This is a genomic window from Micromonospora sp. NPDC049529, from assembly GCF_055586685.1.
The window spans coordinates 1-113382 of record NZ_JBVJHT010000022.1; the positions used below are offsets into that span (position 1 = coordinate 1).

At 71.5% G+C, this 113382-nt stretch carries 109 protein-coding genes, 4 pseudogenes and 1 riboswitch (1 of these 114 only partly in view); of the genes and pseudogenes, 74 read left to right on the top strand and 39 right to left on the bottom strand.

Annotated features, from left to right (window positions below):
• Positions 1-187: 187 nt before the first annotated feature.
• The 16 genes from ACZ6QQ_RS30455 to ACZ6QQ_RS30530 form a co-directional block, all read right to left on the bottom strand.
• Positions 188-1027 (bottom strand): GDSL-type esterase/lipase family protein, encoded by an 840-nt coding sequence (locus ACZ6QQ_RS30455; protein ID WP_465880955.1) that lies wholly within the window; start codon positions 1025-1027, stop codon positions 188-190.
• Positions 1028-1154: 127 nt separating this feature from the next.
• Positions 1155-1832 carry a DUF998 domain-containing protein gene (locus ACZ6QQ_RS30460; RefSeq protein WP_465880957.1) on the bottom strand — a complete coding sequence of 226 codons (678 nt, stop codon included), beginning with the start codon at positions 1830-1832 and terminating at the stop codon, positions 1155-1157.
• Positions 1833-1908: 76 nt separating this feature from the next.
• Positions 1909-2232: a DMT family transporter gene (locus ACZ6QQ_RS30465; RefSeq protein ID WP_465880959.1), complete on the bottom strand. Its 324-nt coding sequence runs from the start codon at positions 2230-2232 to the stop codon at positions 1909-1911.
• A gap of 75 nt (positions 2233-2307) precedes the next feature.
• Positions 2308-3087 (bottom strand): urease accessory protein UreD, encoded by a 780-nt coding sequence (locus ACZ6QQ_RS30470; RefSeq protein ID WP_465880960.1) that lies wholly within the window; start codon positions 3085-3087, stop codon positions 2308-2310.
• Positions 3087-3857 (bottom strand): urease accessory protein UreG, encoded by a 771-nt coding sequence (gene ureG, locus ACZ6QQ_RS30475; protein WP_465880961.1) that lies wholly within the window; start codon positions 3855-3857, stop codon positions 3087-3089. The genes ACZ6QQ_RS30470 and ureG overlap by 1 nt, the downstream gene beginning before the upstream one ends.
• Positions 3847-4509, bottom strand: a complete 663-nt coding sequence (locus ACZ6QQ_RS30480; protein ID WP_465880962.1) for an urease accessory protein UreF — start codon at positions 4507-4509, stop codon at positions 3847-3849. Before ACZ6QQ_RS30480 ends, ureG begins: the two co-directional genes overlap by 11 nt.
• 7 nt (positions 4510-4516) lie before the next feature.
• Positions 4517-6226: an urease subunit alpha gene (locus tag ACZ6QQ_RS30485; protein ID WP_465880964.1), complete on the bottom strand. Its 1710-nt coding sequence runs from the start codon at positions 6224-6226 to the stop codon at positions 4517-4519.
• The gene (locus tag ACZ6QQ_RS30490; protein ID WP_465880966.1) at positions 6223-6633 is read right to left on the bottom strand and encodes an urease subunit beta; all 411 of its coding nucleotides are present in this window, start codon (positions 6631-6633) and stop codon (positions 6223-6225) included. The genes ACZ6QQ_RS30485 and ACZ6QQ_RS30490 overlap by 4 nt, the downstream gene beginning before the upstream one ends.
• Before the next feature lie 40 nt (positions 6634-6673).
• On the bottom strand, positions 6674-6976 hold the full coding sequence (locus ACZ6QQ_RS30495; protein ID WP_329109300.1) for an urease subunit gamma: 303 nt from the start codon (positions 6974-6976) through the stop codon (positions 6674-6676).
• Between the two features lie 341 nt (positions 6977-7317).
• Entirely contained in the window at positions 7318-7956 is a 639-nt protein-coding gene (locus ACZ6QQ_RS30500; RefSeq protein ID WP_465880969.1) for a maleylpyruvate isomerase family mycothiol-dependent enzyme, read from the bottom strand.
• A 264-nt stretch (positions 7957-8220) separates the two neighbouring features.
• Positions 8221-9009, bottom strand: a complete 789-nt coding sequence (locus tag ACZ6QQ_RS30505) for a DUF1684 domain-containing protein (protein WP_465880971.1) — start codon at positions 9007-9009, stop codon at positions 8221-8223.
• Positions 9006-9809 (bottom strand): ABC transporter ATP-binding protein, encoded by an 804-nt coding sequence (locus tag ACZ6QQ_RS30510; protein ID WP_465880973.1) that lies wholly within the window; start codon positions 9807-9809, stop codon positions 9006-9008. The genes ACZ6QQ_RS30505 and ACZ6QQ_RS30510 overlap by 4 nt, the downstream gene beginning before the upstream one ends.
• Complete coding sequence (locus ACZ6QQ_RS30515) at positions 9806-10603, bottom strand: ATP-binding cassette domain-containing protein (protein WP_465880975.1); 798 nt, start codon at positions 10601-10603, stop codon at positions 9806-9808. Before ACZ6QQ_RS30515 ends, ACZ6QQ_RS30510 begins: the two co-directional genes overlap by 4 nt.
• A complete protein-coding gene (locus ACZ6QQ_RS30520) occupies positions 10600-11505 on the bottom strand; it encodes an ABC transporter permease (protein WP_465880976.1) in 906 nt (301 codons plus the stop codon). The genes ACZ6QQ_RS30515 and ACZ6QQ_RS30520 overlap by 4 nt, the downstream gene beginning before the upstream one ends.
• A complete protein-coding gene (locus ACZ6QQ_RS30525) occupies positions 11502-12452 on the bottom strand; it encodes an ABC transporter permease (RefSeq protein ID WP_465881122.1) in 951 nt (316 codons plus the stop codon). Before ACZ6QQ_RS30525 ends, ACZ6QQ_RS30520 begins: the two co-directional genes overlap by 4 nt.
• 96 nt (positions 12453-12548) lie before the next feature.
• Positions 12549-14108: an ABC transporter substrate-binding protein gene (locus ACZ6QQ_RS30530; protein ID WP_465880978.1), complete on the bottom strand. Its 1560-nt coding sequence runs from the start codon at positions 14106-14108 to the stop codon at positions 12549-12551.
• 413 nt (positions 14109-14521) lie between these two features.
• Here ACZ6QQ_RS30530 and aspS point away from each other — a divergent pair, with 413 nt between their 5' ends.
• The 4 genes from aspS (at position 14522) to ACZ6QQ_RS30550 (ending at position 19392) form a co-directional block, all read left to right on the top strand.
• Positions 14522-16330, top strand: a complete 1809-nt coding sequence (gene aspS / locus ACZ6QQ_RS30535) for an aspartate--tRNA ligase (RefSeq protein WP_465880980.1) — start codon at positions 14522-14524, stop codon at positions 16328-16330.
• Between the two features lie 4 nt (positions 16331-16334).
• On the top strand, positions 16335-17165 hold the full coding sequence (locus ACZ6QQ_RS30540; RefSeq protein ID WP_465880982.1) for an SDR family oxidoreductase: 831 nt from the start codon (positions 16335-16337) through the stop codon (positions 17163-17165).
• 80 nt (positions 17166-17245) lie between these two features.
• Complete coding sequence (locus ACZ6QQ_RS30545) at positions 17246-17929, top strand: ArsR/SmtB family transcription factor (RefSeq protein WP_465880984.1); 684 nt, start codon at positions 17246-17248, stop codon at positions 17927-17929.
• Positions 17926-19392: an MFS transporter gene (locus ACZ6QQ_RS30550; RefSeq protein WP_465880986.1), complete on the top strand. Its 1467-nt coding sequence runs from the start codon at positions 17926-17928 to the stop codon at positions 19390-19392. The genes ACZ6QQ_RS30545 and ACZ6QQ_RS30550 overlap by 4 nt, the downstream gene beginning before the upstream one ends.
• A 38-nt stretch (positions 19393-19430) precedes the next feature.
• Here the strand turns inward: ACZ6QQ_RS30550 and ACZ6QQ_RS30555 are convergent.
• Positions 19431-20141: pseudogene (locus ACZ6QQ_RS30555) on the bottom strand (GNAT family N-acetyltransferase); the annotation flags it as partial.
• A 38-nt stretch (positions 20142-20179) separates the two neighbouring features.
• Between ACZ6QQ_RS30555 and ACZ6QQ_RS30560 the strand changes: the two are divergent.
• From ACZ6QQ_RS30560 to ACZ6QQ_RS30610, 11 genes are all read left to right on the top strand, one after another.
• Positions 20180-20386 (top strand): hypothetical protein, encoded by a 207-nt coding sequence (locus ACZ6QQ_RS30560; protein WP_465880988.1) that lies wholly within the window; start codon positions 20180-20182, stop codon positions 20384-20386.
• 75 nt (positions 20387-20461) lie between these two features.
• The gene (locus ACZ6QQ_RS30565; RefSeq protein ID WP_465880989.1) at positions 20462-21928 is read left to right on the top strand and encodes a replication-associated recombination protein A; all 1467 of its coding nucleotides are present in this window, start codon (positions 20462-20464) and stop codon (positions 21926-21928) included.
• A 2174-nt stretch (positions 21929-24102) separates the two neighbouring features.
• On the top strand, positions 24103-24966 hold the full coding sequence (locus tag ACZ6QQ_RS30570; RefSeq protein WP_465881123.1) for a hypothetical protein: 864 nt from the start codon (positions 24103-24105) through the stop codon (positions 24964-24966).
• A gap of 145 nt (positions 24967-25111) precedes the next feature.
• Positions 25112-25576 carry a DUF948 domain-containing protein gene (locus tag ACZ6QQ_RS30575; protein WP_465880991.1) on the top strand — a complete coding sequence of 155 codons (465 nt, stop codon included), beginning with the start codon at positions 25112-25114 and terminating at the stop codon, positions 25574-25576.
• Between the two features lie 42 nt (positions 25577-25618).
• A complete protein-coding gene (locus ACZ6QQ_RS30580) occupies positions 25619-25924 on the top strand; it encodes a hypothetical protein (RefSeq protein ID WP_465880992.1) in 306 nt (101 codons plus the stop codon).
• Positions 25921-28605 carry an alanine--tRNA ligase gene (alaS, locus tag ACZ6QQ_RS30585; protein WP_465880994.1) on the top strand — a complete coding sequence of 895 codons (2685 nt, stop codon included), beginning with the start codon at positions 25921-25923 and terminating at the stop codon, positions 28603-28605. The genes ACZ6QQ_RS30580 and alaS overlap by 4 nt, the downstream gene beginning before the upstream one ends.
• Before the next feature lie 86 nt (positions 28606-28691).
• Positions 28692-29153 (top strand): Holliday junction resolvase RuvX, encoded by a 462-nt coding sequence (gene ruvX, locus ACZ6QQ_RS30590; RefSeq protein WP_465881124.1) that lies wholly within the window; start codon positions 28692-28694, stop codon positions 29151-29153.
• Positions 29150-30349 (top strand): endolytic transglycosylase MltG, encoded by a 1200-nt coding sequence (gene mltG / locus ACZ6QQ_RS30595; RefSeq protein WP_465880995.1) that lies wholly within the window; start codon positions 29150-29152, stop codon positions 30347-30349. Before ruvX ends, mltG begins: the two co-directional genes overlap by 4 nt.
• Before the next feature lies 1 nt (position 30350).
• Positions 30351-31172, top strand: a complete 822-nt coding sequence (locus ACZ6QQ_RS30600) for a shikimate dehydrogenase (protein ID WP_465880997.1) — start codon at positions 30351-30353, stop codon at positions 31170-31172.
• A gap of 160 nt (positions 31173-31332) precedes the next feature.
• Positions 31333-33168: a LamG domain-containing protein gene (locus tag ACZ6QQ_RS30605; RefSeq protein WP_465880999.1), complete on the top strand. Its 1836-nt coding sequence runs from the start codon at positions 31333-31335 to the stop codon at positions 33166-33168.
• A 585-nt stretch (positions 33169-33753) separates the two neighbouring features.
• Positions 33754-34413: an RHS repeat-associated core domain-containing protein gene (locus ACZ6QQ_RS30610; RefSeq protein ID WP_465881001.1), complete on the top strand. Its 660-nt coding sequence runs from the start codon at positions 33754-33756 to the stop codon at positions 34411-34413.
• Between the two features lie 963 nt (positions 34414-35376).
• Here ACZ6QQ_RS30610 and ACZ6QQ_RS30615 read toward each other — a convergent pair.
• Positions 35377-36282, bottom strand: a complete 906-nt coding sequence (locus tag ACZ6QQ_RS30615; protein WP_465881003.1) for a DUF5753 domain-containing protein — start codon at positions 36280-36282, stop codon at positions 35377-35379.
• 407 nt (positions 36283-36689) lie between these two features.
• Here ACZ6QQ_RS30615 and aroC point away from each other — a divergent pair, with 407 nt between their 5' ends.
• Both aroC and ACZ6QQ_RS30625 read left to right on the top strand, forming a co-directional pair.
• The gene (aroC, locus tag ACZ6QQ_RS30620) at positions 36690-37868 is read left to right on the top strand and encodes a chorismate synthase (RefSeq protein ID WP_465881005.1); all 1179 of its coding nucleotides are present in this window, start codon (positions 36690-36692) and stop codon (positions 37866-37868) included.
• A complete protein-coding gene (locus tag ACZ6QQ_RS30625; protein ID WP_465881006.1) occupies positions 37868-38371 on the top strand; it encodes a shikimate kinase in 504 nt (167 codons plus the stop codon). The genes aroC and ACZ6QQ_RS30625 overlap by 1 nt, the downstream gene beginning before the upstream one ends.
• Positions 38372-38374: 3 nt before the next feature.
• On the opposite strand, the gene ACZ6QQ_RS30630 is transcribed toward ACZ6QQ_RS30625, so the two are convergent.
• Positions 38375-39100, bottom strand: coding sequence for an alpha/beta fold hydrolase (locus ACZ6QQ_RS30630; protein WP_465881008.1), 726 nt, complete (start codon positions 39098-39100; stop codon positions 38375-38377).
• An 86-nt stretch (positions 39101-39186) separates the two neighbouring features.
• Here ACZ6QQ_RS30630 and ACZ6QQ_RS30635 point away from each other — a divergent pair, with 86 nt between their 5' ends.
• The 3 genes from ACZ6QQ_RS30635 (at position 39187) to aroQ (ending at position 41888) form a co-directional block, all read left to right on the top strand.
• Positions 39187-40179: a helix-turn-helix transcriptional regulator gene (locus ACZ6QQ_RS30635; protein WP_465881010.1), complete on the top strand. Its 993-nt coding sequence runs from the start codon at positions 39187-39189 to the stop codon at positions 40177-40179.
• Positions 40180-40326: 147 nt separating this feature from the next.
• Positions 40327-41406, top strand: coding sequence for a 3-dehydroquinate synthase (aroB, locus tag ACZ6QQ_RS30640; RefSeq protein ID WP_465881012.1), 1080 nt, complete (start codon positions 40327-40329; stop codon positions 41404-41406).
• A 5-nt stretch (positions 41407-41411) separates the two neighbouring features.
• Complete coding sequence (aroQ, locus tag ACZ6QQ_RS30645) at positions 41412-41888, top strand: type II 3-dehydroquinate dehydratase (RefSeq protein WP_465881125.1); 477 nt, start codon at positions 41412-41414, stop codon at positions 41886-41888.
• Positions 41889-42122: 234 nt separating this feature from the next.
• On the opposite strand, the pseudogene ACZ6QQ_RS30650 reads toward aroQ, so the two are convergent.
• Positions 42123-43019 (bottom strand): annotated as a pseudogene (locus tag ACZ6QQ_RS30650) (glycosyltransferase family 87 protein); the annotation flags it as partial.
• Entirely contained in the window at positions 43016-44563 is a 1548-nt protein-coding gene (mptB, locus tag ACZ6QQ_RS30655; protein ID WP_465881014.1) for a polyprenol phosphomannose-dependent alpha 1,6 mannosyltransferase MptB, read from the bottom strand. The gene mptB and the pseudogene ACZ6QQ_RS30650, both read right to left, overlap by 4 nt.
• Positions 44564-44731: 168 nt before the next feature.
• Here mptB and efp point away from each other — a divergent pair, with 168 nt between their 5' ends.
• A complete protein-coding gene (gene efp, locus ACZ6QQ_RS30660; RefSeq protein WP_363598144.1) occupies positions 44732-45289 on the top strand; it encodes an elongation factor P in 558 nt (185 codons plus the stop codon).
• 23 nt (positions 45290-45312) lie between these two features.
• A complete protein-coding gene (gene nusB, locus ACZ6QQ_RS30665; RefSeq protein WP_465881016.1) occupies positions 45313-45723 on the top strand; it encodes a transcription antitermination factor NusB in 411 nt (136 codons plus the stop codon).
• A gap of 126 nt (positions 45724-45849) precedes the next feature.
• On the opposite strand, the gene bldD is transcribed toward nusB, so the two are convergent.
• Positions 45850-46338 carry a transcriptional regulator BldD gene (gene bldD / locus ACZ6QQ_RS30670; protein WP_121159805.1) on the bottom strand — a complete coding sequence of 163 codons (489 nt, stop codon included), beginning with the start codon at positions 46336-46338 and terminating at the stop codon, positions 45850-45852.
• A 285-nt stretch (positions 46339-46623) separates the two neighbouring features.
• Between bldD and pyrR the strand changes: the two genes are divergently transcribed.
• The 19 genes from pyrR to ACZ6QQ_RS30765 all read left to right on the top strand — a co-directional run bounded on the left by pyrR (position 46624) and on the right by ACZ6QQ_RS30765 (position 68888).
• A complete protein-coding gene (pyrR, locus tag ACZ6QQ_RS30675; RefSeq protein WP_465881018.1) occupies positions 46624-47208 on the top strand; it encodes a bifunctional pyr operon transcriptional regulator/uracil phosphoribosyltransferase PyrR in 585 nt (194 codons plus the stop codon).
• On the top strand, positions 47205-48131 hold the full coding sequence (locus ACZ6QQ_RS30680; RefSeq protein WP_465881020.1) for an aspartate carbamoyltransferase catalytic subunit: 927 nt from the start codon (positions 47205-47207) through the stop codon (positions 48129-48131). Before pyrR ends, ACZ6QQ_RS30680 begins: the two co-directional genes overlap by 4 nt.
• Before the next feature lie 28 nt (positions 48132-48159).
• A complete protein-coding gene (locus ACZ6QQ_RS30685; RefSeq protein WP_465881022.1) occupies positions 48160-49437 on the top strand; it encodes a dihydroorotase in 1278 nt (425 codons plus the stop codon).
• Positions 49437-50627, top strand: coding sequence for a glutamine-hydrolyzing carbamoyl-phosphate synthase small subunit (gene carA, locus ACZ6QQ_RS30690; RefSeq protein ID WP_465881024.1), 1191 nt, complete (start codon positions 49437-49439; stop codon positions 50625-50627). Before ACZ6QQ_RS30685 ends, carA begins: the two co-directional genes overlap by 1 nt.
• A complete protein-coding gene (gene carB, locus ACZ6QQ_RS30695; protein WP_465881025.1) occupies positions 50620-53994 on the top strand; it encodes a carbamoyl-phosphate synthase large subunit in 3375 nt (1124 codons plus the stop codon). The genes carA and carB overlap by 8 nt, the downstream gene beginning before the upstream one ends.
• Positions 53991-55001 carry a quinone-dependent dihydroorotate dehydrogenase gene (locus ACZ6QQ_RS30700; RefSeq protein ID WP_465881027.1) on the top strand — a complete coding sequence of 337 codons (1011 nt, stop codon included), beginning with the start codon at positions 53991-53993 and terminating at the stop codon, positions 54999-55001. The genes carB and ACZ6QQ_RS30700 overlap by 4 nt, the downstream gene beginning before the upstream one ends.
• Positions 54998-56272, top strand: a complete 1275-nt coding sequence (locus ACZ6QQ_RS30705; RefSeq protein WP_465881029.1) for an adenosylmethionine--8-amino-7-oxononanoate transaminase — start codon at positions 54998-55000, stop codon at positions 56270-56272. Before ACZ6QQ_RS30700 ends, ACZ6QQ_RS30705 begins: the two co-directional genes overlap by 4 nt.
• Positions 56273-56349: 77 nt before the next feature.
• Complete coding sequence (gene pyrF / locus ACZ6QQ_RS30710; protein ID WP_465881030.1) at positions 56350-57192, top strand: orotidine-5'-phosphate decarboxylase; 843 nt, start codon at positions 56350-56352, stop codon at positions 57190-57192.
• Between the two features lie 171 nt (positions 57193-57363).
• Positions 57364-57681 carry an integration host factor, actinobacterial type gene (mihF, locus tag ACZ6QQ_RS30715; protein ID WP_326559443.1) on the top strand — a complete coding sequence of 106 codons (318 nt, stop codon included), beginning with the start codon at positions 57364-57366 and terminating at the stop codon, positions 57679-57681.
• Between the two features lie 26 nt (positions 57682-57707).
• Complete coding sequence (locus ACZ6QQ_RS30720) at positions 57708-58247, top strand: nucleoside/nucleotide kinase family protein (protein WP_465881031.1); 540 nt, start codon at positions 57708-57710, stop codon at positions 58245-58247.
• Between the two features lie 20 nt (positions 58248-58267).
• Positions 58268-58531 carry a DNA-directed RNA polymerase subunit omega gene (gene rpoZ, locus ACZ6QQ_RS30725; protein ID WP_007075826.1) on the top strand — a complete coding sequence of 88 codons (264 nt, stop codon included), beginning with the start codon at positions 58268-58270 and terminating at the stop codon, positions 58529-58531.
• 19 nt (positions 58532-58550) lie between these two features.
• Complete coding sequence (gene coaBC, locus ACZ6QQ_RS30730; protein ID WP_465881033.1) at positions 58551-59759, top strand: bifunctional phosphopantothenoylcysteine decarboxylase/phosphopantothenate--cysteine ligase CoaBC; 1209 nt, start codon at positions 58551-58553, stop codon at positions 59757-59759.
• 88 nt (positions 59760-59847) lie between these two features.
• Positions 59848-61041 carry a methionine adenosyltransferase gene (gene metK / locus ACZ6QQ_RS30735; protein WP_465881034.1) on the top strand — a complete coding sequence of 398 codons (1194 nt, stop codon included), beginning with the start codon at positions 59848-59850 and terminating at the stop codon, positions 61039-61041.
• A 59-nt stretch (positions 61042-61100) separates the two neighbouring features.
• Positions 61101-63191 (top strand): primosomal protein N', encoded by a 2091-nt coding sequence (locus ACZ6QQ_RS30740; RefSeq protein WP_465881126.1) that lies wholly within the window; start codon positions 61101-61103, stop codon positions 63189-63191.
• A gap of 144 nt (positions 63192-63335) precedes the next feature.
• Positions 63336-64334 carry an AAA family ATPase gene (locus tag ACZ6QQ_RS30745; protein WP_465881035.1) on the top strand — a complete coding sequence of 333 codons (999 nt, stop codon included), beginning with the start codon at positions 63336-63338 and terminating at the stop codon, positions 64332-64334.
• 102 nt (positions 64335-64436) lie between these two features.
• Positions 64437-65651, top strand: a complete 1215-nt coding sequence (locus ACZ6QQ_RS30750; protein WP_465881127.1) for a cytochrome P450 — start codon at positions 64437-64439, stop codon at positions 65649-65651.
• Between the two features lie 152 nt (positions 65652-65803).
• On the top strand, positions 65804-66364 hold the full coding sequence (gene def / locus ACZ6QQ_RS30755) for a peptide deformylase (RefSeq protein ID WP_465881037.1): 561 nt from the start codon (positions 65804-65806) through the stop codon (positions 66362-66364).
• Between the two features lie 5 nt (positions 66365-66369).
• Positions 66370-67314 carry a methionyl-tRNA formyltransferase gene (fmt, locus tag ACZ6QQ_RS30760; RefSeq protein ID WP_465881128.1) on the top strand — a complete coding sequence of 315 codons (945 nt, stop codon included), beginning with the start codon at positions 66370-66372 and terminating at the stop codon, positions 67312-67314.
• On the top strand, positions 67311-68888 hold the full coding sequence (locus tag ACZ6QQ_RS30765) for an RsmB/NOP family class I SAM-dependent RNA methyltransferase (protein ID WP_465881039.1): 1578 nt from the start codon (positions 67311-67313) through the stop codon (positions 68886-68888). Before fmt ends, ACZ6QQ_RS30765 begins: the two co-directional genes overlap by 4 nt.
• Positions 68889-68974: 86 nt before the next feature.
• On the opposite strand, the gene ACZ6QQ_RS30770 is transcribed toward ACZ6QQ_RS30765, so the two are convergent.
• Positions 68975-69865, bottom strand: coding sequence for a septum formation family protein (locus tag ACZ6QQ_RS30770; protein WP_465881040.1), 891 nt, complete (start codon positions 69863-69865; stop codon positions 68975-68977).
• A gap of 189 nt (positions 69866-70054) precedes the next feature.
• A complete protein-coding gene (locus tag ACZ6QQ_RS30775; protein WP_465881042.1) occupies positions 70055-71683 on the bottom strand; it encodes a hypothetical protein in 1629 nt (542 codons plus the stop codon).
• Positions 71684-71890: 207 nt separating this feature from the next.
• On the opposite strand from ACZ6QQ_RS30775, the gene ACZ6QQ_RS30780 reads away from it, so the two are divergent.
• On the top strand, positions 71891-72838 hold the full coding sequence (locus ACZ6QQ_RS30780; RefSeq protein WP_465881044.1) for an SDR family NAD(P)-dependent oxidoreductase: 948 nt from the start codon (positions 71891-71893) through the stop codon (positions 72836-72838).
• 15 nt (positions 72839-72853) lie between these two features.
• On the opposite strand, the gene ACZ6QQ_RS30785 is transcribed toward ACZ6QQ_RS30780, so the two are convergent.
• Complete coding sequence (locus ACZ6QQ_RS30785; RefSeq protein WP_465881045.1) at positions 72854-73666, bottom strand: isocitrate lyase/PEP mutase family protein; 813 nt, start codon at positions 73664-73666, stop codon at positions 72854-72856.
• Positions 73663-73827 (bottom strand): hypothetical protein, encoded by a 165-nt coding sequence (locus ACZ6QQ_RS30790; protein ID WP_465881046.1) that lies wholly within the window; start codon positions 73825-73827, stop codon positions 73663-73665. Before ACZ6QQ_RS30790 ends, ACZ6QQ_RS30785 begins: the two co-directional genes overlap by 4 nt.
• Before the next feature lie 322 nt (positions 73828-74149).
• Here ACZ6QQ_RS30790 and rpe point away from each other — a divergent pair, with 322 nt between their 5' ends.
• The 6 genes from rpe to ribH all read left to right on the top strand — a co-directional run bounded on the left by rpe (position 74150) and on the right by ribH (position 79748).
• A complete protein-coding gene (gene rpe / locus ACZ6QQ_RS30795) occupies positions 74150-74830 on the top strand; it encodes a ribulose-phosphate 3-epimerase (protein ID WP_465881048.1) in 681 nt (226 codons plus the stop codon).
• Positions 74827-75789, top strand: a complete 963-nt coding sequence (locus ACZ6QQ_RS30800; RefSeq protein ID WP_465881049.1) for a GGDEF domain-containing response regulator — start codon at positions 74827-74829, stop codon at positions 75787-75789. The genes rpe and ACZ6QQ_RS30800 overlap by 4 nt, the downstream gene beginning before the upstream one ends.
• A gap of 123 nt (positions 75790-75912) precedes the next feature.
• Positions 75913-76090, top strand: a riboswitch (FMN riboswitch).
• 168 nt (positions 76091-76258) lie between these two features.
• Positions 76259-77320, top strand: a complete 1062-nt coding sequence (ribD, locus tag ACZ6QQ_RS30805) for a bifunctional diaminohydroxyphosphoribosylaminopyrimidine deaminase/5-amino-6-(5-phosphoribosylamino)uracil reductase RibD (RefSeq protein WP_465881051.1) — start codon at positions 76259-76261, stop codon at positions 77318-77320.
• Positions 77321-77323: 3 nt separating this feature from the next.
• Positions 77324-77929: a riboflavin synthase gene (locus ACZ6QQ_RS30810; RefSeq protein ID WP_465881053.1), complete on the top strand. Its 606-nt coding sequence runs from the start codon at positions 77324-77326 to the stop codon at positions 77927-77929.
• Positions 77926-79245 (top strand): bifunctional 3,4-dihydroxy-2-butanone-4-phosphate synthase/GTP cyclohydrolase II, encoded by a 1320-nt coding sequence (locus tag ACZ6QQ_RS30815; protein WP_465881055.1) that lies wholly within the window; start codon positions 77926-77928, stop codon positions 79243-79245. The genes ACZ6QQ_RS30810 and ACZ6QQ_RS30815 overlap by 4 nt, the downstream gene beginning before the upstream one ends.
• Before the next feature lie 2 nt (positions 79246-79247).
• Positions 79248-79748, top strand: a complete 501-nt coding sequence (gene ribH, locus ACZ6QQ_RS30820; protein ID WP_465881057.1) for a 6,7-dimethyl-8-ribityllumazine synthase — start codon at positions 79248-79250, stop codon at positions 79746-79748.
• 23 nt (positions 79749-79771) lie between these two features.
• On the opposite strand, the gene ACZ6QQ_RS30825 is transcribed toward ribH, so the two are convergent.
• The 3 genes from ACZ6QQ_RS30825 to ACZ6QQ_RS30835 all read right to left on the bottom strand — a co-directional run bounded on the left by ACZ6QQ_RS30825 (position 79772) and on the right by ACZ6QQ_RS30835 (position 82268).
• A complete protein-coding gene (locus ACZ6QQ_RS30825; RefSeq protein ID WP_465881059.1) occupies positions 79772-80536 on the bottom strand; it encodes an amino acid ABC transporter ATP-binding protein in 765 nt (254 codons plus the stop codon).
• 2 nt (positions 80537-80538) lie between these two features.
• Entirely contained in the window at positions 80539-81306 is a 768-nt protein-coding gene (locus tag ACZ6QQ_RS30830; protein ID WP_465881129.1) for an amino acid ABC transporter permease, read from the bottom strand.
• Positions 81307-81404: 98 nt separating this feature from the next.
• Positions 81405-82268: an ABC transporter substrate-binding protein gene (locus ACZ6QQ_RS30835; protein WP_465881061.1), complete on the bottom strand. Its 864-nt coding sequence runs from the start codon at positions 82266-82268 to the stop codon at positions 81405-81407.
• Between the two features lie 263 nt (positions 82269-82531).
• Here ACZ6QQ_RS30835 and ACZ6QQ_RS30840 point away from each other — a divergent pair, with 263 nt between their 5' ends.
• From ACZ6QQ_RS30840 to argH, 19 genes and pseudogenes are all read left to right on the top strand, one after another.
• A complete protein-coding gene (locus tag ACZ6QQ_RS30840; protein ID WP_465881063.1) occupies positions 82532-83053 on the top strand; it encodes a SigE family RNA polymerase sigma factor in 522 nt (173 codons plus the stop codon).
• Positions 83054-83121: 68 nt separating this feature from the next.
• Positions 83122-83385, top strand: coding sequence for a phosphoribosyl-ATP diphosphatase (locus ACZ6QQ_RS30845; RefSeq protein ID WP_121159833.1), 264 nt, complete (start codon positions 83122-83124; stop codon positions 83383-83385).
• Between the two features lie 58 nt (positions 83386-83443).
• Positions 83444-84289 (top strand): ATP phosphoribosyltransferase, encoded by an 846-nt coding sequence (gene hisG, locus ACZ6QQ_RS30850; protein WP_465881065.1) that lies wholly within the window; start codon positions 83444-83446, stop codon positions 84287-84289.
• Between the two features lie 10 nt (positions 84290-84299).
• Positions 84300-85229, top strand: coding sequence for a DMT family transporter (locus ACZ6QQ_RS30855; protein ID WP_465881067.1), 930 nt, complete (start codon positions 84300-84302; stop codon positions 85227-85229).
• A 71-nt stretch (positions 85230-85300) separates the two neighbouring features.
• Complete coding sequence (locus tag ACZ6QQ_RS30860) at positions 85301-85714, top strand: PH domain-containing protein (RefSeq protein WP_465881130.1); 414 nt, start codon at positions 85301-85303, stop codon at positions 85712-85714.
• 337 nt (positions 85715-86051) lie between these two features.
• Entirely contained in the window at positions 86052-86678 is a 627-nt protein-coding gene (gene infC, locus ACZ6QQ_RS30865; RefSeq protein WP_465881069.1) for a translation initiation factor IF-3, read from the top strand.
• A 19-nt stretch (positions 86679-86697) separates the two neighbouring features.
• Positions 86698-86892 (top strand): 50S ribosomal protein L35, encoded by a 195-nt coding sequence (rpmI, locus tag ACZ6QQ_RS30870; protein ID WP_465881071.1) that lies wholly within the window; start codon positions 86698-86700, stop codon positions 86890-86892.
• 34 nt (positions 86893-86926) lie between these two features.
• Positions 86927-87319: a 50S ribosomal protein L20 gene (gene rplT, locus ACZ6QQ_RS30875; protein WP_145777279.1), complete on the top strand. Its 393-nt coding sequence runs from the start codon at positions 86927-86929 to the stop codon at positions 87317-87319.
• 32 nt (positions 87320-87351) lie between these two features.
• The gene (locus ACZ6QQ_RS30880; protein WP_465881073.1) at positions 87352-88212 is read left to right on the top strand and encodes a TrmH family RNA methyltransferase; all 861 of its coding nucleotides are present in this window, start codon (positions 87352-87354) and stop codon (positions 88210-88212) included.
• A gap of 179 nt (positions 88213-88391) precedes the next feature.
• Positions 88392-89453: a phenylalanine--tRNA ligase subunit alpha gene (locus ACZ6QQ_RS30885; RefSeq protein WP_465881075.1), complete on the top strand. Its 1062-nt coding sequence runs from the start codon at positions 88392-88394 to the stop codon at positions 89451-89453.
• Between the two features lie 58 nt (positions 89454-89511).
• Positions 89512-92040, top strand: coding sequence for a phenylalanine--tRNA ligase subunit beta (gene pheT / locus ACZ6QQ_RS30890; protein WP_465881077.1), 2529 nt, complete (start codon positions 89512-89514; stop codon positions 92038-92040).
• 217 nt (positions 92041-92257) lie between these two features.
• Complete coding sequence (gene argC, locus ACZ6QQ_RS30895) at positions 92258-93265, top strand: N-acetyl-gamma-glutamyl-phosphate reductase (protein WP_465881079.1); 1008 nt, start codon at positions 92258-92260, stop codon at positions 93263-93265.
• A gap of 58 nt (positions 93266-93323) precedes the next feature.
• A complete protein-coding gene (gene argJ, locus ACZ6QQ_RS30900) occupies positions 93324-94496 on the top strand; it encodes a bifunctional glutamate N-acetyltransferase/amino-acid acetyltransferase ArgJ (RefSeq protein WP_465881081.1) in 1173 nt (390 codons plus the stop codon).
• Positions 94493-95428 carry an acetylglutamate kinase gene (argB, locus tag ACZ6QQ_RS30905; RefSeq protein ID WP_465881083.1) on the top strand — a complete coding sequence of 312 codons (936 nt, stop codon included), beginning with the start codon at positions 94493-94495 and terminating at the stop codon, positions 95426-95428. The genes argJ and argB overlap by 4 nt, the downstream gene beginning before the upstream one ends.
• Positions 95425-96714, top strand: a complete 1290-nt coding sequence (locus ACZ6QQ_RS30910) for an acetylornithine transaminase (protein ID WP_465881085.1) — start codon at positions 95425-95427, stop codon at positions 96712-96714. The genes argB and ACZ6QQ_RS30910 overlap by 4 nt, the downstream gene beginning before the upstream one ends.
• On the top strand, positions 96711-97706 hold the full coding sequence (argF, locus tag ACZ6QQ_RS30915; protein ID WP_465881087.1) for an ornithine carbamoyltransferase: 996 nt from the start codon (positions 96711-96713) through the stop codon (positions 97704-97706). Before ACZ6QQ_RS30910 ends, argF begins: the two co-directional genes overlap by 4 nt.
• A pseudogene (locus ACZ6QQ_RS30920) lies at positions 97703-98267 on the top strand (arginine repressor). Before argF ends, ACZ6QQ_RS30920 begins: the two are co-directional and overlap by 4 nt.
• A 15-nt stretch (positions 98268-98282) precedes the next feature.
• On the top strand, positions 98283-99494 hold the full coding sequence (locus tag ACZ6QQ_RS30925; RefSeq protein WP_465881089.1) for an argininosuccinate synthase: 1212 nt from the start codon (positions 98283-98285) through the stop codon (positions 99492-99494).
• 8 nt (positions 99495-99502) lie between these two features.
• The gene (gene argH / locus ACZ6QQ_RS30930) at positions 99503-100966 is read left to right on the top strand and encodes an argininosuccinate lyase (protein WP_465881131.1); all 1464 of its coding nucleotides are present in this window, start codon (positions 99503-99505) and stop codon (positions 100964-100966) included.
• A 118-nt stretch (positions 100967-101084) separates the two neighbouring features.
• Here argH and ACZ6QQ_RS30935 read toward each other — a convergent pair whose 3' ends face one another.
• Together ACZ6QQ_RS30935 and ACZ6QQ_RS30940 are read right to left on the bottom strand one after the other, a co-directional pair.
• Positions 101085-101366, bottom strand: a complete 282-nt coding sequence (locus ACZ6QQ_RS30935; protein WP_465881091.1) for a hypothetical protein — start codon at positions 101364-101366, stop codon at positions 101085-101087.
• A complete protein-coding gene (locus tag ACZ6QQ_RS30940; RefSeq protein WP_465881093.1) occupies positions 101366-101551 on the bottom strand; it encodes a hypothetical protein in 186 nt (61 codons plus the stop codon). The genes ACZ6QQ_RS30935 and ACZ6QQ_RS30940 overlap by 1 nt, the downstream gene beginning before the upstream one ends.
• A 259-nt stretch (positions 101552-101810) precedes the next feature.
• Here ACZ6QQ_RS30940 and ACZ6QQ_RS30945 point away from each other — a divergent pair, with 259 nt between their 5' ends.
• From ACZ6QQ_RS30945 to ACZ6QQ_RS30955, 3 genes are all read left to right on the top strand, one after another.
• On the top strand, positions 101811-102425 hold the full coding sequence (locus ACZ6QQ_RS30945; protein WP_465881095.1) for a DNA-3-methyladenine glycosylase: 615 nt from the start codon (positions 101811-101813) through the stop codon (positions 102423-102425).
• Between the two features lie 83 nt (positions 102426-102508).
• Positions 102509-102832, top strand: coding sequence for a hypothetical protein (locus tag ACZ6QQ_RS30950; RefSeq protein ID WP_465881096.1), 324 nt, complete (start codon positions 102509-102511; stop codon positions 102830-102832).
• A 150-nt stretch (positions 102833-102982) separates the two neighbouring features.
• Positions 102983-104128 carry an alpha/beta hydrolase family protein gene (locus ACZ6QQ_RS30955; RefSeq protein ID WP_465881098.1) on the top strand — a complete coding sequence of 382 codons (1146 nt, stop codon included), beginning with the start codon at positions 102983-102985 and terminating at the stop codon, positions 104126-104128.
• An 18-nt stretch (positions 104129-104146) separates the two neighbouring features.
• Here the strand turns inward: ACZ6QQ_RS30955 and ACZ6QQ_RS30960 are convergent, their stop codons facing one another.
• The 6 genes and pseudogenes from ACZ6QQ_RS30960 to ACZ6QQ_RS30985 form a co-directional block, all read right to left on the bottom strand.
• Positions 104147-104737 carry a TetR family transcriptional regulator gene (locus ACZ6QQ_RS30960; RefSeq protein WP_465881132.1) on the bottom strand — a complete coding sequence of 197 codons (591 nt, stop codon included), beginning with the start codon at positions 104735-104737 and terminating at the stop codon, positions 104147-104149.
• Positions 104665-106055: pseudogene (locus tag ACZ6QQ_RS30965) on the bottom strand (methyltransferase). The gene ACZ6QQ_RS30960 and the pseudogene ACZ6QQ_RS30965 overlap by 73 nt, the downstream one beginning before the upstream one ends.
• Positions 106056-106057: 2 nt before the next feature.
• A complete protein-coding gene (locus ACZ6QQ_RS30970; RefSeq protein WP_465881100.1) occupies positions 106058-106987 on the bottom strand; it encodes a hypothetical protein in 930 nt (309 codons plus the stop codon).
• Between the two features lie 331 nt (positions 106988-107318).
• The gene (locus tag ACZ6QQ_RS30975; protein WP_465881101.1) at positions 107319-107549 is read right to left on the bottom strand and encodes a hypothetical protein; all 231 of its coding nucleotides are present in this window, start codon (positions 107547-107549) and stop codon (positions 107319-107321) included.
• Complete coding sequence (locus ACZ6QQ_RS30980; protein ID WP_465881103.1) at positions 107546-107779, bottom strand: hypothetical protein; 234 nt, start codon at positions 107777-107779, stop codon at positions 107546-107548. Before ACZ6QQ_RS30980 ends, ACZ6QQ_RS30975 begins: the two co-directional genes overlap by 4 nt.
• Positions 107776-108054, bottom strand: coding sequence for a hypothetical protein (locus ACZ6QQ_RS30985; protein ID WP_465881104.1), 279 nt, complete (start codon positions 108052-108054; stop codon positions 107776-107778). Before ACZ6QQ_RS30985 ends, ACZ6QQ_RS30980 begins: the two co-directional genes overlap by 4 nt.
• Before the next feature lie 520 nt (positions 108055-108574).
• Between ACZ6QQ_RS30985 and ACZ6QQ_RS30990 the strand changes: the two genes are divergently transcribed.
• Positions 108575-109777 (top strand): helix-turn-helix domain-containing protein, encoded by a 1203-nt coding sequence (locus ACZ6QQ_RS30990; RefSeq protein WP_465881106.1) that lies wholly within the window; start codon positions 108575-108577, stop codon positions 109775-109777.
• 62 nt (positions 109778-109839) lie between these two features.
• On the opposite strand, the gene ACZ6QQ_RS30995 is transcribed toward ACZ6QQ_RS30990, so the two are convergent.
• Together ACZ6QQ_RS30995 and ACZ6QQ_RS31000 are read right to left on the bottom strand one after the other, a co-directional pair.
• A complete protein-coding gene (locus tag ACZ6QQ_RS30995) occupies positions 109840-110178 on the bottom strand; it encodes a glycoside hydrolase family 95-like protein (RefSeq protein ID WP_465881133.1) in 339 nt (112 codons plus the stop codon).
• Positions 110081-110356, bottom strand: coding sequence for a glycoside hydrolase N-terminal domain-containing protein (locus ACZ6QQ_RS31000; protein ID WP_465881134.1), 276 nt, complete (start codon positions 110354-110356; stop codon positions 110081-110083). The genes ACZ6QQ_RS30995 and ACZ6QQ_RS31000 overlap by 98 nt, the downstream gene beginning before the upstream one ends.
• Positions 110357-110673: 317 nt before the next feature.
• Here ACZ6QQ_RS31000 and ACZ6QQ_RS31005 point away from each other — a divergent pair, with 317 nt between their 5' ends.
• The 3 genes from ACZ6QQ_RS31005 to ACZ6QQ_RS31015 all read left to right on the top strand — a co-directional run.
• Positions 110674-111528: a fumarylacetoacetate hydrolase family protein gene (locus ACZ6QQ_RS31005; protein ID WP_465881107.1), complete on the top strand. Its 855-nt coding sequence runs from the start codon at positions 110674-110676 to the stop codon at positions 111526-111528.
• On the top strand, positions 111525-112835 hold the full coding sequence (locus ACZ6QQ_RS31010; protein WP_465881108.1) for an L-fuconate dehydratase: 1311 nt from the start codon (positions 111525-111527) through the stop codon (positions 112833-112835). The genes ACZ6QQ_RS31005 and ACZ6QQ_RS31010 overlap by 4 nt, the downstream gene beginning before the upstream one ends.
• A 94-nt stretch (positions 112836-112929) precedes the next feature.
• Positions 112930-113382, top strand: partial view of an SDR family NAD(P)-dependent oxidoreductase gene (locus tag ACZ6QQ_RS31015; RefSeq protein WP_465881109.1) — the 5' portion only. The gene runs 324 nt beyond the window's last position; the window shows 453 of its 777 coding nt (coding positions 1-453); the start codon lies at positions 112930-112932; its stop codon lies off the right edge, out of view.

Sequence of the window (113382 nt, forward strand, 5' to 3'; positions counted from 1 at the left end):
CGAGGAGGGGGAGGAGAAAAAAGCATGCCTTTCTTACCCCCCCCCTCAACAACCCCCCCCCCCCCCCCCCTCCCACCCCCCCCCCCCCCCCCCCCCCCCCTCCTCTTTTCCCCCCCCCCCCCCCCCCCCCCCCCCCCCCCCCCCCGCCCCCCCCCCCCCCCCCCCCCCCCCCGGTTCCGGGAACCCGCTACCAGCCGAAGCCGGCGGCGTACGTGACGTTCGCCAGCACCTGCTGACCGGTGGCGTTCGGGTGGAAGTAGTCCCAGCCGGAGAGCTGGTCCAACGCGAACGGGTAGTTGAACACCGCGTTGTTGTCGAACATGCAGTTGCCGCCGTACGCGGCACAGGCGGCGGCGAGCTGGGTGTTGTAGTCGACGACGCGCTGCCGTACCCGGTTGCGCCGGTCCACGTCGGCCTGCGCGTTCGAGGTCGGGTTCGCCAGCATCGACTGGCAGATGCCGAACAGCGACCACGCCGTACGGGCACTGCCGCTGCCTCGGCCCACCGACCAGAGCCGCTGGATGTCCGGCACGCTGATCACGTACACCCGGGCGCCGGGCAGGCCGGAGCGGAGCCGGTTCAGCCCGGCGTCGATGTTCGCCCGGAACGTGCCGACCGGCGTCATGCTCGACTCCGAGCCGGTGCAGGCGTCGTTGGCGCCGATCAGCACGGTGACGTACCCGACGCCACGGGAGACCGCGCTGTTGGCCTGACCGAGCAGGTCCGCCGAGTCGGCCCCGGTCTGCGAGTCGTTGTAGTTGCGCCCGTTGATGGCCGGGTTGACGGCCCGGATGCGCAGGTAGTGGGCGTTCACCGCCGAGTTGTCGCCGGTGCTGAACGAGCGCGAGGTGCAGTCGACGTACCAGCCGCAGGCGTTGAAACCACGGGTGATCGAGTCACCGAGGCTGGACATCGAACCGGGCGGGGGACCGGGGTCGGCGGCGGCGGGGACGGCGCCGACGACGACCGAGCCGATCAGTACGGTGAGCGCGGTGAGCAGGGGCAGGGTGCGCCGGGAGAGGGACATGGGGGCCTCCGGATCACGGTTGCCTGGTGGTGGTGGCTACGGGTGTCGCGATCATATAGACCGATATCGCTGCACACAATGTGTCGACGGCCCCCGCGACGGACCGTCCGGGTGGTGATTCGGCAGCTCAGTCCACCCGACTGGGCTCGGCCGCCGCGCCGTCGCCGGCCGGCAGTCGGGCCGGGGCGAGCCGGGCACTGATCGCCACCACCATCGGCCAGATCGACTCGGCCCCGGCGGCGAACCGCTCGGTCAGCCCGATCCACGGCCCCCGGCTGAACATCTCCACCCCGAACCAGGCGCAGAGCCCGATCGGAACCAGGCTGGCCAGGATCGCCGCCGGTCGGCGTACCGCCCAGGGGCGGCGGGTGCCCGCCGCCGCGGGATCGGCCCAGGTCGGCCAGAACCGGTCGCGCAGCGCCACCGCGGACGCCACCGGCCAGAGGGCGAGCGCGACGAAGGCGGTCCCGGCGACGAAGGCGTGCTCGGTCGAGCCGCCGTTCTCCGGCTGCGGGAAGAGGGCGACCATGCCGGTGGCGATCCCGCCGAGGGCGAGCAGGCTCCGGCCCAGTATCCCGGCCACCACCAGCCCGATCGCGGTGACGACGTAACAGGCCCCGGCGGCGGCCAGGCCGAGCAGCATGATCCAGGGGTCGGTCGCACCGGGCCCGGCGAGCACGCTGATGGTGTCGTGGACCGGGTCGTAGTGATCGGGTTGGCGAGCCGCCCCGGCGGTCCAGCCACCGATCAGGAAGAACGGGGCACCGATGGCGGAGAGTAGGGCCCACCACGGCACCGGTCGCATTCGGTCACCGTACTGCGGAGGATCGGTGCAGGTCCGGCGATTGCGGACGGTCGTTGAGCCCTAGTGGGCAGCACTGTCAGTGACGTGCGCCCAACTCCAGTGCCGCGACTCCGGCGATCACCAGGGCCAGCCCGCCGACCTGGATCCAGGTCAGGCTGTCACCGAGGAAGGCGGCGCCGATCACCGCGACCAGGGCCACCCCGATCGCCGACCAGACCCCGTACGCGACCCCGACCGGCATGCCCCGTTTCAACACCTCGGCGAGGAGCACGAACGCGATGAGGTAACCGATCACGACGATCACCGACGGCACCAGCTTCGAGAACCCCTCGGAGATCCGCAACGCGATGGTCGCCGTCACCTCGCTGAGGATCGCGCAACCCAACAAGATCCACACCATGCGCGTCCTCCCGGTCTCCGCTTCGAACGCGAACCCTATGTGCCCGCACGTAGCCGCCGGTGGGAAGCCCCCGGATCAGCGCCCGACCGGCACCGGCCGGTCACGCAGCCCGGGACGAACCTGTTCGTGCAGCGCACGACGCACCGTGGCGAGGTCGGTGCCGGTGGCGCTGACCATCACCCCCGGTCCGCCGGCCAACGGCAGCCGGGCCGCGTACGCCCCGATCGGCGCCGCCTCCGGCACCCCGGTCGCCGCCCACTCCGGCTCGACCCGCAGCAGGGTTCCGACGACCCACGCACCGCCGAGCACCGCCGACCCCGCCCAACCCGCCGCGCCCGGCCCCACCGCCAGTGCGTTGCGCAGCAGCGTACGGCCGGCGTACCGCACCGAGGTGTCGACCCGTACGTCACCGACCGGCTCGCCGTGCCGCCCGCAGACCAGTTCCTCGCGCCAGACCAGGGCCGCGCCGTCCGCCAGCTCGACCGTCGAACGGGACAGGTGGTCGCAGCGGGCCGCCCCGATCAGCGGCTCGGGCAGCCAGCGCAACCGCCCACCCGCGCCGACCCGTGCCACCACCTCCAGCCGGGACTGCCCACCGGCCGCCCCCGGCAGCGCCAGCGACGCCGCCACCGTCCGTACGCAGAGCAGCGCCCCGGCCCCGACCTCGATCTCGATCCGCAGCCGGTCCCCGCCCAGCGGCCCGGCGGCGCCCCCGACCAGGTGCACCTGCACCTCGCCGGGTTCGCCGTCGGGCACGGTGCGGCGCGGCAGCAGCGGAGCCTCCCCACGCAGCTCGGTGAGCCGGGTGCCGCGCGAGCCGTCCGCCACCGCCACGATCCGGGCGACCGCCCGCATCAGTACCGGGCCGGTGCCGGTACGCCCCGGGTACGCGTCGATTCGGCGACCAGGGACCGTACCCAGTCCGCGACCGGCGTCGCCGCCCGGTCCTGCACCAGGGAGAGGAAGACCGTCGGCAGGTCACCCCGGCGCGCCGCCGCGTCCCGGGCCATCACCGACAGGTCCGCCCCGACCAGCGGCGCCAGATCCGTCTTGTTGATCACGAGCAGGTCGGCGCCGGTGACCCCCGGCCCGCCCTTGCGTGGCACCTTGTCGCCGCCGGCCACGTCGACCACGAAGATCTGCTGATCGATCAGCCCCTTGCTGAACGTCGCCGTCAGGTTGTCCCCGCCGCTCTCCACCAGCACCAGGTCCAGCGGCCCGAGCGTCGTCTCCAACTCCTCGACCGCGTCGAGGTTGGCGGAGATGTCGTCCCGGATCGCGGTGTGCGGGCAGCAGCCGGTCTCCACCGCCCGGATCCGCTCGGCCGGCAGCACCCCGTGCCGGAGCAGGAAGTCGGCGTCCTCGGTGGTGTAGATGTCGTTGGTCACCACCGCCAGCCGCAACTCCGCCGACAACGTCCGGCACAACGCCGCGACCAGGGCGGTCTTGCCGGAACCGACCGGCCCGCCGATCCCGATCCGCAGCGCCCGGCCACCACCGGCCGGGGCACCGGCCAGCGGCGGATGCGGATCCACCCCCGGATCGGGATGGGTGTGCGGCGGCTCGTCCGGGTCGTGTTCGTGCCCGTGCGGTGCCCCGACCGGGTGAGAGGTATCAGGACGCAAAGAGACGCACCTCCTGGTTCGCGTGCAGTTCGGCGCCGATCTCCAACAGGACACCGGAGTCGGCGGGCAGGTCGTCGACCGGGTCACCGACCCGACCGGCCGCGTCGGCGGCGAGCCGGTCACACTCGCCGGCCAGACCGGCGAGCAGGGCGTGGACCGCGTACGGGTCAAGCCCGAGCAGCCGTACGGCGGCACTGGCCGGGCCACTGACCGACCCGTACGCGCTGGCCACCGCCGCCTCGGTCGGGCCCAGCCCGGCGGCGGCCGCCACCAGCCCGAGCGCCACCGGTTGGTGCAGACCGGCCGGGGGTGCCCCGACCGGCAGCGCCACCGGGCCGAAGATCGCCCGTCCGGCGCGTACCAGTGCCCTGCCCTGGGCGCGGGACACGCGCCGCAGCGCGGGTGAGGGCGTACGCGCGTCCAGGCCGTCGTCCAGGTCGGCGGCCGGCACCCGGCCGGCGCAGGCGCTGGCGGCGAACGCCGCGCCGACCCGGCCCGTGGTGGCGAGCCGGCCGCGCAGGAACTCGGCCAGCCCGGCCAGGTCCCGCAACCGGCCCGTGGCGACCGCCGACTCCAGCCCGCCGGAGTGGGCGTGCGAACCGGCGGGCAGCCGCCCGTCGGCGAGCACCAGCAACGTGGCCAGCGACGACATGTCGTGCCTAGAAGAGGAAGTAGCGCTGGGCCATGGGCAGTTCCGTCACCGGATCCGGCTCGATCACGTCACCGTCGATCCGGACGGTGAAGGTGTCCGGCTCGACCTCGATCCGGGGCAGCGCGTCGTTGCCCGGCATGTCCGCCTTGCCGCGCGACCGGACGTCGGCCACCGGAGCCAGCCGTCGACCCAACCCGATCCGCTCACCGAGGTTGTCCTCGATCGCGGCCGGCGCGACGAAGGCCAGGCTGGTGGTGGCCGGGACGGTGCCGTACGCGCCGAACATCGGGCGGGGCAGGACCGGCTGCGGGGTCGGGATCGAGGCGTTGGCGTCGCCCATCTGCGCCCACGCGATCATGCCGCCCTTGATGACCAGGTGGGGGCGTACGCCGAAGAACACCGGATCCCAGAGCACCAGGTCGGCGAGCTTGCCCGTCTCGACCGAGCCGACCTCGGAATCGATGCCGTGGGCGATCGCGGGGCAGATCGTGTACTTGGCAACGTACCGCCGGGCCCGCTGGTTGTCCGCGGCCCCGTCACCGGGCAGCGAGCCGCGCCTGGCCTTCATCACGTGCGCGGTCTGCCAGGTACGCAGGATGACCTCGCCGGCCCGGCCCATCGCCTGCGCGTCCGACCCGATCATCGAGATCGCCCCGAGGTCGTGCAGGACGTCCTCGGCCGCCATCGTGCTCGGCCGGATCCGGCTCTCCGCGAACGCGAGATCCTCCGGCACGGTCGGGTTCAGGTGGTGGCAGACCATCAGCATGTCGAGGTGCTCGTCGAGGGTGTTGCGCGTGTACGGCCGGGTCGGATTTGTCGACGACGGAAGCACGTTCGGCTCCGAGGCGACGGTGATGATGTCCGGCGCGTGCCCGCCACCCGCCCCCTCGGTGTGGTACGCGTGGATCGACCGGCCGCCGATCGCGCGCAGTGTGTCGGCGACGAACCCGGCCTCGTTCAGGGTGTCGGTGTGGATCGCCACCTGCACCCCGGAGGCGTCGGCGACCCGCAGGCAGGCGTCGATCGCGGCCGGCGTGGTGCCCCAGTCCTCGTGCAGCTTGAAACCGCCCGCGCCACCGCGCAACTGCTCCCACATCGACTCTTCGCGAACGGTGTTGCCCTTGCCGAGCAGCAGCACGTTCACCGGCCACGGGTCGATCGAGGCCAGCATCCGGGCCAGGTACCAGGCGTTCGGCGTGACCGTGGTCGCCTTGGTCCCCTCGGCCGGCCCGGTGCCACCACCCATGATCGTGGTGATTCCGCTGGCCAGCGCCGTCTCCAGGATCTGCGGACAGATCAGGTGTACGTGACTGTCGATGCCACCGGCGGTCAGGATTTTTCCGTTGCCGGCGATGATCTCGGTGCCCGGCCCGATCACCAGATCCGGGTGCACACCGTCCATCGTGTCCGGATTACCGGCCTTGCCGAGCGCCACGATCCGCCCGTCCCGGATCCCGACGTCCGCCTTCACGATGCCCCAGTGATCGAGCACCACCGCACCCGTGATGACCGTGTCCGGCGCACCCTCGGCCCGGGTCGCCATCGACTGCCCCATGGACTCCCGGATCACCTTGCCCCCACCGAACACGGCCTCGTCACCGTACCCGCAGCGATCCTCCTCGATCTCGATCAGCAGATTCGTGTCCGCCAACCGAATCCGGTCCCCGGCGGTGGGCCCGTAGAGCGCGGCGTACCGCCGCCGATCCAACCTGCTCATTGCGCGCCCCCGCCACTCGCCCCGCCACTCGCCCCGTTGATCATGAAGTTGGCGCGGGTTTCCGGCTCGGATTCTGCGCTAACTTCATGATCAACGCGCTGGTCGAGGGGGCCGGCGGAGGTGGCGCGGAGGCCGGGGACGATTCGGTTACCGGCCAGGGGGATGAGGTCTACCGGGCGGGTGATGCCGGGTTCGAAGCGAATGGCGGTGCCGGCGGGTACGGCGAGACGGTGGCCCCAGGCGGTGGATCGGTCGAACTCAAGAGCTGGATTCGCCTCGGCGAAGTGGTAGTGCGAGCCCACCTGCACCGGTCGGTCACCGGTGTTGGTGACCGACAGGGTCAGTACGGGTCGCCCGGCGTTGATCTCTATGTCGCCCGCACCAGGAATCACCTCGCCCGGGATCATGTGGTCCACCTTCCCCATGGGGCCGCTTCGGGTCCCTGGCCTACGAGATCGGGTCGTGTACGGTCACCAGCTTCGTACCGTCCGGAAACGTCGCCTCCACCTGCACCTCGGGCAACATCTCGGGCACACCGTCGAGAACGTCCTCGCGGCCGAGCACCCGCCGGCCGGCGTCCATCAGGTCGGAAACGCTGCGACCGTCGCGCGCCCCCTCCAGCAGGAACGCGGTGATCACCGCCGTCGCCTCCGGGTGGTTCAGACGTAGCCCGCGCTCGCGCCGACGCCAGGCGACGTCGGCGGCGACGTGGATGAGCAACCGGTCCTGCTCGTGTCGGGTGAGGAACAACGCAGTACCTCCGGACAGGGGAGCGAACAATGTGGATCGTGCCAGTCGCAGGTTGCGCAGGTGTTACGCCGTACGGGCGCTGCTCACGGGCCTCGCGACCCGGTGGGCGCCGACAGCTTCGTCAATGTACGCAGCGTTGCCACGTCAGAGGGCAATTAGCCATGTCAATGCGGGAGAGGACACGGGGGATGGGACAGCTGTCGGTTGTGGAACCTGGGCGGCCCATACTGGGGGGCTGGCGACGGGCGGTGACCCGGACGGCCAGCCTGATCGTACTGCTGGTGGTTGGATCACTGCTGACCGGATGCGGGACGCCGGCTTGCGTGTCGTCGGGTCCGGACTCAGGCGATCCGGTCGATGATGATGTCGCGGCCCAGTCCCTCAAGCTGATCGAGGTACGCGGGTCGGCCTGCCATCGTCATCACCAGGGCCAGTGTCGGACCGGCGATCTCCGGACCCGCACCGGTGGTGAACGGACCGTCCGTCGCTCGCATCCGTAGCCCGGACGCGAGGGACTTGCTGGGGACGGTGAAGTTGCGTCGGGCGTAGAACTCCGCCACCGCCGTCAGCGCTTCGACGTCCGGCTCTGTGCTGATTCCCAGCGGGTGTCGGATGTCCTGGCTGTGTACCAGCACCTCGCCCAGGTAGGCGGCGATGTCCCCGGTGGGGGCCGTGGTGGCGTCGATGATGGCCTCGAAGCCGCTGAGGGTTTCGGCGGGCGTGGCGCCCAGATGCTCACGCAGACGACGCTCGTTGTGGACCGCCGGGCGGAACCCGGCGCTCACGATGCTCCGGATCCACCGCCACCGGCCTGCGGTGGCGGCGGCGGTGAGGTGGGCGACGACGTGCTCCACGTCCCAGCCGGTGCACAACGTCGGTCGACGCCATTGGTCCTGGCTGAGCACGGACAGATCATCGGCCAGGCTTCGACGTGCGGCATGGGTGAGACCCCAGAGTCGGGCGTCGGTTCCGCGTGTCATGGTGTGGGACCTTCCGGTGGTGGGTGCGACTACCCTTGGCCGAACTACTGCTGAACCAGTACATATCGGGCCGCCCCGCTCGATCCCCGAACCCGGAAACCGCGCAGTAAAGTCTGGACACCTTAAGCCGTCGCCGCCCGGGTCTACTTTTGCGGACCGCTGGTCAGACCCTGATCACCCGCACGGTTGACCCGGACGCGACAGCGGGAACTGCCCGCCGCCCGCGCGGTGGGACGGCGGGCACCGCCGGACGTCAACGTCAGGTCAGGCGTGGTTGCGAATCCGCTGTTCGCCGGCCTCCACCGGAAACGGGAGGATGTTCTGCCGGGGCGGAAGCGGGCAGATGAACGCGTCCGAGAAGGCGCACGGCGGCAACTCCACCCGGTTGAAGTCCAGCGTCACCGGCCCCGGACCGGTCGGCAGCGGTACGAACAGGAACCGCGAAGCCGCGTACGACTGCTTGCCGCTGGTGGCGTCCCGGAAGGTCAGGTGCGCCTCGCCCACGTGACCGGTGTCGAGCCCCACCATCTCCACCTCGTGACCGTCCACGGCGAACGAGAACGTCCCGATCACCCGGTAGTCGACCTCACGGCCGGAGTTGGTGTGCACGATGTGCTCGGTGGTGTTCAGCTCCGCCGGGCGGAACTCGGCCGTCACCACCCATGCCGGATCAGGGGCGAACGCGTCGATCCCGGCGAAGCTCCGTACCCCCTCGGAGTTCGGGTCGTAGGTCCGTACCGCGGTGTCGTTGCCCCGGCGGATGATGACCAGCGCGACGTCGCCCACGGCGAGCCACTGGCCGTCGCGCAGCACCGCCTCGGTGACCGGTTCGCCGTCGACCGTCAGCCCGGACGCGTCGCTGACCCGGACGACACCGTTCTCGACCGACCAGCGGCCCGGCACACCCTCGATCACCGTCTCGTCGGAGATCCAGTGGGTGCCGGTCAGGGTCAGGTCACCGCCGGGGGAGGAGACCTTGGTTTCCCGCTGGTCGTGCCAGCGTCGCCACTCGTCGGCGAAGTTGTCGCTGGTCACATCGGTGTCGACGCTCATGCCGTCTCCTCGTTTCGGTCATCTGACAACGTGCCCAGGTCGGCGGGGAGCTGCGGGATCGCGGCCAGCAGCGCGCGGGTGTAGTCCTGGGTCGGTCGTTCGAGCACGGTCGCGGTCGGGCCCGACTCGACCACCCGGCCGTGCCGCATCACCAGCACCTGCTGGCAGAGCTGGCTGACGATCGCCAGGTCGTGCGAGACCAGCACCAGGGTCAGGCCGAGCGTGTCGACCAACCCTCGCAGCAGGTCGAGGATCTGGAGACGTACGGAGACGTCGAGGGCGCTGACCGGCTCGTCGGCGAGCAGCAGCCGGGGCGACGGGGCGAGCGCTCGGGCGATGGCGATGCGCTGCCGTTGGCCGCCGGAGAACTCGTGCGGGTAACGCTGGCCGTCGTCGGGGTGCAGGCCGACGGCGGTCAGCACCTCGGCCACCCGGTCGGCGCGTTCCGCCCGGCCGGTTCCGATTCTCAGCGACCGTAGCGGCTCGGCGACGATCGCGCCGACCGACATCCGGGGGTTCAGCGACGAACGCGGGTCCTGGAAGACCACCTGCACCTGACGCCGGAACTCCCGCCGGGGCACCTTCCCCAACGGCTGCCCGCCGAAGAGAACCGATCCCGACGTCGGCCGGTCGACGCCGAGCAGGAGCCGGAGCAGGGTGCTCTTGCCCGCACCGGATTCACCGACGATGCCGAGGCTGACGCCACTGTCGATGGTGACGTCGACAGAATCGAGGGCGGGCCGGGGACGGCCGGCGTACTGGCGGGCCAACGCGTGACCGGCGAGCAGTTCGGTGCTCATTGCTGCACCGTCCCCACCGCCAGGCGGGTGACCCGGGCCGCGCTGGTGACCAACTGCCGGGCGTACGCCGAGCGGGGGCGGCGCAGCACGTCGTCGGTGGCGCCGGACTCCTCCACCCGACCGTCGCGCATCACGATCAGCCGTTGCGCCAGACCAGCCACCACCGGCAGGTCGTGGCTGATGAAGAGCAGCGCCACCGAGGTCTCCTCGATCAGTTCGTCGAGCAGGGCGAGGATCTGCGCCTGCACGGTCACGTCCAGCGCGGTGGTCGGCTCGTCGGCGATCAGCACCCTCGGCCGGCAGGCCAGTGCCATCGCCAGTGCGACCCGTTGCCGTTGACCGCCGGAGATCTCGTGCGGCAGGGCCCGGACCAGGCGCTCCGGATCCGGCAGCCCCACCCGGTGCACCCACTCGACCGCCCGCGCCTGCGCGTCGGTGCGGTTCAGCCCCTGGTGCAGGCGCAGCGGGCCGGCGATCTGTCGGCCGACCGGCATCAGCGGGTCGAGCGCGGTCAGCGGTTCCTGGAAGACCATGCTGACGGTGTTTCCGCGTACGCGTCGCCAGTCGCGGTCCGGTGCACCGATCAGGTCGCGGCCGTCGACGGTGATCCGGCCGCCGACCCGCATGCCTTCCGGTAGCAGGCCGAGCAGGGCGAGTGCGGTCAGCGACTTGCCGGACCCGGACTCGCCGATCAGGCCGACCCGGTCGCGGGCGTCCAACTCGACGCTCAGGTCCCGGACCAGGGTGCGGTCGTCGAGGGTGACGGTCAGCCGCTCGGCGGCGAGGATGCTCATCGGGTCACCACCGAACGCCGCTGACGGCGTAGTTGCGGGTCGAGGGTTTCGCGCAGGCCGTCGCCGAGCAGGTTGACGCCGATCACCGCGATCGCGACGGTGATGCCGGGCAGCAGCACGTTCCATGGTGCGACGCTCACCGTCGGCTGCGCCTCCTGGAGCATCCGACCCCAGGACGGGGCCGGCGGCGGGGTGCCGAGACCGAGGTACGACAGCGACGCCTCGGCGATCACCGCGATGCCGAACGCCAGGGTGGCCTGGACCAGCAGGGTGTGCCAGATGTTCGGCAGCACGTGCCGGACCAGGATCATGATCGGCCCGGTGCCGGAGGTCCGGGCGGCGAGCACGTAGTCCTGGGTGAAGATCCGGCTGGCCGAGATCCGGGTCAGCCGGGCCACCTCGGCGGACACACCCACCCCGATCGCGATGATCGCCACCAGGGTCGACGCGCCGTAGACGGTGACCAGCAGCATGGCGAGCAGCAGGGTCGGGAAGGCGATCAGGATGTCGACCACGCCGATGACGGCGTCGTCGGCGATCCGGCCACCGGCGGCGGCGAGCAGGCCGAGCGGCAGGCCGAGGGCGAACGCCACCGCGACGGCGGCCGTACCGACCCAGACGGCGGTTCGGGCGCCGAGCATGAGCTGGGTGAACTGGTCCCGGCCGAGCCGGTCGGTGCCGGCCCAGTGGTCCGCCGACGGGCCGGCGAGCCGGCCGCCGGGGGTGGCCTGGTCCAGCGCGTACGGCGTCCAGAAGAGGCTGACCAGGGCCAGCGCCAGGATCAGGCCGAGCAGCACCGCCCCGGCGACCAGCGACGGCGACCAGCCCCGGCGCGCGCGACGACCGGACACGACCGGGGTGTCCGGTGCCACGGTGGTCGGCTCCAGCAACGGTACGGTCACGCCGGTCCTCGCAGTCGGGGGTCGATGAGCCGCTGGATCAGGTCCACGGCGAGACCGAGCAGCAGCACGGTTGCCGTCATCAGGAAGACCGCGCCCTGCACCACCGGCAGGTCCCGGGCCTTCACGCTGGTCAGCAGCAGGGAGCCGAGCCCCGGCAGGGCGAAGACGCTCTCGATCACCACCGTGCCGATCAGCGAACCGGCGAGCAGCACCCCGAGCACGTTCACCACCGGGGCGGCGCCGTTGCGCAGCCCGTGCCGCCACAACGCCCTCGGCAGGCTGTAACCGAGCGAGCGGGCGGTGCGGACGTAGTCCTGGTCGAGCACGTCGAGGGTGGCCGAGCGGACGTACCGGACCAGCAGCGACGCCTGGGCGATGGTGAGGGTGACCACCGGCAGCACCAGCGACTGGACCGCCGCGCCCGGATCCTGCCAGCCGTCGCGCGGGAAACCACCGGGCGGCAGCCACCGCCACTGCACGGCGACCAGCCAGACGACCACGATCCCGACCCAGAAGATCGGCAGCGCGATGCCGAGCTGCGCCAGCCCGGAGACCGCGACCCCGGCGGCGTTGCGGCGGCGCAACGCCGCGAACACCCCCACCGGTACGGCGACCAGGATCGAGGCCACGAAGGCGCTCAGCGCCAGCGGCAGCGTCACCGGCAACCGCCCGACGATCTGTTCCAGCACCGGCGTACGGGTGAACAGGCTGTCGCCGAGGTTGCCGCTGAACAGCCCGCCGAACCAGTCGCCGTACTGGGTGAGCAGGGGGCGGTCGGTGCCGAGCTGGCGGCGGATCGCCTCGATCTGCTCCGGTGGCGAGCCGACCGCGAGCAGGGTCACGGCCGGGTCGCCGGGCAGCACCCGGAGCAGGAAGAAGACCGCCGAGCCGGCCAGGAACAGCGAGCCGACCAGCCAGCCGAGCCGGCGCAGCAGGTAGCCGAGCATCGTCACCGCCGTTCCTGTGAACGCTTCAACGGCCGGGGGCCGGCCGGTGACCCGGGGGAGCGGGTACCGGCCGGCCGGGGCGCGCCGACGGGGGAATCAGCGCTGCTTGCTGATTGGGGCGACATAGAAGCTGTCCGTGGTCAGGTTCTTCTGGTAGCCGCTGACCGCGCTCGACGCGATCTTGATTGCCGGGTCGAGGAAGAGCCAGTTGCTGGCCGCGTCCTCGGAGATCTGCCGGGCGACCTTCTTCAACAGCTCGGTCTGCTCGGCCGGGGTGGCCGCCGTCTCGGACTGCTGCACCCACTGCTGGACCTGCGGGTTCTTGTACTGCCAGTAGAAGTCCGGGTTGCCGTACCAGACCAGGTCACGCTGGTTGACGTGGGTCATGATCGTGGCCTGGAAGTTGTGGTTCTTGTAGACCTTGTCGGTCCAGGTGGCGTCGTCGATCGGGTTCAGCGTGATGGTGATGCCGGCCTGGGCGAGCTGGCTCTTCAGCCCCTGCGCCACGATGTTGATCGAGTCGGACGGCACGTAGTCGACGGTGAACGAGAGCCCGTTCGCGAAGCCGGCCTTGGCCAGCAGCGCCTTGGCGCCCTCGACGTTGTGGTCGTCGATGCTGGTCAGGTCCTCGAACCAGGGGTCGGTCGGCGGGACCATCGAGCCGAGGATCTGGCCGCGCTCGGCCCAGACCGCGGTCAGCAGCGCCTTGCGGTCGGTCGCCTGGCGGATCGCCTTGCGTACGTCCACGTTGGTGAACGGGGCCACCGAGTCGTTGAAGTTGAACAGTTCCTTGGTGGTCGAGGTGCCCTCGACGATGGTGAACTCGGGCCGGTTCTCGAACTGGGAGAGCACGTCCGGGCTGGTCACCTGGGTCACCAGGTCGAGCTGGCCGGCGAGCAGGGCGTTGTTCTCGGCGGTGGTGTCCTTGAAGAAGCGGTACACGACCTCCTTGTTCTTCGCCTTGTCGCCCCAGTACCTGTCGTTGCGGACCAGGTTGATCGAGTCGCCCTGCTTCCACGTGCCGACCGTGTACGGCCCGGTCCCGACCACGGTCGTCTCCGGGTTGCCAGCACCGGCCTTGGTCACCGCGGCGCCGGTCGAGGCCAGGTAGAACAGGAACGACTGCGACCGCTGACTGAGCGCGACCGTCACCGTGTTGTCGTCCGGCGCCTCGATCGTCTTCATGATCGACAGGTCCTTCTTGCGGGCGCTGGTCGACTCGTCCGAGGTCACCCGCTTGAGCTGGGCCACCACGTCGGCGGCCTTCAGCGGGGTGCCGTCGGAGAAGGTCACCCCGGACTGGAGGTGGAACGTGTACGTGGTGCCGTCCGGCGAGATGTCCCACGACTTCGCCAGCAGCGGGTCGACCTTGCCGTCGTCGGTCAGCACGGTCAGGCCCTCGACCACGTTGCGCAGCAGCACCTGGGCGTGCCCGGTGTTGCCGCCCTTGACCGTGTTCAACGTGGTCGGCTCGTTCAGCGAGCCGATCGTGATCGTCGCGTCCGGGTCGGCGCCACCGGCACCGCCGGACGGGCTGTCGGCCGAGTTCGAGCAGGCGCTCAGCAGCAGGGCGCCGATCGCGGCACCCGCCGTCAGCAGGCCGAGTCGGCGGCGGAGGTGGCGGGCGGGGGAGCGTCCCCCGGCAGGGCTGGACATGTGCTGGCTCCAAGGGTGCGGGCCACGACGACGACGGATCGGCATCGGGTGCGAGGGTTGGCGAAGGGGGGCCGTGCGCGCCGGCCGGTGCGCGGCGCTGGGCAGCCGGCGGCCGGGGGAAGTTCGTGTGCTGACGACGGGACGGTCAGCGACAACAACAGCCGCGTACCGGCGCGACGCCGGCCATCGGCCCAGCACACTGGGACGGATACGCGACGCTCATGACAGGCACCATACCCGCGATTCCGAATTCCCTATCAATCCGATCGGAGTAATCCTCGCCACGTTTTGCCAGGGTGGTGGGGGTGGGCGGAATCACCGATCGGGGGTGTCCGGGGGAGGGCACCGGCCGCACCGAGCCGCCCTGACAGAATGCAGGAGCCCCATCCTGGACCCATGAGGAGAGCCCTGCCGTGATCCGTACCCATGACGCCGGAAGCCTGCGCGCGACGCACGCCGGCAGCACGGTGAAGCTCGCCGGCTGGGTGGCCCGCCGGCGCGACCACGGCGGCGTGATCTTCGTCGACCTGCGCGACTCCTCCGGCGTCGTGCAGGTGGTCTTCCGGGAGGGCATGGAATCGGCGCACGCGCTGCGCAACGAGTTCTGCGTCCTGGTCACCGGCGAGGTGACCCGCCGCCCCGAGGGCAACGACAACCCCGAGCTGCCCACCGGCGAGATCGAGGTCACCGCCACCGACCTGGTCGTGCTCTCCGAAGCCGCCCCGCTGCCGCTGCCGGTCGACGACCAGGTGGCCGCCGGTGACGACATCCGGCTGCGCTACCGCTACCTCGACCTGCGCCGCAGCGGCCCGGCCAACGCGCTCAAGCTGCGCTCGCGGGCCAACCAGCTCGCCCGGGGCGTGCTGCACGACCGCGACTTCCTGGAGATCGAGACGCCGACCCTGACCCGGTCGACGCCCGAGGGCGCCCGCGACTTCCTGGTCCCCGTCCGGCTCCAGCCCGGCTCCTGGTACGCGCTGCCGCAGTCCCCGCAGCTGTTCAAGCAACTGCTGATGGTCGGCGGGATGGAGCGCTACTACCAGATCGCCCGCTGCTACCGGGACGAGGACTTCCGCGCCGACCGGCAGCCGGAGTTCACCCAGCTCGACATCGAGATGTCGTTCGTCACCGAGGACGACGTCATCGACCTCGGCGAGGCGATCGTCACCACCCTCTGGCGCGAACTGGCCGGACACGAGATCAGCTCGCCGATTCCGCGCATCACCTGGCACGACGCCATGAACCGGTACGGCTCCGACAAGCCCGACCTGCGCTACGGCGTCGAGCTGACCGAGCTGACCGAGTACCTGCGCGGCACCGAGTTCCGGGTGTTCGCCGGGGCGATCGACGCCGGAGGCTACGTCGGGGCGGTGGTCATGCCCGGCGGGGCCGGACAGACCCGCAAGGAACTCGACGGCTGGCAGGACTGGGCCAAGTCGCGCGGCGCACGCGGCCTGGCGTACGTGGTGCTCGACGCGGAGACCGGCGAGGCCCGGGGCCCGGTGGCGAAGAACCTCTCCGAGGCGCACCTCGGCGGGCTCGCCGACGCCGTCGGTGCCAAGCCCGGCGATGCGGTCTTCTTCGCCGCCTCGACCAACCAGCGCGAGGCACAGGAACTGCTCGGCGCGGCCCGGATCGAGATCGCCAAGCGGTCGAACCTGATCGACGAGTCGGCGTGGGCGTTCTGCTGGGTGGTCGACGCACCCATGTTCGAACGCACGGACGAGGGCGGCTGGACCGCCGTGCACCACCCGTTCACCTCGCCGAACGCCGACTGGGAGGGACGCTTCGAGGAGGCACCCGACCGGGCCCTGGCGTACGCGTACGACATCGTCTGCAACGGCAACGAGATCGGTGGCGGCTCGGTCCGTATCCACCGGGGCGACGTACAGAGCCGGGTCTTCGACCTGCTCGGCATCACCCCGGAGGAGGCGACCGACAAGTTCGGCTTCCTGCTGGAGGCGTTCAAGTACGGCCCGCCGCCGCACGCCGGCATCGCGTTCGGCTGGGACCGGGTCTGCATGCTGCTCGCCGGGGCGGAGTCGATCCGCGAGGTGATCGCCTTCCCGAAGACCCGTGGCGGGTTCGACCCGCTCACCGGGGCGCCGACCCCGGTCACCGCCCAGCAGCGCCTGGAGGCCGGCATCGACGCCAAGCCGAAGCCGCCGACCGCCGCCCAGGCCGGCACCGCCGGGGTGGCCGCACCGGTCGAGCCGGTCTGACCCGTTGGCCCTGCTGATCGTCGGGGCCAGCGGTTACCTCGGTGGCGAGTTGTGCCGCCGGGCGGTGACCGCTGGCCGCCGGGTCGTCGGCACGTACCACCGGGCGCCGGGTGCGGTCGACGGGGTCGACTGGCAGCCGCTGGACATCAACGACCGGGCCGCCGTGCGTGCGCTGGTCACCCGGGTACGCCCCGACGCCGTGGTCAACACGGCCGCCGTCTACGGGGACTGGGCGGTCTGCGCCGACGGGGCCGGCCACGTCGCACTGGCCGCCGCCCAGGCGGGTGCCCGGCTGGTCCACCTGTCCAGTGACGCGCTGCACGGCGGGCGGCCGTACCCGTACGCCGACGACGAGCCGCCCAGCCCGGTCTACCCGTACGGGGCGGCGAAGGCGGCCGGTGAAACCGCCGTACGCCTGGTCGCGCCGGAGGCGGCGGTGGTGCGTACGTCACTGATCGTCGGCGACGAGCGGAGCAAGCAGATCCGGCTCTGCCTCGACGCGCTCACCGGTGCACCGGGGGTGCGCCTGTTCAGTGACGAGTACCGCTGCCCGGTCGACGTGACCGATCTGGCCTCGGCGGTGCTGGAACTGGTCGACTCGGACTACGCCGGCCCGCTCAACGTCGCCGGAGCGGATCCGGTCAGCCGGGCCGACCTCGGTCGACTGGTGGCCCGGCGGTACGGGCTGGACCCGGCGAAGCTCGCCGTGACCACGATCGCCTCGGTCGGTCAGCCCCGCCCGGCCGACGTACGCCTGGACAGCTCCCGCGCGGCGGCGCTGCTGAAGACCCGACTGCGCGGCGTACGCGAACTGCTCCCCACCCGCCCGGCCTAGCCCCGGAGTCGGTTCGGGATTGCAGAATATTTCTGCACGGAACTTGTGCACAACATCTGTGCAGAACTATTCTGCAAAACATGTCTGCAACCGAGGAAGCCGACGGAACCGTCGAACCGGAGTCGAGTGTCCGGCTCGACGGTCGTCAGATCCGCGCCCTGGCGCACCCGGTGCGTTCCCGCCTGCTCGCCGCGCTGCGATCGGACGGCCCGGCCACCGCAACCGGGCTGGCCAACGCGCTCGGCACCAATACCGGCAACACCAGCTACCACCTGCGCCAACTCGCCGAGGTGGGACTCGTGGCCGAGGACAGCGCGCGCGGCACCGGCCGGGAACGGTGGTGGCGGTCCGTGCACCGGAGCACCGTCTGGTTCAGCAGCGACTTCGACGACGACCCCGACGCGCGGGCGGCCTCCGACTGGTTCGACGACCACCTGCTGCACAGCTACGTCGAGCAGGCCCGCAACTGGAACGCGGTCAAGCGCGGCTATCCCGCCGCGTGGCGGGCCGTCGGTGGCTACCACGACTCGCTGCTCAGCCTCACCCCGGAACGGCTGGGCCAGCTCACCGAGGAACTGGGCGCGGTGATCAAGCGCTACATGGCCGACCCGTCACCTGCCGGAAACGAGACCGAACAGGTCCTGCTCTACCTGAACATGTTCCCCCGGGTCGACACCTCGCCCGGCGCGTCGTCTGACAGCCCGACAGCCATCCCGCCCGGCGGCTTGCCCACCGCCGAACACGACGACGAGGAGAGGCCGTGACAACGCTTACCCTGCGGCAGGCCCGAGGCCGCTACCTGGTCCTGCTCGGGCTGCGCTGGTTCCCGATCGGGCTGCTGATCCCGATCTTCCCCCTGCTCCTGCTGGAGCGTGGCCTCAGCCTGCCGCAGGTCGGCCTGGTGACGGCGGCGCAGGGGCTGGTCATCCTGGTGCTGGAACTGCCCACCGGAGGGCTCGCCGACGCCATCGGCCGCAAACCGGTGCTGATCGCCGCCAGCCTGCTCTGCCTCGGATCGCTGATCCTGCTCACCTTCGCCGACTCGGTCGGCCTGCTGCTGCTCGTCTTCGTGTTGCAGGGCATCTTCCGGGCACTGGACAGCGGCCCGCTCGACTCCTGGTACGTCGACACGATGCTCGTCGCGGACCCGGACGCCGACCTGGAACGGGGACTCGGCGGCGGCGGGATGGTGCTCGGCCTGTCCGTCGGAGCCGGCGCGCTGCTCACCGGTGGCCTGGTCACGCTCGGCCCGGTGGGCGGGTTCAGTGCGCTGACCGTACCGGTGCTGGTCGCGCTCGGGTCGCAGGTGATCGCGCTGGTCACCCTCGTCGTGCTCCTGCCGGACGTACGCCCGGCCCGGGGCGTCGCCGCGCTGCGGGACTCACTGCGCGGGGTGCCGACCGCGATCGGGGGCGCCTTCGGCCTGCTGCGCCGGTCCCGGATCCTGCTCGCCCTGGTCGCGGTCGAACTCTTCTGGGGCTTCGGCATGGTCACCTTCGAGACCCTGCTGCCCGTACGCCTCGCCGAGGTCCTCGGCGATCCGGACCGCGCGGCGGCGCTGCTCGGCCCCGCCGGCTCGGTGGCCTGGCTCGCCTCGGCCGCCGGTGCGGGACTCGCCTCGGTGCTCGCCCGGCGGATCGGGGTCGCGCCCGCCGCCGCGCTGCTGCGGATCGTGCAGGGCGCCACGGTCGTGGGGATGGGCCTGCTGGCCGGCCCGGTCGGCGTGATCACCGCCTTCCTCGCCTGCTACCTGGTGCACGGCGCGTCGAACCCGCTGCACATGGGCCTGCTGCACCGGCAGGTCGACGGCCCCTACCGGACCAGCGTGGTCTCGCTCAACTCGATGGTCTCGCAACCGGCCGGTGCGCTCGGCGGGGTGGTGCTCACCAGCGTGGCCGGCGCCACCTCGGTCAGCACCGCGATGCTGGTCGGTGCGGTCGTGTTGGCGGCCGCCGCACCGCTCTACCTGCCGGCGTGGTGGGCGACCCGGCGCTCGGCCGGCGTGCTGCCGGAAGCGGCGCCGGACCTCTCGGCGGCGCCGGACGTGCGGGTGGCGTCGGACGTGTCGGCGGCGTCGGACGTGCGGGTGGCGTCGGACGTGCGGGTGGCGTCGGGGTCGGCGCCCGTCAACGGGACGCCTTCGGGGGTGCCGACGCCGAGGTCCGCGAGCGGCGCCAACCCCACCGACGTACGCGGGACCGAGCCGGCGAACCCCAGCCGGTCGTAGAGCCGGATGGCGGCGCGGTTGTCGACCAGCACGCCGAGGGTCACCTCCTCGGCCTCGTCGAGCAGGGCACGGGTCATCGCCGAGGTGAGCGCGGCACCGAGCCCCTTGCCCCGGGCGTCGACGGCCACCGTGATCCCGGCGAGGAAGCCGGTGCCGCCCCGACTCCGGTCGGCACCGGCAGCCACCAGGCGGCTCCCGTCGCGGATGCCGTACCAGTGGCGGACGCGGGGGTCGCCGGGGCGGGTGGTGCTGGTCGGGAACGCCTCGTCGACCAGGGCGGCGATCGCCTCGTGGTCGGCCTCGGTGAGGCGTACCACCCGATCCTCTCCCGGCTGGACCGGTGGCGGATCCACCGTCCAGCGGAAGTCCCAGTCGTCGCGGTGCGTCACGGCGAGGTGCCCGGCCAGGACGTCGGCGTGCACCCGGGGCAGGTGCAGCCAGCGCAGGTCCAGCGACCCGGCGGCGCGCAGTTCGCCGGCCAGCCGGGCGGCCGGTACGGCATCACCGGTGGCCCAGCCGGTCACGCCGTGCGGGCCGGTCCCGGTCCAGAACGTGGCGCCGTCGAGCAGATAGCCGGTCAGCTCACCGCCGGTACCGGCGTTCAGCCGCACGTACGGGTGGTCGCCGGCTGCGGCGAGAATGCCGGCACGCCCTCTGACCAGGGTCGCTTCGGTGATCATGGAGGAAACTCTAGCGCTGGCGGTACCGCTTCCATGGTGGAGATTGACGGCTGCCGTGGCGGGGTACATCAGGGTCGACCCACCCCACCCCCTCGGAGGACCCGATTATGTTCGCCTACATCGCCGCCGCGATTTTCGGCTTTGCGTTGCTGCTCGACCTGTTCGACACCGATCTCGGCGCGCCGGACCTGTTCAGCCCGGGCACCCTGAGCCTTGCCGGTCTGCTCTGCCTGGCGCTCTACCTGGCCGGTGTCGGCCGCGCGCCCGGCGGTGGCGGCGGACGCTGGCGGGGGCGGCGGCCCGGTCGGGGCTGACCCGTCGGCCGACGCGAACCGGCCCGGGATCGGCGCATTTCGAGCGTCCGGCACCGGGCCGGTAATGTCTTCGTGATGGAGCCCGACGGTCTGTTTTCCCTCACCGGTGCCGGTGGGGCGCGCTCCGCACCCAGCATATCGGGCATCACCGATGGCTTCACGACCCCTGGCGTGGACGCCCCGCTGCCGGTCCGGATGCGTCCGGCGAGCCTGGACGAACTGATCGGTCAGGACCACCTGCTGGCGCCGGGAGCACCGCTGCGGCAGCTGGTCACCGGCACGACACCGATGTCGGTGATTCTCTGGGGTCCGCCCGGCAGCGGCAAGACCACCATCGCCCATCTGGTCGCCGGGGCCACCGACCGACGCTTCGTCGCGATGTCGGCGCTGACCGCCGGGGTGAAGGACGTCCGGGCGGTGATCGAAACCGCCCGCCGGGAGCGCCGGTCCGGCGGTCGGCCGACCGTGCTCTTCATCGACGAGGTGCACCGGTTCAGTAAGACCCAGCAGGACTCGCTGCTCGCCGCCGTGGAGGACCGGACGGTCACGCTGCTCGCGGCGACCACCGAGAATCCGTACTTCTCGGTCATCTCGCCACTGCTGTCACGGTGCGTACTGCTCACCCTGCAACCGCTGGACGAACAGGCGGTGCGTGGGCTGCTGCGCCGCGCGATGACCGACGAGCGCGGGCTCGGCGGGGCGCTCACCCTCGCCCCGGACGCAGAGGACCATCTCGTACGCCTGGCCGGCGGCGACGTACGCAAGGCACTGACCGCGCTGGAGGCGGCGGCCGGGTCGGCCGCGGCCCTGGGCGGCACGGAGATCGACCTCTCCACCGCCGAGCAGGCGGTGGACGTGGCGGCGGTCCGCTACGACCGCGACGGCGACGCCCACTACGACGTCGTCAGTGCCTTCATCAAGAGCATGCGCGGCTCGGACGTGGACGCGGCCCTGCACTGGCTGGCCCGGATGCTGGTCGCCGGCGAGGACGCCCGGTTCATCGCCCGCCGGATCGTCATCTTCGCCAGCGAGGACATCGGCATGGCCGACCCGACCGCGCTGAGTGTCGCCACCGCCGCCGCCCACGCCGTCGAGTACGTCGGCCTGCCCGAGGTCCAGCTCAACCTCGCCCAAGCGGTGATCCACATGGCCACCGCGCCCAAGTCGAACTCGGTCACCACCGCCATCGGTGCCGCCACCGGGGACGTCCGGGCCGGACGCGGCGGATCGGTTCCCCGGTCGCTGCGCGACGCCCACTACGCCGGTTCGCGCGGTCTCGGACACGGCACCGGCTACCGGTACCCGCACGACGACCAGCGGGGCGTCGTCACCCAGCAGTACGCACCCGACGACCTCGTCGGGGTCGACTACTACCGGCCCGGCGGACACGGCGGGGAGCGAGCGGTCGCCGCCCGGCTCCCGCTGTTGCGGGGCATAGTCCGGGGCACGCCCGCCCCGGCGGCGTCGACCAGCACCGGCACCAGGCCGGACCGGCCGATGGACGAAGACGGCAGCGCGCCTGCCGGGGAGGATCACCAGTGAAATCGCGCGGTTCCGACCTGCCCGAAGACGGCACCGAGGAGCAACGGGAACCTCGATCCCTGCGACGCCGCTGGGGACGGGGCAAGTCCGACACCCCCGCCGAGGAGCCGGAGGTCAGCGGAGAGGAACTCGGCTGGATCGCCGACCTCCGTACGGCCAAGCAGCAGCAGACCGATCTCGGTCCCGGCGGCACCGAAGGCGCGCCGGGACGCGGCGTACCGACCGGCCGCCCCGACTTCGGCCCCGGGCCGGGCGACCCCGGCGCGGAGGGCGGACCGGCGCCGGTGCGTCGTACCGCCGTCGTGCCTCCGGTCGGTCAACCCAGGCCGGCGCCCGAGCCACCCCGAGCCCCTGAACCACCGCGAGCCTTCGAACCACCACGAGCTTCCGAACCACCGCGAGCCTTCGAACCACCGCGAGCTTCCGAACCACCGCGAGCCGAGCGCCCCGTGGCCGGTCCGCCCGCGCCGTCCGAGCCCTGGCGGCCGCAGGAGGAATCCGATCCGACCGGCCCGTCCCGGCACTCGCGGGGGGCGTTCGAACCCGACGCCTCGCGGGCTCCGGTGGACCGACCGGGCCGGCGGGCAGCGGCCGAACCGGACGGCACCGGAGCCTGGGCTGGACCACCGGCCGACCGGCGGACGCCGGATCCCCGCGCGGCCGTACCACCCGCACCCGGCCGGCACGGAGAGCCGGGCCAGGGTGAGAGCGACGGTTCGTTCCGGCCGAACCCGTCCGGCGGCGACCCCGGCCAGCCGGGGCGGCACGCCGGTGCGCAGGTGCCGGACCCGCGCGAGTCGCAGGCCAGGCACGGCGCGGTCGACCCGGCTCGGCGACCGCCCGAGCCGCGCATCGACGAGATGCCGCCGGGACGGCGTCACGAGGAGACCCCTCCCGGACGCCGCAGCGCCGTCGCGACCCCACCCGTGCCGGGCGGACCCGCCACGAGTCGACCCGGGGCCCAGGGTGGCGAGCAGGCCGGTCGTGTCGGCGTGCCGCCGGCGGACGGCAGGTACGGCCCTCCCCGGGACGCCACCGACCCTCGTGCGCCGAGAGTCGGCGACCCGGCCGATCCGCGTGCGGGGCGGCTTGCTGATCCGGCCGATCCGCGTGCGGGGCGGCTCGCTGATCCGGCCGATCCGCGCGGGGCGCGATCCGGTGAGCCTTCCGATCCCCGGGTGCCGAGGACGGGGAACGCGCCCGCGCTACCGCCGCCCGTCAGCGAACCGGAGGAGACGACGGGCAGCCACCGTTCGTCCCGCCCGGCCGACTGGGTCCGTCGGGCCACCCGTGCCGGCCGGACCAGTGGCGCCGCGTCAGTTCCCGGCGGCCCGTCCGGGGTCGCCGGTGACCCGTCCACTCCGGACCGTTTCGGACCACCACCCACCGGAGCATCACCCGCCGGGCCGCCGGCCCAGAGCCACGGTCAACCGATGCCGGGCGGACGAGCCCACGACGCCTGGGGACCCGGCGAGCGTCCACCGGCCGATTCCGTACCCCCCGGCCGTGACGGCGGGCGGCCCCCGGGCGGCCCCGAACTGCGTCCGCGCCGGTCCGCGCCGGCCGACGGACCACCGGCAACCGACCGGCAACCCGGTCCTGGTTACCCGCCCGGCCGGCCCCCGGCAGGTCCCGGACCGGACCGGGTTGATGGCACCGGCGAGGTTCGTGGCGTTGGCCGGGCCGGACCGGCGGGACCACCCGTCATGTCCGGACCGTCGGGTCCGGTTCCCCCGGTCGGCAATCCCGCCGGTCCGCGTGGCGCCGCCACGGTCCCACCACCCACCGAGCCGTCGGACCGGCACGGGGGCCGCGCCGCCGCTCCCCGGCCGGCACCCCCGGCATTTCCGCCGCCACCCGGTCCCGGCGCACCGCCGCGGCCGGCCGGCGCCGGCCCGATGCCGCCCACCGCTGGCCCGATGTCCGCCGGTGGTCCGATGTCTGCCGGTGGTCCGATGTCTGCCGGTGGCCAGGTGCCGCCGGGAGGGCCGATGCCGCCCTCGGGCCCGCCGGAGCGCGACGCCGGCCCCGGCGGGGTCGGTCGAGGTGCCGCCTCCGTGCCGGTCGCCGCGTCGGCGTCCGCCTCGGTGACCGTGCCGGGTGGCCCGATGGCCCCGCCCCGGCCCGGTGGTCCGAACCAGAGCGGTCCGAACCCCATGGGTGGTCCGCATCCGATGGGCGGTCCGCAGCAGGGCGGGCCGGTGCCGTCGGGTACCGCCGGCGTCAAGCCGGTGGCCGTGGCGAAGGTGGCGGTGGCCCCGGTCGGCGCGGCGAGCGTCCGGCCCGCGGCCGTGACCGGTCCGGTACCGGCCGGCCCGGCGCCCGAGGACCGTCCGTTCGACGATCCCACCGGTACGGGCGAGATCCGCGAACCCCGGTCCGAGATCCGCCGCCAGCTCCGAGAGAAGCGGCGACTCAAGGTGGCCGCGCTGATTCTGGCCACGTTGCTGGTGCTCGGGGCCCTACCGCTCTTCTTCGGTATCCGGGCCGCGACCCGCGATCCGGTCTTCAGCGCCCTGGACGAGCTGTCCGTACCGACGTGGGCGGCTGCCCAGGTCGAGGACGATGTCTACGGCAGCCGGTGGTGCCTGATCGAGTGCCGGTTCCGGGAACGGACCGTGGAGTCCGAGCAGGGTGCGGATCCGACGGCGGAGGCGTACCAGCAGGCGCTGACCGAGGACGGCTGGCGGACGTGGCAGGTCAAGCCGTGCCCGGAACAGCCGGTCGAGGGGCACTACACCTGCTGGCGGCGGGACGAGCTGACCCTCGACCTCTGGGTCCGCCCGCCGAGTTGCGCGACCGGTCCGCTGGACGCCCGCCCGACGGTGGAGCCGGGCGAGCCGGAGGAGGCCCCGGCGTCCCCCGGTGTCGAGCCGCCGCCGTGCGACGGCGCGGTCGTGTCGATCAAGGTACGAAACGCGATCGACGACGAGCGGACCAAGCCGCAGCCGAGTACGGATCCGTCGCTCACCGGTGTGGATCCGGAACCGGTGTTCACCGACGATCCGCTCAGTGAACTGACCTCCCCACCGTCGTGAGCCGACTTTCGTCACGGACGGTAGGGTCTGCCTGTTGGTACGGAGTGCGGCGTTACGTATCCGGTGCCGCTTTGCCCGCTGTTGGTGCGGTGCGCCCGGATGGCGTAGCCGCGCTGTCGAGACGGTTCGGTAGAGGAGAACACGGGTGAACCCTGGACAGATCGCCGCGCTCGTCGCGGCGGGGGCGTTCCTGATGCTGGTGCTCGTACTGGCCGTGCCCATTCTGCGGCTGCGCCACACGGTCGACGCCGCGACCCGGGCGATCAACGACCTGAACGACCGGACGGCGCCGTTGCTGGGTAACGCGAACGCCACCATCGAGAACGTGAACGTGGCGCTCACGCAGGTGCACACCTCGTTGGACGGGGTGAACATCCAGCTGGCCAAGATCGACACGATGACCGGGCACGCGCAGAACGTCACCGCCAACGTCGCCAACCTCGCCACCGTGGTCTCGGCCGCCGCGGCGAACCCCCTGGTGAAGGTGGCCGCCTTCGGCTACGGCGTACGTCGCGCGGCAGCCGCCCGCCGGCACGCCGACGAGGACCGTGAGGTGCGCGCGACGCTCAAGCAGCAGCGTCGGGCGGCCAAGCGCGGCGACAACCGCTGACCTGGTGCCGGCGTCCACGCGGCGGGGAGAGAGGATAGGGCCATGAGGCGATTGCTCTGGCTGGGCATCGGGCTCGCCGTCGGGGCGCTGGTCGTCCGCAAGGTGACCCGGACCGCCCAGTCGTACACACCGGGTGGCATCGCCACGTCGCTGTCGGAGTCCGCCGGCGGCGCGGTCGAGTCGCTGCGGAGTTTCATCGACGACGTTCGGGCCGGGATGGCCGAGCGCGAGCAGGAGATCCACAACGCGTTCGCCGAGGGTGTGGCGTTCGACGACCAATTCGCCGACCTGCGCGGGGACCCGCGGATCGGTGACCACGAGATTTTCCCGGAGGATGGCTCCCGATGAAAACGGCGGAGATCAAGCGGCGGTACCTGGCGCATTTCGCGGCGAATGGCCATGCCGTGGTGCCGTCCGCTCCGCTGCCGGCGATCAACGATCCGAACCTGTTGTTCGTGAACGCGGGCATGGTGCAGTTCGTGCCGTATTTCCTGGGGCAGCAGGCGGCGCCGTACCAGCGGGCGGTGTCGGTGCAGAAGTGCATCCGTACGCCGGACATCGACGAGGTCGGCAAGACCAGTCGGCACGGGACGTTCTTCCAGATGAACGGGAACTTCTCGTTCGGGGACTACTTCAAGTCGGGTGCGATCAGCCTGGCCTGGGAGTTGATCACGAAGTCGCAGGCCGATGGCGGGTTCGGGCTGGACCCGGAGCGGATCTGGCCGACCGTCTACCTCGACGACGACGAGGCGTTCGACCTGTGGCACCGGCAGATCGGGGTGCCGGCGGAGCGGATCGTCCGGCGGGGCAAGAAGGACAACTTCTGGTCCATGGGCATTCCCGGTCCGTGCGGGCCGTGTTCGGAGATCTTCTTCGACCGGGGGCCGGAGTTCGGCGCCGAAGGCGGTCCGGAGGTCGACGAGGACCGGTACATGGAGTTCTGGAACCTCGTCTTCATGCAGTTCGAGCGGGGTGCCGGCACCGGCAAGGAGGACTTCCCGATCCTGGGTGACCTGCCGGCGCAGAACATCGACACCGGCATGGGCCTGGAGCGGATGGCGTCGATCCTCCAGGGTGTGGACAACCTGTACGAGATCGACGAGGTGCGGCCGATCCTGGACCGGGCGGCGGAGCTGACCGGAAAGCGGTACGGCGCCCACTCGGGTCACGCGGCCAACCAGTCGCACCCGGACGACGTACGGCTGCGGGTGGTCGCCGACCACGTCCGCACCGCGTTGATGCTGATCGGTGACGGGGTGACCCCGTCGAACGAGGGGCGCGGTTACGTGCTGCGCCGGATCATGCGGCGGGCGATCCGGGCGGTGCGGCTGCTCGGCTGGCAGGAGCGGGCGTTGCCGGAGCTGCTGCCGGTGGCCCGGGACTGCATGTCGCCGTCGTACCCGGAGCTGGCCAGCGACTTCGACCGGATCTCGCAGTACGCGTACGCCGAGGAGGACGCGTTCCTGTCCACCCTGCGGGCGGGCACCACGATCCTGGACACCGCGATCGCGGAGTCGAAGTCGGCGGGCAAGCCGGCGCTGACCGGTGAGCGGGCGTTCCAACTGCACGACACGTACGGCTTCCCGATCGACCTGACCCTGGAGATCGCCGCCGAGCAGGGGCTGAGCGTCGACGAGGACGGCTTCCGGCGGCTGATGGCCGACCAGCGTTCCCGGGCGAAGGCGGACGCGCAGGCGCGCAAGACCGGACACGTGGACCTGTCCGCGTACCGCGGGGTGCTGGACAACGGCGGACCGGTCACCTTCACCGGCTACTCCGAGGTCAGTCGGGAGTCCAAGGTCCGGGCCCTGCTCGCCGGGGCCGGTGTGCCGGTCGAGGTGGCGGGGGAGGGGGAGACGGTCGAGCTGGTGCTCGACACCACCCCGTTCTACGCCGAGGGCGGCGGCCAGCAGCCCGACCTGGGACTGATCACGGTCGGTGGCGGCCAGGTCGAGGTGCTCGACGTGCAGCAGCCGGTTCCCGGCCTGATCGTGCACCGGGCCCGGGTGGTCCGGGGCGAGGTCCGTACCGGTGAGGCCGGTCTGGCCGAGATCGACGTGACCCGGCGCCGGGCGATCTCCCGGTCGCACACCGCGACCCACCTGGTGCACCAGACCATGCGGAACTTCCTCGGTGAGTCGGCGACCCAGGCCGGCTCGCTCAACGCGCCGGGCCGGCTGCGGTTCGACTTCAACACCCCGACGGGTGTCTCGCCGAGCGTGCTCGCCGATGTCGAGCAGCAGGTCAACGAGGTACTTCTGTCCGATCTTGAGGTGCACGCCTTCATCACCTCGCAGGCCGAGGCGCGCCGTCTCGGCGCGATGGCACTCTTCGGCGAGAAGTACGGCGAGGAGGTGCGGGTCGTCGAGGTCGGTGACTACGCCCGCGAACTCTGCGGTGGTACGCACGTGGCCCGCTCCGGGCAGCTCGGCCTGGTGAAGATCCTCTCCGAGTCGTCCATCGGTGCCGGTGTGCGCCGGGTCGAGGCGCTGGTCGGCATCGACGCGTTCCGCTTCCTGGCCAAGGAGCACCTGCTGGTGTCCCGGCTGGCCGACCTGTACCGGGTGCCGAACGACCAGGTGGCCGACCGGGTCGAGCAGACCGTGTCCCAGCTGCGGGACGCGGAGAAGGAGCTGGAGAAGCTCCGGGCGCAGATGGTGCTGGGCGGGGCGGCGGCGTTCGCGGCCGGGGCCCGCGACGTACGCGGGGTCGCCTACGTCGGCGTCGAGGCGCCGGAGGGCGCGGCCGGCAACGACGTACGCACTCTGGCCCAGGAAATCCGGGGCAAGATCGACGCGGCTCGCCCGGCGGTGGTCGCGGTGGCAGCCCGCTCCGGTGGCAAGGCCTCGCTGGTGGTGGCGCTGAACGCCGCCGCGAAGGGACGCGGCCTGTCCGCGGGTGACCTGGTCAAGGCGGCGCTGTCCGGCCGGGGGGGCGGCAACGCCGACCTGGCCCAGGGCGGCGGCGTGCCGGCGGACCAGGCGCCGACCCTGCTCGGCACCGTGGAAAAGGCAATCGCCGAGGCGTGATGGATTGCTCGGAGGCAGATCGTCGTGGTCAGATCGTGAACCACGGCGGTCTGCTTTCCGTATGCAGCGAGGGGAGGTCAATCGGTATGGGGCATTTCTCGCCCGGTGTACGGCTCGGCGTGGACGTCGGCAAGGTGCGCGTCGGTGTGGCGGTCTGCGATCCGGACGCCATTCTGGCCACGCCACTGGTCACCCTGGCCCGTGACCTCACCACGGACGAGAAAGCGGTTCCGTCGGACATCTCGGAACTGGCACATCTTGTCGAGCAGCATCGAAGTGTCGAGGTGGTGGTCGGGCTGCCGGTGAATCTCGCCGGTGTGCACGGCCCGGCGGCGATTCACACCAAGGCGTACGCCACCCGGTTGGCTGAGGTGATCGCCCCCGTTCCGGTGACTCTCACGGACGAGAGGATGTCGACGGTGGTGGCTACCCGTAGGCTGTCCGAGCGGGGCGTCCGGGGGAAACGTCAACGCGCTGTGGTCGATCAGGCGGCCGCAGTGGAGATCCTGCAGAGCTGGCTAGACGGGCAGCGGAGGCGGACCAGATGATCGACGACTTGGAGCTCGCGTTCGACGAGCGAACCGAGAAGGGACAACACCGGCGCGGTGGCGTACGCGACCGGAAGCGTAAGGGCCGTGGTCGGGGCAAGACAGTTCTCGCTCTCCTGCTGCCGCTCGTCCTGCTCGCTGTGCTCGGTGGCGGCGTCTGGTATGCGGGCGACCGGATTCAGGGCCTGTTCGGCGCGCCCGACTATGAGGGGGCCGGCGCCGGAGAGGTCGTCATCGAGATCAAGGACGGCGATTTCCTCGCTGACATCGGTAACACCCTCGTCACCCAGGGCGTGGTCAAGAGCCCCAAGGCGTTCGTGAACGCCGCCGAGAAGAACTCCTCGGCCACCGGCATCCAGCCGGGCTTCTATCAGGTGCGCAAGCAGATGTCGGGCGAGTCGGCCCTGACCCTGCTGCTGGACCCGAAGAGCAGGGTGACCAACAAGGTCACCATCCGGGAGGGTCTGACCGCCCGGCAGATCTACAAGAAGCTCGAGGAGACCACCAAGATCCCGGTGGCGCAGTTCGAGGCGGCGGCAAAGGACCCGATCGGGCTCGGCGTCCCGGACTACTGGTTCACGCGCAGCGACGGTAAGAAGGTCACCCCGACGATCGAGGGTTTCCTTTTCCCGGATACGTACGATCTGCCGCCGAACGCCACCGCCGAGGGCATCCTCAGGGAAATGGTGCAGGGATTCCTCACCGTCGCCGGGCAGATCAAGTTCACCGATGTGGTGCAGGAGAAGTTGGGCGGCGTGACCCCGTACGAGGCGCTGATCGTGGCCTCGCTGGCGCAGGTCGAGGCGGGTAACCCCGACGACCTCGGCAAGGTCGCCCGGGTGGCGTACAACCGGCTCTTCAAGCCTAACGCCGAGGTGCCGTGTGAGTGCTTCGAGATGGACGTGACGGTCAACTACTGGTTCGACGTCCGGGGGCTGCCGACCAAGTCGTCGAAGGACATGACCGCGAAGGACCTGGACGACCAGAAGAACCCGTACAACCGCAAGCTGAAGGGATTCATCCCCAGCCCGATCGACAATCCGGGCAAGCTCGCGTTGCAGGGGGCGATGGATCCGCCGAAGGGCGACTGGTACTTCTTCGTGGCGGTCGACAAGGAGGGGCACTCGGAGTTCGCCGAGACCGCCGCTCAGCACGAGGTCAACAAGAACAAGGCCAGGAAGGCCGGCGTCCTCTGACATGACCGGGCTGTCCAGGGCCGCTGTGTTGGGCAAGCCCATCTCCCACTCGCTCTCGCCGGTGATCCACAACGCCGGTTACGCGGCGGCCGGTCTGACCGGCTGGTCGTACACCGCGATCGAGTGCGCCGAGGCCGAGCTACCGGATCTGGTGGCCGGCCTCGGCGCCGAGTGGGCCGGGCTGTCGCTGACCATGCCGTTGAAAGAGGTCGGGCTGACGGTGGCCGGCGAGGTCTCGCCGGTCGCCGCCGCCGTCGGTGCCGCCAACACCCTGGTACGCCGACCGGACCGCTCCTGGTACGCGGACAACACCGACGTGCCCGGCATGGTCGCCGTGCTCCGGGCGGCCGGGGTGCCGGCCGGAGCGACGGTGACCGTGCTCGGTGCGGGCGGCACCGCGCGGGCGGCGCTGGCCACGGCGGCCCAACTCGGCGCGCTGCGGGTGACCGTGGTGGCCCGGCGGGCGACGGCGATCGACGAGCTGCGGCCGGTGGCGGACAAGCTCGGTGTGTCGTTGGTGCCGGCGGACTGGGCGCGGGCTCCCGAGCACGCCACGGCCGACGTGGTCATCTCGACCGTGCCGAAGGGCGTCGCGGATCCGCTCGCCGGTCGGATCTCCTGGCTGCCGGCGACGGTGCTCTTCGACGCGCTCTACGATCCGTGGCCGACGCCGTTGGCCGCCGCCGCCCGCGACGCCGGCTGCCGGATCGTCTCCGGACTCGATCTGCTGCTGGCCCAGGCGGTCGGCCAGTTCGAGCACTTCACCGGCGTACCGGCACCGGTGGCCGCGATGCGTGCCGCGCTCTTCGCCGCCCGCGCCTGACGGTTCTTCCCCGTATGAGCGTTCGGTAACCGTTGATATGCCGAGTGTGAAAAAATCTTGACGGCCTGTACCGGGCGTCTCTAGGGTTCGATGACTCTGCAGGCGTACGGGGAGGTTCGTCTTGGCATCTGTTCTGGGTTACACCCTGCCTTTTCGCAGAATGGCGTGGTCGGTGTCGGCGTTGATGCTGACCGCGGGGCTACTGGTCGGGACCGAGGTGGTCGACGGCAGCACCGCGCGGGCCGCCGTGACCGGCTCCGATGTGGATCGGCTGGCGCCGCCGCCACCGTCGGTGTCGTCAACGGGCTATCCGAACGACGGCATCGCTCACGGCGGCCGGGGGGTCTCGGGCGAGTTCACCTTCACCACCGGTGCCTCCGACGTGGTGAAGTACGGGTACGGGTGGTCGGGCAGTCCGCAGCCGGTGACCACCGTCAGGGTTCCGGCGGGCTCGGCGTACACGGTGGCCCTGACCGCGCCGCGTTCCGGTATGAACACACTCGAGGTGTACAGCCTGGACCGGGCGGGTCAGCGCAGTGCGACCACCTCGTACGCCTTCCTGGCCGGCGCCCCGTCCGCGCCCGTGGCCCACTGGCCGCTGGAGAGCATTGCCGGCCGATATTTCCAGAATGTGTTCGGCGACGCGGACCTGACGCTCGAGCAACCCGATGTCGTGTGGTCCCCCGACAGCTGGGTCGTCGGCGAGCGGACCGCCCTGTTCAACGGCGACGGCACCGGTCCGCGCGGCGTCGCGACCGCGACCGGAACCGGCCTCGACACGTCGGGCTCGTTCAGTGTCGCCGCCTGGGTCAGGCAACCGTCGGCGGGCAGTTGCTCGGCCGGCAACCGGACCGCGGTGTCCGTCGACGGCGTGCACGTCAGCGGATTCCTGCTCAGCTACAACTGCGAGGCGGGAAAGTGGCGCCTGCGGATTCCCGCGAGTGACGAGGCCGAGCCGACGTTCGCCAACGCGTGGGCGGCGGCGACCCCACCGGCCGACAAGTGGACGCACCTCGCCGGGGTCTGGGACGAGGTTGAGGGAAAGCTCAGCCTGTGGGTGAACGGCGTGCTCGACAGCACCTCGACCGTGACGCCCTCGGCCGCCTGGCTGTCGAACCGGGGTGCGGGTTGGGCGGCCGGCGGGCCGGTCGCCGTCGGTCGAGGCCGTGCGAACGACGCCGACCGGGGCTTCTACAGCGGTGAGGTCCGCAGTGTCCGGCTGTGGAACCGGGTGGTGACCCACGAGGACCTCTGGGGCACGCCGGCCGATCCCGGTGCCGGGATCCCGGCCACCGCGGGAATTCTCGCGCCGACCGAGGTGGCGAACTGGAGCTTCAACGGTGGATTGTCGTCGGGGTGTGGTGACGACACCAGCAACTCCTACTGGGCGCAGCAGTTGACGCTGCACGGCTGCACCGATCCGTACTCGCCGGAGCAGACGAGCGGCTATACCCCGAGTGCGCACGATGACAACGACGCGGTGTGGTTCAACGAGGCCCAGCCGGAGGGGTACGGCACCGTCGGCGACGGCCACGCGTACACCTCGGGCGCCATCCTGGTCACGGATCAGTCCTTCGTCGTGTCGGTCTGGACCCGGCTTTCCGCGATCACCGCCCACGAGCAGGTTGTGCTGCAACACGGCGCCGGCGACGGGGCGACGAAGCTGTACGCCGCCCCGGACGGCAGGTGGCGGTTCGGGGTCAGGTCGAGCGGTGGTGGGTGGTCGCTCGCGGAGTCGGACGCGCCCGCGACAACCAACGACTGGGTGCACCTGACCGGTGTCTTCGACGCCGGCGTCGGCAGCGTCCGCCTCTACGTCAACGGGATCCGGCAGGCGGTCGCCGGCACCGGTGCCACCGGTGTGACCGGTTCCCCGCTCTACGTCGGCGGGGCCGGAGCGACCGGGGGACATCTGGGTGGCGCCGTCGACCAGGTGAAGCTCTTCGCCGGGACGATGTCCGACACCGAGATTCTCGACCGGTACGACAACTCGTAGCCGGCCGGAGTCCACCCGACCGGATCGACCCGGTCGGGGAGACTCCATCAGCCCTTGGACAACCGCGCGCCCCCGGAAGAGGTTCCGGTCCTGGGGCGCGTTTCCGTGTCTCCCGGCGATCGGGGGTGCCGGTGGCGGCCTGGCCGGGCATGCCCGTTCGGTGGAGCGGCCGTTGTCGCCCAGCCCTGCTCATCCGTCCGGACGGCGTAATTCTCCGCGTCATGATCGGGGCACATGATCGCGTTTACCCGCTTCGTAGTTGCTGGTTGTAGTCGGCTATTTACAGTGGCCTCGAAGTTGATCTAAGGTTCCGACGCACTGTCCAATGATCACGGGGGTCTTGGTGGCGGAGCGCCATCTGTCCATGTCCGAAAAGGACGTCCGGTGGAGACGTTCGTCGGGCCGGTTGGCGTTGACGACGCCGCGATGACCCTGCCGTACGTGACGGTGCCCTCGACCGGCCCGCTCTCCATCGGCCGGGCGCGCTAGTACTCCAGCCCCGCCGCCCAGTTGGTTGGATCACGTGGTTCCACGACGGACATCACCTGGCTGGTCGGTGACACCCAGGGCACCCAGCAGCTCGCGGTGACCGCCGCTGATCAGATCATCACCCAGCGGCGGCAGACCCCGTACGGCAACCCGCGCGGTACCAATCCGCTCTGGCCGACACCGAAGGGCTTCGTCGGCGGCGACAACGACCCGACGGGTCTGGTCCACCTCGGCGCCCGCGAGTACGACCTGTCCACCGGCCGCTTCATCAGCGTCGACCCGCTCATCGACTTCACCGACCCGCAGCAGATGCAGGGTTACAGCTACGCCAACAACACTCCGGTCACGATGAGCGACCCGGACGGGCTCAAGCCGCTCATCACAGAGAGCGCCCAGGGCGACGAGCAGCACTACCGCGAGACCGACGAGCGCGTCGTCATGGGCAGCAAGGGCAAGTACACCGTCCGCAAGGAGCCGGTACGCAAGCCCTCGCTGATCAGCAAGGACCGGAGCGGCCCCACCGACGCGGACGTCGAGAAGGCCAAGAAGATCAAGGCCGAGAGCGTCATCTCGATCATCGTCAAGGCCGGCGGACAGATCCTGCTGGACCTGCTCGGTGTCAACGACATCCTTGGCTGCATCGGCGGCAACGCCATGGACTGCGTGGTTGCCGTAGCCGGCATGCTCCCTGGGGCAAGGCATTCAAGCTCCTCAAGGACAGCAAGAAAATCGCCGCCCCCAGGCCTTTGCCAGTGAGGAGCAGCCTGCTAGAACCCTCGCGCACGAGCGATATCATGTTGAGCAACTTCGCGATGGTATGGAATACCCTACGGACTATGATCGATATAACGACGCTGAAATTGCTGCTCATGCTTACGAAGATAACTGGTGGGAAACGGTCGGAAGTGCGATTCAGTGATGAGATTCGGTAATCGGCCGGCTGATCGCGGTGACTGGATGGATGCGTACGAGTGTCTGTACGATCGTCCAGCCGACCTGGCGAATCGCAATTGCCCTAATTGCAAAGCCCGACAGTTGCGGCTGGTGTTAGTCGTAAATTCCGTTTCTGCGGAAGCCGGTGTGGCTGTTTTTTGGTGTGACTCGTGCCTGATGGGCCTTGCGCCCATGAGGGCGCCTGTCCCTGTTGATAGTGAGCCGGTGTTGAGGGGCCTTGAGGAGATTCCTAACTATCGACTCGTGGTTGACAATTCCAGCTGACATGATCGGACAATCCCGTCTGCTGTAGCCTATCCCTAAGCGACAGGTGCCCGGGCTGCTGTCGGTCCGCCGTGCGTCGTCGAGTGGAGTGGATTGCATGGACGGCGACGGCTGTCGATGAGATTAGCTTGCTGAGAAAGGTGACGTTGACTGTGTGTCGGGATTGGGGGTGGCGCTTGTGCGTCGCTGCCCGTGCTTCGTTTGGGTAGGCGGTCGAGAAACAGATTGACTGGTTTGGCGGCCACCACCTTTCGGCGCGGCTGAGTCCGGTGTGGCGGCGCTGGAACCTTGGCCGTGCGGGTCGATGGCTCGGTAACGATCTACTACGAAGAACCTCTTCTTCGTAGTAGCGTGTCGGCGTGCTAGTAGTACCTTTCACGTTTGGGCTGAGGGTAGTGCTGTTTTTCGCACTCGACCGGTGCGGGAAGGCCGAGATTGACCCAGACAGACTGGAACTGCGGGACGAGGTGAACCAGTCCCGGACGGGGACGGCATCGGTGCTCATGTCATCTCCTTGGCGACCCGGCGGATCAGGGCGAGCGAGTCGTCCGCGCCTAACGCGCGCTCCAGCGTCTCCGCGAAGGTCACCAGGTAGTCGGTCACCCGAGTGGACTGGTCGATGATGTCAATGGATGTCAGGATTTCCTGCCAGATCAGGTCGGGGAGCCGTGACGAGGCGAACGAGAGGATCTCGAACGGGCCGCCAAGTGCTGGATGAGCGCCAGCCGCGAACGGCATGATCCGGACCTGGACCTGCTCCGGCCGATCGGTGACCAACGCGGCGAGATGTTCGAGCTGGGCCTTCATGACGGTTGCGCCACCGACCTGCTGGCGTAGTGCGCCCTCGCTGATCACCGTGGTCACCCGCAACGGTCGGGTGTCGGTGAGGCGCTTCTGTCGGGACATCCTTGCGGCCACTCGTCGCTCGACTTCGGTCAGTCGGATAGTGGTGGTGCCGCCTCGGATGACGGCGCGCGCGTACTCCTCGGTCTGCAAGAGGCCGTGCAGCACCTCCGTGTGATAGCTGCGGATGTGGTCGGCGCCGGCTTCGTAGCCGAGGAAACGGAGGAACTCGGCCGGGAAGAGCTGCGAGTACTGCTGCCACCAGCCGCGACGGGTCGCGCCGACCCGGAGCGCCTCCAACTCCGCCGCCTCGTCGGCTTCCAGTTCGTAGATCTTCACCAACTGGGCCAGCCGTTCGGCGGGCAGCTTGACCTTGCCGGCTTCGACGCCGGAGACGTACGCCTGGATGATCCCGGCGGCGCGGCCGGCGGCGGCTGCGGTGAGGCCGATCTCCTCGCGGCGCTGGCGTAGCCGCAGGCCCATCTCCCACGCCTGGACGGTGGGCGACGCGTCCGAGGGTGGCTGGCTACGCCGAGAACTCGCTGACTTGGACGTAGCGGCCATCACCAACACTCCTCGATGCTTTGGGCTGATCAAGGAGGAGTGATGGTGGACGACGGTAGGTGGGTGCTTCGGGCGTTACGGGTCCGGCACGCGTTCACGCTGTGCCGCGTGGTCGACGCAGGCACTCTCGACGAACGGTACGACCTGCTCGGCGTGGTCGAGATCGATCTCGGCACCCGCGAGCCGGAGGCGATGCGGGATTCGACGCGTTATCTGCTTCGGAGCGGTGGGCAGACGCACCGGGCCGCATCGGGATCCGTCCGGGTCCGTTCACCGGGATGGGCGGGTGGGGGCCGTCGAGGCGGGTCCGGCGCGTGCCAGACTGGGCAACTGGCATGTGGATGGCGTCCGGTGGGACGTGGACGAAACCACTGGCAGGCACCCATACGGAAGGAAAGGTTCTCGCCTTGTTGCGCTGGTTGACCGCGGGTGAATCGCACGGCCCCGCCCTCGTGGCGCTCCTCGAAGGGGTGCCCGCCGGGATCGAGGTGACCAGCGAGGAGATCGTCGCCGAGCTGGCCCGTCGCCGGCTCGGCTACGGCCGGGGCGCGCGGATGGCGTTCGAGCGGGACGAGATCGAGATCATCGGTGGGGTCCGGCACGGGGTCACCCTGGGCAGCCCGGTGGCCGTACGGGTCGGCAACTCCGAGTGGCCCAAGTGGCAGACCGTGATGGCCGCCGACCCGGTCGACCCGGACGAACTGGCAGCCCAGGCGCGCAACGCCCCACTGACCCGCCCCCGCCCCGGTCACGCCGACCTCGCCGGCATGCAGAAGTACGGCCACACCGACGCCCGCCCGATCCTGGAGCGGGCCAGCGCGCGGGAGACCGCCGCCCGGGTCGCCGTCGGCACCGTCGCGAAGGCGCTGGTCCGCCAGGGCCTCGGGATCGAGATCGTCTCGCACGTGGTCGAGCTCGGCTCGGTGGCGGCCAAGCCGGGCCTGCAACCTCGGCCGGAGGACGCCGAGCGGATCGACGCCGACCCGCTGCGCTGCCTCGACCCGGAGGCGAGCGCCCGGATGGTGGCCGAGGTCGACGCCGCGAAGAAGGACGCCGACACCCTCGGCGGCATCGTCGAGGTGCTTGCCTACAACGTGCCGCCGGGTCTGGGCAGCCACGTGCAGTGGGACCGCAAGCTCGACGCCCGGCTCGCCACCGCGCTGATGTCGATCCAGGCGATCAAGGGTGTGGAGATCGGCGACGCCTGGCTCCAGGCCCGCTCGCGCGGGTCGGTCGCGCACGACGAGATCGTGCCGACGGCGACCGGGGTGCGCCGGGTCACCGACCGGGCCGGCGGCCTGGAGGGCGGCATCACCACCGGGGAACCCCTTCGGGTACGCGCCGCGATGAAGCCGATCTCGTCGCTGAACCGGGCCCTGGCCACCGTCGACGTCCTCACCGGCGAACCGACGACCGCGATCAACCAGCGTTCCGACGTGTGCGCGGTCCCGGCCGCCGCGGTGGTCGCCGAGGCGATGGTGGCGCTGGTGCTGGCCGAGGCGGCGACGGAGAAGTTCGGCGGCGACTCGATCGCCGAGATCAAACGGAATCTTGCCGGCTACCTGGACCACCTGGTGATCCGCTGATGGCCCCGGTCTGCGTCCTGGTCGGGGCGCCCGGATCCGGCAAGACCAGCACCGGGCAGGCGCTCGCCGCCCTGCTCGGGGTCGACTTCCGGGACACCGACCTCGACATCGAGGCCGCCGCCGGCAAGCTGATCCCGGAGATCTTCGTCGACGAGGGCGAGGACCATTTTCGTACGCTCGAACGCGACGCCGTGCTGGCCGCGTTGGGGGAGTTCGACGGGGTGCTCGCCCTCGGCGGTGGTGCGATCCTGGCCGAGTCGACCCGCGCGGCGCTGGCCGGGCAGACCGTGGTCTACCTGTCGGTGGAGCTGACCGACGCGATCCGGCGGGTCGGGCTCGGCGCGGGTCGACCGCTGCTCGCGATCAACCCGCGCGCCACCCTCAAGTACCTGCTCGACCAGCGCCGACCGCTCTACCTGGAGGTCGCCGCGCACACCGTGATCACCGACGGGCGTACGCCGGAGCAGGTGGCCGAGGAGATCCACCAACTGCTCAAGCCGTAAGCATCACGCACGGGCGATCGAGTCGAGCAGGTCGGCCAGCCGCTTCGGCTCGCTGAGCATCGGCCAGTGGCCGGTCGGGAGTCCGTGGATTTCCGCCCCGGCAAGCTCGGCGAACATCGGCACCCCCTGGGCGATCATCGAGCGGACCACCTCCACCGGGAAGGTGCAGGCCACCAGCGTGGTCGGCACCGCCCGACCACCCGTACGCCGGACCGGGTCGGTGGCGGTCCGCAGCGGCTGCGGGGTGGACCGCTCGCGCAGCAGTGCCAGCGCCGTCTCGTCCAGCCCGGCCAGGTTCTCCGGATCGGCGGCCGGATCCCAGGCCGGCGGCGGCAGTTGACCGTCCCGGACCAGACCGTTGACCCGCTGCTGTTCCTCGGGCGGGTTGGTGTCGAACTGGGAGACGCCGTCGGGCAGCGGGGCGCTGTCGACGTAGACGACCCGGGCGATCCGGTCCGGGATCCGGTCCGCGGCCTGGGTGACCGGCAGGCCGCCGCCGGAGTGGCCGACCAGCACCACGTCCCGCAGGTCCGCCGCCTCGATCAGCCCGACGATGTCGGCGGTGTGGGTCTCCAGGTCGACCTCCGGGCCGAGCTGGGAGGCGCGGTCGGCGAGGCCGGTCAGGGTCACCGGGTGGACCTCGTGCCCGGCCGCCCGCAGCGCGGCGGTCACGTCCTGCCACGCCCACGCGCCCAGCCAGAACCCCGGAACCAGTACGAACGTGCTCATCCCCGTACTCCTTTGTCGCTCGATGTCTTCCGGGAAACCGTACGATCGAATCCGGGCAGGATCCGTCCGGTATTGGAGAGTGGTCTGTGTCACATCCCGCCGGCAGGGTGCTGGGCCTGCTCGAACTGCTCCAGGGCCAGCATCGGCTCACCGGGGCGGAACTCGGCGCCCGGCTCGGCGTCGACGAGCGCACCGTCCGCCGCTACGCCCGCACCCTGGAGGAACTCGGCATCCCGGTGACCGCGCAGCGGGGCCGGTACGGCGGCTACCGGCTGCTGCCCGGTTACAAACTGCCGCCGCTGATGCTCACCGACGACGAGGCCGTGGCGGTGGTGCTCGGCCTCGTCGCGGCGGAACAGCTCGGCCTCGGCACCGAGGCACCCGCCACCGCCCTGGCGCTGGGCAAGATCAGTCGGGTGCTGCCCGAGGCGCTGGCCGACCGGCTCGCCGCCGTACGGCAGACGCTCGGCTTCACCGCCCGGCGGCGTACGGAGACGGCCGGTCCGGCGGCCACGGTGCTGCTCACCCTCGGGGCGGCGACCCGGTCCCGCCGTCGGGTCAGCCTGACCTACCGCTCGTGGCGGGGCGAGGAGTCCCGCCGCGACCTGGACCCGTACGGCCTCGTCTTCCACGCCGGCCGGTGGTACGTCACCGGCCACGACCACCGCCGCGACGAGATCCGCACCTTCCGCCTCGACCGGATCGCCTCGGTGCAACCGTCGACGGCGGATCCGGTGGACGGTGCAGCGGGGCAGTTCAGCGTGCCGGACGGGTTCGACCCGATCGGACACGTCGCCCGGTCGCTGGCCGGAGTGCCGTACGCGTGGTCGGTCGAGGTGCTGCTGGAAACCGACCTGACCGAGGCCCGTCGCCGGATCCCGCCGAGCGTGGCGGAGCTGACCGAGGCGCCGGGCGGGGTGCTGGTGCGCGCCCGCGCGGAGAACCTGGACGGGATGGCGTTACTGCTCGCCGGACTCGGCTGGCCGTTCACCATCCGGGCGCCGGACGAGTTGCGTACCGCGCTCGCCGCACACGCGACCCGCCTCGCCACCCTCGCCGCCCGCCAACCGGACGCCTGAGCAGGCCGCCCGCCCGCTGACCGGACACCTGAGCGAGCCACCCGCCCGCCAACCGGACACCTGAGCAAGCCCTCCCCGCCCGCCATCCGGACACCTGGGCGACCGGTTGCGGCACACCCCGACGGGGGCGCACTAGGCTCGGCCCCGATGGACGAGTTGACGAAGATATCGATCGGCGGCGAGCGGACGTACGACGTCCTCGTCGGCCGGGACCTGCTCGACGCGCTGCCGGGACTGCTGCCCGGCGCGGACCGGGTCGCCGTGCTCTACGCGCCCCCGCTGAAGGCGCTGGCCGACGCGCTCGCCGAACAGGTCCGCGCCGACGGGCGTACGCCGCTGCTGGTCGAGGTGCCGGACGCCGAGGCGGGCAAGAACATCGACGTCGCCGCCCGCTGCTGGGACCGGCTCGGGGCGGCCGGCTTCACCCGTACCGATGCGGTTGTCGGGGTCGGCGGCGGCGCGGTCACCGACCTGGCCGGTTTCGTGGCCGCCTGCTGGCTGCGCGGGGTCCGCTGGGTGGCGGTGCCGACGTCGCTGCTCGGCATGGTCGACGCGGCCGTCGGTGGCAAGACCGGAATCAACACCGGAGCCGGGAAGAACCTGGTCGGCGCCTTCCACCCGCCGGCCGGGGTGCTCTGCGACCTGGCCACCCTGGACACCCTGCCGCAGGTCGACCTGGTCGCCGGGCTGGCCGAGGTGGTCAAGTGCGGGTTCATCGCCGACCCGGTCATCCTCGACCTGGTCGAGGCCGACCCGGTCGCGGCGACCCGGGCGCAGGCGCCGGTGGTCCGCGAGCTGATCGAACGGGCGATCCAGGTCAAGGCCGACGTGGTCTCCGGCGACCTGCGCGAGTCCGGGGTACGCGAGATCCTCAACTACGGGCACACCCTGGCGCACGCGATCGAGAAGGCCGAGGGCTACCGCTGGCGGCACGGGCACGCCGTGTCGGTCGGCCTGGTCTACGCCGCCACCCTGGCCCGGCTCGCCGGCAAACTGGATCCGCTCACCGCCGACCGGCACCGCAGCGTGCTCCACCTGCTCGACCTGCCCACGGGTTACCGGGCCGACGCCTGGCCGGACCTGCTGGCCACGATGCGGGTGGACAAGAAGGCGCGCGGCGCCCGGCTGCGCTTCGTCGTCCTCGACGGGCTGGCCGCACCGGCGATCCTGGAGGGCCCCGACGAGGACCTGCTGCGCGCCGCGTACGACGAGGCGGTGGCCCGGTGAGCAAGGTGTACGTCCTCAACGGACCCAACCTCGGCCGGCTCGGCACCCGCCAGGTCGACGTGTACGGGCTGACCAGCTACGCCGGGCTGGTCGACCTCTGCGAGCGCACCGGCCGGGAACTCGGCCTCGACGTCGAGGTGCGGCAGACCGACGCCGAACACGAACTGCTCGGCTGGCTGCACACCGCCGCCGACGAGCAGGCGGCGGTGGTGCTCAACCCGGCCGCCTGGTCACATTATTCGTACGCGGTCCGCGACGCCTGCGCCATGCTGCGCGGGCCGCTGGTCGAGGTGCACATCTCCAACATCCACACGCGGGAGGAGTTCCGGCACCACTCGGTCGTCTCCGCCGTCGCCACCGGGGTGATCTGCGGACTCGGCGTGGACGGCTACCGGCTGGCGCTGCTCCACCTCGCCGACCGCGTGAATGCCGCCCGCCTGAACGCCGAACGGGTGGGTGCCGACCGGCAGGCCGACCAGTAGCGCCAGGCTGATCCAGACGTACGCGTTCGCGCCGAACAGCCCGTCCAGACCGCTGGCGTCGTCCCACCAGAGCCAGACGACACTGCTGCACAGCAGGACGTAGGCGACGCCGGTGGCGGTGCCGAGCCGGCGTCGACGGGTTCCCGGTCCGGTGCGCAGCGCCGTGTCGCCGAGCACCGCCAGGGCGGGCAGCAGCCAGACCAGGTGGTGCACCCAGGTGATCGGGCTGACCAGGCAGCCGACGATCCCGGTGAGCGCGAACCCGGCGAGCTGGTCGCCGGCTCGGGTCGCTCGGCGTACGCGCACCGCCCAGACCACGAGTACGGCCAGCACCACCGCCACCCAGACGCCCCGGCCCAGGTGCGGGTCGAGCCGGGTCAGCAGCCCCTGCACCGACTGGTTCGACACGTAGCCCAGGTCACCGACCCGGTCGGTGTTCCACAGCGCGTGCGTCCAGAACACGTACGACGAATGCGGGGCCAGTACGGCGGCGAGAGCGGTCGCGCCCGCGGCGGTGCCGGCGGCGACGACGGCGGCCCGCCACCGCCCGGCCAGCACCAGGTAGACGATGAACACCGCCGGGGTCAGCTTGATCGCCGAGGCGAGGCCGATGCCGATCCCGGCGAACCGGTGCCGGCCACCGCGGGCCAGCATCAGGTCGCTCAGCACCAGCGCCAGCAGCAGCAGGTTGACCTGCCCGAAGCTGACCGTGTCCCGGACCGGTTCGTAGATCGCCACCGCGCACCCGGTCAGCGCGTACGCCCACCAGCGCGGCCAGCCGTGCCGGCGGACGATCGGGTCGAGCAGCCAGTGGATCACCAGCCCGGCGGCGGCCACGTTCACCACGACGCTGGCGACGATCGCGGCGTTCCAGCCGACCAGGGCCAGCGGACTCAACACCAGCGCGGCGAACGGCGGGTAGGTGAAGCCGTACCGGGTGCCGGGACGCAGGTAGTCGTAGAGCTGCCCGCCGTCACGCAGCCAGTGGGTGACCGCCCCCTGGTAGACGCCGACGTCGAAGAAGCCCCGGTGGACCGGGACGGTGGCCAGGAACAGCGCGCAGAGCGCGACCAGCGTGCCGATCAGCAGCACCCGGTCGCGGGTACGGCGGGGGGCGCGCAGACGGCTCATCGTGTTCCTCCCGATGGTGACGGATCCGGCGCGGACAGGCGCTGGGTCGGCAGTCGCTGGGCGGGCAGGTGCGCGGGTGCCTCGGGCAGGACCAGCCCCGGACGCGCGACGCCCAGCCCCGGTCCGGCCGGAAGGAACCGGAACCGGCCCCCGTGCCGCAGCACCAGGACCAGCAGTACGGCGAGCCCGCCGCCGAGCGCCACCTGCCCGAGTTCGGCCAGCTCCGGTGCGAACCCGTCCGGCAGGATCACCAGCGCCAGTACGGCACAGGCGAGCGCGGCCCAGCGGCGCAACGCCCCGTCGGCCGCGGCGGCGGCGACCGGCACCAGTCCCCAGAGCAGGTACCAGGGTCGGATCGCCGGACCGAAGATCACCAGTGCGCCGAGGCCGAGGCCGAGGGCGTACACCGGTCCGAGTTCGTCGCGGCGCAGCCAGAGCAGCAGCCCAGCGGCGAGCGCCACGGCCAGGCCGGCCCACCGCCAGAAGGAGACGGCGTGCGGCGCCACGTCCGCGCCGATCAGTTCCAGCAGGGCGCGGGTGGCCCGGCCGAGGGCACTGCTCACCGACCAGTTCGCGGCCGAGACCGGGGTGTCCAGGGCGGTGATCCAGCCGTACCCGGTGCCGGCGACGGCGGTGACCGCCACGGTGGTGCCGACCGCCACCACGGCGGTGCCGAGCAGCGCCCGGACGGTCCGCCAGCGGCCGGCGAGCTGCCCGGCCCAGAGCGGGGCGACGAAGACCAGCGCGACCGCGGCCGGTGCCTTCACCAGAGCGGCCAGGGTCAGTAGCGCGGTGCCCAGCGCCGGCCGGCGGGCCACCGTCGCGGCCAGTCCGGCGCCGAGCAGCCCCACCATCAGAGCGTCGTTGTGGGCGCCGCCGACCAGGTGGATGAGGACCAGCGGGTTGAGCGCGCCGAGCCAGAGCGCGGCGGCCGGGTCGACCCCGCACCGCCGGGCCAGGCCGGGCAGGACCACGGCGAGCAGGACCACGCCGAGCACGGCGACGATCCGCAGGCCGAGCACGCCGAGGACCACGTGGGTGCCGGTCACCGTGGCCACCGCCGTGGCCAGGACCAGGAAGACCGGACCGTACGGGGTGGTGGTGTGCTGCCAGATCGCCGGTACCTCGGCGGCGAGCGGCCCACCGAGGGTGGCCGGCCCGTGCCGGTAGACGTCGAGGCCGGCGCCGACCATCGCCCCCTGGGCCAGGTAGCTGTAGACGTCGCGGCTGAAGATCGGCGGCGCGAGCAGCAGCGGTGCCGCCCAGAGGGCCAGCGTGGTCAGCAGGGCGGTCGGGCCGGGCGGGGTGTCGCCGCGAACCAGCCGGCCCAGCCGCCACCAGGCCGCGACGAGCAGGGCCAGCCCGAACGAGGCGCAGACCAGGCCGAGTCCGGGCCACCGGCGCAGTTCGTCCAGGACGGGGAAGGGGTTGCGGGTGGGCAGCGCGCCGGCCCCGGCGGCACCGAGAGCCAGCAGGATCACCCCGACCACTCCCAGAGCGCGGCAGCGGGCGAGCACGGAGAGTCGGGTGACCGGGTTCGGCACCCGTGCACGCTGTCAGCGACGGATGTCCCGGACACGACCGCGAGTTGTCCGGGGCGTGACCGACATGCGTCCGGTCTCGATCAACCGCCCGTACCCGTGCCAGCGCGGAGGGCGTCCCGGCAAGTAGACTCGTTAGGTCTGTCCGCCAATTGAAGATCAAGGCAGGAAATGGCCACCACCAACGACCTCAAAAACGGTCTGGTCCTCAACCTCGACGACCAACTCTGGGCTGTCGTGGAGTTCCAGCACGTCAAACCCGGCAAGGGTGGTGCGTTCGTGCGCACCACATTGAAGAACGTGCTGTCCGGCAAGGTCGTCGACAAGACGTTCAACGCGGGCACCAAGGTCGAAACGGCCACCGTCGACAAGCGGACCATGCAGTACCTCTACGCCGACGGCGAAGACTACGTGTTCATGGACCTGGAGACGTACGACCAGATCCAGGTGCCCGGCACCACCGTCGGCGACGCGGCGAACTACCTGCTGCCCGAGGCCGAGGCGATCGTCGCCACCCACGAGGCGGTGCCGCTCTACATCGAGCTGCCGACGAGCGTGATCCTGGAGGTCACGTACACCGAGCCGGGTCTGCAGGGCGACCGTTCGACCGGTGGCAACAAGCCGGCGACCGTGGAGACCGGTGCGACCGTGCAGGTGCCGCTGTTCATCACCACCGGTGAGAAGATCAAGGTCGACACCCGCGACGGCCGTTACCTCGGCCGCGGCTGATGGCCGAGGGCCCCAAGCAACAAATGCCCGCGCGTCGGAAGGCGCGTAAGCGGGCGCTGGACGTTCTCTACGAGGCCGACCAGCGGGATCTTCCCCCGGTCGAGGTGCTGGCCGGTTACCTGCAACGACTGACTCCGCCCCGGCCGGAGCACATGGACTACGCCGTCGGCCTGGTCGAGGGCGTCGCCGCTCACCTGGACCGGATCGACGAGCTGATCGCCAGCTACGCCGAGGGTTGGACGCTGGACCGGATGCCGGTGGTCGACCGGAACCTGGCCCGGATCGCCGTCTACGAGCTGCTCTACGTCGACGAGATCGACGACGGGGTCGCGATCAGCGAGGCGGTCGAGTTGGCCAAGCAGATGTCGACCGACGACTCGCCGCGCTTCCTCAACGGGATCCTCGGCCGGATCGCCGAGTACGCCACCCGCTGACCCGGTGCGTCGCCCGGCACCCGGGGATGCGTGACCGGGACGCGGGACGCGCGTGGACGTGAAAAGGGGGCGCCCTGCCGGGCGCCCCCTTTCATACTGCCTTCGTGCTGTCCTGCGCGGTGGTACTCAGGAGGCGAAGAGCGCCCGGGGGTCGGCGACGAGTACGCCGTGCTCGGTCAGCCGCTCGATCAGCCCGGAGGGCGACGAGTCGTAGACGATGGCGAGCGCGCGCAGGTCGTCCGCGCGGATCGACAACACCCGGCCGTTGTAGTCGCCCCGCTGCTGCTGGATGGCGCGGGCATACCGGGCGACGTACGCGAGTTCCTCGGAGGCCTCGTCGTAGAGGCGCTCCAAGTCCAGGACGATCTTGTTCGTGGGCTCGTGCCGGACCCCGCTGCCGTCCGGCAGCAGTTCCGCGACGGGTACCCGGTAGAAGTCCGCCAGCTCGGCGAGGCGCGAGACGGTGACCGCACGGTCCCCACGCTCGTACGACCCGACGACGACGGCCTTCCAACGCCCGTTCGACTTCTCCTCCACCCCCTGCAGGGACAGCCCCTGCTGCTGACGGATAGAGCGCAGGCGGGCGCCCAACGACTTGGCGTATTCAGAGGGCATTCGGACACTCCCAGTGCTGGCTCGGGGATCTCCCCAGCGGTCGCTACGGAGCGTGACGGTACGGGGATTGCGACACGTGGTCAAGTGGTCGTTACCTTCCCGTTGGCAAGATCGTGGTCACGAACCTGAAATCTCTTCGTTGACCGGGCGGTCAGCGCCCCGCCCGGGCCGGCCGACCGGTCGCTGGTAACGTGGTGATCAGCCCCCGGCCTGACCGCATGCGGTCCGGGCCGGATCCGACATCCTTTAACGACCCGTCCAGTGAGGCGGGGAAGGAGGTCCGCCGTGGCCTTCCCGCAGGCCGCCCAACCCCCGGTGGCTTCGCCACCGTCCGTGAAGGTCATCCTGACCAGCGCCGATCTGCAACGCGTGGTCGACCGGATCGCACACCAGATTCTCGAAAAGACCCAGGGCGCCGCCGACACCGTGCTGCTCGGGATTCCCACCCGGGGTGTGCCGCTGGCCCGCCGGCTGGCCGCCCGGATCAGCACCTTCGAGGGCATCGAGGTGCCCGTTGGTGTGCTCGATATCACCCTTTACCGCGACGATCTACGCCGGCACGCGACCCGGGCCATCGGGCCGACCGAGGTGCCGCCCGGCGGGGTCGACGGCAAGCGGGTGATCCTGGTCGACGACGTCCTCTTCTCCGGGCGCTCGGTACGGGCCGCGCTGGACGCGCTCAGCGACCTCGGCCGCCCCAGTTCCGTGCAGCTGGCGGTGCTGGTCGACCGGGGCCACCGGGAACTGCCCATCCGGGCCGACTACGTCGGCAAGAACATCCCCACCGCGCTGGCCGAGAGCGTCAAGGTCACGCTCGCCGAGGTCGACGGTGCGGACGAGGTCAAACTGTTCGGGAGGCCCCCGCTGTGATCAGGCACCTGCTCTCCGGGGCCGACCTGGACGCCACCACGGCCACCCTGATCCTGGACACCGCCGCCGAGATGGCGACCGTGGCCGGGCGCGAGGTGAAGAAGCTGCCCGCGCTGCGCGGCCGGACCGTGGTCAACCTCTTCTACGAGGACTCCACCCGGACCCGGATCTCGTTCGAGGCGGCGGCGAAGCGACTCTCCGCCGACGTGATCAACTTCTCCGCCAAGGGGTCGAGCGTCTCCAAGGGCGAGAGTCTGAAGGACACCGCGCTCACCCTCCAGGCGATGGGCGCCGACGCGGTGGTCATCCGGCACCCCGCCTCGGGCGCCCCGCACCGGCTGGCCAACTGGGTCGACGGGGTGGTGGTCAACGCCGGTGACGGCACCCACGAGCACCCCACCCAGGCGCTGCTGGACGCGTACACGATGCGGTCCCGGCTGGGTCGGCTCGCCGGCCTGCAGGTGGCGGTGGTCGGCGACGTACTGCACAGCCGGGTGGCCCGGTCCAACGTGCTGCTGCTGTCCACGCTGGGGGCGAAGGTGACCCTGGTCGGGCCGCCGACCCTGATCCCGGTCGACATCGCCGCCGCGCTCGCCCCCGGCACCGACGTCTCGTACGACCTGGACGCGGTGCTGCCCAGCGCCGACGTGGTGATGATGCTGCGGGTGCAGCGGGAGCGGATGGCCGACTCCTACTTCCCCTCCGCCCGCGAGTACGCCCGCCGCTACGGCCTGGACGGCCCTCGGATGCGCCGGCTGCCGGACCACGCGATCGTCATGCACCCCGGCCCGATGAACCGGGGCATGGAGATCGCCCCGGAGGTGGCCGACTCACCCCGCTCCACCATCGTCGAACAGGTCACCAACGGGGTCTCCGTCCGGATGGCCGTCCTGTACCTGCTCCTGGGGGGAAAGAACCAGTGAACCGTCCGCTCCTGGGGGGAACAACGTCATGAGTGCGTACCTGATCAAGGGCGCCCGGGTGGTCGGCGCCGAGCCGACCGACCTGCTGCTGCGCGACGGCCTGGTCGTCGCCACCGGCCGCGACCTCGACGCCCGCGACGCCACGGTGGTCGACGCGGACGGCCTGGTGGCCCTGCCCGGCCTGGTCGACCTCCACACCCACCTGCGCGAACCGGGCCGGGAGGACGCCGAGACGGTCGAGTCCGGCTCCCGCGCCGCCGCGCTCGGCGGCTACACCGCGGTCTGCGCGATGGCGAACACCTCGCCGGTCGCGGACACCGCCGGGGTGGTCGAACAGGTCTGGCGGCTCGGCCGGGAGGCCGCTCTGGTCGACGTGCAGCCGATCGGCGCCGTCACCGTCGGCCTCGGTGGCGAGCGGCTGGCCGAACTCGGCGCGATGGCCGACTCGGCCGCCCGGGTGCGGATCTTCTCCGACGACGGCCACTGCGTGGCCGACCCGCGACTGATGCGCCGGGCCCTGGAATACGTCAAGGCCTTCGACGGGGTGATCGCCCAGCACGCCGAGGAACCCCGACTGACCGAGGGCGCCCAACTGCACGAGGGCGAGGTCTCCACCCGGCTCGGGCTGACCGGCTGGCCGGCCGTGGCCGAGGAGGCGATCATCGCCCGCGACGTGCTGCTGGCCGAGCACGTCGGCAGCCGGCTGCACGTCTGCCACGTCTCGACCGCCGGCAGCGTCGAGGTGCTGCGCCAGGCGAAGGCACGCGGGGTCCGGGTCACCGCCGAGGTCACCCCGCACCACCTGCTGCTCACCGACGAACTGGCGGCCAGCTACGACCCGGTCTTCAAGGTCAACCCCCCGCTGCGTACGGCCACCGACGTGGCCGCCCTGCGCGCCGCGCTGGTCGAGGGGATCATCGACATCGTCGCCACCGACCACGCCCCGCACGCACTGGAGGACAAGGAGTGCGAGTGGGCGTACGCCCGGCCGGGCATGCTCGGGCTGGAGACCGCCCTGTCGGTGCTGCTCTCGGTCCTCGGTGAGCGGTGGGACCTGATCGCCGAGCGGATGTCCCGGATGCCGGCCCGGATCGCCGGGCTGGCCGAGCACGGGCGTGATCCGGCACCGGGGGCGGTGGCCAACCTCACCCTGGTCGACCCGGCCGCGCGCCGTACCGTCGACCCCGCCGAGCTGGCCAGCCGCAGCCGCAACACCCCGTACGCCGGCACCGTGCTGCCGGGCCGGATCGTGGCCACGTTCCTGCGCGGCGAAGCGACTGTTCTCGATGGAAAGGCCGTGAAGTAATGCGACGCAGGCCCGCGATCCTCGTACTGGAGGATGGCCGGACGTTCCACGGTGAGGCGTACGGCAGTGTGGGGGAGACCTTCGGCGAGGCCGTCTTCAACACCGGCATGACCGGTTACCAGGAGACGCTGACCGACCCGTCCTACCACCGCCAGGTGGTGGTGCAGACCGCGCCGCACATCGGCAACACCGGGGTCAACGGCGAGGACGACGAGTCGGGCCGGATCTGGGTGGCCGGCTACGTGGTTCGCGACCCGGCCCGGCTGGGTTCCAACTGGCGGGCGACCGGCTCGCTGGAGGACCGGCTGGCCGCCGAGGGCGTGGTCGGCATCTCCGGCGTCGACACCCGCGCGCTGACCCGCCACCTTCGGGACAAGGGCGCGATGCGGGTCGGTGTCTCCAGCGTCGAGGACGACCCGCAGGCCCTGCTGGCCCGGGTCCGGGCCACCCCGGAGATGGTCGGTGCCGACCTGTCGGCGGAGGTGACCACGCCCCGGCCGTACACGGTCGAGGCGGTCGGCCCGCACCGGTTCACGGTCGCCGCGCTGGACCTGGGGATCAAGCGCAACGTGCCGCGCCGGCTCGCCGCCCGTGGCGTCACCACCCACGTGCTGCCGGCCTCGTCGAGCATCGAGGACCTGCTCGCCACCGGCGCGGACGCGGTCTTCTTCTCGCCCGGTCCGGGCGACCCGGCCACCGCCGACCACCCGGTGGCGCTGGCCCGCGAGGTGCTGACCCGGCGGATTCCGCTGTTCGGCATCTGTTTCGGCAGCCAGATCCTCGGCCGGGCGCTCGGCTTCGGCACCTACAAGCTGGGCTACGGCCACCGTGGCATCAACCAGCCGGTGCTGGACCGGGTCACCGGCCGGGTCGAGGTCACCTCGCACAACCACGGCTTCGCCGTCGACTGGCCGGGGCGCGAGCCCGGCGGGGACGTGCCGACGGGCCAGTTCATCGACACCGACTTCGGCGCGGTCGAGGTCAGTCACGTCTGCCTCAACGACAATGTGGTCGAGGGCCTGCGGGCCAGGGATGTGCCCGCGTTCACCGTGCAGTACCACCCCGAGGCGGCCGCCGGTCCGCACGACGCGGACTACCTGTTCGATCGCTTCGCGGAGCTGATCGAGGGCGAGCGGCAGCCGGGCGGGCGTGGCCAGGGCGACAAGAACGAGGGCGGGAAGCATGCCTAAGCGGACCGATTTGCAGCACGTGATGGTGATCGGTTCCGGCCCGATCGTGATCGGCCAGGCGTGCGAGTTCGACTACTCCGGCACCCAGGCGTGCCGGGTGCTGCGCAGCGAGGGGCTGCGGGTCAGCCTGGTCAACTCGAACCCGGCGACGATCATGACCGACCCGGAGTACGCCGACGCCACCTACGTCGAGCCGATCACCCCGGACTTCGTCGAGCTGGTCATCGCCAGGGAACGGCCGGACGCGCTGCTGCCCACCCTCGGTGGGCAGACCGCGCTGAACACGGCGGTGGCGCTGCACGAGTCGGGTGTGCTGGAGAAGTACGGCGTGGAGCTGATCGGCGCCGATATCGAGGCGATCCGTCGCGGCGAGGACCGGCAGCTGTTCAAGGAGGTCGTCGCCAAGGCGGGGGCCCGGATCGGGGTCGCCGACCCGACCGCGCTGGTGCCGCGCTCGCGGGTCTGTCACTCGATGGACGAGGTTCGGCAGACCGTCGGCGAGCTGGGGCTGCCGGTGGTGGTCCGGCCGTCGTTCACCATGGGCGGGCTCGGGTCCGGCATGGCGCACACCGACGAGGACCTGGCCCGGATCGCCGGGGCGGGGCTGACCGCAAGCCCCGTGCACGAGGTCCTGATCGAGGAGAGCGTGCTCGGCTGGAAGGAGTACGAGCTCGAACTGATGCGCGACCGGCACGACAACGTCGTGGTGGTCTGCTCGATCGAGAACATCGACCCGATGGGTGTGCACACCGGCGACAGCGTGACCGTGGCACCGGCCATGACGCTCACCGACCGGGAGTACCAGCAGCTGCGTGACCTGGGCATCGCGGTGCTGCGCGAGGTCGGGGTGGACACCGGCGGCTGCAACATCCAGTTCGCGGTCAACCCGACCGACGGCCGGATCGTCGTGATCGAGATGAACCCCCGGGTGTCCCGCTCGTCGGCGCTGGCCTCGAAGGCGACCGGCTTCCCGATCGCCAAGATCGCCGCGAAGCTGGCCATCGGCTACACCCTGGACGAGATCCCCAACGACATCACCCTCCAGACGCCGGCCGCGTTCGAGCCGACGCTGGACTACGTCGTGGTGAAGATTCCCCGGTTCGCGTTCGAGAAGTTCCCCGGCGCCGACCCGGAGCTGACCACGACGATGAAGTCGGTGGGCGAGGCGATGAGCCTGGGCCGCAATTTCACCGAGGCGCTGAACAAGGCGATGCGCTCGATGGAAACGAAGGCGGCCGGCTTCTGGACCGTACCGGACCCGGTCGGGTCGACGGTCGAGTCCACCCTGACCGCCCTGGCTACCCCGCACGACGGACGACTGTACACAGTGGAGCGGGCGCTCCGGTTGGGTGCCTCGGTGGCCGAGGTCTCCGCCGCCTCCGGCGGCATCGACCCGTGGTTCCTGGACCAGATCGCCGCCCTGGTCGACCTGCGCGAGGAGATCGTCGGGGCGCCCGTACTCGACGGGGCGCTGCTGCGCCGGGCGAAGCGGGCCGGGCTCTCCGACCGGCAGATCGCCGCGCTGCGCCCGGAACTCGCCGCCGAGGACGGGGTACGCGTCCTGCGTCACCGGCTCGGGCTGCGCCCGGTCTACAAGACCGTCGACACCTGCGCGGCCGAGTTCGAGGCCACCACCCCGTACCACTACTCGTCCTACGACGAGGAGACCGAGGTCGCCGGTTCGGACCGGCCCAAGGTGCTGATCCTCGGCTCCGGGCCGAACCGGATCGGCCAGGGGATCGAGTTCGACTACTCGTGCGTGCACGCCGTCCTGGCGTTGCAGGGTGCCCCGGTGCCGGGCGCGGTCGGCACCGGCTACGAGACGGTGATGGTCAACTGCAACCCGGAGACCGTCTCCACCGACTACGACACCGCCGACCGGCTCTACTTCGAACCGCTCACCTTCGAGGACGTCATCGAGGTGTGGCACGCCGAGGACAGCTCCGGCAAAGCCGCCGGTGGCCCCGGCGTCGTCGGGGTGATCGTCCAGCTCGGTGGGCAGACCCCGCTCGGCCTGGCCCAGCGGCTCAAGGACGCCGGGGTGCCGATCGTCGGCACCTCCCCGGAGTCGATCAACCTGGCCGAGGACCGGGGCGCGTTCGGCGCCGTGCTGGCCCGCGCCGGCCTGCGGGCCCCCGAGCACGGGACCGCCACCTCGTACGACGAGGCCAAGGCGATCGCCGACGAGATCGGCTACCCGGTGCTGGTCCGGCCCTCGTACGTGCTCGGCGGGCGGGGCATGGAGATCGTCTACGACGACCCGACCCTGCGCGACTACATCGGTCGGGCCACCGACATCTCGCCGGACCACCCGGTGCTGGTCGACCGGTTCCTCGACGACGCGATCGAGATCGACGTGGACGCGCTCTGCGACGCCGACGGCGAGGTCTACATCGGCGGCGTGATGGAGCACATCGAGGAGGCCGGCATCCACTCCGGCGACTCGTCCTGCGCCCTGCCGCCGATCACGCTGGCGAGTTCGCACCTGGCGGCCGTCCGCCGCTACACCGAGGCGATCGCCCGCGGCGTCGGCGTACGCGGCCTGCTCAACGTGCAGTACGCGCTCAAGGACGACACCCTGTACGTGCTGGAGGCCAACCCGCGCGCCTCGCGTACGGTGCCGTTCGTCTCCAAGGCGACGGCGGTGCCGCTGGCCAAGGCGGCGGCCCGGATCATGCTCGGGGCGCGGATCGCCGACCTGCGCGCCGAGCGGCTGCTCCCGCCGACCGGGGACGGCGGCACGATGCCGGTCGACGCCCCGATCGCGGTCAAGGAGGCGGTGCTGCCGTTCAAGCGGTTCCGCACCCCGGCCGGTCAGGGCGTCGACTCGCTGCTCGGTCCGGAGATGAAGTCCACCGGCGAGGTGATGGGCATCGACGTGGCGTTCGGGCACGCGTTCGCCAAGTCGCAGGCGGCCGCGTACGGTTCGCTGCCCACCGCCGGCAAGGTCTTCGTCTCGGTCGCCAACCGGGACAAGCGCGCGATGATCTTCCCGGTGAAGCGGCTGGCCGACCTCGGTTTCGAGATCGTCGCCACCGTCGGCACCGGCGAGGTGCTGCGCCGGCACGGCATCGCCTGCGAGCTGATCGGCAAGCACTACGAGGAGGCCGGTGCCGGTCCGGACGCGGTCTCGCTGATCGCCGCCGGTGAGGTGGCCCTGGTCATCAACACCCCGCAGGGTTCCGGTGCGAGCGCCCGGTCCGACGGGTACGAGATCCGCAGCGCGGCGGTGACGGCGGACATCCCGTGCATCACCACCGTGCCGGGTGCGGCGGCGGCGGTGATGGGCATCGAGGCGCTGATCCGCGGTGACATGGCCGTCCGGCCGTTGCAGGAGTTGCACGCCGCCCTGCGGGCCGGCGAGTGATCTTCGAGCGGGTGGTCCGCCCCGCGCTGTTCCGGCTCGGCGGCGGCGATGCCGAGACGGCACACGAGTGGACCCTGCACCGGCTGGCCGCCCTCTCCGGGCGGCCGGCCGCGCTGGCGGCGCTGCGGTCCGCGTACGCGGTGGCGGCGCCGCGCCGGGTCTTCGGGCTCGCCTTCCCCAACCCGGTCGGGCTGGCCGCCGGGATGGACAAGAACGGCGTGGCGCTGCCGGCCTGGCCGGCGCTGGGCTTCGGTTTCGTCGAGGTCGGCACGGTCACCGCACACGCCCAGCCGGGCAATCCCCGGCCCCGGCTGTTCCGGCTGCCGGAGAGCACCGCGGTGATCAACCGGATGGGCTTCAACAACGACGGCGCCGACGCGCTGGCCCGGCGGCTGGACGCCGCTCCGTCGCTGGGCGTGCCGCTGGGCATCTCGCTCGGCAAGTCGAAGGTGACCCCGCTGGACGACGCGGTGGCCGACTACGTCGCCTCGTACCGGGCGCTGCGCGCGTACGGCGACTACTTCGCGGTCAACGTCTCCTCGCCGAACACTCCGGGCCTGCGTGCGTTGCAGGACCGGGAGCACCTCGACGCGCTGCTGGCCGAGTTGGTGGGGGAGAAGCCGGTGCTGGTGAAGATCGCGCCGGACCTCACCGAGCCGGCCATCGCCGAGTTGCTGCGGGTCTGCCTGGACCGGGGGGCGGCCGGCGTCATCGCCACCAACACCACGCTGGGCCGCGCCGGCCTCGCCGCCGCCGACCGACCCCGGGGTACGGAGACCGGCGGGCTGTCCGGCCGCCCGTTGACCGTCCGGGCGCGGGAGGTGGTCTCCTTCGTCCACCGGGAGACCGGCGGCACGCTGCCGGTGATCGGGGTCGGCGGGATCATGGACCCGGACGACGCGAACCGGCTCTTCGACGCCGGGGCGAGCCTGGTGCAGCTCTACACCGGGTTCATCTATCGCGGGCCGGGTCTGGCCCGCGCGATCGCGCGGTCGGCCCGGCCGTGAACCCCGCCGAGCTGCTCGCCGTCGACGCCGCGCACGTCTGGCACCCGTACGCGCCGATGCCGGCGACCACGCAGCCGTACCTCGTCACCGGGGCCGAGGGCGTACGCCTGCGGCTGGCCGACGGGCGGGAACTGGTCGACGGCATGTCGTCGTGGTGGGCCGCGATCCACGGTTACCGGCATCCGGTGCTCGACGACGCGGTGACCGGGCAGCTCGGCCGGATGAGCCACGTGATGTTCGGCGGGCTGACCCACTCCCCGGCGATCGAGCTGGCCCGCAACCTGGTGGAGCTCACCCCGCCCGGACTGGAGCACGTCTTCCTCTGCGACTCCGGCTCGGTCAGCGTCGAGGTCGCGGTCAAGATGGCTTTGCAGTACCAGCTCGGCCGGGGCCGCCCGGAGCGGCACCGGCTGGCCACCTGGCGCGGCGGCTACCACGGCGACACGTTCCAGCCGATGAGCGTCTGCGATCCCGAGGGCGGGATGCACCACCTCTGGCGGGACGTGTTGCCCCGGCAGGTGTTCGCACCGGTGCCGCCGTCCGGTTTCGACGCCCCGGTGGACGAGGAGTATGCGGCCGGGTTGGCCGACCGGATCGCGCGGCACGCGCACGAACTGGCCGCGGTCATCGTCGAGCCGGTGGTGCAGGGCGCGGGCGGGATGCGGTTCCACCACCCGCACTACCTACGGGTGCTGCGCGAGGCCACCGCCGCGCACGGGGTGTTACTCATCTTCGACGAGATAGCCACCGGTTTCGGGCGTACCGGCGCGCTGTTCGCGGCCGAACACGCCGGGGTCACCCCGGACGTGCTCTGCGTCGGCAAGGCGCTCACCGGTGGCTACCTGAGCCTCGCGGCGGCGCTCTGCACGCCGGAGGTGGCGCGCGGGATCGGTGCCGGCGGTGTGCTGGCGCACGGGCCGACGTTCATGGGCAACCCGCTCGCCTGTGCCGTCGCGAACGCCTCCATCGGCCTGCTGCGGGCCGGAAACTGGCGCGGCGAGGTCGCGAGGGTGCAAACGGGTCTGCGGGCGGGTCTGGAGCCGTTGCGCGGTACGCCGGGCGTCGCCGACGTACGGGTGCTCGGCGCGATCGGTGTGGTGCAACTCGACCACGAGGTCGACCTGCCGGCGGCGACCGCCGCCGCGGTCGAGCACGGCGTGTGGCTGCGCCCGTTCCGCGACCTGGTCTACACGATGCCGCCGTACGTCACCGACGACGCGGACCTGGCCCGGATCGGCGCCGGGGTGGCCGCCGCCGTCGCCGCGGGCTGATCCCGTCCGGCGGGCGCGGCGAGGACTGGAGCCGGGGCGCGTCCGCGTCGTGGCGAGGAGAGGGCGAGGAGAGCGTGATGGAGAGCTTCGGGATCCGGCTGCACCGGGCCATGGCCGAGCGCGGGCCGCTCTGCGTGGGCATCGACCCGCACGGCGCGCTGTTGGAGCGTTGGGGGTTGCCCGACGACGTGACCGGGTTGGCGCGGTTCAGCGAGACGGTGGCCGAGGCACTGGGCGACCGGGTCGCGGTGGTGAAGCCGCAGTCCGCGTTCTACGAGCGCTTCGGGTCCCGAGGACTGGAGGTGCTTGAGTCAACTATCCGACAGTTGCGAGATGCCGGAACTCTTGTGCTCCTGGACGTCAAGCGTGGCGACATCGGCTCCACGGTGAGCGCGTACGCCGCCGCGTATCTGGATCCATCCAGTCCCCTGTATGTCGATGCGATCACCGCGAGCCCGTATCTGGGCGTCGGGTCGCTCGCGCCGATGTTCGACACGGCGGCGGCGCACGGCGGCGGTGTCTTCGTGCTGGCGCTCACCTCCAATCCTGAGGGTCCGGCCGTGCAACACGCCCGCAGCGCCGACGGCCGGACCGTCGCGCAGACCGTCATCGACGAGATTTCCCAGCTCAACGCGGGTGCCGAGCCGTTGGGCAGCTTCGGGCTGGTGGTCGGCGCGACGATCGGCGAGACGGGCCACGACCTGTCCCGCGTGCACGGTCCGATGCTCGCGCCCGGTCTCGGCGCCCAGGGCGGGAGCGCTGCCGACCTGCGTACGGTCTTCGGTCGGGACCTGAGCGCGGTGCTGCCGTCCTACTCCCGTGAGGTCCTGCGCCACGGCCCGGACCGGGCCGCGCTGCGCGCCGCGGCGGACCGCGCGCTGGCCGATTGTCGAGCCGTACTCGGCCGTGTCGTTGAGTGATAGCTCGGTCACGGTCGCATGATCATGGCGCGTCCACGTTGCCGAAAACTCTGCTGACCGCTAGTTTTCCCGGCGCTGGGAACCACATACCCCTTTGGTTTCCAGCCACCCCACGTTTCACAGATGCGGCGGTGCGTTCCGCCCGTCGCGATAGGGACCTGAGGAGAACTGGTGCCGCTCCCCCAACTGAGCCCCGAACAGCGTGCAGCCGCGCTGGAGAAGGCTGCGGAGATCCGCAAAGCCCGTGCTGAGCTGAAGGAGCAGCTCAAGCAGGGCAAGACCACCCTCGCCGCCGTCCTCGACCGGGCGGAGGGCGACGACGTCGTCGGCAAGCTGAAGGTTTCGGCTGTTCTCCAGGCTATGCCGGGGATCGGCAAGATCCGGGCGACCCAGATCATGGAGAAGCTCAAGATCGCCGACAGCCGGCGCCTGCGCGGCCTGGGCGACCAGCAGCGCAAGGCACTGCTTGGTGAGTTCGCCGCCAACTAGTTAGCGGCAGCGTGTAGAAACAAGCAGTGAGCACGGAGGACGACGCGCGCCCGGCGGCTCGCCTCACGCTCCTTGCCGGTCCTGCCGGGGCCGGCAAGGAGAGCGTGATCGAGCTGGTCCGGGCGCGTTCCTCCGCGTTGTGGGTATCGGTGGCGATGACCACCAGATCCCGAGGCCCGTACGAGGTCGACGGGTCCCGCCTGTACGTGGACCGGGCCGAGTTCGAGGCACTGATCGCCGCCGACGAACTGCTGGAGTGGGGCCGGTACGCCGACCACCTGCACGGCACCCCGCGCCAGCCGGTACAGACCCGGTTGCGCGCCGGCCAGCCGGTGCTGCTCAGTCTCGACCTGCCCGGCGCCCGCCGGGTACGCGCCGCGATGCCGGGGTCCCGTCTGGTGTACCTCGTCCCGCCGGGGGCGGTTGTGCCGGTCGGACAACCGCACGACGGGGCGGAAATCGACCGCGTGGTGGTCAACGACTTCGTCGAGCGGGCTGCGGGGGAACTGGTAGGCTTGCTCGGTTCATCCTTTCTGACTCCGGCTCAGCCGCGTACCGGCGGTTGAGAGACACAGAGGTTTATCTCGTGGGTTCCATCGCCAATCCCGAAGGCATCACCAACCCCCCGATCGACGAGCTGCTGGAGAAGACCACCTCCAAGTACGCGCTGGTCATCTTCGCGGCCAAGCGGGCCCGCCAGGTCAACGCCTACTACAGCCAGCTCGGCGAGGGCCTGCTGGAGTACGTCGGACCCCTGGTCGAGACCACGCCGCAGGAGAAGCCGCTGTCGATCGCGATGCGCGAGATCAACGCGGGCCTGCTCACCGCCGAGCCGACCGACCAGCCGTAGTTAGCCCGACAGACCGCCCATGCCCGCTCAGGTCGTTCTTGGCGTAGGCGGGGGCATCGCCGCGTACAAGGCCTGTGAGCTGCTCCGGCTCTTCACCGAATCGGGGCACGACGTCCGGGTCGTACCGACCGCCTCGGCACTGCGTTTCGTCGGCGCCCCGACCTGGGCGGCGCTCTCCGGTAAGCCGGTCTCGGACGATGTCTGGACCGACGTGCACGAGGTCCCGCACGTCCGCCTCGGCAAGCAGGCGGATCTCGTCGTGGTGGCACCGACCACCGCCGACCTGCTGGCCAAGGCCGCGCACGGGCTCGCCGACGACCTGCTCACCAACACGCTGCTGACCGCCCGTTGCCCGGTGGTCCTGGCGCCGGCGATGCACACCGAGATGTGGGAGCACCCGGCGACGGTGGCCAACGTGGCGACGTTGCGCGCTCGCGGCGTACTGGTCGTCGAACCGGCCAGCGGGCGACTCACCGGCGCGGACACCGGCAAGGGCCGGCTTCCCGACCCGGCGGAGATCTTCGCGATCGCCCGGTGGACGCTGGGCCGGGGCACGGTGGCGCCGCGTGACCTGACCGGACGTCGGGTCGTGGTCACCGCCGGTGGCACCAGGGAACCGCTGGACCCGGTGCGATTCCTGGGCAACCGGTCCTCGGGCAAGCAGGGTTACGCCTTCGCCCGCACCGCTACTGCGCGTGGCGCTATGGTTACACTGATCGCCGCCAACGTCTCGCTCTCCGATCCGACCGGGGTGGAGGTGGTCCGCGTGTCCACGACGGAAGAACTGCGCAAGGCCACCCTGTCGGCGGCGGAAGGCGCGGACGTGGTGGTGATGGCGGCGGCACCGGCGGACTTCCGCCCGGCGACGTACGCCAGCGAGAAGATCAAAAAATCAGGTGACGGTACCGCTCCCACCATCGACCTGGTCACCAACCCCGACATCGCCGCCGAACTCGGCGAACGCCGCCACGCCCACCAGGTGCTGGTCGCCTTCGCCGCCGAGACCGGTGACGCCGAGCCCAACGGCCGGGCGAAGCTGGCGCGGAAGAAGGCGGACCTGATCGTGGTCAACGAGGTGGGGCAGGACAAGGTGTTCGGCGCCGACTCCAATACTGCTGTTGTGCTGGGTGCCGATGGTTCCAGGGTGGTTTTCCCGGAACAATCGAAGGAAGACCTGGCCGACGCCGTCTGGGGCCTGGTAACAACGCGCTTAACCGCTTCGTCTTAACCACTGAGCACACTGTCACCGAGGAAATGGTCCATGTCTGCGGCGCTAGACTGCCCGCCGACACTCTTCGAGATCCTTTAGGAGCACCGTGGCACGCCGCCTGTTCACTTCCGAGTCGGTCACGGAAGGCCACCCGGACAAGATCGCTGACCAGATCAGCGACGGCATCCTTGACGCGTTGTTGACCCAGGACCCGCGCAGTCGGGTGGCGGTCGAAACCCTCATCACCACCGGTCAGGTGCATGTGGCGGGTGAGGTGACGACCAAGGCGTACGCCGATATTCCGACGATCGTCCGGGAGACGATCCTGGGAATCGGGTACGACTCGTCGAAGAAGGGCTTCGACGGGGCGTCGTGTGGTGTGAGCGTGTCGATCGGTTCGCAGTCGCCGGACATCGCTCAGGGTGTGGACAGCGCGCTGGAACTGCGGTCGGGCTCGTCGGAGTCGGCGTTGGACGCACAGGGTGCCGGCGACCAGGGGATGATGTTCGGGTTCGCCTGCTCGGAGACGCCGGAGCTGATGCCGCTGCCGATCGCGCTGGCGCACCGGTTGGCGCGTCGGCTGGCGGCGGCGCGCAAGGACGGCACGATTCCGTACCTGCGCCCCGACGGCAAGACCCAGGTGACCATCGAGTACGACGGGCTGCGCCCGGTCCGGCTGAACACGGTCGTGGTGTCGAGCCAGCACGCGGCCGACATCTCCCTGGAGTCGCTGCTCACCCCCGACGTGCGCGAGCACGTGATCGCCCCGGAGCTCGAGGGACTGGGCCTGGAGACCGACGGGTACCGGCTGCTGGTGAACCCGACCGGGCGGTTCGAGATCGGCGGCCCGATGGGCGACGCGGGTCTCACCGGCCGGAAGATCATCGTTGACACGTACGGCGGCTACGCCCGGCACGGTGGCGGCGCGTTCTCCGGCAAGGACCCGTCGAAGGTCGACCGGTCGGCGGCGTACGCGACCCGCTGGGTGGCGAAGAACGTGGTGGCCGCCGGGCTGGCGGAGCGGTGCGAGGTGCAGGTCGCGTACGCGATCGGCAAGGCACACCCGGTGAGCCTGTTCGTGGAGACGTTCGGTACGGAGAACGTGCCGGTGGAGCGGATCGAGAAGGCGATCGGTGAGGTCTTCGACCTGCGTCCGGCGGCGATCATCCGTGACCTCGACCTGCTCCGCCCGATCTACCAGAAGACCGCCGCGTACGGCCACTTCGGTCGCGAGCTGCCGGATCTGACCTGGGAGGGCACCGACCGTGCCGCCGACCTCAAGTCGGCCGCGGGAGCCTGACCACCGCAAGGCGTACCGACCGGCAGCCCGCTCGCGGGCTGCCGGTCGCTCGCGTAGTGGTGGACGTGCCGCTGGCCCACCTGGACCGCCCGTTCGACTACCTGGTCCCGAGTGAGCTGGCCGAGACGGCCCGGCCCGGCACCCGGGTCCGGGTCCGGTTCGCCGGCCAACTGGTCCACGGCTGGCTGCTGGAACGGGTCGAGTCGTCGACGCACGACGGTCGGCTGACCTACCTGGAACGTCTCGTCTCACCGGAGCGGGTGCTCTCGCCGGAGATCGCCCGGCTGGCCCGGGCGGTGGCCGACCGGTACGCCGGCAGTCTGGCCGACGTGCTGCGCCTGGCCGTCCCACCCCGGCACGCCCGGGTCGAGTCGCAGGCCGGCCCCGCCACGGAACCGGCCCCGGCCACACCGCCCGAGCCGGTACCCGTGATCGCGTCCCCCGATCCCGATCCCGTGTCCGCACCCGTGTCCGCGGATACGTCCGCGTCTGTGTCCGCACCCGTGTCCGCGGACACGTCCGCGTCTGTGTCCGCACCCGTGTTCGCGGCCACGTCCGGGTCCGTACGCGCGGTGGTGCCGGCGGTGGATGGTGGGTCGGGGCGGGGGTGGGGTGACTACCCGGCCGGGCCCGGTTTCCTGCGGGCGCTGGCCGACGGGCGCCAGCCACGCGCGGTCTGGTCGGCGCTGCCGCAGGAGGCGTGGGCGGCCCGGTTCGCCGAGGCGGCGGCGGCGACCGTACGCGGTGGGCGGGGAGTGGTCGCCGTGGTCGCCGACGCCCGCGACCTCGACCGCCTCGATGCCGCGCTCACCGCCGAACTGGGCACCGGACGGCACGTGGCGCTCTCCGCCGCGCTCGGCCCGGCCAAGCGCTACCGGGCCTTCCTCGCCGCCGCACGGGGACAGGTGTCGGTGGTGGTCGGTACCCGGGCGGCGATGTTCGCCCCGGTCGACCGGCTCGGGCTGGTGGCGATCTGGGACGACGGCGACGACCTGTACTCCGAACCACGGGCGCCGTACCCGCACGCGCGGGAGGTGCTGCTCACCCGAGCCCAGCTCGCCGACGCGGCGGTGCTGGTGGCGGGGCATGCCCGTACCGCCGAGTCGCAGTTGCTGGTCGAGACCGGCTGGGCGAAGGAGATCGTGGCCGACCGGGCGACCGTGCGGGCGCGTACGCCGCAGGTGACGCCGACCGGTGACGATCCGCAGCTGGCCCGGGATCCGGGTGCGGCCACGGCGCGGCTGCCCAGCCTGGCCTGGGAGGCGGCCCGGGCGGCGCTGCGGGCGGACACGCCGGTACTGGTGCAGGTCCCGCGTCGCGGTTACCTGCCGTCGGTGTCCTGCGCGAACTGCCGCGCCCCGGCCCGGTGTCCGCACTGTGCCGGCCCGTTGGCGCTGCGGGCGGCGAATGCCGTACCGAGCTGCCACTGGTGCGGTCGGGTGGCGGCCGCGTACGCCTGCCCCCAGTGCGGCGGTCGGCGGCTGCGCGCGGCGGTGGTCGGTGCCCGGCGTACGGCGGAGGAGCTGGGCCGGGCGTTCGCCGGTGTGACGGTGCGGACCTCTGGCCGGGAGGAGGTGCTCGGCGAGGTGCCGGCGCAGGCCGGTCTGGTGGTGGCGACGCCCGGTGCCGAACCGGTCGCGGCCGGTGGTGGGTACGGTGCGGTGCTGCTGCTCGACTCCTGGGCGCTGCTGACCCGGGCCGACCTGCGGGCCGCCGAGGAGGCGCTGCGGCGCTGGCTGACGGCGGCGGCGCTGGCCCGACCGGCATCGGACGGGGGGCGGGTGGTGCTGGTCGCCGACGGTTCGTTGGCGCCGGTGCAGGCGCTGTTGCGCTGGGATCCGGCCTGGTTCGCCGCCCGTGAGCTGGCCGAGCGGCGGGAGCTGGGCTTCCCGCCGGCGGCCCGGATGGCGAGCCTGACCGGGGTGCCGGAGGCGGTCGCCGACCTGCTGGAGGCCACCCGGCTGCCGGAGGGCGCGCAGGTGCTGGGCCCGGTGCCGGCGGGACAGGGGCAGGAGCGGATGCTGGTCCGGGTGCCGCGCGGCCGGGCCGGTGCGCTGGCGGCGGCGCTGCACGAGGCGGTCGGGGTACGCACGGCGCGTAAGGCCGGACAGCCGGTACGGATCCAGGTCGATCCGCTGGACCTGTTCTGACCCGTGGTCCGTCGGGGGGCGGGTTCACGCGTGGTAACATCGCCCCTCATGTCGCCGCCCATTGGTGTGACGATGCCGTGATCACACCGTTTCGGTGTGTAATCGAGTGATCCTAATCAGTCTGCGATCAGGGGTGTGTGCGTCGTGACCGATCGTCAATCGATCGTTCTCAATGGAGATCTCGGCAGCGGCAAGAGCACGGTGTCGATCGAACTCGCCAAGCGGCTCGGCCTGCGCCGGATCAGCGTGGGCGACCTGTACCGGGAGATGGCGCAGCGGCGCCAGATGACCACCCTGCAGTTGAACCTGCACGCCGAGCTCGACCAGGCGGTCGACGGCTACGTCGACCAGCTCCAGCAGGACATCGCCGACTCCGGCGAGCAGCTGGTCGTCGACAGCCGGCTGGCCTGGCACTTCTTCCGGGACGCGCTCAAGATCCACATGATCACCGAGCCGACCGAGGCGGCTCGCCGGGTGCTCGCCCGCCCCTCCGGCCCGGCCGAGAGCTACACCTCGATCGAGGAGGCCCGGACCAAGCTGCGCGAGCGCAGCGAGAGCGAGCGCAGCCGATTCATCCTCCGGTACGGCGTGGACAAGGCCAAACTGCGCAACTACGACCTGATCTGCGACACCACCCGGGCCTCCGCGATGGAGGTGGTCGAGCACGTCATCGCCGCCTTCGAGGGGACGCTGGGTAAGCAGGTCCTCCAGGACGCGCCGCCGCTGCTCCTGCTCGACCCCGGCCGGATCTACCCCAGCCAGGAGATCCAGGGGCTGCGCGGGCTCTGGGAGTCGGACTTCGTGACCGACGTCGCGCGGGCCGGCGAGGCCGCCCTGGAACCGCTCAGCATCGGCTACACCGGCAGCGACTTCTTCGTCGTCGACGGACACCGCCGACTCAGCGCCGCCCTGCGCAACGGATTCAAGCTGGTCCCCGGCCGGCTGGTGGCCGAGGTCGACGAGCCGGTGGTCGGCGGTCGCTCGGCGGTCGAGTTCTTCCAGGCCGAGGTCGGGCTGGGCACGATCTACGACTGGGACGCGGCACACGGCGTACGGCTGCCGCTGCCCGAACACGTACTCGCCCAGGCCGACGCCGACCCGGCCGACCCGGTCCTGGCCAGCGAGGCCGGCATCTCCTCGTAACGGCACCACCCCATCGCCGCGTGCCGGGCCGACGGGCACCGGGGCGACCATTGGCACCGGGCGGCGATGATGGATCTTCGCGCGCCGGACCCGGAGGACCCGATGGACGCCGCCCAGGCACTCAACCTGCTCATGTCACCCACCGGGCGGACCGATCCGTACCCCCTCTACGAGGCGCTGCGCCGGTACGGCCCGGTGGTCGAGGCCGGTCCGAACCTCTTTGTCGTCACCGGGTACGCCGCCGTCGACGCGCTGCTGCGCGATCCCCGGACGCGGGTCCGCGACGCCGCCATGCTCGACCGGCAGTGGCTCGGCTGGCGGACCAACCCGGCCATCAGCGTGATCGCCATCTCGCTTCTGCAGAGCAACCCACCGGACCACCACCGGATGCGCCGACTCGTCGCCGGGGCATTCACTCCCCGCCGGGTGGCCGCCCTGCGGGACGTGGTCACCGCCCAGGCGCGCGAACTGGTGACCCGGATCGAGCGGCAGGGCCACGACGGCCGACCGGTGGACTTCCTGGCCGAGTTCGGTTACCCGCTGCCGGTCGGCGTCATCTGCGCGCTGCTGGGCGTACCGGCCACCGACCATCCGTGGTTCCGGGCCCGAGCCGCCGACCTGACCGCCGTACTTGAGCCCGAGATCAGCCAGGCCGATCTCGACACCGCGAACCGGGGCGCCGCAGAACTGGCCGCGTACCTGGCGGAGCTGATCGTGCGGCGGCGCCGCACACCCGGTCCGGACCTGACCAGTGCGCTGGTCCTGGCCCACGACAACGACCCGGACCGGCTCTCCGGCGACGAACTGCTGGCCAACCTGGTGCTGTTGCTGGTGGCCGGCTTCGAGACCACCACCAACCTGCTCGGCAACGGACTCGCCGTGTTGCTGGCGCACCCCGGGCACGCCGACCGGCTGCGGGCCGATCCCACCCTCGCCCCGAGCTACGTCCGCGAGATGCTGCGGTTCGACGCCCCGGTGCAGCTCACCATCCGGATCGTCGCCGAACCGATCGAGGTCGCCAGCACCAAACTGCCGGCCGGGGCGGAAGTGCTGCTGCTGCTCGGCGCGGCCAATCGAGATCCGGCCCGGTTCCCCGACCCGCACCGGTTCGACCCGGACCGGCCGGACCACCAGCCGATCTCGTTCGGCGCCGGGGCGCACTACTGCCTCGGTGCCCCGCTGGCCCGGCTGGAGGCGGAGGTCGCCTTTCCCGAGATACTGCGCGGCCTGCCCCGGCTCGAACCGGCCGGGGTGCCGGCCCACCGGGTCCGGCTCACCCTGCGCGGTTACGAGCGGTTGCCGGTGTCGGTGGCCTGAGATCCGCCGGTAGCGCCGCCGTAGACTGGTACGGCAGCGCCCGCGCGCCTGTTCCGTCCCAGCCGTTCCCCGTCCCACCCGCTCTCCCGTCCCACCGGCTCGCGTCCCAGCAGCCGAGCGTCCCCGTCCCACCAGCTAAGGAGCCATCCCGCGTGACCGTTCAGCCCATCCGTCTGTTCGGGGATCCGGTGCTGCGCACGCCGGCCGAGCCGGTCGTCGACTTCGACGCCGAGCTGCGCAAGCTGGTCGCCGACCTCACCGACACGATGCGCGACCGCAACGGTGCCGGTCTGGCCGCCCCGCAGCTCGGCGTCGGCCTGCGGGTGTTCACCTTCGACGTGGACGACGTGGTCGGTCACCTGATCAACCCGGTGCTCTCCTTCCCGGACGAGGAGGAGCAGGACGGCCCGGAGGGCTGCCTCTCCATCCCCGGGCTCTACTTCGACACCGTCCGCCGGCAGAACGTCGTGGCCAAGGGCTTCAACTCGTACGGCGACCCGTTGCAGATCGTCGGCACCGGGTTGATGGCGCGCTGCGTACAGCACGAGACCGACCACCTCGACGGGGTGCTCTTCCTCGACCGGCTCTCCGTCGAGGGGCGCAAGGAGGCGATGAAGGCGATCCGCGCGGCGGACTGGTACGACTCCGGCGCCCCGCCGGTGATCAAGACCAGCCCGCACGGCGCCGGTGGTCCCTTCGGCCTGGGTCGGTGACCCGGATGCGCCTGCTCTTCGCCGGTACGCCGGCCGTCGCACTACCCGCCCTGGAGGCCGTCGCCGCCTCCCGGCACGAGTTGCTCGCCGTGGTCACCCGCCCGGACGCCCCCGCCGGACGCGGCCGTGGTCTGGTCCGCTCCCCGGTCGGCGCCTGGGCCGACGAGCGCGGCATCGAGGTGCTCACCCCGGCCCGGCCCCGCGAGCCCGAGTTCCTGGCCCGGCTGACCGAGCTGGCCCCGGACTGCGTACCGGTGGTCGCCTACGGCGCCCTGGTGCCGCCGGTGGCACTGGAGATCCCCGCCCACGGCTGGGTGAACCTGCACTTCTCGCTGCTGCCGGCCTGGCGCGGGGCCGCGCCCGTACAGCACGCGGTGCTGCACGGCGACGAGCTGACCGGCGCCAGCGTCTTCCAACTGGAGGCCGGGCTGGACACCGGCCCGGTCTTCGGCACCCTGACCGACGAGATCCGCCCCACCGACACCTCCGGCGACCTGCTGACCCGGCTCGCCGCCTCCGGCGCCGGGCTGCTGGTGGCCGTCCTCGACGCGATCGAGGCGGGCACCGCCCGGGCCGAGCCGCAGCCGGTCGACGGGGTGTCGCTGGCCCCGAAGCTGACCGTCGCCGATGGGCAGGTCCGCTTCACCGAACCGGGCTTCGCGGTGGACCGGCGGATCCGGGCGGCCACCCCGGCGCCGGGTGCCTGGACCACCTTCCGGGGCGACCGGGTCAAGCTCGGCCCGGTCCGCCCCATTGCCAATTCGCCCGATCTCACCCCAGGAGAGCTGCTCATCGAACGGACCCAGGTACTCGTCGGCACGGCCACCACGGCGGTCGCCCTCGGCGAGGTACGCGCCGCGGGCAAGAAGCCGATGCCGGCCACGGACTGGGCGCGTGGCGTCCGGGTCGCCCCGGGCGAGACCTTCCAGACCACCGAGGTGACCGAGTGATCGCCTCGTCCGACAACCGCGACCAGGCCCGCCCGGACGACCGACCGCCGGTCCGGTCCGACGACCGCTCGGCGGTCCGGTCCGACGACCGCGGGGGACCGCGCTCCGACGACCGGGGACGACCCCGCTTCGACGACCGTGGTCGTCCCCGGGACGCCCGTGGAGGCCGGGACCGGTCCACCGGTACGGGCGGACGCGGTCGACCGGGCGGCCCACCAGCCGACCTGCCGCGTCTGGCGGCGTACGAGGCGGTGGCGGCGGTGCACCGCGACGACGCGTACGCGAACCTGGTGCTGCCGGGGATCCTGCGCGACTGGGGCCTGTACGGCCGGGACGCCGCCTTCGCCACCGAGCTGACCTACGGCACGCTGCGGGTACGCGGCACCCTGGACGCGATCCTGGCCGTGGCGGCGGGACGGGAGGTGGCCCGGATCGACCCGCAGCCGCGCGACGCGCTGCGCATCGGTGCGTACCAGTTGCTCTACACCCGCGTGCCGGCGCACGCCGCCGTCTCCGCGACGGTCGAACTGGTCCGCTCGGTGGCACCGGGTGCGACCGGCTTCGCCAACGCGGTGATGCGGGAGATCTCCGGCAAGGACCTCGACACCTGGGTCACCGAACTGGCGCCGCCGTTCGAGACCGACCCGGTCGGGCACCTCTCGCTCGTCTACAGCCATCCACAGTGGATCATCCGGTCGTTCGCCGAGGCGCTCGGCGGCGACATGTCCGAGACCACCCGCCTGCTGATCGAGGACAACGAACGGCCGCCGGTGCACCTCTGCGCCCGGCCCGGTCGGGCCGACGCCGTCGCGCTGGCCGACGAGGTGCACGGCGCACCCGGCGCCTTCTCGCCGTACGCCGTCTACCTCGGCGGTGGGGCGCCTGGTGACCTGGCCGCGATCACCGATGGTCGGGCACACGTGCAGGACGAGGGTTCCCAGCTCGTCGCCGCGGCGGTCGCCGCCGCCCCGGTCGACGGGGAGGACAGCCGCTGGCTCGACCTCTGTGCCGGACCCGGTGGCAAGGCCGGTCTGCTCGGCGCGCTGGCCGCGCAACGCGGTGCCACCCTGACGGCGGTCGAGGTGGCCGAACACCGGGCCCGGCTGGTCTCCCAGGCGGTCCGTGGCCTACCGGTGCGGGTGCTCACCATGGACGGACGGACCGTCGGCGCCGACCCCGACCTGCCCGAGGGCGGCTTCGACCGGGTCCTGGTCGACGCGCCCTGCACCGGGCTCGGCTCGTTGCGACGCCGCCCCGAGTCGCGCTGGCGCCGCCAGCCGTCGGACCTCCCACCGCTGACCCGGCTGCAACGGGAACTGCTCACCGCCGCGCTCCGGGCGGTCCGCCCGGGTGGGGTGGTCGCCTACGTGACCTGCTCGCCGCACGTGGTGGAGACGCACGTGACGGTGACCGAGGCGGCGCGACGCTCCGGCGTACCGGTCGATTTCGTCGACGCCCGTCCGCTGCTGCCGGCCGGCATGCCCGGCCTCGGCGACGGCCCCACCGTGCAGCTCTGGCCGCAGCGGCACGGCACCGACGCGATGTTCCTGGCGGTGTTGCGTCGCGGCGAGTAGCCACCGACGCCGCACCCGAATGCTCATACGTCGACGCCCCGGCCGGATGGCCGGGGCGTCGACGGTTGTCGGTCGGGTACGGCGGGTCAGTTGATCGGCAGCGCGCCGGGGCCGGCACCCTTCAGGGAACGGGTCAACGAACGACCGTCGATCCAGAGGAAGCACTGCACCCCTCGGTTGCCAGCCTCCCAGTCGGCCTCGGCGGGATAGTAGAAGATCCAGCCGGTGCGGTACTTCAGGTCGCTGTTGTTGGGCACCTTCGTGAAGGTGGCGATGACACCCATGCACCCCTTCTCGGTGCGGGCGTCGTCCTTCAGGAACGCCTCGTAGGGAATGTCCGGCGCGGTCCAGATCCCGGCGAACTCGCTGTTGTGCTTCGCGGTGCAGGACACCGGCAGCATCTGGTCGATGTCGTCCTTGACCAGCTTCGGGGTGAAGCAGCCGTAGGTCAGATCCGGCTGTGTCGTCAGCGCGCCCTTGAGACTGACCGACCGACTCACCACGTCCGGGTTGTCCAGGCCCCCGATCTCGACCAGGTCGCACCGGAACCAGCGGGCGCCGCCGGACCACGCGTAGCTCGACGGCGGCACCACACTCACCGAGAGCCGGCCACCGCGCCAGTCGCCGCCGACGAACTCGTTGACCTTGCCGTCGCATTCGGACCGAGCCGCCCGCAGGCTCGGCGACCCCTCGGCCGGGGGAGCGGTCCGATCCGCGTCGCCGCCGGTGAAGGTGCCCACGTACACGGTTTCGGTGTCGTGCGACTGGGCGCAGTCGACCGGCTGGTACGAACTCAGGTAGCCGATGTCCACCGGGCGCGGGTGGCAGGCGCCGACGGCCGGGGTGAAACTCACCGGAGCCCCGATCGCCGCCCAGTCGTCGGTCAGGTCACCGTCGACACCGTCCGGAAGGGCACAACCGCCCAGTACGAGTGCCGCCATGCCGCCGAGTGCCACCGCGGTCAGCCACCGTCGCATCTACTCGTCCTCCCCAGGGACCCGACGGCCCACTGCCGCACCCGGGCGGGCGCCGAGGGCCATCGGCCGAGCAGCATACCGGTACGCACACCGACGACCGCGCACCACCTTGCGTCCGATTTCGCCCCCGATCGGGCATCGGGGCTCGTCTCGCGTTGCCCTACTTCAGCTGGGCCACCCCGCGTCGGACTACTTCGCGCTGACCAGGACGACCGGCTCCACACCAGTGGTGACCTGCTCGAACCGGTAGTCGGGGAGCACCGCCTGCCAGGCGGCGACCTCCTCGCCGATCACGTGCGAGCGGATCAGCCAGACCCGGGCACCGCCGCCACGCTCGGCCGCCAGCCGGATCCCCGAATCGAGCCCCTCGCGGATCGTCTCGGCTGTCTGACCCTGAAGGTAGACGATGCTGGGATTGCTCGGCACGGTAGCGTCCCAGCCCACCGTGTTCGGATACTCGCGAAGGACGATCGGGTCCTCCCGCCAGTAGAAAGCGAAGCCGTACCGGCCGGAGAGACTGACCACGATCACGTCGTTCGGCGAGCGGTTCGCGGCCACGTACGCGGTGGCGGACCGGCTGTCCTCGGTCCCGATCGAGGTGTAGTACCACGACTCGTTGCCGTCGAACCGGTACCAGCGGTCGTTGTAGACGCCGTACCAGCCGATCAGGGCGGCGCAGGCGACGGCGGCGGCGATCGTCGGGGCGAGCGAGGGGAGGCGGGGCAGTAGCCGGCGGGTGAGCGTCGCCAGCGCGATGACCGCACCGGCGACCCCGAGACCGGCCAGCGCCGTACCCCAGACCAGCAGGAAATTCCCGGTGCGCTGTTCGAGTAGTGGGTAGATTTCCGCCACGCCGAGCACGATCGCGGCCAGTGGCAGCAGTACCGCCGCGATCGCCACGCCGCCCAGGCCCCGCCAGGCCAGGGTCGCCACCCCGGCGGCGATCAGGCCGACCCAGAGGTACGGCGGCAGCCCGAGGAAGGCCTCCAGCATGGACAACTGCTGATCCAGGTACGCGGGCAGACCGCGCAGGGTCGGGAAGTTGGCCGCCCAGAAGTTCTGTAGCGACTCACTCTGGTTACGGCTGGAGATGCCGAGGTAGATGATCCCGACGACGAGTCCGGCGGCGGCCCCGGCGACCAGCACCTCGAACAGCCGTCGCCACTGCCGCCGCAGCGCGGTGACCAGCACCAGGCCGCCGACGGCGCACGGGGCGGCGACCGCCGTCACGTGACTGACCAGCATTCCGACCGCGACGAATGCCACGATGACGCCGAGTCGTTTGCGGGACCAGTGCCGTTCCGTCCAGGCGGCGAGCACCAGCAGGCCGAGTGTGACGGCGGCGTCGGCGGTGTACTGCTTGAGATCGTGTCGGGCCTGCTGGGCCGGCAGCAGCAGGACGGCCAGCCCGCACGCCAGTCCCGCGATCGTCCCGTGCAGCCGGGTCTGCCAGGCCAGCAGCCGGCCGAGCGCGTACGCGCAGACGACCACGAGCAGGTCGAACGCCAGCGGCACCACCCGCAGGTAGTCGCTGTCGGGGACCAGCCGGAGCAGGAACGTCCAGCCCAGCGGGGTGGACGAGGTCAACAGCGGCAGCTCGCTGATCGGAAACCGTACGGACAACGCGACCCACGCCTCGTCCAGCCAGTACGGCGCGGTGAGCACGAGTTTCACGTCGTGCACCACGAAGTAGAACGCCAGTAGCGCCGCGATCGCGATGCCGTCGTGCACCTTCGGGCGGCGGCGCCCGGTCGGTGGGGCGGCAACCGGATCAGGATCCGGAGTGTCCAGTTCAGCGGGTACGAGCTGTCCGACCACGGGGTCCCCGATTGTCTGAGTGCCGATTGATCGGACGTCAGACTAGGCGATGCTCCGCCGCCGTGTGGCTCGGGTCTCGCGTCCCGCCACCGGACCGGGCGCCGGGTGGAGGGTGGCGCTGCTCACAGCGAGCCATCATGATGGAGGGCCACTGCTCGATCACTCCCGGCAGTCACCGTGCGCAAACCCGCCAGAAGGGGAACACAGGTGCACGTACTGGTCACCGGTGGGCTCGGCTTTCTCGGGCACGCGGTCAGCGTCGACCTGCTCACGGCCGGGCACCGGGTGACCGTGCTGAGCCGGAGAAAATCCACCGCGCGGCTCGCCGTCGGGGCCGAGCTGGTCACCGGAGACATTCGGGATCGGGTACGACTGTCCCGGATCGTCGCCGTCGGCGGGTTCGACGGGGTGTGCCACCTCGCCGCCATGACCAGCGCCCGCGACTCGTTCGCCGATCCGCTCACCTACTTCGACGTGAACACCGTCGGCACACTGAACCTGCTCAAGGCGTTCGAGCAGGCCAGCGAGGAGCGGCCGGCGACCTCCGTCGTGCTCGCCTCCACCAACATCGTGTACGGCTCCCGCCCGGTCGGTGCCCTCGCCGAGGATCTCGACGTGCACGCGGAGAGCCCGTACGCCGCCGCCAAGGTCGCCGCCGAGCAACTCGTCGCCGCCCAGGCCGCGCTCGGTGCGATCGGCGCGGTCACGCTGCGCTGCTTCAACCTCGCCGGGGCGGTCGACGGGGTCGGTGACACCGATCCCGGCCGGATCATCCCGAACGTGTTCCGGGCGATGACCGGGCAACTGCCACACGTCACGCTCAATGGCGGCGGGGCGGCCGTACGCGACTTCGTCCACGTGGCCGACGCGGCGCGGGCGTTCCGGCTGGCACTGGAACGTACCCGGCCGGGCGGGCACGAGGTGTTCAACATCGGTAGCGGCACCGGGACCAGCATGGTCGAGGTCGTCACCCGCGCCCAGCAGGTCACCGGGATCCCCGTGCAGGTACGCCGGCTGCCGCCCAAACCCGAACCGCCCACGCTGACCGCCGACATCACCCGCGCCGGGGCGACGCTCGGGTGGCGACCGGAGCGTTCGACACTGGAGCGCATCCTCGCCGACGCCTGGACCGCCTGGCCCGGCGTACGACACTGACCCTGCCGGGCCCCGTCAGCCCTGGGCGGGTCGGTCTTCGGCGCGGATCCGCTGTTGCAGCCGGTGGTAGTCGACGGGGGTGACCGGTGCTGACGTACCGGCGCGGGCGGCGGCCGCTGTGTCCACCGCCGCCGCGAGGGCGTGCCGGTAGAGCGCCGATCCGGTGCTGATCCGGGCCACCCCCGCGGCGGCGAGCGCGGCGGGATCCGCACCGGGCTGCCAGAGGACGTTCAGCGGCAGGTCGACCGCGCCCGTGACGGTCGCGATGTCGGCGGGCTCGGTCAGCCCCGGTACGAACACCCCGGCGGCGCCCGCCTCCCGGTACGCGGCCAGCCGCCGTACGGTCTCGCCGAGCCGGCCCCGCTCGTCGCCGACCCGCAGCCAGTAGGTGTCCGTACGGGCGTTGACGAACAGTCCGGGTGCGGCGGACACCACCGCCCCGACGATCGCGGCGTGCTCGTGCACCGGCCGCAGTTGCCCGTCCGGTCGCCCGTCCTCCAGGTTGATCCCGGCCACACCGACATCGGCGAGTTGGGCGGCGAGCGCGGCGACCCGTTCGGGGTCGTCGGCGTACCCGCCTTCGAGGTCGACGGTGAGCGGCACCGGCAGCCTCGGTACGAGCTGACCGGCGAGCGCGATGGTCAGCTCGGCGCCCGCACCGGCACCGTCGGGCAGCCCGACGGAGGCGGTCACGCCGAGACTGGTGGTGCCGATCGCCGGGAACCCGGCGTCGGCCAGCAGCAGCGCGGAGGCGACGTCCCAGGCGTTGGGCAGCAGGAACGGCCGCCCCTTCCGGTGCAGCGCGGCGAAGTCCGAGGCGTGGCTCACAGCTGCCCGACCAGGGCGTCAGTGGCACTGCCGCAGCCATGCGGTCCCGCCCCGAGCATCGCCGGAGCCCTGCCCGGTCCCGGTTCGGCGGGAGGGTGACAGGCGGCGATCTCCGGCAACGGCAGCTCAACCCCGACCAGCGCGGGTACGGATCCGGTCACGATGTCGACGGTAGCCGCTCCGTCACCCGCTGCCGCTCGTCCTGATCGCCAACCGACCCGGCCACCACGGCGTCACCACGGGCAACTCCAGGTGGCGGCGGGTCGGGTTCCGGGTGTCCCGTGGCGTGAGCGGGTTCACGGATGCGGGTCCATCGGAGCGGGGCGGACGTGGCGGTGGGGCTTTTCACAGTGGCGTAACCGCACCACTACGGCAACCGCCGACCGGTCAGCCGGGTCCGGTGGATGGATCAGAAGGGTCCGGTGGGTGGACGGGGTCGACGGCCGGTGCCGTACGGGTGGCGGGCGTTCGTAGACTGGCGCGGTGACCGCACCGACGCCGATCATCGCGCCCAGCATTCTCGCCGCGGATTTCGCGCATCTCGCCGACGAGGCCGGGGTGGTCGAGTCAGCGGCCGACTGGCTGCACGTCGATGTGATGGACAACCATTTCGTGCCCAATCTGACCATCGGGTTGCCGGTGGTGCAGAGCCTGCTGGCGGTCACCACGTTGCCGTTCGACGTGCACCTCATGATCGAGGATCCGAGGCGCTGGGCGCCGGCCTACGCCGACGCCGGGGCGTACAACGTGACCTTCCACGCCGAGGCGTGCGACAACCCGGTCGCGCTGGCCAAGGACCTGCGTTCGGCGGGTGCGAAGGCGGGACTGGCGCTCGACCGGGACACCCCGATCGAGCCGTATTTGGATCTGCTGCCGAGCTTCGACACCCTGCTGATCATGACGATCAAGGCGGGTTTCGGCGGGCAGCGGTTTATTCCGGAGCTGTTGGACAAGGTCCGGGCCGCCCGCCGGCACGCCGACAGCGGTCACCTCGAACTGCGGATCGAGGTCGACGGCGGGATCGCCGCGGACACCATCGAGCAGGCGGCGGCCGCCGGTGCGGATGCCTTCGTGGCGGGTACCGCCGTCTACGGCGCGGACGATCCGGCGGCGGCAATCGGCCACCTGCGCGGGTTGGCCGAGCGGGCTGTGTCGCGGTCGTGAGCGTCGACCCGGTCGAGGAGCGCAAGGACGTCATCCTGGTCGTCGACGACGACGTTGACATCGCCCGTTTTGTCGAGTTCAACCTGCGCCTGCACGGCTTCGACGTGCTGAAGGCCGGCGACGGCCAGGAAGCCCTCGACATGATCGAGGTCCACCGGCCCGACCTGGCCGTGGTCGACCTGATGATGCCCCGGATCGACGGGCTCGAACTGACCCGCCGACTGCGCGCCGACCCGATGACCTCCGCCCTGCCGGTGATCATGCTGACCGCCAAGGGCATGACCGTGGACAAGGTGCACGGCCTCACCGCCGGGGCCGACGACTATCTGGTCAAGCCGTTCGACACCGCCGAGCTGATCGCCCGGGTCAGCTCCACCCTGCGCCGGAACAAGGAGTTCCGCGAGGTGTCCCCGCTGACCGGCCTGCCCGGCAACAGCCGGGTCCGCCGGGAGATCACCGACCGGGTACGCAGCGGCGTCGACTACGCCGTCGGCTACGTCGACATCGACCGCTTCAAGAGCGTCAACGACCGGTACGGCTTCAGCCGCGGCGACGAGTTCATCACCGCGCTCGCCCGCAGCCTGCACCGGGCGGTGGTCTCGGTCGGGCTGCCGCCCGCCTTCCTCGGTCACATCGGCGGCGACGACTTCGTGATCGTCTGCGCCCCGGAACAGGTCCGCCCGATCACCGAGAAGGCGGTGGTCGACTTCGAGAAGACCGCCGACGAGCTGTACGACCCCTCCGACGCCCAGCGCGGCTTCGTCGAGCTGAAGGACCGGCGCGGCAACGTGAAAAAGGCTCACCTGGTCACGCTCTCCATCGGGGTCTCCCTGTCGGTGCCCGAGCGGCGGTTCACCGACCCACTTGAAGTGATCGCCGCCGCATCGGAGATGAAGAGTCTGGCGAAGAACCAGCCCGGCTCGTACGTGGCCGTCGACCGGCGCCGGGTAGAGGGCTGATCCTCCGGCACCGAAATATTCCCGCCCGATTGGGCGGGAAGTGGTGATGATCAGCCGTGTGAACTAGGTCGCGTCGATGGCGATCGAGGCCCGAAACCGTGTAAGACTCACAACGTACCCACCACGCGCTGGCGGGACTCGGTGAAATTCCGAACCGGCGGTGATCCGCGGCCTCGGCCACGGTAAGCCCGCGACCCGGTCGACCCTGTGTCGAGCGGTGGACCTGGTGAGAATCCGGGGCCGACGGTTGAGCACGGGCTTGCAGCCCGTACTCAGACAGTCCGGATGGGAGACAGCGCGCGGGACGGACAGGTCTCGGCCGGCACCCTCGGGCGCCCCGGTCCGGGACTCTGCCGGGTTCGGCTGCGCCGTACCCGGGTTTCTCCGCCGCCGCCTGCCGGCCACCTGCCGGAATGCCTCCCACTCGTCGCGCGTTTGACCGACGAGTGACGAGAGTAGGGCGCAGGACATGGTGAGCGTCTCCGCCGATGCGGCGATGCGCCGGGCGATCGAGCTGGCCGCCCGCGGCTTGGGCAGCACCAGCCCCAATCCGGTGGTCGGCTGCGTACTGCTCGACGCCGACGGCGAGCTGGTCGGCGAGGGGTTCCACGCCTACGCCGGCGGCCCGCACGCCGAGATCGTCGCGCTGGCCCAGGCCGGTGAGCGTGCCCGGGGCGGCACGGCGGTGGTCACCCTCGAACCCTGCGACCACACCGGTCGTACCGGGCCGTGCACCGGCGCGCTGATCCAGGCCGGGGTGTCCCGGGTGGTGATCGGCGTGCCGGACCCGAACCTGGTCGCCTCCGGTGGCGCGGCCACCCTGCGGGCCGCCGGGGTCGAGGTCGAGATCGGGGTACGGGCCGCCGAGGTCGAGGCCGGCAACATCGCCTGGCTGACGGCGGTACGCCGGGGCCGCCCGTACGTCATCTGGAAGTACGCCTCCACCCTCGACGGGCGGGCCGCCGCAGCCGACGGCACCAGCATGTGGATCACCTCCGAGGCGGCCCGGATGGACGTGCACGCCCTGCGCGGCACCGTGGACGCGGTGATCGCCGGGGTCGGCACGGTCCTCGCCGACGACCCGCGACTCACCGCCCGGAACCTGCGCGACGGCAGCCTCGCCATCCGGCAGCCGCTGCGGGTGGTGGTGGACAGCTCCGGCCGTACCCCGGCGGATGCCCGCGTGCGCGACGGCGCCGCCCGCACCTGGGTGGTGACCACCGCGGAACTCGGCGCCGACAAGGAGGACCGGGTCGACCTGGAGGCCCTGCTCACCGGGCTGTACCAGCGTGGTGTCCGGGCCGCGTTGCTGGAGGGCGGGCCGACCCTGGCCGGCGCGTTCCTCGCCCTCGGGCTGGTCGACAAGGTCATCGGGTACGTGGCGCCGAAGCTGCTCGGCGCCGGCCCGGCGGCGCTCGGCAACGCCGGCCCGACCACCATCTCCGAGGTCATCGACCTCGATTTCGTCGACATCACGCAGGTCGGTCCCGACCTGCGGATCACCGCGCTGCCCCGGAAGAGGGAGGGCTGAGACATGTTCACCGGCATCGTCGAGGAACTGGGTGAGGTCGTACGACTGACCGTCACGGGTACGGACTCCGCGCTGATCGCGGTCCGTGGACCGGTGGTGACCTCGGACGCCGCACACGGCGACTCGATCTCGGTCAACGGGGTCTGTCTGACCGTGGTCGACGTCGACGGCGACGTCTTCACCGCCGACGTGATGGGCGAGACGCTGCGCCGGTCCTCCCTCGGCGGGCTGCTCGCCGGTGACCCGGTCAACCTGGAGCGGGCGGCGACGCTCGGCACCCGGCTCGGCGGGCACCTGGTGCAGGGGCACGTCGACGGGGTGGCCGAGATCATCGGCCGGGAGCCGGCCGAACAGTGGGAGACGGTCCGGTTCTCGTTGCCGGCCGACATCGCGCGCTACGCGGTGGAGAAGGGCTCCATCACCGTCGACGGAGTGTCCCTGACCATCTCGGAGATCGGCGACGACACCTTCGCCGTCGGGCTGATCCCGACCACGCTCAAGCTCACCACGCTGGGGCACAAGAAGATCGGCGACCCGGTCAACCTTGAGGTGGACGTCGTCGCCAAGTACGTCGAGCGGCTACTCGGCACCGGAAAGGCCACGTCATGAGTGAGTCGAGCGTCATCGAGTCCGACCCCGTCGAGTTCGCGGTCCGCGCCGGGTCCGGCGTCGGCCCGGCCGAAGCGGCCCCCGGCACCGCGTTCACCGCCATCGAGGAGGCGATCGCGCAGATCGCGGCCGGGCGGGCGGTGGTCGTCGTCGACGACGCCGACCGGGAGAACGAGGGCGACCTGATCTTCGCGGCGGAGCTGGCCACGCCGGAACTGCTCGCCTTCATGGTCCGCTACACCTCGGGTTACATCTGCGCCCCGGTCACCGAGGAGGAAGCCGACCGGCTCGAACTGCCGCCGATGTACCACACCAACCAGGACCGGCGGGGCACCGCGTACACGGTGACGGTCGACGCCCGCGAGGGGGTCAGCACCGGCATCTCGGCCGCCGACCGCGCGCACACGATCCGGCTGCTCGCCGACCCGGCGACCCGGCCGACCGACCTGGCCCGGCCGGGACACGTGGTGCCGCTGCGGGCACGGGCCGGCGGGGTGCTGCGCCGGGCCGGGCACACCGAGGCGGCGATCGACCTGACCCGGCTCGCCGGGCTGAAACCGGCCGGTGTGCTCTGCGAACTCGTCAACGACGACGGCACCATGATGCGCCTGCCCGACCTGGAGAAGTTCAGCGCCGAGCACGGCCTGGCCCTGATCAGCATCGCCGACCTGATCGCGTACCGGCGGCGGATGGAGAAGCAGGTCAGGCAGGAGGCCGAGGCGAAGCTGCCCACCCCGTACGGGCTGTTCCGGGCGCTCGGCTACGCGGTCGAGAACGACTCCGCCGAGCACGTCGCGCTCGTCTACGGCGACCTCGGCGACGGGCAGGACGTGCTGGTCCGGGTCCACTCCGAGTGCCTGACCGGGGACGTGTTCGGCTCGCTGCGCTGCGACTGCGGGCCGCAGCTGCACGCCGCCCTGGACCGGGTGGCGCAGGAGGGCCGGGGGGTGGTGCTCTACGTGCGCGGGCACGAGGGACGGGGCATCGGCCTGGTGCACAAGTTGCAGGCGTACCAGCTGCAGGACCAGGGGCGGGACACCGTCGACGCGAACCTGGACCTGGGCCTGCCGGCCGACGCCCGCGACTACGGCACCGGTGCCCAGATCCTCTACGACCTGGGCGTACGTTCCATGCGGCTGCTCACCAACAACCCGGCCAAGCGGGCCGGGTTGGAGGGCTACGGGCTGACCATCACCGGGCGGGAGGGCCTGCCGGTGCGGGCCACCCCGGAGAACGTCCGCTACCTGCGGACCAAGCGGGACCGGATGGGCCACCTGCTGGGTGAGCTCGACGGGATCACGGAAGGATCGGCGTAACGATGGCTGGTTTCGGGGAACCGGGAGTGGACGCGGTGGACGCGGCGGGGCTGACCGTCGGGGTGGTCGCGGCCCGTTGGCACGGCGAACTCACCGACCACATGGTCGAGCGGGCGGTGGCCGCCGCCGAGGCGTCCGGCGTGCGGGACGTCACCGTGGCCCGGGTCGCCGGCTCGGTGGAGCTGCCGGTCGTCGCCCAGGCGCTGGCCCGCGACTGTGACGTGGTGGTCGCCCTCGGCGTGGTGGTACGCGGCGACACCGCCCACTTCGACTACGTCTGCCGGTCGGTCACCGACGGGCTGACCCGGGTGGCGCTGGACGCCGGTAAGCCGGTCGGCCAGGGCGTGCTCACGGTCAACACGATCGAGCAGGCACGGGACCGGGCGGGTCTGCCCGGCTCGGCCGAGGACAAGGGCTGGGCGTCGACCGTTGCCGCGCTGGACGCCGCGTTGGCGATCCGGGGGCTGGGCAAGCGTACGGTGCCGGTCGGTTTCGGCGGGTAGACCGCCCGCCGCACGTGCCGGGTTCAGAGCCGGCCGGCCTCGATGATCCGCCGCAGGAACTGGCGGGTACGCGGCTCGGTCGGCTCGCCCAGCACCCGGGCCGGCGGCCCCTGCTCGATCACCCGACCGCCGTCGAGGAAGCAGACCCGGTCGGCGACGTCCCGGGCGAACCCCATCTCGTGGGTGGCCAGCACCATCGTCATCCCGTCCGCCTTCAGCTCGCGGATCAGGCTCAGCACCTCGCCGACCAGCTCCGGGTCCAGGGCCGAGGTGACCTCGTCGAGCAGCATCAGCCGGGGCGAGTTGACCAGCGCCCGGACGATCGCCACCCGTTGCTGCTGCCCGCCGGAGAGCCGGTCGGGATAGTCCCGTGCCTTGTCCACCAGGCCCACCCGGTCGAGCAGTTCACGGGCCTGCTCCTCGGCGTCGGCCCGCGACCGCCGGTGCACCCGCAGCGGCGCCAGGGTGATGTTGTCCAGCACGCTCAGGTGCGGGAACAGGTTGTACGACTGGAACACGATGCCGATCCGGCGGCGTACCCGGTCGGGGTCGACCCGCAGGTCGGTGATGTGTTCGCCGTCCAGGTGGATGGTGCCGTCGTCGATCTCCTCCAGCAGGTTCAGGCAGCGCAGCAGCGTCGACTTGCCCGAACCGGAGGCGCCGATCAGGGCCACCACCTCGTGTTCGGCGACGTCCAGGTCGAGCCCGTCGAGCACGGTCCGCCCGCCGAACGACTTGCGCAGCCCCCGGCAGGAGAGCACGTCAGTTGTGGCTGATGCCGACGTCATGGTCAGTGCCCCGCCTGCCGGCGCGCGGCGCGCAACGTCACCCAGTCGGTCACCGCGATCAGCGGAATGGCGAGCAGCACGAAGAGCACTCCGGCGACGATGTACGGCGTGTAGTTGAAGTGTTCGGCGGTCTGGATCTGGGCCGCCCGTACGGCGTCGATCGGACCGGCCAGCGACACCAGCCCGACGTCCTTCTGTAGCGCCACCACGTCGTTGAGCAGCGGTGGCGCGACCCGGCGGGCGGCCTGCGGGAGCACCACGTGCCGCATGGTCTGCCGGTAGGTCAGCCCGAGCGAGCGGCCCGCGGCGAACTGGCTCGGGTGCACCGACTCGATCCCGGCCCGGAACACCTCGGCCAGGTAGCCGCTGTACGTGATCACCAGCGCGCAGCCGCCGAGCACCAGCACCGGCGGCATGCCCTGCAACCGCAGCCCCGGCACGCCGAGGGTGAACACGTACAGCACGATGATCAGTGGCAGTCCCCGGAAGGTGTACGTGTAGCCGGTGGCCAGTGCGCGGACCGGGAAGAAGACCGGCCCGCGCAGGGTCCGCAGCAGCGCTATCAGCAGGCCCAGGGCCAGTGCGCCGAGGGCGCAGAAGAAGAGCAGCCGGACGTTGAGCCAGAGCCCGGTGAGCACGTCCGGCAGGGCCGCGCGGGCGATGTCCAGGTCGAGGAAGGACTGCCGGACCCGGGCCCAGCCGGGCGACCCGGTGACCGCGACCACCAGCAGGGTGCCCAGCACCCCGGTGGAGGCCGCGGCGACCAGCACCGAGCGGATCGTCTGCCGGCGCCGGTGCACCGCCCGCGCGCGGGCGATGTCGGAGGGGGCGGGCGGCGGCGGTCGGTCGTCGGTCCGGGTGCTCGTGCTCACGTCAGTTCGGGTGCGCCCGCCACCTGGGCGAGCCACTTCTTCTCCAGGTCGCCGAGGGTGCCGGCGTCGCGCAGCTCGGTGACCGCCTGCCCGACGCAGCCGGTCAGCCGCGATCCCTTGTCCAGCACCAACCCGAACGTCTCCGGCACACCGACCTGCGGCACCTGGCCCACGATGGTGGCGTCGGTGAGTTCGGCGCCGGTGATGTAGAACGCGGTCGGCAGGTCCACCACCAGGCCGTCGATCTGCCCGTTCTGGAGTGCCTTCTTGGCGTCGTCGTTGGTGTTGAACACCTGCGGCTGCGGGCCGGGCTTGATCACGTCGGTGATCGCCTGGTAGCTGGTGGTCCCGACCTGGGCACCGAGTTTCGCGCCCTTCAGGTCGGCCAGCGTGGTCTTGCCGGCGATCTTCGACGACTTCAGCGCGATCACCGTCTGGCGGACCAGATAGTACGGCGCGGAGAAGTCGACGGCCTGCTTGCGCTCCTCGGTGATGGAGAACTGGTTGATGTCGAAGTCGAAGTCCTTCGGCCCCGGCGCGATCGCGTTCTCGAACTTGACCCGGTTCCAGACCACGTCCGTACGGGCGTAACCGAGCCGCTCGGCGACCGCGTACGCGACCGCCGACTCGAAGCCCTCGCCGTTGTCCGGCTTGTTGTCGGTGAACCACGGCTCGTACGCCGGGTCGTCGGTGCCGATGGTCAGTTTGCCCGGCGTCTTGGTGGTCAGGGATCCCTTCTCGCAGGACGCGGCGGCGGGCTGGGAGGGGGTGGGTTCCACTTCCTGCGGGGCGCAGCCGGCGAGGGCGGCGAGGAGGGCGGTCGCGGCCCCGAGGGCGACCGGCACCGTACGGCGAGCCATGGCGGACAGCATAGGCGCAGGCGGGAACCCGTCCATAGAGTGCCCCACCATATTGGTAGGGATTACCGCCGCGGATCGACCGGGATCACGGGCCGGCGTGGCCACCGGCATCGGTCGGCGTCCGGCGGAGCGCTGGCGTGTCCGGTCGGCTTCTGGCGGAGCGCTGGCGTGTCCGGTCGGCCGGGGCGTAAACCGAAGCCAGGACCAGCGCACCGGCCACGGGTGACCAGCCACCCGCCGGTGTCGCGCCGGGCGGGAGGACCATGCCGTATCCCCGGACAGCCCGGCGGGAGGTGGACGATGCGGTCACCCGGCTCTTCGTCGCCCACTACCGCCCGCTGCTCCGGCTCGCCGTACTGCTGCTGCACGACCGGGGTACGGCCGAGGAGATCGTGCAGGACGCGTACGTCTGCCTGCACCGGCGCTGGCCCTGGCTGCGCGACGCCGACCGGGCGCTGTCCTACCTGCGGGTGACGGTGGTCAACCGGTCCCGCTCGGTGCTGCGCCACCGCCGGGTGGTGCGGGCCCACCTGGCCGGCGCCCGGCCGGAACCGGACGCGCCGAGCGCCGAGGCCGGGGCCCTCGACCTGCTGCGGTACGACGCCGTGCTCGCCGCGTTGCGGGCCCTGCCCGCCCGGCAGCGGGAGGCGATCGTGCTGCGCTACTACGCCGACCTGTCGGAGGCGCAGACGGCCGAGGCGATGGGAGTGAGCCGGGGGACGGTGAAGAGCCACACCGCGCGGGGCGCCGCCGCACTGCGCCGGACGTTGCGGACCCTGCGCTGAGTCCATCTGGTGGCCGGGGGAGACCCGGTGCGGCGACCGGCTCCGGGCGGCTGCGAGAATCCGATGCCGTGAAGACGTTCGAAGAGCTGTTCGCCGAGTTGCAGGCGAAGGCCGCTGCCGGCACCCCGGGCTCGGCGACGGTGGCCGCCCTGGAACGCGGCGTGCACGCGATCGGCAAGAAGGTCGTCGAGGAGGCGGCCGAGTCGTGGATGGCGGCCGAGCACGAGGGCCCCGAGCGCGCCGCCGAAGAGATCTCCCAACTGCTCTACCAGGCCCAGGTGCTGATGCTCGCCACCGGACTGGAGCTCAAGGACGTCTACCGACATCTCTGAGGTGCCACGCCCCGATTCATGGTCGAACCCCGTCCAGCCGATCGAAGGAGCACCCGAGATGCTGCGCATCGCCATCCCCAACAAGGGCACCCTGTCCGCTCCCGCCGCGCAGATGCTGCGCGAGGCGGGTTACCGGCAACGTACCGACCCGAAGGACCTGGTCTGTCGGGACGAGCCGAACGATGTCGAGTTCTTCTACCTGCGTCCCCGTGACATCGCCACCTACGTCGGCTCCGGTGACCTCGACCTCGGCATCACCGGTCGGGACCTGCTGATCGACGCCGGCAGCCCGGCCGAGGAGGTGCTCGACCTCAACTTCGGCGGCGCCACCTTCCGGTTCGCCGCGTCGCCGGAGACCATCACCTCGGCCGAGCAGATCGGTGGCCGACGGATCGCCACCGCGTACCCCGGCGTGGTCGAGCGCCACCTGGTCGAGCACGGCCTGAAGGCGGACGTGGTCCGGCTCGACGGCGCGGTCGAGAACGCGGTCCGGCTCGGCGTCGCCGACGTGGTCGCCGACGTGGTGGAGACCGGTGCCACCCTGCGCCAGGCCGGCCTGGTGATCATCGGCGAGCCGATTTTGCGCTCCTCGGCGGTGCTGATCCGCCGGCTCGGCGCCCCGGCGCACAACCAGGCCGAGCAGTTGCTGCGCCGGCTGCACGGGGTGCTGGTCGCCCGGCGGTACGTGATGCTCGCCTACGACGTACGGGCCGACCTGCTCGACCGGGCCACCGCGCTGACCCCCGGCATCGAGTCGCCGACCATCTCGCCGCTGCACCGGGAGGGCTGGGTGGCGGTCCAGGCCATGGTGCTGCGCAACGACGTACACCGGATCATGGACGAGCTGTACGACCTCGGCGCGCGGGCGATCCTCGTCACAGACATCCACGCCTGTCGGCTGTGAAACTCGGCGGGTGAGGATCCTCCCCGCCTGGGCGGCACTCGGACTGGCGGTGCTCGGCGGGGTCGGTTCGGCGGTGCAGAGCGCGGCGAACGCCGAACTCGGCGCCCGGGTCGGTAACGCGGCCATGGGAGCGGTGGTCAACAACGCCGGTGGGGTCGCCGTCCTCCTGGTCGGCCTGCTGGCGGTCCCGTCGATGCGGGCCGGGTTCGGTGTCCTGCGCCGGGCCCGGCTGCCCTGGTGGAGCTACCTGGGCGGAATCGGCGGCGGCGGGTTCGTGGTGATCGCGACGTACGTGGTGCCGGCGCTCGGGGTGGCCGTGTTCACCATCGCCCAGGTGGCCGGCAACAGTGCCGGTGGACTGGCCGTCGACCGGGCCGGGCTGGCTCCGGGCGGTCGGCGGGCGGTGACCGCCCCGCGCCTGCTCGGCGCGCTGCTGGGCGTCGGTGCGGTGGCGTTGGCCCAGGTCGGCCGCCCGCTGGGCGAACTCGCCGTCGGGCTGGTGGCGTTGGCCGCCGCCGGTGGTGTGGCGGTGGCCCTGTCGGCGGCGCTGAACGGGCGGATCTCGGCGGTCGGCGGCGCCGGCGCCGGTACGGCGGTCAACTTCGCGGTCAGCACCCCGGCGATCGTCGCCGTGGCGGCGGTGGCCGGCGCGTTCGGCCGGCTCGGCGAGATCCACTGGCCGACCGACTGGTACCTGTACGTCGGTGGTCCGGTCGGGGTCGGGATCGTGATCGCCCTGCTGGTCTGCGTACGGTCGGTCGGCGTGCTTCGTACCGGACTGGCCATCGTCGCCGGCCAGCTCGGTGGCGCGCTCCTGCTCGACGTGCTCCGGCCGGGTGGGCCGGGGGCCAGCGGGGCGGTGCTCGCCGGTGCCCTGCTCACCCTGCTCGCGGTGGTGGTCTCCGGTCGGGGTGCCCGCCCTGCGGCGACCGCCGGCTGAGCCGGGGTGGCAGGATGGTCGCCGTGACCGACTCCGACCTCGTACGGCTGCGACCCCGCCGGCTGCGGATCATGTGCTGGGTGCTGGCACCGGCCCTGGTGGTCGTCTTCACCGCGCTGGGGCTGGCCCTGCACGGGTCGACCGGCCAGGGCGCGGCCACCTTCCAACGCGGTGACTCGTTCGCCATGATCGGTCTGGGTGTGCTCGGCGCGCTGGTGGTCCTGCTCTTCACCCGGGTGAAGGTGGAGGCGGACACGCAGGGGGTGCGGGTGCGTAACGTGCTCGGCTCGTACAACCTGCCCTGGGACGTGGTCCGGGCGGTGCGGTTCGACCACGGCTCGCCCTGGGCGAGCCTGGAACTGCACGACGACGAGCTGGTTCCGATGATCGCCCTCCAGGCGGTGGACAAGGAGTCGGCGGTCGCCGGGGTGCGTGCGCTGCGCGCCCTGCACGACGCCGCGCTGCGGCTGCCGGCCGCGAGCTGAGCAGTCTCGACCCGCCGGGCCGGGTGCCCGTTTACCGGGCGATCCGCCCGACCTGCTAACATTGCCGGGTCGACCATGCTGTCCCTCGCGGTGACAGCGGTAAAGCGGAGCGCCTGCTCCCACCCGAGTCGCCCCAGTCGGTGGCCGGGTCCGGTCAACGACCCGGATCCTGGATCCGGGTCGCATGTGTGGCCTCGTGTCGCACCGACCGGTCGAGCGGGCCCTGGCATGCGCCGGGGCCTTCTGCTTTCCGGGTCGGTTCCCACCCGGGAGCCGGCGGGGTGTCGGCACCGAAGGAGTAACGACTCGAGGAGGCCCCATCAGCGTCGAACCACGCGTGAACGAACAGATCCGGGCACGTGAGGTCCGACTGGTCGGCCCTGAGGGTGAGCAGGTGGGCATCGTCCCGCTGGAGCGCGCTCTGCAGCTGGCCGCGGACGTCGACCTGGACCTGGTCGAGGTTGCGCCGATGGCGCGCCCGCCGGTGTGCAAGCTCATGGACTTCGGCAAGTTCAAGTACGAGAGCGCACTGAAGGCGCGCGAAGCGCGGCGTAACCAGCAGCAGACCGTCATCAAGGAGATGAAACTCCGGCCGAAGATCGACCCGCATGACTACGAGACCAAGAAGGGTCACGTGGTGCGGTTCCTCAAGGCGGGTGACAAGGTCAAGGTAACGATCATGTTCCGTGGTCGTGAGCAGAGTCGCCCGGAACTCGGCTACCGGCTCCTGCGTCGACTTGAGTCGGAGATCTCGGAGCTGGGGTACGTCGAGGCCGCGCCGAAGCAGGACGGCCGAAACATGATCATGGTTTTGGCTCCGCACCGCGCCACCAAGGCCGCCGCCACGGCAGCCAAGGCCGGCGGACCGCGTGAGCGAGATGCCGAGACGGCCGAGGGCGGCGAGACGGTTGAGGCACCGTCGGCCGAGCCCGCGGTCGAGCCCGCCGGCACCGTCGGCGAGTAACAGGGGAGAGACGCAACAGATGCCGAAGATGAAGAGCCACACCGGAATGGGCAAGCGGGTCAAGGTGACCGGCTCCGGCAAGATCGTCGCCCAGCAGGCTGGCCTGCGGCACAACCTGGAGAAGAAGGCCTCCAAGCACACCCGCCGGCTCACCGGCACGGTCGAGGTTGCCCAGGTTGACGCCAAGCGAATCAAGAAGCTGCTGGGCCGCTGACGCGCCCGCCACTTAACCCGAAGGAGTAGTTGAGATGGCACGCGTCAAGCGGGCTGTAAACGCCCAGAAGAAGCGTCGTACCCTGCTGGAGACCGCCAGTGGCTACCGCGGTCAGCGCTCCCGGCTGTACCGCAAGGCCAAGGAGCAGGTGCTGCACTCGATGCAGTACGCCTACCGGGACCGTCGCGACCGCAAGGGCGACTTCCGGCAGCTCTGGATCACCCGGATCAACGCGGGTGCCCGCGCCAACGGGATGACCTACAACCGCCTGATCCAGGGCCTCAAGCTGGCCGGCGTCGAGGTGGACCGCAAGATCCTGGCCGACCTGGCCGTCAACGACGCGACGGCGTTCGCCGCCATCGTCGAGGTGGCCCGTGCCGCGGTCGCGGCCGAGGGCACCGGTGGCGCGGCGGCCCAGGCCGCCTGAGGTATCGCAAAAAGTTGATCGAGGCGCCCCGAATGCCGTCCGGACCGCAGGTGGGGCGCCTCGACCATGTCCGGGGCGCGGACCCGCGACCGTTCACGCCGCGTACGCCCCGGGTGGTCGCCGCCCGGCGGTTGCAGCGACGCCGGGACCGGGACAGCACCGGACGGTTCCTCGCCGAAGGGCCGCAGGCGGTCCGCGAGGCACTCGACCGCCCCGGCGTGGTACGCGAACTCTTCGGTACCCCGGCCGCACTCGACCGGTACGCCGAACTCGCCGACGCCGCACAGCGCGCCGGCACACCCGTCTCCCCGGTGACCGACGAGGCACTCGCCGCGCTGACCGAGACCGTCGCCCCGCAGGGGCTGGTCGCCGTCTGCGACCAGTTCGACCAACCGCTGCACCGGGCACTGGACCGGTCCCCGAGGCTGGTCGGCGTACTGGCCGGGATCCGGGATCCGGGCAACGCCGGCACGGTGCTGCGTACCGCCGACGCGGCCGGGGCGGGAGCGGTGATCTTCGCCGGTGACACCGTCGACCCGTACAACGGAAAGTGTGTGCGGGCCTCGGCCGGCAGTCTCTTCCACGTCGACGTGGTCCGGGCCGACGACCCGGCGGCCGTCGTCGCCAGCCTGCGCGGCGCCGGGCTGATCGTGCTCGCCGCCTCCGGCTACGGCGAAACCGACCTGGACGACCTCGCCGACGACGGCGGGCTGGCCCGGCCGACCGCCTGGCTGTTCGGCTCCGAGGCGCACGGCCTGCCGGCGGAGCTGGCCGCGGCCGCCGACGCGCGGGTCCGGGTACCGCTGCACGGGCGCGCGGAGAGCCTTAACCTGGCTGCCGCCGCAGCCGTCTGCCTGTACGCTTCGGCCAGAGCATTGCGAACCAAGGAGTAGACCTCTCATGAGTGCCTCGACGTACTCGTTTAGCCAGCCCGCCGGTGTCGGCGGGCGGCAGGTCTGACCCTTTCCTGCTCCCTGCTCCCACCGGCGGGCTGCGGCGGCGCCGCGCGTCCGTAAACTCTGGTGGCCGCCGCCGAGGCCGGCCTTCCGCCGTGAGGGAGCACCCGTAAGCCATGACATACCGCAACGATCCGTACGACCCGAAACAGGTCGCCCTGCTCGACCAGGACAACCTCGACCAGGCCGTCGCCGCCGCCCGCGCGGCGTTCGCCGACGCCGCCGACCCCGACGCCCTCGCCGCCCTGCGCCACCAGCACCTCGGTGACCGGGCGCCGGTCTCGCTGGCCCGCCGGGAGATCGGCGCGCTGCCACCGGCGGCCAAGTCCGACGCCGGCAAGCGGGTCAACGAGGCCCGCCGGGCGATCGAGACGATCTACGACGAGTGGCGGGCCGAGCTGCAACGTGCCCAGGCCGAACGGGTGCTCGCCGAGGAGCGGGTCGACGTCACGCTGCCGTACGACCGGCGCCCCCGGGGTGCCCGGCATCCGCTGACCCTGCTGATGGAGCGGATCGGTGATCTCTTCGTCGGCATGGGCTACGAGATCGCCGAGGGCCCGGAGGTGGAGTTGGAGTGGACCAACTTCGACGCGCTCAACATCCCGCCGGACCACCCGGCCCGGGGCCTGATGGACACCTTCCACGTGGACGTACCGGGACTGGTGCTGCGTACGCACACCTCGCCGGTGCAGGCCCGGACGATGCTCGCCCGCAAGCCCCCGATCTACGTCATCTGCCCGGGGCGGGTCTACCGCACCGACGAGTTGGACGCCACCCACAGCCCGGTCTTCCACCAGGTCGAGGGGCTGGTCGTGGACAAGGGCATCACCATGGCCCACCTGCGCGGCACGCTCGACCACTTCGCCCGGTCGATGTTCGGGCCGGACGCGCGGACCCGCTGGCGGCCGCACTACTTCCCGTTCACCGAGCCGTCGGCCGAGTTCGACGTCTGGTTCCCGGAGCACCGCAACGGGCCGCAGTGGGTCGAGTGGGGCGGTTGCGGCATGGTCAACCCGAAGGTGCTGCGCGCCTGCGGGATCGACCCGGACGTCTACTCCGGCTTCGCGTTCGGCATGGGCGTCGACCGTACGGTCATGATCCGCAACGGGGTGAGTGAGGTGCGGGACCTGTTCGAGGGTGACGTGCGGTTCACCGGCGCGCTCGGTGTCGAGGCGTAGCGGCATGCGGAATCGAACTGGCATGCGGAATCGAACTTCGGAAGCGGTGGTCTGAGTCATGCGAGTTGCTATTTCCTGGCTGCGCGAGCACGTCGACCTGCCCGTCGACCTCGGCACCGAGGAGCTGGAACGGGCACTGGTGAATCTCGGCCTCGAGGTCGAGTCCCTGGTGGACCTGCGTACCACGGTCACCGGCTCGCTGGTCGTCGGCGAGGTACGCGAGATCGAGGAGCTGACCGGCTTCAAGAAGCCGATCCGGTTCTGCCGGGTCGATGTCGGCACCGCCAACGGCACCGGCGAGTTGCAGGAGATCGTCTGCGGCGCGACGAACTTCGCCCCCGGTGACCGGGTCGTGGTGATCCTGCCCGGCGGGGTGCTGCCCGGCGGCTTCGCGATCGGTGCCCGCAAGACGTACGGGCACAACTCCAACGGCATGATCTGCTCGGTGAAGGAGCTGGGGCTCGGCGACGACCACGCCGGCATCCTGGTCCTGCCGCCGGAGACGGCCGCCAAGCCCGGTGACGACGCCCGCCCGGTCGTCGGGCTCGACGACGTGGTGGTCGAACTGGAGATCACCCCGGACCGTGGCTACGGCCTGTCGGTGCGAGGCATCGCCCGCGAGCTGTCGCACGCCTTCGGGGTGCCGTTTCGGGACCCGGCGCTGGTGCCGGCACCGGGCGGGACCGAGCAGCCGGCGTACCCGGTCGAGGTGCGCGACCCGGTCGGCTGCGACCGGTTCGCCGCCCGGCTGGTGCGCGGCGTCGACCCGACCGCACAGAGCCCGCAGTGGATGCGCCAGCGGCTCACCGTCGCCGGCATCCGCAACATCTCGCTGCCGGTCGACATCACCAACTACGTGATGCTCGAACTCGGCCAGCCGATGCACGCCTTCGACGCCGACCGGCTCACCGGCGCGCTGGTCGTGCGCCGGGCGGTGGCGGGGGAGAAGCTGACCACGTTGGACGGCGTGACCCGCGTGCTGGACCCCGAGGACATGGTGATCTGCGACGCCGGGCAGCCCAACCCGGTCGCCGGGGACGGCGACGGACTGCCGATCTCGCTCGCCGCGGTGATGGGCGGCCAGACCAGCGAGGTGGTCGCCAGCACCACCGACGTGCTGTTCGAGGCGGCGCACTGGGACCCGGCGATGGTCGGGCGCACCGCCCGCCGGCACCGGTTGTTCAGCGAGGCGGCCAAGCGCTGGGAGCGCGGCGTCGACCCGGCCGTGGCGCTGGTCGCGCTGGACCGGGCGGTCACCCTGCTCACCACGTACGGCGGCGGCACGGCGAGCCCCGAGATCCTCGACTTCGCGCAGCTGCGTCCCCCGGCGCCGATCGCGCTCGACCCCGAGCTGCCGACCCGGCGGGTCGGGGTGGACTACCCCACCGCGCGGGTGGTCGCGCTGCTGGAGGAGGTCGGCTGCACCGTCGTGACCGAGCCGGACCTGCTCCGGGTGACCCCGCCGACCTGGCGGCCGGACCTGACCGGCCCGGCCGACCTGGTCGAGGAGGTCGTCCGGTTGGGCGGCTACGAGCACGTGCCCTCGGTGCTGCCGCTCGCCCCGCCCGGGCGTGGGCTCACCCCGGCACAGCGGCGGGTCCGGGTGATCGCCCGGATGCTGGCCGACAACGGGTACGTCGAGGCGGTGTCGTTCCCGTTCGTGTCACCGGAGCTGTTCGACCTGCTCGGGTTGCCGGCCGACGATGCGCGCCGACGGGCGGTCCGGTTGGCCAACCCGCTCTCCGACGAGGAGCCGTTGCTGCGCACCACGCTGCTCGGCCCGCTGCTCGGCGCGCTGAAGCGCAACCTCGGCCGGGGTCAGCGGGACCTGGGCCTCTACGAGATCGGTACGGTCTTCGAGTCCCGCCCCGGTGCCGGCAGCCCGCCGCCGATGGGAGTCGAGCACCGGCCCAGCGACGCCGAGTTCGCGGCCGCCGACGCGGTCCTGCCGCACCAGCCCCGACACGTGGCCGTGGTGCTCGCCGGTGAGGTCGAGCGCACCGGTTGGTGGGGTGCCGGCAAGGCGGCCGGTTGGGCCGACGCGGTGCAGGCGGCCCGTGGGGTGCTCGCCGCCGCCGGCCTGCCCGCCGGCCGGGTCACGGTACGGGCGGCGCAACGGGCGCCCTGGCACCCGGGTCGCTGCGCCGAGGTGCTGGTCGACGACACCGTCGTCGGGTACGCCGGCGAGCTGCATCCGGCGACCGTCGAGGCGTTGGAGCTGCCCCGACGGACCAGTGCGATGGAGTTGGACCTGGAACTGCTGCCGCCGACCCCGGTGCCGTCCGCGCCCCGGATCTCCGGGTTCCCGCCGGCGTTGATCGACGTCGCGGTGGTGGTGCCGGAGGAGGTCGCCGCCGCCGACGTACAACGGGCGTTGGTCGACGGTGCGGGGGACCTGCTGGAGTCGGTCCGCCTCTTCGACGTGTACGCCTCGTCGCAGCTCGGGGTGGGCCGCAAGTCGCTGGCGTACAAGCTCACCTTCCGGGCGCCGGACCGGACCCTGACGGTGGAGGAGGCGGTGGCCGCGCGGGACGCGGCGGTCGCCGAGGCGGCGTCCCGGCTCGGTGCCACCCTGCGCGGCGCCTGAGTCGTCGACAGTCCAGTTCCGGGTGTACGTCGCGGTGGGCGGGGTGGTGTTGCCGGCCACCGCGACGTTGCTTCCGGGTACGGCGCCGGTTGCCGCTCGTCGCGCTGCTCGGGAGCAGCCGAAAGGTTGCCATGAGTGATCATCCGGTCGGCCGTATAGTATTGCGTTCCGCCGCCGCCTCCTGATAGCTTGTCCGTATACAAATGCGGAGGTGGGCATGGGTATCCGAGTTGCGGTCGCCGGGGCCAGTGGATACGCGGGTGGTGAACTGCTGCGCCTGATCGCCGGGCATCCCGAGTTCGATCTTGTCACCGCCACCGCGCACAGCCAGGCGGGCACGCCCGTCTCGGTCGTGCACCCGCACCTGGTCGGGCTGGACCTGATTCTCGGCCGGACCGATCCGGAGACGCTCGCCGACGCGGACCTGGTCTTCCTCGCCCTGCCACACGGTGAGTCGGCGGCCCTGGCTGCCGCCCTGCCGGAGACGGTCAAGGTGGTCGACCTCGGCGCCGACCACCGGTTGCGCGACGGCGCGGCCTGGCACCGCTACTACGGCGGCAGTCACGCCGGCTGGTGGACCTACGGCCTGCCCGAGCTCCCCGGCCAGCGGTCCGCGATCGTGGCCTCGAACCGGGTCGCGGCCACCGGCTGCTACGCGGTCACCATCACGCTGGCACTCGCGCCGCTGATCGCCGCCGGTGCGGTCGCCGCGCGGGACGTCGTGGTGGTGGCGGCCTCCGGCACCTCCGGCGCCGGGCGGTCGCCGAAGGTCAACCTGCTCGGCAGCGAGGTGATGGGCGACCTGACGCCCTACAAGGTCGGCGCCCACCAACACGTGCCGGAGATCAAGCAGGCGACCGGCGCGACCAGCCTCTCCTTCACCCCGGTGTTGGCGCCGATGCCGCGGGGCATCCTGGCCACCGTCACCGCGCTGCCGCTGGGCGCCGGTGCGACCGACCCCCGCGCGGTGCTCGCCGAGGCATACGCCGACTCGCCGTTCGTGCACGTCCTGCCCGAGGGCACCTGGCCGCACACCGCAGCCACCTATGGCTCCAATTCCTGCCACCTCCAGGCGACCGTCGACGTCGACTCCGATCGGGTGATCGTGGTGAGCGCGATCGACAACCTGGGCAAGGGCGCGGCCGGTCAGGCCGTGCAGTGCGCAAACCTGATGCTCGGCCTGCCGGAGACCACCGGCCTGCCGGTCTACGGGGTGGCGCCGTGACCGGATCGATGATCGGCAGCGGCCATGCCGCGCCGCACCCGAGTCAGGAGCGCGAATCATGAGCGTGACCGCACCACGGGGTTTCCGGGCGGCCGGAGTCGCCGCCGGGCTCAAGACCTCCGGCTCGGCCGATGTGGCACTGGTCGTCAATGACGGGCCTGACGCGACCGCGGCCGGTGTGTTCACCGCCAACCGGGTCAAGGCGGCGCCCGTGCTCTGGACCGAGCAGATCGTCCGTGGCGGGGTCGTCCGTGCGGTGGTGCTCAACTCCGGCGGCGCCAACGCGTGCACCGGCTCACCCGGTTTCCAGGACACCCACGCCACCGCCGAGCAGACCGCGGCCAGCCTGACCGGCTCCAACGCCCGGCTCATCCTCGGTGCCGGTGAGGTGGCGGTCTGCTCGACCGGCCTGATCGGCGAACGTCTGCCGATGGACAAACTGCTGCCCGGTGTCCGGGCAGCGGTGCGTGGGCTGGCCCGCGACGGAGGCCTGGCCGCAGCCGAGGCGATCATGACGACCGACACCCGGCCGAAGACGACCATCGTGTCCGGCACGGGCTGGACCGTCGGCGGGATGGCCAAGGGCGCCGGCATGCTGGCCCCGGCGATGGCAACCATGCTCTGCGTGCTCACCACCGACGCGGTGGCCGGCTCGGAGGCGCTCGACACGGCGCTGCGGGCCGCCTGCCGCGTCACCTTCGACCGAGTCGACTCCGACGGCTGCATGTCGACCAATGACACCGTGTTGCTGCTGGCCAGCGGTGCGTCCGGGATCGAGCCGACCCAGGCGGAGCTGACCGCGGCGGTGACCTCCGCCTGCCACGACCTGGCCCAGCAACTCATCGCCGACGCGGAGGGGGCCACCAAGCAGATCGCGATCGACGTGACCGACGCGGCGACCGAGGACGACGCGGTCGAGGTGGGCCGCTCGGTGGCCCGGAACAACCTGGTCAAGACCGCGCTGTTCGGCAACGACCCCAACTGGGGACGCATCCTGGCCGCGGTCGGCACGACCGGAGCGACGTTCGAGCCCGACAGGATCGACGTGGCGGTCAACGGGATCTGGGTGTGCCGCTCCGGTGCCGCCGCCGAGGACCGGGCCAAGGTCGACCTCGCCGCCCGTGACGTGACCATCCAGGTCCGGCTCAACGCCGGTGCCGAGGCCGCCACGATCTGGACCAACGACCTCTCGCACGCCTATGTGCACGAGAACTCGGCGTACTCGTCATGACGGTGCAGACGTCCGTGTCCGGCAACGGCGGTGCGGCAGCCGGCGGCCCGCTCTCCCGCGACCTGAGCCAGGCACAACTCAAGGCCGCCACCCTGATCGAGGCGCTGCCCTGGCTGACCCGTTTCGCCGGCGCCACCGTGGTCATCAAATACGGCGGCAACGCGATGGTCGACCCGGAGTTGCAGCGGGCGTTCGCCGCCGACATGGTGTTCCTGCGGTTCGCCGGACTGCGTCCCGTCGTGGTGCACGGTGGCGGCCCGCAGATCTCGTCGATGCTGAGCCGGCTCGGCATCGTCAGCGAGTTCAAGGGCGGCCTGCGGGTCACCACCCCCGAGGCGATGGACGTCGTCCGGATGGTGCTGGTCGGCCAGGTCGGGCGGGAACTGGTCGGGCTGATCAACGAACACGGCCCGTATGCGGTCGGCCTCTCCGGCGAGGACGCCCGGCTGTTCACCGCCGTGCGCCGCCCGGCGTACGTCAACGGCGAGGCCGTCGACGTCGGCCAGGTGGGTGACGTCGACGCGGTCAACGTCGACGCGCTGACCGACATCCTCACCGCCGGCCGGATTCCGGTCATCTCGACCGTCGCGCCCGACGTCGACGGCGTGCTGCACAACCTCAACGCCGACACCGCCGCCGCCGCTCTCGCGGTCGCCCTGGAGGCACGCAAGCTGGTCGTCCTCACCGACGTCCCCGGGCTCTACGCGAACTGGCCGGACACCTCCAGCCTCATCTCCGCGCTCACCGCCGACGAACTGGCCGAGCTGCTGCCCAGCCTGGAGTCCGGCATGGTGCCGAAGATGGAGGCGTGCCTGCGCGCGGTGCGCGGCGGCGTACCGGCGGCACACGTGGTCGACGGTCGGGTCGCGCACTCGACCCTGCTGGAAGTCTTCACCTCGGAAGGATTCGGAACCATGGTGAGCTCGTCATGACGTCGCTGGTCGATCGCTGGTCGCAGGCCATGATGGACAACTACGGCACCCCGTCGCTGGCCCTGGTCCGTGGCAACGGCGCGGTCGTGGTCGACGAGGCGGGCCGCGAGTACGTCGACCTGCTCGGCGGGATCGCCGTCAACGCCCTCGGCCACGCCCACCCGGCGGTGGTGGCCGCAGTGTCGAAGCAGGTCGCCACGCTCGGACACGTCTCCAACCTCTTCGTCGCCGAGCCGCCGGTAGCCCTCGCCGAACTGCTGCTCGCCCTCGCCGGTCGGCAGGGGCGGGTCTACTTCGCCAACTCCGGCGCCGAGGCGAACGAGGCCGCGTTCAAGCTCTCCCGCCGGACCGGCCGCACCCACGTGGTCTCCACGATCGGCGGCTTCCACGGCCGGACCATGGGCGCCCTCGCCCTGACCGGACAGCCGACCAAGGCGGACCCGTTCCGGCCCCTGCCCGGCGACGTGACCCATGTTCCGTACGGCGACGTGGCCGCGCTCGACGCGGCCGTCACCGACGACACCGCCATGGTGATCCTCGAACCGATCCAGGGCGAGAGCGGCGTGGTCGTCCCGCCGGCCGGTTACCTGACCGCCGCGCGGCGGATCACCTCGGCACACGGGGCGCTGCTCGTGCTCGACGAGGTGCAGACCGGCATCGGGCGGACCGGACACTGGTTCGCCCACCAGGCCGAGGGCGTCGAGCCGGACGTCGTCACCCTGGCCAAGGGGCTCGGCGGCGGGCTGCCGATCGGCGCCTGCCTGGCGTTCGGCCCGGCCGCCGAACTGCTCGGTCCGGGCACCCACGCGAGCACCTTCGGCGGCAACCCGATCAGTTGCGCCGCCGCCCTCGCGGTCGTCTCGACCATCGCCAACGAAGGGCTGCTCGACCACGTCAAGCGGACCGGTGAACGGATCCGGCGCGGAATCGAGGCTCTCGGCCACCCGCTGGTGGCGGAGGTGCGCGGCGCCGGCCTGCTGCTCGGCCTGGTGCTGAACGCACCGGCCGCCCCGGCACTCGCCGGGCTGCTGCGTGACGCCGGCTTCCTCACCAACCCGGTGCAACCGGGCGTGGTCCGGCTCGCGCCGCCGCTGATCCTCACCGCCGAGCAGGTCGACGCGTTCCTTGCCGCCCTGCCGACCGCCCTCGACGCCGCCGCCCCGACACCGAGCGAAGCGTCGGGCGTTCCGACATCGAGCGCGGCATCCGGCATCCCGACACCGTCCGGATCGTCGGGCGCCCCGACAGCCGGCGACGCGTCGACCGCACCGGCGGTGTCCTCGTGATCCGGCACTTCCAGCGGGACGACGACCTGAGCCCCGCCGAACAGGCCGAGGTGCTCGACCTGGCCGTGCGGTTGAAGGCCGACCGGTTCGGCTTGCGGCCGCTCGCCGGTCCCCGCGCCGTCGCCGTGCTGTTCGACAAGCCGAGCCTGCGGACCCGAATCTCGTTCGACGTGGGGATCGCCGAACTCGGTGGCCACCCGATCATCGTGGACACCCAGGCCACCCACTTCGGCCGGGGCGAGACGCTGGCCGACGCCGGTCAGGTGCTCTCCCGCTACGTCAGCGCGATCGTGCTGCGTACGCACGGCGACGCGCGGCTGGCCGAGCTTGCCGCCGGAGCGACCGTGCCGGTGGTCAACGCGCTCACCGACGGCTTTCACCCCTGCCAGCTCCTGGCCGACCTGCTCACCATCCGGGAACGCTGCGGCGGCACGACCGGCCGGACCCTGGCCTATGTCGGCGACGCGGCGAACAACATGTCGCACTCGTACCTGCTCGCCGGTGCCACCGCCGGCATGCACGTACGGGTGGCGGGTCCGCCCGCGTACGACCCGTCCTCGGCGGTGGTGAGCCGGGCGGCCGAGATCGCGGCCTGGACCGGCGGTTCCGTACAGGTGCTACGGGACCCGCGTGAAGCGGTCGACGGTGCGGACGTGGTCGCCACCGACACCTGGACCTCCATGGGGCAGGAGGGCGACGGCCGGGACCGGCTCACCCCGTTCTGGCCCTACCAGGTCAACAAGGAGCTGCTCGCCGTAGCCGCGCCGGAGGCGATCGTGCTGCACTGCCTCCCGGCACACCGTGGCGAGGAGATCACCGACGACGTGCTCGACGGGGCGCAGAGCGCGGTCTTCGACCAGGCCGAGAACCGGCTGCACGCGCAGAAGGCCCTGCTCACCTGGCTGGTCGGCGCGACGACGGCCCCGGCCGGCAGCGGGTCGACGACACCAGCCGGATCGTCCCCAGCGAGCGCCGGGGCCGTGACACCGTGACCAGCCCGCTGACTCGGACCGCCCGGCACGCCAGGATCGTGGAACTGATCCGCGAGCAGCCGATCCGCTCCCAGACCGAGCTGGCCGAGCTGCTCGCCGGTGACGGGGTGCAGGTCACCCAGGCCACCCTCTCCCGGGACCTGGACGAGCTGGGTGCGGTCAAGGTGCGCGGTGGCGACGGCCCGGCCGTCTACCTGATCCCGGAGGACGGCAAGCGGCCGCTGCGCGACGCCGAACAAGCCCCCGCACGCCTGGTCCGACTGCTGCGGGAGTTGCTCACCGGCGTCGACTCCAGCGGCAACATCACCGTGCTGCGTACCCCTCCCGGCGCGGCGCAGTACCTCGCCAGCGCGCTGGACCGGGCCGGGCTGCCCGAGGTGGTCGGCACCATCGCCGGCGACGACACCATCCTCGTCGTGGCCCGCGAGGCCACCGGTGGCGCGGCACTGGGGGAACAGCTTTCCGGGTGGGCAGCGAGCCAACCCGGTCTACCGATCGTCGACCAGAACCGACCGGGACTCGGCGGCCAGCCGACGTGGGTCGTGGATTCACCATTGTTGAAAGGAGCAGCACACCATGACTGAACGCGTGGTTTTGGCGTATTCCGGAGGCCTTGACACCTCGGTCGCCATTCCGTACCTGGCCGAGCAGACCGGCGCCGAGGTGATCGCGGTGGCGATCGACGTGGGCCAGGGCGGCGAGGACATGAACGCGATCCGCCAGCGGGCTCTGGACTGCGGCGCGGTCGAGTCGGAGGTGGTCGACGGCCGCGAGGAGTTCGCCGCCGACTTCTGCCTGCCGGCACTGCGCGCCAACGCGCTCTACATGGACCGCTACCCGCTGGTCTCGGCGCTCTCCCGGCCGCTGATCGTCCGGCACCTGGTCGAGGCGGCCAAGAAGTACGGCGGCACGATCGTGTCGCACGGCTGCACCGGCAAGGGCAACGACCAGGTGCGCTTCGAGGTCGGCATCGGTGCTCTCGCACCCGACCTGAAGGTCCTCGCGCCGGCCCGTGACTTCGCCTGGACCCGGGACAAGGCGATCGCGTACGCCGAAGAGAAGGGGCTGCCGATCGACGTCACGCACAAGTCGCCGTACTCGATCGACCAGAACCTGTGGGGGCGCGCGGTCGAGACCGGCTTCCTTGAGGACATCTGGAACGCGCCGATCGAGGACGTCTACGCCTACACGGCCAACCCGGCCGAGCCCCGTGACCCGGACGAGGTCGTCATCACCTTCGAGGCCGGGGTGCCGGTGGCCATCGACGGCGAGACGGTCACCCCGTACCAGGCGATCGTGGAGCTGAACCGGCGGGCGGGTGCGCAGGGCGTCGGCCGGCTCGACATGGTCGAGGACCGGCTGGTCGGCATCAAGAGCCGCGAGGTGTACGAGGCGCCGGGGGCGATCGCGCTGATCGTGGCCCACCAGGAGCTGGAGAACGTCACCGTCGAGCGGGACGTGGCCCGGTTCAAGAAGGGCGTCGACCAGCGTTGGGCCGAGCTGGTCTACGACGGTCTCTGGTTCTCCCCGCTCAAGCGCGCGCTGGACGCGTTCATCGACGACACCCAGAAGTACGTCTCCGGCGAGGTCCGGCTCACCCTGCACGGCGGCCGCGCGGTGGTCACCGGCCGGCGCTCCGAGGCGAGCCTCTACGACTTCGGCATGGCCACCTACGACACGGGCGACACCTTCGACCAGTCGCTCGCCAAGGGCTTTGTGCAGCTCTGGGGCCTGCCCAGCCGGCTCGCCACGGCCCGGGACGCCCGGTTGGGTGGCTCTGCACAGTGACGTTCAGAATAGCGGGCGTGGACGACAAGAGCCTGACCGAGAACAGCGCCGGCACCAACCGTACGAGCCTGTGGGGCGGCCGGTTCGCCGGTGGCCCCGCCGAGGCCCTGGCGAGGCTGTCGGTCAGCGTGCAGTTCGACTGGCGTCTCGCTCCGTACGACCTGGCCGGTTCCCGGGCCCACGCCCGGGTCCTGGCCGGGGCGGGTCTGCTCGACCCGGACGAGCTCGGCCAGATCCTCGCCGCTCTGGACGACCTGGAGGCCGCCTGTGCCTCCGGGTCGTTCCGGCCCACCGTGGACGACGAGGACGTGCACACCGCCCTGGAGCGGGGACTGCTGGAGCGGCTCGGCAGCCTCGGCGGCAAGTTGCGGGCGGGCCGGTCCCGCAACGACCAGGTCGCCACCGACCTGCGGCTCTACCTGCGCGATCACGCCCGTGGCGTGGCCGCCCGGCTGGTCGAGCTGGCCGACGCGCTGACCGAGCAGGCCGGACGTCACCTGGACACCCCGGCGCCCGGCATGACCCACGTGCAGCACGCCCAGCCGGTCTCCTTCGGGCACTGGCTGCTGGCACACGTCCAGCCGTTGCTGCGTGACCTCGAACGGCTGCGCGACTGGGACCACCGCACCGCGATCAGCCCGCTCGGTGCCGGTGCGCTGGCCGGTTCCGGCCTGCCGCTGGACCCGGTGGCGGTGGCCAAGGAACTCGGGTTCCGGTCGTCGTTCGCGAACTCCATGGACGCGGTCGCCGACCGGGACTTCGTCGCCGAGTTCCTTTTCATCACGGCGCTGGTCGGCGTGCACCTGTCCCGCCTCGGCGAGGAGGTCGTGCTCTGGACCTCCCAGGAGTTCGGCTGGGTGGAACTGGACGACTCTTTCGCCACCGGTTCGTCGATCATGCCGCAGAAGAAGAACGCGGACATCGCCGAACTGGCCCGGGGCAAGTCGGGCCGGCTGGTCGGCGGCCTGGTGGCGGTGCTGACCATGCTCAAGGGTCTGCCGCTCACCTACGACCGGGACATGCAGGAGGACAAGGAACCGGCGTTCGACGCGGTGGACACGTTGCAGCTCCTGCTGCCCGCCCTCGCCGGCATGATCTCCACCATGACGGTCCGGGTCGACCGGCTCGCCGCCGCCGCCCCGGTCGGCTACTCGCTCGCCACCGAGGTCGCCGACTGGTTGGTCCGCAGGGGCGTGCCGTTCCGCGACGCGCACGAGGTGACCGGCCGTCTGGTCGCCCTCTGCGTGGCCCGGGACTGTGCCCTGGACGAGGTCTCCGACTCCGACCTCGCCCTGGTCAGCGAGCACCTCAATCCCGAGGTCCGCAGCGTGCTGTCGGTACGGTCGGCGCTGGCCGCCAGGACCACACCCGGCTCGACCGGTCCGGGTCCCGTTGCCGACCAGCTCGCCGCCGCCGCCGACCAGCTCGACGGCTGGCGGGAATGGGCGGTCGAGCAGGTCGTCCCGCGCTGAGCGGCACGACACCCGCCGTAGACACCAACACCACCAACCCCTGCGGTGGTCCGCGACTCCGGTCGTGGGCCACCGCACTCGTGCCGGGCCCTACCGGTCGGGCCCTACCGGTCGGGCTCTACCGGTCGGGTTCCTCCCGCCGGGAGGACGGCGGCTCGACCGCCGGCCGGGGCAGGGCCGAGACCCGTACGAGCGCGTCCAGTTGCCCGAGCGGGGTGCCGTCGCGGGCGAGCTGCTGTCCGCTGACCCAGATCCATTCGTCGTCGTAGTAGCTGGACAGGTCGTCGCGTACCGACTCGACCCGGAGGAAGAGGGTGAAGCCGCCGTAGCGCCAGTCCTCCTTGGCCAACTGCAACACGGTGCCGGCCGGTACGTGCGGGCGTGCCGGGGTCGCGTCCATCAGAACCGCCGCGCCGCGGCGTTGCGTCGTACGCCCAACGTCGAACAGGCGGGACAGCACAGGCTGCTGCCGCAGGCGGCGCACCAGCGCCGGGAAGCCCGATACGCGTACAGACCGGCGATGAAGCCCAGCATCATGCCGCTGATCGCTGTCACGGTGACGAGCACGACGAGTCCTCCGTCCATCGACCGGACGCCGCGGCGCGAGGCGCCGCCCGGGGTGTTTGGCGACAGAAGGTAACAATGGGCGCAACACCGTCTGAGCTGCAAGGCTTCGTCGCCGGTTGGCGAGCGAGTGAGTCATTCGCGCGGTGAATCATCTCCATTCGCTCACGTCACACACGGTCGGTGACCACGAGCGAGCGGGGACGGCGAGGAAGCGGGGACGAGGGGCGGGAGCGGGGGCGGTGGGTCCACCGGACCCCGGTTGTGCTGTGCTGATCGGATGAGCGGCGGCGCGCGTACCGACCTGGCGGCGTTGCTGGCCGGGCCCCTGGTGCCGGCGGCGCGCGGCCTGCTGAACTGCACCCTCTCCGCCGGCGGCGTCACGGTCCGACTCACCGAGGTCGAGGCGTACGCCGGAACGGGCGGGGACCCGGCGTCGCACGCGCACCGCGGTCGTACGCCCCGCAACTCGGTGATGTTCGGTCCGGCCGGGTACGCCTACGTCTACTTCACCTACGGCATGTACTGGTGCATGAACGTGGTGACCGGTACGGAGGGGGAGGCGTCGGCCGTACTCCTGCGGGCCGGGGAGGTGGTCGACGGCCTCGACCTGGCCCGGAGCCGACGAACCGCCGTACGCCGGGATCTGGATCTCGCCCGTGGGCCGGCCCGGCTCTGCGCGGCGCTCGGGGTGGACCGCGCGGCCTACGGGCTGTTCCTGCTCGGCGATGGTCCGGTACGCCTCGCGCCGCCCACCGAACCGGTACCGGCCTCGGCGATCGCGGCCGGACCACGGGTCGGGGTGACCGGCGCACACGACCTGCCGTGGCGGTTCTGGCTGGCCGGCGACCCGACGGTGAGCACGTACCGCCGCCACGTGCCCCGCAAGCCCTGATCCGGGGTACGAATTCCTCCGCTGGCTGGCCGGCACCGGTTCGGGGCCGGCGGCTCAACCGGATGTCGGTACTCTCGGCGGTCGTGGCGGATCCCGACCAGTACGCGAGGTATCAGCAGGACCGGACCGTGCTGGCAGCGATCGGGATTCATCTCGGTCCTCGGCTCGGTCGGGTCGGTGTGCGGTTGCCCCGGTCCGTGGCCGAGTCGGCGGTCGCCGCCTGGCATCGCGAGGAATCGGGTGAGACCAGCGAGGAAAGCCGCGAAGAGCACGAACTGCGGGCTGATGCCGCCGCGTTGGCCCTGATCGGCCTGGCGATCACGTCGCGTGGCGTGTGGAGCGCCGAGGAGGTCGTCGTCGACCTGGACGTCCTCCCGATCGCGGCAGCGCTGCGGGCCGCCGGCTAGCCGGACCGCTTGCTGGTTCGGGCCGCCGGTCAGCCGGACCGTCGCTGAGTCGGGCCGCCGGTCAGCCGGGCGGTGGGGTGGCGCCGCCCATCGAGGCTGGGGACAGCCGACGCGATGGGGCGCGGGCGGACGGACCCCGATGGAGGAGCCATGGACGACCGGAATGCGTACCGTGCTGGTGGAGCGAGACGTGGCCTGGCCGTGGTGCTGGCGGCGGCGATGGTGGCCTGGGTCTTCTCTCCGGCGTCCGCCTGGGCGGACTCCGGTTCCGGGGAGCTGGCACTGCCGGCACCGACCGGTCCGCACCCGGTCGGACTGAGCACACTGCACCTGACCGACCCGAACCGGACCGATCCCTGGGTGCCTCGTCAGTGGCGTGAGCTGATGGTGTCGGTCTGGTACCCGGCCGGGGCGGTACGGGGTCCGCTGGCGCCGTACGTCACGGCGGCGGAGTCCGGGCTGATTCTGGCCGCCCGAGGGGTGACCGGTGAACCGGGGGACCTGCTGAGCGCCACCCGGACCGGGGCGCGCCTCGATGTGGTGGCGTCGTCCGGCGGGCGGCTGCCGCTGGTGGTGCTCTCGCCCGGCTTCGCCCTGCCGCGTACGTCGCTGACCGGACTGGCCCAGGAGTTGGCCAGTCACGGCTACGTCGTGGCCGGTATCGATCACACCTATGAATCGGTGGCGATCACCTTTCCGGACGGTCGGATCACCGAGTGTCTGGCCGGGGAGCTGGATCCGGACGGGCCGACGGTGGCCGGTGGCCGGGCGGCCGACGTGTCGTTCGTACTCGACCGGCTGACCGGGTCGGATTCGTCCTGGTGGGGTGGCTGGCTGATCGACCGGTCCCGGATCGCGGTGGTGGGACACTCCATGGGCGGTGCCGCCGCCGCCCGGTCGATGCTCGCCGATCAGCGGATCCGGGCCGGCGTCAATCTGGACGGGGCGTTCCAACCAACCCTCGATCGGGATCTGGATCGACCGTTCCTGATCATCGGTGCCGAGCAGCGTGGACGCCCGCGGGCGAACCCGGACTGGACCGCGAGCTGGTCCCGGCTCACCGGTTGGAAGCGCTGGCTCAGCGTCGACGGCACCTCACACACCTCCTTCACCGACTACGCGCCGCTGGAGGAACAACTCGGCCGTCGCCTCCAGGAGCTGCCGGCACGGCGCTGCGTGGAGATCACCCACGCGTACGTGACCGCCTTCCTCGACCGGCACCTGCGCCGGCAACCACGGTCGTTGCTCGACGGGCCCGCGTCCGGGTATCCCGAGGTGCGCTTCTGGAACCCGTAACCGGCCCCGTGCCGCTGGTCAGTTCCGTCGCGTCGCCGCCCGGCTGATTTTCGAGCGGAGGGCGCGGCGGGACACCGGCCCCAGCTCGTCGACCACCTCGACCAGCACCGCGAGCTGTTCCAGGGCGCCGAGCGCCTGCTCCGCGCCGGCCTCGTCGACTCCGCCGTAGAGTTCCAGCCCGACGAAGGCGGCGGAGAGCGCGCGGGCCAGTCCGGAAATGTCGGCGATCTCGGCGAACGGCGAACCGGCCAGCAGCCGGCGCAGCACCGACTCGATCTCGTCGATCCAGAGCTGCAACGCGGCGGCGGTCGGTGCGGCCAGGCGTACGTCGTGCTGCGCGCCGGCGAGCAGCTGGGCCAGCACCGACACGTTGCCCAGCCGGCGTTCCTCGGCGTGCAGCGCCCGGCCGACGTCGAGCAGTTCGCGCAGGGACGTCACGGTGGCGAAGCGGTCGACGTACTGGGCGATCCGTTCGGCGGTGGCGGCCCGGCAGGCGGCGGAGAGCAGTTCGTCGACGCTGCCGAAGTGGTAGAAGATCAGCGCCTGGTTCGCCTCGGCGGCGGTGGCGATGGTCCGGGCCGAGACACCGGCGATGCCGTGTTCACGGATGGCGGTCATCGCCCCGTCGAGCAGCCGTTGCTTCGTGCTGGACATTCCGCTCCCTCGGTTCCGGCGTACGCCGCTTCGCCAGGTGCGGTGGCGCGATCATCGCGTCGGTCACCACCTGGGCCAGCCAGCCGATCCCGGGCAGCCGGAGCAGCCAGCCGAGATAGGCCCAGCCAAGGTTGACATGCTCCAGTCCCCGGGCGACAGCGGCCACCCCGTCCGCGTGGTACCCGTCGGCCGCCTCGTACCGGGCCCGGTACAGCGGCGCCGGGTGCGCCCCGGCCGGCGCCAGGGTCAGGCCGACCGGTGAGCGGCGGCGCAGGAAGCCGGCGGTCGCCGCGCACGGTCCGCAGTCCTCGTCGAGCCAGAGGACGGCCGGGGGAGTTTCCGGGTACGGCGTACCGCGCGGCCACCAGTCGCGTACCCGCTGGTGGTAGTCGTACCAGTGGTGGCCGTACCGGCTGGACAGGTCGTGGCGTTCGTGCGGCCGGGCGACGCCGTAGCTGAACGCGATGGTGGCCGCGGCGGCCAGCGCCAGCGCGACGCTGCCGGTCACCAGCGCGGTGAGCAGCAGCAACGCCAGCATGCCGCACTGCATCGGGCTGCCGACATAGGCGTACGGCCCGGTGCTGACCAGTCGCCGGGGCGGGTCCCAGGGCAACGGCGTGCCACCGCCGCGCCGGGCGAACTCCAGCACGGCGGCCAGCGCCGGCACCGCCAGCAGCAGCCCCACCTGCGCGATGACGAACAGCAGGGCCGGCGACAGGCCGGTCAGCCGGGCCCACGAGCCGTCGCCGAGTTCGAAGGCGACGCTCGGCAACAGCCAGAGGGTCAGCGCGGTGAAGACGACCAGTTGCAGGGTGGTCCGGGCACCGAGTCGCCGCTGCCGTACGGTCCACCGGCCGAGCAACTGTGCCGGCAGGGCCACCGCCAGCAGCCCGACGATCTCGCCGAGCAGCCAGTCGGGTCCGAGTCGTACCAGCGGGTGCAGGGCCGGCATCGCCGCCGCGTCCAGCCAGAGCAGCAGGCCCAGCGCCACCGGCAGCGGCAGGATCCGGTGCAGCAGCACCGGCAGCGGTCCCCACAGCACCGCCCAGCCGAGCCACAGGTCGATCGGGAAACCCCGGTAGGCACCGTCGACCGGCGCGAAGGCGTACCAGTTGGTGTGCAGGCTGACCTCGTGCAGCCCGGCCAGCCCGACCGCGGCGGTGAGGAACGCGAGCAGCGCCCCGACCCCGGCCCGGCGACCCCCGTCGGTTCGCCGGGCCAGGATCATCAGGAGGACCGGCACGGCCAGGCTGACGTAACGGGCCAGGGTCAGGCTCACCGCAGCGCCAGCATGTCCAGCAGGTGCCCGCCGCCGCTGTGCATCAGGGCATCCTGTATCGGCCCGAAGTACCAGGACGGGTCCAGCCCGCGCCGGTAGCCGACGGTCAGCCGGATCTCGGTGTGTCCCGCGTCCACCGCCTGCCAGCGCACCTCCGCGTCCTGCCAGGTGATCCACCGGGCGGTGATCGAGCTGTCCTCGACGAAGGTGAAGCCGAGCCGGTCCGGCCCGGACTCGTCGACCTGGGCGAGCAGGTGGCCGCCGGGTCCGTGGGCGGATCCGTGGTACGCGAACAGCCAGCGGTCGCCCGGCGCGAGTCCGTCCCCGGTGACCCGTTCCGGCAGCGGCATCCCGAGCAGTCGCAGCGGTACGGACCGGGCGGGTGTCGCCACCGGTCCCCGGCCCAGCCGCTCCCGCACCTGCTCCGGCGTCAGCGCGACGGTACGGGTCACCACCGTGCTCTGGTCCGGGTTGATCCGGAGCTGGTCGCTGGTGCCCTCGATCCCGCCGAGCAGCAGCAGCGGCAACGGCAGCAGGGCGTACCGCCGGTTGTGGTACCTGAGGAACTCGATCAGTGCGGCGGTGCCGTGCACGACCGCGTACACCAGGGGTGCGGCCAGGACCACGCAGATGGCCCCCTCGTGCAGCACGACCGCACACATCAGCAGGACGATCGTGGTGACGAGGAACGTCCTGCCGTGGGTCGTCCGGGCCGGTACGAGCGCAAGCGTCGCCGCCAGCAGCGCCGGCAGCCCGACGAAGAGCAGGGCGCTGTCGGCCCGTCCATTCCGGACGGCGAAGAAGAAGACGATCGCCCCGACGCCGGCGATCAACCCGGCCAGCACCCATCGGGCACGGGCCGCCGTCGGCGGCACATCCGGTGGCGGCAACGGGTGCTGGGACGGCTGGGGTTCCGGCTCGGTCATGACGTTCCTCCCCTGATTTGAGCGGTCGCTCAAACGGCACCATAGCCCATGTTTGAGCGACTGCTCAAAGAGGAGTCCGTCACTCGTCGCCAGAAACGCGGGACCGTGCCGCAGACACGTCGCCGACTGAGCTGGGGTGGGTGACCGCCGTGGCGTACGGGATCGGGCCACGGCTCTCCTCGCCCTGGCGCTTCTGAGGTACGCGAGCGCTCCGGAGGACCAGTTGTCGGGGCTTGGATGATTGCGACGACGCCGACAGCTTCAACGCAAACAGCGATGAGGCGGGCTCCAAGGAGTGGGCCCGCCTCATCGCTCAGCTCTGCCGGTGCGCTCAGACGAGATAGATGTCCGAGGATGAGCCGTCGTCTCTGACCACCTGAAAATGCCCGTCAGGTGCGAGCTTGTGCAGGAGCGCGGCTACCTGGAGTGCCCGGTTCACCGCATCGGTCTGAGTCACCCGCCACCCGACGGTCAGCGCATCGCGGGCCTCGACTGCACCGGCAGTCAGGTTGCAGGTGATTTTCGTCAGTCGATTCGTCGCCGGATCCCCGATCTCGGTCACCGGGCGTCCGCCAGTTGCTCGGCGTTCGACTGGTGGCGGGCCTCCGGGTGTGTGGTGGTTTGCTCGGCTCGAATGTCGATTGCCCAAGCCAACTGGGCGCACCCGTCCGGCATGCAGTGGTAGCAGGTTCCGGGCCGCCAGATGTTTCCGCCTGGCTGGTGCTGGCGCCAGGTCTGCTCGGCGGCGGCCCGCAGCGTGGCGGGGTCGGTGGCCTCGTCGTTGCGGCTCACCGTGCCTCCCGTGTGGCCAGCGCCCGTTCCACCGCTGCCAGGGCGATGTATTCGAGGTGGCATGGCGGGTGCCCGGGCGGGCATTCGGGTTTGTGGGCGGTCACCCAGATTTCGGCGTGCTCGCCGCGTTCGCCGACGTGCCGGGTGTAGAGCCGACCGCCTTTGTGTATGAGGCGGATGCGTCGCGGTGTGGCCGCGAGTACACCGAACTGGGCGTACCATTCGCCCGGATTCAGGTTGACGACCAGATCATTTATATCCGACGCAGTCACCATTCTCCCGGTACCTCGACCAGGCTCCGCGCCCGATTCAGAGCCGGGCACCCGTCTTCGGTGCACTCCGGACAGGTGTCCTCGCGGTGCTGCGCGACGACCCGCAATGCGTCGTAGATCATTTGCGCCGCCTCGCTCACGACAACCACCGCCCGCCGTTGTTGCGCGTAGACCGCCGGCCAGTGCCGGTCGGAGGGAATTTGCCCACCACCGTCTGGACAAGCGGAGCTGGTCGCTGATCCTCGGCCGGAGTCGAGTCCGGCTCGGGTTCGGGGGGCGCCTGCTCCGTCGGGCCCGGCTCAGGATCCAAGAACCATTTTCGTCGAGTGCTGTTGATTGCCATTTGTCCACCTCCGTCAACGGGACCGGCGTCAGTGAGCAAGGTGCTCAGCCAATCCGATAGCAACGATGTGTTCACGCAACGTGCTGTTGACCGGACAGTAGGTCGATGAACACCGAGGTTGGTGCATACGTGCACCATCAGTCGTACCGTGGGTGGCAGCATCCCCTCAGGGAGGACGTCATGCCGCGCAAATCCACTCCGGACACGGGCATCGGTCAGCGGATCCGCGACCGCCGTAAGCTGCTGAAACTCACCGTACGGGTCGTCGCCGACCTGGCCGGGATCCACCACTCCACGTTGTCCCGGATCGAGCGTGGCGAGATCGGCGCCGACAACCGGTTCACCCTCGCGTCCATCGCCCAAGCGCTCCGCTGCCCCGTCACCGACCTCACCGGCCAGCCCGCCGCGCCCACCGACTACACCGACGTGCAGGTCAGCGGCGCGGTATACGAGACACTTCGCGCGGTTGTCGAAGCGGATCTCCAGTACCGGCCGGCGCAGGCGGATGTCCTTCCAATGCCGGCGCTCACCCATGAACTGGACCTGATTCGTGATCTTCGTGCCCGGTGTGACTATGCCGGCGCGTCAACCCGCATCCCCGGCCTGCTTCGCAGCCTCCACGTCGCGGCCTACGGAGCCGATCGGGCGGCGGCGCTACGAGCCCTCGTCATCGCCGAGGACACCGCATCGTTCGTGGTCAGGTACGCCGGCAACCCCGCCGCCGCGTGCCTGGTCGCCGACCGGGCGCAGCAGGCCGCCGAGGCGCTCGACCAGCCGGTCATGCTCGGCCTGGCAGCGTTCGCCCGGTCCCACGCCGCGACCGGCTGTGGTCTGTACGAGCGCGCGCTGACCATCGCCGAGCACGCCGCCCGCGATCTGGAACCGCACACCGACCTGCCGGACGCTCCGGAAATGCTGGGTCAGCTCTACATGACGCAGGCGTACGCGCTGTACGCGCTCGGCCGGACCGAGGACGCGATGCAGCCCGTTGCCCTGGCGGAGCGGATCGCCGCCGACACCGGAGACTCCGACGCCCTGCGCCTGATGTTCGGGCCGACGAACATCAACTTCTGGCGGATCGCGATGGAGGCCGACGGGGACTCGCCCGGCCGGGCGGTGGAGATCGCGCGCGGCACCACACCCCACGCGGTGGATTCGATCTCCCGACAGTTCGCCTTCTACTCCGACACCGGTCGGGCGTTGGCGAGGACCGGTCGCGATGCCGAGGCGTTGCGGATGCTCCTGACCGCCGACCGGTTGGCACCCCAGCGGATGCGAAACCCGATCATCGTCGAGACCGTACGCAGCCTGCTGGAGCGGTCCCGTCGCGGCGCCGGCTGGACCGAGCTACGGGGCCTGTGTGAACGCCTCGGCATCGGCTGAGGAGGACAACGCGGAAGGGCTCGTTTCGGCCCGGTAGCGGCGCCAGGCAACGGCGGTGAGGGTCACCTCCGGCCCGTTTCGGAGCATCGGTACGGCCCGACCGATGTCCACATCGGCCACGGCGCGGTGAGCAGCAGCGGACTGCGTACGGTCAGCTCGCCGGAACTGCCGGCGGCCAGGACGATCCGGGTCGCGGCCCGGTCCCGCCACCACACGTCGACGGTGACGTTGCCGCGCGCCCGCGGTCCGGTGACCGATCTCGCCGCCCACCCGCTCGGCCGTGCCGGCAGTACGTCGATCACCTCATGTTGGCTCTGGAGCAGCATCTCGGTCATGCCGGCGACGGCACCGAGGTTCCCGCCGAGCTGGAACGGCGGGTGGGTGTCCCAGAGGTTCGGCAGGGTGCTGTCGGTAGGGCCGTCGCCCGCCCCCGGTCCGCCGGGTTTTCTCGTTGTACGGCAGCCGTTCGGTGCCGATGCCGCCGAAGAGCCCGGCGCCCAGTGCTCCGTTGCCGATCGGCAACGATTCGGTCTCCCAGTCGGTGGCGGGCCGGTCGTACCGGAGGGCGAGGGCCCGGATTCGACGCGGCGCGGGTGGGGCGCTTCGGTCCGCCCGTCATCAGCCCTCCCACCAGCGCATTGACGTGTCCGGCTGCGGTCTGCGGCCCGGCCGGTGGCGACCGTCGATCCGGTTCGCCCCGTCACTCGGAGTTAACATTGGATGTATGGCTCAGTCAAGTGAGGACGTACGGGCATTACCCCGAGCGCACAATCCGGTGTGGAGCGCAGTAGATGGGCCTAAACGCCCCGTCCTCGGCCTTGTGCGCTTGTCGATGGACTGATAGACATCCGATGTATGACGCGGGGAAACACCATCGACATAAAGGAACCGCTGCCGTGAAACTCTTACGGGTCGGTCCACCCGGCGGCGAGCGCCCCGCCGTGCTGGCCGAGGACGGCACGATCCTCGATCTCTCCGGACACGTCACCGACTTCGACGGCGACTTCCTCGCGGCCGGCGGCATCAACCACGTACGCGGCCTGCTCGAACTCCGGCTGCCGCCGCTGCGCGGGCGTGGGCTGCGGCTCGGCCCGCCGCTGCGCCGGCCCGGCAAGATCGTCTGCGTGGGGCTGAACTACCACGAGCACGCCCGCGAGACCGGGGCGGCGGTACCCACCGAGCCGGTCCTGTTCCTGAAGGCGCCGGACACCGTCGTCGGCGCCTGCGACGAGGTACTGGTGCCGCACGGCGGCGAGAAGACCGACTGGGAGGTCGAATTGGCCGTCGTCATCGGCAGGACCGCGCGGTACCTCCCCTCCGAGGCGGAGGCGATGGAGTGCGTGGCCGGCTATGCCATCTCGCACGACGTCTCCGAGCGCGCGTTCCAACTCGAACGCGGCGGCCAGTGGGACAAGGGCAAGTCCTGTGAGACCTTCAACCCGTTCGGCCCGTGGCTGGTCACCCGCGACGAGATCCCCGATCCCGGTCAGCTCGGGTTGCGGCTCTGGGTCAACGGCACGCTCCGGCAGAACGGGAACACCAAAGACATGATCTTCAACGTGCCGGAGATCATCCGCTACGTCAGCCAGTTCATGACCCTCTACCCGGGCGACATCGTCAACACCGGCACCCCGGCCGGCGTCGCGCTCGGCATGCCCGACCCGAAGCCGTACCTGCGTCCCGGTGACGTGGTCGAACTGGAGATCGACGGACTCGGTCGCCAGCGCCAGCGACTGGGGGTCGCGTGGTGAGCAGCCGATTCGTCGCCCTGGACACGTACGACATCCGCTTCCCCACCTCGCGCGAGCTGGACGGCTCCGACGCGATGAACCCGGACCCGGACTACTCGGCCGCGTACGTGGTGCTGCGCACCGACGCACCCGACGACCACGAGGGACACGGCTTCGCCTTCACCATCGGCCGGGGCAACGAGGTGCAGGAGGCGGCCATCGCCGCGCTGCGCCCGTACCTGGTCGGACGGCTGGTCAAGGACGTGCTCGACGACCTCGGCGTGCTCTGGCGCGAGCTGGTGCACGACTCGCAGCTGCGCTGGCTCGGCCCGGAGAAGGGCGTCATGCACATGGCGATCTCCGCCGTGGTCAACGCCCTGTGGGACCTGAAGGCGAAACGGGCCGGCATGCCGCTGTGGCAACTGCTCGGCTCGATGACCCCGGAGGACCTGGTCGCGCTGGTCGACTTCCGCTACCTGACCGACGCGCTGACCCCGGACGAGGCGCTGGCGATCCTGCGCGCCGGCGCGCAGGGGCGCGACGAGCGGGTGGCCCGGCTGCTCGCCGAGGGCTACCCGGCGTACACCACCTCGCCCGGCTGGCTCGGCTACGACGACGACAAGCTGCGCCGGCTCTGCCGCGAGGCGATCGACGCCGGGTTCACCCAGATCAAGCTCAAGGTCGGCGCCGACCTGGCCGACGACGTGCGGCGGATGCGGATCGCCCGGGAGACCTGCGGACCCGACATCCGGATCGCGATCGACGCCAACCAGCGCTGGGACGTGGACGTCGCCGTCACCTGGGTGCAGGCGCTCGCCGAGTACTCGCCCTGGTGGGTGGAGGAACCGACCAGTCCGGACGACGTACTCGGCCACGCGGCCATCGCCCGGCGGATCGCGCCGATCCCGGTCGCCACCGGCGAGCACGTGCAGAACCGGGTGATGTTCAAGCAGTTGCTCCAGCTCGAAGCGGTCTCCTTCGTCCAGCTCGACGCGGCGCGGGTGGCCGGGGTCAACGAGAACATCGCCATTCTGCTGCTCGCGGCGAAGTTCGGCGTCCCGGTCTGCCCGCACGCGGGCGGCGTGGGCCTCTGCGAACTGGTACAACACCTGTCGATGTTCGACTACGTGGCGGTCTCCGGGACGATGGAGAACCGGATCATCGAGTACGTCGACCACCTGCACGAACACTTCGTCGACCCGGTACGCATCCGCGACGGCCGCTACCAGGCGCCGACCACCGCCGGCTTCAGCGCCACCATGCACCCGCGCAGCCTCGCCGACCACGCCTACCCCGACGGACCGGTCTGGAAGGCGGATCCGTCATGAGCGCAGCCGTCAAGGTCGGGGTGATCGTGATGGGCGAGGCCGTCGAGGTCGGGGTGATCGTCATGAGCGAGGCCGTCAGGGTGGGGGACCCGTCATGAGCGAACCGGTTCAGATCAGTCGGGAGTTCGCCGGCCTGGTTGCCGTGGTCACCGGGGGCGCCTCCGGCATCGGGCTGGCCACCGCCCGGTTCCTCGCCGCCCGGGGAGCACGGGTGGCCTGCCTCGACCTCGATCACGCCGCCGTTCCCGCGCCGCTGCTCGGCGTACCCGTCGACGTCGCCGACGACGCCTCGGTCCGGGCCGCGGTCGACGTGGTGGCCGAGCGGCTCGGCGGGATCGACATCCTGGTCAACAACGCCGGCATCGGCGCGGTCGGCACCGTGGAGAGCAACCCGGACGACGAGTGGCACCGGGTCTGGGACGTGAACGTGGTCGGCCTGGTCCGGGTGAGCCGGGCCGCCCTGCCGAGGCTGCGCGAGTCCCTCCACCCGGTGATCGTCAACACCTGTTCGATCGCCGCGCACGCCGGCCTGCCGAACCGGGCGCTC

What these genes read in the sequence shown, in the direction of transcription:
- ACZ6QQ_RS30455 (WP_465880955.1), bottom strand. Translation starts at nt 1,027, where the DNA reads ATGTCCCTCTCCCGGCGCACCCTGCCCCTGCTCACCGCGCTCACCGTA.
- ACZ6QQ_RS30460 (WP_465880957.1), bottom strand. Translation starts at nt 1,832, where the DNA reads ATGCGACCGGTGCCGTGGTGGGCCCTACTCTCCGCCATCGGTGCCCCG.
- ACZ6QQ_RS30465 (WP_465880959.1), bottom strand. Translation starts at nt 2,232, where the DNA reads ATGGTGTGGATCTTGTTGGGTTGCGCGATCCTCAGCGAGGTGACGGCG.
- ACZ6QQ_RS30470 (WP_465880960.1), bottom strand. Translation starts at nt 3,087, where the DNA reads ATGCGGGCGGTCGCCCGGATCGTGGCGGTGGCGGACGGCTCGCGCGGC.
- ACZ6QQ_RS30480 (WP_465880962.1), bottom strand. Translation starts at nt 4,509, where the DNA reads ATGTCGTCGCTGGCCACGTTGCTGGTGCTCGCCGACGGGCGGCTGCCC.
- ACZ6QQ_RS30485 (WP_465880964.1), bottom strand. Translation starts at nt 6,226, where the DNA reads ATGAGCAGGTTGGATCGGCGGCGGTACGCCGCGCTCTACGGGCCCACC.
- ACZ6QQ_RS30490 (WP_465880966.1), bottom strand. Translation starts at nt 6,633, where the DNA reads ATGATCCCGGGCGAGGTGATTCCTGGTGCGGGCGACATAGAGATCAAC.
- ACZ6QQ_RS30500 (WP_465880969.1), bottom strand. Translation starts at nt 7,956, where the DNA reads ATGACACGCGGAACCGACGCCCGACTCTGGGGTCTCACCCATGCCGCA.
- ACZ6QQ_RS30505 (WP_465880971.1), bottom strand. Translation starts at nt 9,009, where the DNA reads ATGAGCGTCGACACCGATGTGACCAGCGACAACTTCGCCGACGAGTGG.
- ACZ6QQ_RS30510 (WP_465880973.1), bottom strand. Translation starts at nt 9,809, where the DNA reads ATGAGCACCGAACTGCTCGCCGGTCACGCGTTGGCCCGCCAGTACGCC.
- ACZ6QQ_RS30515 (WP_465880975.1), bottom strand. Translation starts at nt 10,603, where the DNA reads ATGAGCATCCTCGCCGCCGAGCGGCTGACCGTCACCCTCGACGACCGC.
- ACZ6QQ_RS30525 (WP_465881122.1), bottom strand. Translation starts at nt 12,452, where the DNA reads ATGCTCGGCTACCTGCTGCGCCGGCTCGGCTGGCTGGTCGGCTCGCTG.
- ACZ6QQ_RS30530 (WP_465880978.1), bottom strand. Translation starts at nt 14,108, where the DNA reads ATGTCCAGCCCTGCCGGGGGACGCTCCCCCGCCCGCCACCTCCGCCGC.
- ACZ6QQ_RS30545 (WP_465880984.1), top strand. Translation starts at nt 17,246, where the DNA reads ATGTCTGCAACCGAGGAAGCCGACGGAACCGTCGAACCGGAGTCGAGT.
- ACZ6QQ_RS30560 (WP_465880988.1), top strand. Translation starts at nt 20,180, where the DNA reads ATGTTCGCCTACATCGCCGCCGCGATTTTCGGCTTTGCGTTGCTGCTC.
- ACZ6QQ_RS30565 (WP_465880989.1), top strand. Translation starts at nt 20,462, where the DNA reads ATGGAGCCCGACGGTCTGTTTTCCCTCACCGGTGCCGGTGGGGCGCGC.
- ACZ6QQ_RS30570 (WP_465881123.1), top strand. Translation starts at nt 24,103, where the DNA reads ATGGGCGGTCCGCAGCAGGGCGGGCCGGTGCCGTCGGGTACCGCCGGC.
- ACZ6QQ_RS30580 (WP_465880992.1), top strand. Translation starts at nt 25,619, where the DNA reads ATGAGGCGATTGCTCTGGCTGGGCATCGGGCTCGCCGTCGGGGCGCTG.
- alaS (WP_465880994.1), top strand. Translation starts at nt 25,921, where the DNA reads ATGAAAACGGCGGAGATCAAGCGGCGGTACCTGGCGCATTTCGCGGCG.
- ruvX (WP_465881124.1), top strand. Translation starts at nt 28,692, where the DNA reads ATGGGGCATTTCTCGCCCGGTGTACGGCTCGGCGTGGACGTCGGCAAG.
- mltG (WP_465880995.1), top strand. Translation starts at nt 29,150, where the DNA reads ATGATCGACGACTTGGAGCTCGCGTTCGACGAGCGAACCGAGAAGGGA.
- ACZ6QQ_RS30600 (WP_465880997.1), top strand. Translation starts at nt 30,351, where the DNA reads ATGACCGGGCTGTCCAGGGCCGCTGTGTTGGGCAAGCCCATCTCCCAC.
- ACZ6QQ_RS30605 (WP_465880999.1), top strand. Translation starts at nt 31,333, where the DNA reads ATGGCGTGGTCGGTGTCGGCGTTGATGCTGACCGCGGGGCTACTGGTC.
- ACZ6QQ_RS30615 (WP_465881003.1), bottom strand. Translation starts at nt 36,282, where the DNA reads ATGGCCGCTACGTCCAAGTCAGCGAGTTCTCGGCGTAGCCAGCCACCC.
- ACZ6QQ_RS30625 (WP_465881006.1), top strand. Translation starts at nt 37,868, where the DNA reads ATGGCCCCGGTCTGCGTCCTGGTCGGGGCGCCCGGATCCGGCAAGACC.
- ACZ6QQ_RS30630 (WP_465881008.1), bottom strand. Translation starts at nt 39,100, where the DNA reads ATGAGCACGTTCGTACTGGTTCCGGGGTTCTGGCTGGGCGCGTGGGCG.
- aroB (WP_465881012.1), top strand. Translation starts at nt 40,327, where the DNA reads ATGGACGAGTTGACGAAGATATCGATCGGCGGCGAGCGGACGTACGAC.
- efp (WP_363598144.1), top strand. Translation starts at nt 44,732, where the DNA reads ATGGCCACCACCAACGACCTCAAAAACGGTCTGGTCCTCAACCTCGAC.
- nusB (WP_465881016.1), top strand. Translation starts at nt 45,313, where the DNA reads ATGCCCGCGCGTCGGAAGGCGCGTAAGCGGGCGCTGGACGTTCTCTAC.
- bldD (WP_121159805.1), bottom strand. Translation starts at nt 46,338, where the DNA reads ATGCCCTCTGAATACGCCAAGTCGTTGGGCGCCCGCCTGCGCTCTATC.
- ACZ6QQ_RS30685 (WP_465881022.1), top strand. Translation starts at nt 48,160, where the DNA reads ATGAGTGCGTACCTGATCAAGGGCGCCCGGGTGGTCGGCGCCGAGCCG.
- carA (WP_465881024.1), top strand. Translation starts at nt 49,437, where the DNA reads ATGCGACGCAGGCCCGCGATCCTCGTACTGGAGGATGGCCGGACGTTC.
- carB (WP_465881025.1), top strand. Translation starts at nt 50,620, where the DNA reads ATGCCTAAGCGGACCGATTTGCAGCACGTGATGGTGATCGGTTCCGGC.
- pyrF (WP_465881030.1), top strand. Translation starts at nt 56,350, where the DNA reads ATGGAGAGCTTCGGGATCCGGCTGCACCGGGCCATGGCCGAGCGCGGG.
- coaBC (WP_465881033.1), top strand. Translation starts at nt 58,551, where the DNA reads ATGCCCGCTCAGGTCGTTCTTGGCGTAGGCGGGGGCATCGCCGCGTAC.
- ACZ6QQ_RS30750 (WP_465881127.1), top strand. Translation starts at nt 64,437, where the DNA reads ATGGACGCCGCCCAGGCACTCAACCTGCTCATGTCACCCACCGGGCGG.
- fmt (WP_465881128.1), top strand. Translation starts at nt 66,370, where the DNA reads ATGCGCCTGCTCTTCGCCGGTACGCCGGCCGTCGCACTACCCGCCCTG.
- ACZ6QQ_RS30770 (WP_465881040.1), bottom strand. Translation starts at nt 69,865, where the DNA reads ATGCGACGGTGGCTGACCGCGGTGGCACTCGGCGGCATGGCGGCACTC.
- ribD (WP_465881051.1), top strand. Translation starts at nt 76,259, where the DNA reads ATGGTGAGCGTCTCCGCCGATGCGGCGATGCGCCGGGCGATCGAGCTG.
- ACZ6QQ_RS30810 (WP_465881053.1), top strand. Translation starts at nt 77,324, where the DNA reads ATGTTCACCGGCATCGTCGAGGAACTGGGTGAGGTCGTACGACTGACC.
- ACZ6QQ_RS30815 (WP_465881055.1), top strand. Translation starts at nt 77,926, where the DNA reads ATGAGTGAGTCGAGCGTCATCGAGTCCGACCCCGTCGAGTTCGCGGTC.
- ribH (WP_465881057.1), top strand. Translation starts at nt 79,248, where the DNA reads ATGGCTGGTTTCGGGGAACCGGGAGTGGACGCGGTGGACGCGGCGGGG.
- ACZ6QQ_RS30825 (WP_465881059.1), bottom strand. Translation starts at nt 80,536, where the DNA reads ATGACGTCGGCATCAGCCACAACTGACGTGCTCTCCTGCCGGGGGCTG.
- ACZ6QQ_RS30835 (WP_465881061.1), bottom strand. Translation starts at nt 82,268, where the DNA reads ATGGCTCGCCGTACGGTGCCGGTCGCCCTCGGGGCCGCGACCGCCCTC.
- ACZ6QQ_RS30840 (WP_465881063.1), top strand. Translation starts at nt 82,532, where the DNA reads ATGCCGTATCCCCGGACAGCCCGGCGGGAGGTGGACGATGCGGTCACC.
- hisG (WP_465881065.1), top strand. Translation starts at nt 83,444, where the DNA reads ATGCTGCGCATCGCCATCCCCAACAAGGGCACCCTGTCCGCTCCCGCC.
- ACZ6QQ_RS30860 (WP_465881130.1), top strand. Translation starts at nt 85,301, where the DNA reads ATGTGCTGGGTGCTGGCACCGGCCCTGGTGGTCGTCTTCACCGCGCTG.
- rpmI (WP_465881071.1), top strand. Translation starts at nt 86,698, where the DNA reads ATGCCGAAGATGAAGAGCCACACCGGAATGGGCAAGCGGGTCAAGGTG.
- rplT (WP_145777279.1), top strand. Translation starts at nt 86,927, where the DNA reads ATGGCACGCGTCAAGCGGGCTGTAAACGCCCAGAAGAAGCGTCGTACC.
- ACZ6QQ_RS30880 (WP_465881073.1), top strand. Translation starts at nt 87,352, where the DNA reads ATGCCGTCCGGACCGCAGGTGGGGCGCCTCGACCATGTCCGGGGCGCG.
- ACZ6QQ_RS30885 (WP_465881075.1), top strand. Translation starts at nt 88,392, where the DNA reads ATGACATACCGCAACGATCCGTACGACCCGAAACAGGTCGCCCTGCTC.
- pheT (WP_465881077.1), top strand. Translation starts at nt 89,512, where the DNA reads ATGCGAGTTGCTATTTCCTGGCTGCGCGAGCACGTCGACCTGCCCGTC.
- argC (WP_465881079.1), top strand. Translation starts at nt 92,258, where the DNA reads ATGGGTATCCGAGTTGCGGTCGCCGGGGCCAGTGGATACGCGGGTGGT.
- argJ (WP_465881081.1), top strand. Translation starts at nt 93,324, where the DNA reads ATGAGCGTGACCGCACCACGGGGTTTCCGGGCGGCCGGAGTCGCCGCC.
- argB (WP_465881083.1), top strand. Translation starts at nt 94,493, where the DNA reads ATGACGGTGCAGACGTCCGTGTCCGGCAACGGCGGTGCGGCAGCCGGC.
- ACZ6QQ_RS30910 (WP_465881085.1), top strand. Translation starts at nt 95,425, where the DNA reads ATGACGTCGCTGGTCGATCGCTGGTCGCAGGCCATGATGGACAACTAC.
- ACZ6QQ_RS30925 (WP_465881089.1), top strand. Translation starts at nt 98,283, where the DNA reads ATGACTGAACGCGTGGTTTTGGCGTATTCCGGAGGCCTTGACACCTCG.
- ACZ6QQ_RS30935 (WP_465881091.1), bottom strand. Translation starts at nt 101,366, where the DNA reads ATGGACGCGACCCCGGCACGCCCGCACGTACCGGCCGGCACCGTGTTG.
- ACZ6QQ_RS30940 (WP_465881093.1), bottom strand. Translation starts at nt 101,551, where the DNA reads ATGGACGGAGGACTCGTCGTGCTCGTCACCGTGACAGCGATCAGCGGC.
- ACZ6QQ_RS30945 (WP_465881095.1), top strand. Translation starts at nt 101,811, where the DNA reads ATGAGCGGCGGCGCGCGTACCGACCTGGCGGCGTTGCTGGCCGGGCCC.
- ACZ6QQ_RS30955 (WP_465881098.1), top strand. Translation starts at nt 102,983, where the DNA reads ATGGACGACCGGAATGCGTACCGTGCTGGTGGAGCGAGACGTGGCCTG.
- ACZ6QQ_RS30970 (WP_465881100.1), bottom strand. Translation starts at nt 106,987, where the DNA reads ATGACCGAGCCGGAACCCCAGCCGTCCCAGCACCCGTTGCCGCCACCG.
- ACZ6QQ_RS30985 (WP_465881104.1), bottom strand. Translation starts at nt 108,054, where the DNA reads ATGGTGACTGCGTCGGATATAAATGATCTGGTCGTCAACCTGAATCCG.
- ACZ6QQ_RS30990 (WP_465881106.1), top strand. Translation starts at nt 108,575, where the DNA reads ATGCCGCGCAAATCCACTCCGGACACGGGCATCGGTCAGCGGATCCGC.